Raw genomic sequence first — 111,623 nt, forward strand, 5'->3', positions numbered from 1 at the left:
CTCGGGCGTCGCATCGATGATCCCAAAAAACTCGCAAAACACATCGCCGCATGGCAACGAGCGCGAAATAAAAGCAAAGCCCGCATCAAATGGATGTTCACAACCGACAAAGCACGAGCCAAACTCGGCCGCGCCTACCCAGTGCAGCCCAAAGATTCAAAATCAATGTGATGAACCACTAGCTGCTTGCGGCGTAGGAACTTCAAATGGGCGGCACTAATGCTCATCCTCCGAGCGTAGCACTGATCTGCTGGCCGCCACGCACCAGCTTGATCCGCCAGAACCTTGAGTTCTCGTGCGTCGCCCTTTCGAGATCGCTGGTCTTGGCGATGTTCTCGCCGTTCACGGCAACAATAATGTCGCCCTTCTGGAAACCGTAATTGGCCGCGATGCTGTCGTCGGCAACGTCGGTCACGACCACCCCTTCGCTATCCATATCCAGGTGCATCTCGTCGGCGACAGCCGGCGAAATATTGGCGACCTTTGCGCCCTGGAACGGCGAGCGCGTGGTCAGCACGATTTCATGGCGGCCACCGTCGGGCGCAGTCTCGAGCGGAACTGTCAATTTCATCGGCCTGCCGGCGCGCTGAACGTCGATCTCGGCGGCTCCGCCAAGTGGCCGCGTCGCAAAGCGGTAGTCGAAGGCGTTGGGATCGTCGATCGGCTGCCCTTCGATGGCGACGATCAGATCGGACGGCTTAAGGCCGGCGCGGGCCGCCGGACTGCCCGAAACGATACTGGCGACGAGCGCGCCGGTCGGGCGGCGCAGGCCCAAGGTCTCGGCGATTTCAGGCGTTACCGCCTGCAACCGCGCGCCGAGCCAGGGGCGCTTGACCGCTTTGCCGCCGTTACGGGCCGAGGCGACCACCACCCGCACCATGTTGGCGGGAATCGCAAAGCCGATGCCTTGCGAGCCGCCGGAGCGCGAGAAGATCGCGGTGTTGATGCCGGCAAGCTTGCCGGTCATGTCGACCAGCGCGCCGCCGGAATTGCCGGGATTGATCGCCGCATCGGTCTGGATGAAAAACTGATAGTCGGTGATGCCGACCTGCGTGCGCGCGAGCGCCGAGATGATGCCGTGGGTGACGGTCTGTCCGACGCCAAAGGGATTGCCGATAGCAAGCACGACGTCGCCGACCTGCAGCTCATCGGAATTGGCGAAATCGAGCGTCGGGAATTTCTCGTGAACGTCCTTGAGGCGCAGAACGGCCAGATCGCTTCTTGTGTCCTTCAGCACGATCTCAGCCTCGAACTCGCGCTTGTCGGACAGCGATACCTTGACCTGATCGGCGCCCTCGATGACATGGTTGTTGGTCACGACGAGGCCGGACGGATCGACCATCACTCCCGATCCGAGCGAGCGCTGCATCTGCTCGGGCTGCTGGCCCGGCACGCCGAAGAAGCGACGGAAGATCGGGTCATCCAGCAGCGGGTTGTGGTTCTGAATGACCTTGGCAGCGTAGACGTTGACGACGGCCGGCCGCACCCGCTGCACGATCGGAGCATAGGAAAGCCGCAACTCCGCCTGGGAAGACGGAACGCGCCGGTCCTGTGCGAAGACCGATGTCACGGCGAGTGCAGAGATCAAGAAAGCAGCCAGCAAACGAGTCGAGACCATGCAAGAATCCTGAATGTCGTGGGCAACAAGGGTCAGCGGTGGGTTTCAAAGAATGGAACGACGGAGGCCATCAGGCCACCGCTTCCGCAAGTTTCGACTCCGGGGCACAGGACAGCCGCTCCTGATGTCGCTCGCCCCAGGCTTTCAGCGTGTCGATCACGGGCCGCAAACTCTCCCCGATCTCGGACAACCGGTAGTCAACGCGCGGCGGCACTTCGGCGTATACTTTGCGAATAATCAGCCCGTCTTCCTCCAGCGCACGGAGCTGTTTGGTCAGCATGCGCTGCGTAATGCCTGGCATCCGCCGCCGCAACTCACCAAATCGTTGCGTGCCGTTTTGCAGGTGAAAGAGGATGACGCCCTTCCATTTGCCGTCGATCAGGTCGAGGGTTGCCTCGACTGCGCACCCGGGCCGGTGAGCAAAATTGCGCCGTTTCATGCCAGTGCCCACTTTCCGAAATTCGCGATCCATCGCAGCACCCGCCTTCAGGGCGCTCAGATCGGCCGTACTCACGATAGTATCCGAATGGGGACTATATCCCCAAAATAACCGTACTTGCCAAGCCTGCGCGTACGCGACTACTAGGGGCAAAGGCACCACCAGGAGAGCCCCGAATATGAAAGCCGTCGGATACAAGAAGTCCCTGCCGATCGAATCGCCGGATGCCTTGATCGATTTCGAGGCCGCCAAGCCGGAACCCCAGGGCCGCGATATCCGCGTGGCGGTCAAGGCGGTCTCTGCCAATCCGGTGGACTACAAGGTCCGCAAGCGCGCAGCGCCGCCGGAAGGCGAGGTTAAGATTCTCGGCTTTGACGCCGCCGGCGTCGTGGATGCGGTGGGGCCAGAGGTCACGCTGTTCAAGCCGGGCGACGAGGTCTTCTACGCCGGCTCCATTCTGCGTCAGGGCACCAATTCCGAGTTGCATCTGGTGGATGAACGCATCGTCGGCCGAAAACCGAAAACGCTCTCGTTTGCGCAAGCGGCCGCCCTGCCGCTAACCTCGATCACCGCTTGGGAGCTTCTGTTCGACCGGCTCGGTGCGGTTCCCGGCAAAAGCGTCGATCCGCGCACGCTCCTGATCGTCGGCGGCGCCGGGGGTGTCGGCTCGATCCTGATCCAGCTCGCCCGCCGGCTGACGGGCCTTACGATCGTCGCGACGGCCTCACGACCGGAATCGCAGACGTGGTGCCGCGACCTCGGTGCCCATGCCGTCATCAATCACGCCGCTCCGATGAAAGAGCAGATCGAGAAGTTGAAAGCGCCGCCGGTTGCGCTGGTCGCCAGTCTCACAAATACCGACCAGCACTACAAGGCGATCGCGGAGTTCATGGCCCCGCAAGGCGCATTTGGATTGATCGACGACCCGTCGGAATTCACGGCGAGCGCATTCAAGGGCAAGTCGATCTCGATCCATTGGGAATCGATGTTCACACGCTCGTCGTTCCAGACCGCGGATATGATCGGCCAGCACAATCTCCTCAATGACGTCGCCGACCTCGTCGACAAGAGCGTATTGAAAACGACTCTCGGCGAGAGCTTTGGCACGATCAATGCGGCTAACCTCAAGCGAGCCCATGCGCTGCTGGAGAGCGGCAAGTCGCGCGGCAAGATCGTGTTGGAGGGGTGGTAGCAGGCACCATCTGCCTCTCGGCCGCCCCTCGCGAAAGCGAGGAGGCTTAACCAACGCCGCACATGGCCTGGAATGCGTTCAGCCAGATACCGTCGCGCGGTATGGGTCCCTGCCTTGGCAGGGACGATGCCGAATGGTTTTCCAAGCCTGCGCTACTTGCTCTTCGCCGCCGCCTGAATCGCTTTCCAGTCGAACTTTTCGGCGAGCGCCAGCGCTTCGTCTTCGGTAAGGCCGTTATAGGAGAAGCTGAACATCGCATCCTTATCGAGCGCCACCAGTAAGGCGCCGGCCTTCTTCGCCGTGGTGTAGGTCTTCAGAACCTTCATGCCGTTGATGGTATCGGTGAGCATATGACCTTCGCTGCTGTTGATGTTCGTCCCGGTCACCATCGGCGTCAGGGCGCCGACCGCAGTCTGGCCGACCACGACCATCGCCGTGGCTCGTGCCGACCCCTTCTGATATTCGCGGCTCGCCGTGGTCATGCTCCCGCCCGGCATGTCCATCGACATGCCGTCGGGCTTCTTGCCTTGCCATCCGTCGAGATCGATCAGAAGAGGCATCAGGTGTTGATACGGCTGCTCGGCACGCGCGGACGAAATGGTCAGCAGCACCGGTAAAATCAGCAGCAAAGCGAGGATAACCGAACGCGTTTTCACCATGGCCCGCTCCCCCTACTTTTCCCGTCACCATAGCCGCTCCCCGCAATGGCGAAAGACGAAAAACGGCGCCTCAGGGGCGCCGCTTTGAAGCAAATCCGGATCTGAAGCGTTATGCCGCCTCGGCTTCCTTCTCGGCCACGGGACCGGAATCCTGACCCTTGGCGTCGACGTCGCGATCGACGAACTCGATCACCGCCATTGCCGCGTTGTCGCCGTAGCGGAAGCCGGCCTTGATGATGCGGGTGTAGCCGCCGTGGCGGTCCTTGTAGCGGGGCGCCAGCACATCGAACAGCTTCTTGACCTGGTCGACGTCGCGCATTTCCGAAACGGCCTGGCGGCGCATGGCGAGGCCGCCCTTCTTGCCAAGCGTCACGAGCTTCTCGACGATCGGCCGCAGTTCCTTGGCCTTCGGCAGCGTAGTGACGATCTGCTCGTGCTTGATCAGCGCTGCCGCCATGTTGGCGAACATCGCGCGACGATGCTCGGCGGTGCGGTTGAGCTTGCGGTGAACCTTGCCGTGACGCATTTGACTATTCCTTACATTCCATTGTCGCGACGGTTCGTCCGACATCTGCTCAGGTGGGCTGCCTGCGTTCGCCCGGGTCATTCCGGGACGGTGCGCCAACACCGTCCCGAGTGACAAAAATCAGTAATGATCCTCGAAGCGCTTGGCGAGCTCGTCGATATTCTCCGGCGGCCAGCCCGGCACTTCCATGCCGAGGTGCAGACCCATCTGGGCCAGCACTTCCTTGATTTCGTTCAGCGACTTGCGGCCGAAGTTCGGGGTGCGGAGCATTTCCGCTTCCGACTTCTGCACGAGATCGCCGATATAGACGATGTTGTCGTTCTTCAGGCAGTTGGCCGAACGAACCGACAGCTCTAGCTCGTCCACCTTCTTGAGGAAGGCCGGATTGAAGGCGAGATCCGGGATGATCTCCTGGGTGACTTCCTTGCGCGGCTCTTCGAAGTTGACGAAGACGTTGAGCTGGTCCTGCAGGATGCGCGCGGCGAAGGCCACCGCATCATCCGGCGTGATTGCGCCGTTGGTCTCGATCGTCATGGTGAGCTTGTCGTAGTCGAGGATCTGGCCCTCACGGGTGTTCTCGACCTTGTAGGAGACCTTGCGCACCGGGGAATAGAGGCTGTCGACCGGGATCAAGCCGATCGGCGCATCTTCGGGACGGTTGCGTTCGGCAGCGACATAGCCCTTGCCCGAGGAGACCGTGAATTCCATGCGAATTTCCGCACCCTCGTCGAGGGTGCAGAGCTGAAGCTCGGGGTTGAGCACGGTGATGTCGCCGACCGTCTGGATGTCGCCGGCAGTGACGACGCCCGGACCCTGCTTCTTCACGACCATGCGCTTGGGACCTTCGCCCTGCATCTTGATCGAGATGTCCTTGATGTTCAGCACGATGTCAGTGACGTCCTCGCGGACGCCCGCAATCGAGGAGAACTCGTGCAGCACGCCGTCGATATGCACCGACTGCACGGCCGCGCCCTGGAGCGAGGACAAAAGGATGCGGCGCAGCGCATTGCCGAGCGTCTGGCCGAAGCCGCGCTCGAGCGGCTCGGCCACCAGCGTCGCAAAGCGCGTTGCATCATGCCCCGGAGTTACCTGGAGCTTGTTGGGCCGGATCAATTCTTGCCAATTTTTCTGGATCGTCACTGTTTTCACCCATGGGCCAGTCGACTGGGGGGACGAAGTCACTGGCGTTGGAGGCCTCGCGGAACACTCCGCGGCTTCAAAATCTTCTCAAAAACCTCAAGTGCCGGCGGACAATGTCCGCCAGCCCAATCAAGGCATCAAACCCGCCGGCGCTTGCGCGGGCGGCAGCCATTGTGCGGGATCGTCGTCACATCGCGGATCGAGGTGACTGTGAAGCCCGCCGCTTGCAGCGCGCGAAGCGCCGATTCGCGGCCCGAACCGGGGCCGGCAACTTCAACTTCCAGCGTGCGCATGCCGTGTTCCTGCGCCTTCTTGGAGACGTCTTCGGCGGCGACCTGCGCGGCATAGGGCGTCGACTTGCGCGAGCCCTTGAAACCCATCGTGCCTGCCGACGACCAGGCAATCGTGTTGCCCTGTGCATCGGTGATGGTGATGGTGGTGTTGTTGAACGACGAATTCACGTGCGCGACGCCCGAGGCGATATTCTTGCGCTCACGGCGGCGTACGCGGGTGGCATCCTTGCCCATTTAAGAACCTTTCTCTGCGATCTCAACGCCGCCGTAACGCCAGCGGCTACACCTGTGAGGCGAGTAGTGAGGAGCGGATGGCGAATAGAACTACTCGGCAATCCGTGTTCGCTATTCGCCCGCTTACTTCTTCTTGCCGGCGATCGACTTGGCCGGCCCCTTGCGCGTGCGCGCGTTGGTATGCGTGCGCTGACCACGCACCGGCAGTCCGCGGCGATGGCGCAGACCGCGATAGCAGCCGAGATCCATCAGACGCTTGATGTTCATGCCGACTTCGCGACGAAGATCGCCCTCGACCATGTAGTCGCGGTCGATCACTTCGCGGATTTGCAACACTTCCTGGTCGGTCAGTTGATTGACGCGACGATCAACGGGAATCTTGACCTTCTCCATGATGTCGGCCGCATTCTTCTGACCGATGCCATGGATGTATTGGAGCGCGATCAGCACGCGCTTGTTGGTCGGGATATTCACACCGGCAATACGGGCCACGAACTTCTCTCCTGTTGCCGATCCCTCGCCACCGGGGAAACGGCCATTTGTCCTTGTATCTCGGGCAGGTGTTCACAAACGCGAACACGACGCCCACCCCCATGCCAAATCTGGGGCCCGGCATCGTTTGAAACTATCCGACTTGGATGCGGGCTTATTAAAGGATGGAAGCGGGTTTCGTCAACCGCTCCCAAGCTTTAGCTCACCTTTTCTTGGCCTTTTTTGCTGCTTTCTTGGCAGCCTTCTGCCCCCTGATGGCGGACCACTTCCGGGAGCTTGGGACCGCCTTGCGGGGCGCTTTTTTGGCTGCTTTCCTGGCGCCCCCCTTCTTGGGGGCCTTGCTCGATGCCTTGGAAGCCGCTTTCTTGGCCTTTCTGGCCGCTCCGGGCGCTTTTTGGGCCGCTTTGGAGGCCTTCCGGCTGGCGGCCCTTGCCGCCGGTCTGGCCGCCTTTTTCGGCGTCTGGGGCTCGGAGGCCCCGATCGCCGCCAGGATGCGGCCAATCTCATGGGTGACATGCTCGATGGTCATCATGCCATCGACGGTAAGCAGCTTGCGGCGCTCCGAGTAGTAGTGAATCAGGGGCTCCGTCATCGCCCGGTAGCTCGCCAGCCGCTTGATCAGGACCTCGGCAGTATCGTCGACCCGAACCTCTTCGCCCCGCGCACGCGTCTCGGCCGCGCGCCTTTCGACCCTCTCGAGCAGCGCGCTTTCATTGACGCGCAGCTCGATCACGGCGTCGAGCTTGAGGCGCTTCTTCTTCAACAGCGCATCCAGCGCTTCTGCCTGCGGCACGGTGCGCGGAAAGCCGTCGAGGATAAAGCCATTCGCTGCATCCGGCTGGTCCAGCCGGTCGGAAATGATGCCGATGACGACATCGTCCGGCACAAGACCGCCGCTGGCCATGATGTCCTTGGCCTTCAGGCCGACAGGCGTCTGCGCCGCAACCGCCGCGCGCAACATCTCGCCGGTCGAAAGCTGGACGATGCCATAGCGATGAATCAGCCGCTGGGCCTGGGTGCCTTTGCCCGAGCCCGGCGGGCCAAGAAGAATCAGTCTCATTTCTCGTTTCGCCCCCCTGGAATGCGCAGGATTCCGGATGAATCACGGCCGCGCTCACGTCCTGTTTGAGCATACCCCGCACAAACGCCGCTAGCCCATCTATCCCAAGGAATACCAGCGTCCACTTTGCGCTGGCGCAAACCTTCAGTTCCTGATCAGACTTCCAGCAAACCGATCAGCGCACACCGCGGCTCGCGCGTGCGATGCACCGCAAGAAGGAATTAGCGGCGGCGCCCGCGCAGTTTCGACTTTCGAATTAGCCCTTCATATTGATGGGCGAGCAGATAACCCTGGACCTGAGCCACTGTATCCATGGTCACGCTGACGACGATCAGAAGCGAGGTGCCGCCGAAGTAGAACGGCACCGCAGCATAGGAAATCAGGATTTCGGGAATGAGGCACACCACCGCGAGGTAGATCGCCCCGAGCACCGTAATCCGCGACAGCACGTAATCGATATATTCGGCGGTCCGCTCGCCGGGCCGGATGCCCGGAATGAAACCGCCGTGCTTCTTGAGATTGTCAGCGGTCTCGGTCGGATTGAACACGATCGCCGTGTAGAAGAAGGCGAAGAAGACGATCAACGCAAGGTAGAGGATCAGAAACAGCGGGCGGCCGTGACCGAGCTCGGTCGTGATCCATTGCAGCCATGCCGGGCCGTGGCCGGCGTTGAAGTTGGCCACGGTGGTGGGCAGCAGCAAAAGCGAGGACGCAAAGATCGGCGGGATCACGCCCGAGGTGTTCAGCTTGAGCGGCAGATGCGAGGACTGGCCCTCGAACATCTTGTTGCCGACCTGACGCTTCGGATACTGGATCAGCAGCCGCCGCTGCGCGCGCTCCATGAACACGATAAAGGCGATCACGACGACGGCCATGACGATCACGAGAAGGATCACCCCGGTCGACATGCCGCCGGTACGGCCGAGTTCCAGCATGTTGTAGATCGCCGAAGGCAGTTGCGCCACGATGCCCGACATGATGATGAGGGAAACGCCGTTACCGATGCCGCGCGAGGTGACCTGTTCACCCAGCCACATCAGGAACATGGTGCCGCCGGTCAGCGTGATCGCGGTCGACACCCGGAAAAACAGGCCGGGATCGACGACGACGTTGCTCGCGCCTTCCAGGCCTACCGCGATGCCGTAAGACTGGAAGATCGCCAGAATCACCGTGAGATAGCGCGTGTACTGGTTCAGCGTCTTGCGGCCCGCCTCGCCTTCCTTCTTCAGCGCTTCGAGCTGTGGGGAGACCGTGGTCAGGAGCTGGATGATGATCGACGCGGAGATGTACGGCATGATGTTCAGCGCAAAGATCGCCATGCGGTGAATGCCGCCGCCCGCGAACATGTTGAACATGCCGAGAATACCGCCGGCCTGCGAGTTGAACACCTGCTCCCAGATCTGGGGATCGATGCCGGGCAGCGGGATATAGGTGCCGAGCCGGTAGATCAGCAGCGCACCGAGGGTAAACCAGATGCGCTTCTTCAGCTCATCGGCCTTGGCGAAGGCGCCGAAGTTGATATTGGCCGCTAATTGTTCTGCTGCTGAGGCCATCTTCCAGTGCTCACTTTTGAAGTTCGTGTCCCGCCGCAGCACCCACCTTTCACGAACTCCGGAAAGTCATGAGCACCAGCAAACCTTTTGATTTCCAGTGCCGCTTTCCATCCGAAGTTCCTGAACGAATTTGCCGCCTGCAGGACAGGAACTTCAAATGGGCGGCACCAGCTTCTCTCCCGCCGCGCCCCTCGCGTTGCGCCCGCAACGCGCTGTCGCCATGCATTATCTGGTGCCCGACGGGGATAAGTCCATCGTTTGCCCGGCAATTTGCCGGCGCCGGCGCAAACGATGACGCAGATGTTACGCCGCCTCGCCTTCGTCCTTCTCAGCCGGCGCCAGAATCTTGACCGAGCCGCCCGCCTTCTCGACCGCCGCCACCGCGGATTTGGAGGCGCCATGCACCTCGATGTTCAGCTTGGCCTTGATCTCGCCGCGGCCGAGCAGCCGCACGCCATCCCTGGCGCGCCGCAGCACGCCGGCCTTCACCAGCGTCTCCGCCGTCACCGTATCCTTGGTGTCGAGCAGCTTGGCATCGATCGCCTGCTGGATCCGGTCGAGATTGATCTCGACGAAATCGAGACGAAAGATGTTGTTGAAGCCGCGCTTCGGCAGGCGACGATGCAAGGGCATCTGGCCGCCCTCGAAGCCCTTGATGCGTACGCCCGAGCGCGCGGTCTGGCCTTTGCCGCCGCGGCCGGAGGTCTTGCCCTTGCCCGAGCCAATGCCCCGGCCGACGCGCATCCGCTTTTTTCGCGAGCCGGCGTTATCGGCGATATCGCTGAGCTTCATCGTTCGATTCCTTATCTATCCTACTTCCCGTCGACGACGCGGACGAGATGCTGAACCTTGGCGATCATGCCGCGAATTTCCGGCGTGTCGCTCAATTCAGCGACGCGGCCGATCTTGTTGAGCTTCAGTCCGATCAGCGTCGATCGCTGCGAATGGTGGCGGCGGATCGGGCTGCCGGTCTGTTCGACCTTGATCGTCTTTGCGGCCTTGGCCATCGTCTTGAACTCCGTAACGCGCGAATGAAGCGCGGGATGTTGTTAATCAGCTGCCGCTTCGGCGTCGCCCCCGACCCGGCGCGACTGCAACGTCGACACCTTGATGTTGCGGCGGGCCGCAACCGAACGCGGGCTGTCCTGATGTTTCAGCGCGTTGAAGGTGGCGCGCACCATGTTGTACGGATTCGACGAGCCGATCGACTTGGCCACCACGTCCTGAACACCGAGCGTTTCAAACACTGCGCGCATCGGGCCGCCGGCGATAATGCCGGTACCGGCCGGCGCGGCGCGCAGGTAAACGCGTCCGGCGCCATGACGGCCGAAGATATCGTGATGCAGCGTGCGCCCCTCCCGCAAAGCGACGCGCGTCAGGTTGCGCTTGGCCGCGTCGGTGGCTTTCCGGATCGCTTCCGGCACTTCGCGTGCCTTGCCGTGGCCGAAGCCGGCCCGGCCCTTCTGGTCGCCGATCACGACCAGCGCCGCAAAGCCGAAGCGCTTGCCGCCCTTGACCACCTTCGCCACTCGGTTGATGTGGACGAGCTTGTCGACGAACTCGCTGTCGCGCTCCTCGCGATCCCTGCTCCGTTCGCGTCCGCCGCGTTCGCGTTCACCTGCCATGGTGTTTTCCAATCCTTGGGGGCTTAAGAAGCCCCTGTCCTCGTGTCCGTTGAACCTAAACCCTTAGAAGCTCAGTCCGCTTTCGCGCGCGGCATCCGCGAGCGCCTTGACGCGGCCGTGATAGAGATAGCCGCCGCGATCGAACACCACTTCCTTGACGCCGTTCTTGACGGCGCGCTCCGCAAGCAGCTTGCCGACCGCCTTCGCCGCATCGATGTTTGCACCCGTTTTGCCGCCGTCGCGCATCGCCTTTTCCAGCGACGAGGCCGAAGCCAGCGTCTCGCCCTTCAGGTCGTCGATGACCTGGGCGTAGATGTGCTTCGACGAACGGAACACCGACAGGCGCGGACGGCCGCCGGCGGAACGGCGCAACGCAAGCCTCACGCGTTGCTTGCGCCGGGCATTCGTAGCTTTCATTCTCGACATGACCGGCTCCGTTACTTCTTCTTGCCTTCCTTGCGGAAGATGAATTCATCGACGTACTTGACGCCCTTGCCTTTGTAGGGCTCCGGCGGACGATAAGCGCGGATCTCGGCGGCGACCTGGCCGACTCGCTGGCTGTCGTTGCCAGTGATCGTGATTTCGGTCGGCTTCGCCACGGTGATCGAGATGCCTTCCGGGATCGGATAGATCACGTCATGGCTGTAGCCGAGCGCGAGCTGAAGGTTCTTGCCCTGCAAGGCGGCGCGATAACCGACGCCATTGATCTCGAGCTTTTTCTCGAAACCCTTGGTGACACCCACCACAAGATTGGCGACCTGCGCGCGAGCCGTGCCGTACATCGCCTGCGCGCGGTTGGTCTCGTGGCGCGGCGCCACCTTTACCTGACCGTTTTCGAATTTCACCTCGACATCGTCGTGCGCGACGAAGGAAAGCTGGCCCTTGGGCCCCTTCATCTTCACCGTCTGTCCTTCGACGGTCGCGGTGACACCCGACGGGATCGTCACAGGCTTCTTGCCAACACGTGACATGGCCTTCTCCTTAGAACACCGTGAAGAGAATCTCGCCGCCCACGTTCGCGTCGCGCGCGTCGTGGTCAGCCATGATTCCCTTCGGCGTCGACAATACCGAAATGCCAAGCCCGTTATTGACGCGCGGCAGGTTCTTCACCGAGGCGTAAACCCGGCGTCCGGGCTTCGACACGCGCTCGATCTCGCGGATCACGGGCTCCCCGTCAAAATACTTCAGCTCGATCTCGAGCTCGTTGCGTCCCGAGGGATGCTCGACGCTGGCGTAGCCGCGGATGTAGCCTTCTGCCTTCAGCACTTCGAGCACGCTGGCGCGCATCTTCGAACCCGGGCTGGAAACCTTGGACTTGGAACGCATCTGCGCATTGCGGATGCGGGTGATGAGATCGCTGATCGGATCGTGAGTGGACATGCGCGCTCCCTCCTTACCAGCTCGACTTCACGAGGCCGGGAATCAGGCCCTTGGAGCCGAGTTCGCGCAGCGCGATGCGGGAAAGCTTGTTCTTGCGATAGTTCGCGCGCGGGCGCCCGGTCAGTTCGCAGCGGTTGCGAATCCGGGTCGGCGACGAGTTGCGCGGCATCTCGGCGAGCTTCAGCGTCGCCGCAAACCGTTCTTCCATCGGCTTGGTCTTGTCGGCGATGATAGCCTTCAGCTTCTCGCGCCGGGGAGCGGCGTTCTTCGCCATCCGCCTGCGCCGGTTGTTCTTCTCGACTGAACTCTTCTTTGCCATGACTGGCTCCTTCTGGTTCCGCGTTTGAGAGGCGTCTATCCGCGTCTCACTGCCGGAACGGGAAATTGAATGCGGCCAACAATGCCCTTGCTTCGTCGTCGGTCTTCGCGGTGGTGCACACCGTGACGTCCATGCCCCATGCCTCGCCCTGCACCTTGTCGAAGTCGATCTCGGGGAAAATGATGTGCTCCTTGATGCCGAGCGAATAGTTGCCGCGGCCGTCGAAGCTCTTCGGATTGAGGCCTCGGAAGTCACGCACACGCGGCAGAGCCACATTCACCAGGCGATCGATGAACTCGTACATGCGAGCCTTGCGCAGCGTGACCTTGCAGCCGATCGGCTGATTCTCGCGCAGCTTGAAGGTCGAAATTGCTATTCGCGAATACGTCACCACCGCCTTCTGTCCCGCGATCAGCGACAGGTCGGCCGCAGCCAGTTCCGCCTTCTTGCGGTCGTTGACTGCCTCGCCAATGCCCATGTTGAGCACGACCTTGTCCAGCCGCGGCACCTGCATGGCGTTGGCATAGCCGAACTGCTCGGTCAGCTTGCCGCGAATCTTCTTGTCATATTCCGCGCGCAGGCGCGGGATGTATGCGGTCTCAGCCATCGATCTCTGCTCCCGAGCGTTTGGCGATGCGTACCTTGGTGCCATCCGCCTGAATCTTGAAACCTACGCGGGTCGGCTTGCCGTCCTTGCCGACCACCGCGATGTTGGACAGGTGGATCGGCGCCTCTTTCGAGATGATGCCGCCCTCCTGATTCTGCGTCTGCTTCTGGTGGCGCTTCACGAGATTGATGCCGCGCACCAGCGCCTTGCTCTCGTCGGGACGCACCTCGAACACCTCGCCGGTGCGACCCTTGTCGCGGCCGGACAGCACGATGACCTTATCGCCCTTGCGGATCTTGGCAGCCATCACAGCACCTCCGGCGCAAGCGAGATGATCTTCATGTGGTTCTTGGCGCGCAGCTCGCGCGGCACCGGCCCGAAGATACGGGTGCCGACCGGCTCGGCCTGGTTGTTGATCAGGACGGCCGCATTGCGGTCGAAACGGATGACAGAACCGTCGGGCCGGCGGATGTCCTTGCGGACCCGCACCACCACGGCCTTCATCACGTCGCCCTTCTTCACCTTGCCTCGCGGGATGGCTTCCTTGATCGACACGACTATGATGTCGCCGACGGTGGCGTAGCGGCGCTTGGAGCCCCCGAGCACCTTGATACACATGACACGGCGTGCGCCTGAATTGTCGGCCACGTCGAGGTTGGTCTGCATCTGAATCATTGATGCACCTCGTCCTCTCATCTAGCTTGCGCGAAGTCGCGCTTAAAAAATTTCCCGAAAGTCTCAAGCCGGGCCAAAGACCCTTCGCGAAAGCTCTCAGGCCGTTTTCTGATGCTCGCCCCGGACCACCGTCCAGCGCTTCAATTTGGAGATCGGCTTGCTTTCTTCGATCCACACGGTGTCGCCCGGCTTGAACTGATTATTCTCGTCGTGCGCGTGATAGTTCTTCGAGCGGCGGATCGTCTTCTTGTAGATCGGGTGGGTAAAGCGGCGATCGACGCGCACCACCACGGTCTTGGACTGCTTGTCGCTGACGACCACGCCTTGAAGCTGACGTTTCGGCATTGGCCTGTTCCTTACTTCTTCTTGGCGCGCGCTTGCGCGGCGACCGTCTTGATGCGGGCGATGTCGCGGCGGGCTTCACGCAGCCGCGAGGTGTTTTCCAGCTGCCCGGTGGCGCGCTGGAAGCGCAGGTTGAACCGCTCCTTCTTCAGATTGAGGACGGCGTCATCCATCTGATCGGGGCTCATCGCGCGGATATCGGCAATTTTCATCTGGGCCATGGCCGTCTTCCCTATTCCGCAATGCGCGCAACGAAGCGCGTCTTGATCGGCAGCTTGGCGGCGGCAAGCGCGAGCGCTTCCTTGGCCGTCTGCACCGGCACGCCGTCGATTTCGAACATCACGCGGCCGGGCTTGATCCGCGCCACCCACAATTCAGGTGTGCCCTTGCCGGAGCCCATTCGCACTTCGGCGGGCTTCTTGGACACCGGGACGTCCGGGAACACGCGGATCCAGACGCGGCCGGCGCGCTTCATGTGGCGGGTCAGTGCGCGGCGCGCCGCCTCGATCTGACGCGCGGTGACGCGGTCGGGCTCCATCGCCTTCAGGCCGTACTGGCCGAACGACAACGTCGCGCCTGAAGTCGCGGTACCGTGGATTCGGCCCTTATGCGCCTTCCGGAACTTCGTTTTCTTTGGTTGCATCATGGCGTTAAGCCCTCAAACCTTCTGTAACTTCTTAGGCCGCATCACGCCGGGACGGCCGTCCGCCGTCGCCTTCGGCCATCTTCTTGTCCTGGGCCATCGGATCGTGCTCGAGGATCTCGCCCTTGAAGATCCAGACCTTGACGCCGCAGGTGCCGAAGGTCGTGAACGCGGTCGCAACGCCGTAGTCAATGTCGGCGCGCAGCGTGTGCAGCGGCACGCGCCCTTCGCGATACCACTCCATGCGGGCGATTTCGGCGCCGCCCAGACGCCCCGAGCAATTGATGCGGATGCCTTCGGCGCCCAAACGCATCGCCGACTGCACGGCACGCTTCATAGCGCGGCGAAACGCAACGCGTCGCTCGAGCTGTTGCGCGATCGATTCGGCAACCAACGTGGCATCGAGTTCGGGCTTGCGGATTTCGACGATGTTGATGACGACGTCGGACGCGGTGATATCGGCGACCTTCTTCCGCAGCTTGTCGATGTCGGCGCCCTTCTTGCCGATCACGACGCCCGGACGCGCCGAATGGATCGTCACGCGGCACTTCTTATGCGGCCGTTCGATCACGATCTTGGCGACAGCCGCCTGCTTGAGCTCCTTGTGGAGGATCTCGCGGATCTTGACGTCTTCGTGCAAGAGCTTGCCGTACTCGTTCTTGCCGGCGAACCAGCGGGAATCCCAGGTCCGGTTGATGCCGAGACGCAGCCCGATCGGATTGATTTTTTGACCCATCGTATTCTCCCAGCGCCGCTTTAAGCGCTCGCCTCGACCTGACGAACCACGATCGTCAGTTGCGAGAACGGTTTGAAAACCCGACCCGAACGGCCGCGGCCGCGCGGGGCAAAACGCTTCATGACAATGCCGTTGCCGACATGTGCCTCGGCGACGACGAGATCGTCGACATCGAGGTCATGATTGTTCTCGGCATTGGCGATCGCCGACTCCAGGCACTTCTTGACGTCGACCGCGATCCGCTTGCGCGAAAACTGCAGATCGGCCAGCGCCGCCGAGGCCTTCCGGCCGCGGATCAGCTGCGCGACAAGGTTGAGCTTCTGCGGGCTCACCCGCAGCATCCGGGCGACCGCCTTGGCCTCATTGTCCGAAAGGGCGCGTTGGCGCTTTGGTTTGCTCATCGCTTAATCCTCAAGCCTTCTTGGCTTTCTTGTCGCCCGAATGGCCGTGGAAGGTCCGCGTCGGCGAGAACTCGCCGAACTTGTGCCCGACCATTTCCTCGTTCACCGACACCGGCACGTGCTTCTGGCCGTTGTAGACGCCGAACACGAGGCCCACAAATTGCGGCAGGATGGTCGAGCGACGGCTCCATATCTTGATCACGTCGTGACGGCCGGATGCACGTGCAGCATCCGCCTTCTTGAGCAGCGATCCCTCGACAAACGGGCCTTTCCAGACTGAACGAACCATGTCCGGCGTTCCTTACTTCTTCCGCTTGTGGCGGCTAATGAGAATGAATCGGTTGGTCGACTTGTTCGACCGGGTCTTCTTGCCCTTGGTCGGCTTGCCCCACGGGGTGACCGGGTGACGGCCGCCCGAGGTGCGGCCTTCTCCGCCGCCGTGCGGGTGGTCGATAGGGTTCATCGCGACGCCGCGGTTATGCGGACGGCGGCCGAGCCAGCGCTTGCGGCCGGCCTTGCCGATCGAGATGTTCATGTGATCGGGATTCGACACCGCGCCGATAGTGCCGGTGCAACGACCGTGAACCAGACGCTGTTCGCCCGAGTTCAGGCGGATGATGACGTAGTCCTGGTCGCGGCCGACGATCTGGGCGTAGGTGCCGGCGGAGCGCGCCAGCTGGCCGCCCTTGCCGATCTTCAGCTCCACATTGTGGACGATAGTGCCGACCGGCATGTTACCGAGCGGCATGACGTTGCCTGGCTTGACGTCGACATAGTTGCCGGCGACGACAGTATCACCGACGGCAAGCCGCTGCGGCGCCAGGATGTAGGCCTGGGTACCATCGGTATACTTTACCAGCGCAATGAAGGCGGTGCGGTTCGGATCGTATTCCAGCCGCTCGACAGTCGCCGGCATATCGATCTTGGTGCGCTTGAAGTCGACGACGCGGTAAGCCTTCTTATGGCCGCCGCCGCGAAAGCGCACAGTGATGCGGCCCGTAGCATTGCGACCGCCAGTGGACTGCTTGCCCTCAGTCAAAGTCTTGACCGGCTTGCCCTTGTAGAGGCTTGAGCGATCGACCATCACCAGCTGGCGCTGGCCCGGTGTCGTGGGGTTGTATGTTTTCAGTGCCATGACTGCGCCGCCTTATAGCCCGGTGGTGACATCGATGCGGTGGCCCTCTTCGAGGGTCACGACCGCCCGCTTCACGTCCGACTGCGAACCGAAATTGCCGCGGAACACTTTGGTCTTGCCCTTGCGGACCAGCGTGTTGACGCTCTTGACCTTGACGTCGAACAGCTTCTCGACGGCTTCCTTGATCTGCGGCTTGGTAGCCTTGCTCGCGACCTTGAACACCACCTTGTTGTGCTCGGAGGCCATCGTCGCCTTTTCGGTGACGACGGGAGCGACGATAACGTCGTAATGGCGCGGATCGATCGTCTTCATTTGAACCGCGCCTCCAACGCATCGAGCGCCGCCTTGGTCAGCACGAGCTTCTCGCGGCGGAGAATGTCGTAGACGTTGATGCCCTGGATCGGCAGCACGTCGATGTTGGGAATGTTGCGCGCGGCGCTGGCAAAGCTCGTGTTGAGCTCGGCGCCGTCGATGATCAGGGCGTTGGTGACGCCGAGGCCGGAGAAGTGGCCGACCAGCGCCTTGGTCTTGGCGGCTTCAAGTGCGGCTTTCTCGATCACGATCAGGCTGCCGTCCTTGGCCTTGGCCGAAAGCGCATGGCGAAGAGCGAGCGCCCGGACCTTCTTCGGCAGATCGGTCGCGTGCGAGCGCACAACCGGTCCGAACGCACGGCCGCCGCCGCGGAACTGCGGCACGCGGGCCGAGCCGTGGCGGGCACCGCCGGTGCCCTTCTGCTTGTACATCTTCTTGCCGGTCCGCCAGATCTCGGCGCGGCCCTTGGCCTTGTGGGTCCCGGCCTGGCGCTTGTTGAGCTGCCACTGCACGCAGCGCTGGATGATGTCCTTGCGCGGCTCAAGCCCGAAAATGCCGTCGGAAAGCTCGACCGAACCCGCCGCCTTGCCCTCGATCGTTATGACTTTCAGTTCCATTACGCGCCCTCCCCTTGGACCGGCGCATCGGCCGCCTGCTCGCCTGCGACCTTGAACTTGCCGGGCTTGGGAGCTTCCTTCGGCAGCGGCTTCTTGATGGCGTCGCGTACCGCGATCCATCCGCCCTTCGAGCCGGGAACGGCGCCTTCGACCAGGATCAGTCCGCGCTCGACATCGGTCTGGACGACGCGAAGGTTGAGCGTGGTGATGCGGTCGACGCCCATGTGGCCGGGCATCTTCTTGTTCTTCCAGGTCTTGCCCGGGTCCTGACGACCGCCGGTCGAACCGATCGAACGGTGCGAGATCGACACACCGTGGGTGGCGCGCAGACCGCCGAAATTCCAGCGCTTCATGCCGCCGGCAAAACCCTTACCGACGGAGGTGCCGGTGACATCGACGAACTGGCCGACGACGAAGTGGTCGGCCTGGATTTCGGCGCCGACCGGGATCAGCGCGTCTTCCGACACGCGGAATTCGGCAACCTTGCGCTTGGGCTCGACCTTGGCGACCGCGAACTGGCCGCGCTCCGCCTTCGGCATATAGACGGTCTTGCGCGAGCCCGAACCGAGCTGAAGCGCGACATACCCGTTCTTCTCGGTCGTGCGGTGACCGACCACCTGGCAATTGCCGAGCTTGAGCACGGTCACAGGGACGTGCTCGCCGGCCTCTGTAAAGACCCGCGTCATCCCGACCTTTTGTGCGATCACTCCGGAGCGCATCTTCGTGCTTCCTGTTCTTTCTGTCCGCCTAAAGAAGCGGACGGCCTAAAGGGTTAGAGCTTGATCTCGACATCGACGCCGGCGGCGAGATCGAGCTTCATCAGCGCATCCACCGTCTGCGGGGTTGGATCGACAATGTCGAGAAGGCGCTTGTGCGTGCGCATCTCGAATTGCTCGCGGCTCTTCTTGTCGACGTGCGGCGAACGGTTGACGGTGAACTTCTCCAGCCGCGTAGGCAGCGGAATGGGTCCGCGCACCTGGGCTCCGGTCCGTTTCGCCGTGTTCACGATCTCACGCGTCGACGTATCGAGAATCCGATGGTCGAACGCCTTGAGGCGAATGCGAATATTCTGGCCGTTCATTGCCGTAATCTTTCTTGGTCAGTGGCGAGTAGCGAATAGCGAATGGATTTACGCCCACTCGCTACTCGCCATTCTCTATTCGCTTCTTACTCGATGATGCTTGCGACGACGCCGGCGCCGACGGTGCGGCCGCCTTCACGGATCGCGAAGCGGAGCTTCTCTTCCATCGCGATCGGCACGATCAGGTGCACTTCCATCGCGATGTTGTCGCCCGGCATCACCATTTCGGTGCCTTCCGGCAGGTGCACGACACCGGTCACGTCGGTGGTGCGGAAGTAGAACTGCGGCCGGTAGTTCGTGAAGAACGGGGTGTGGCGCCCACCCTCTTCCTTGGTGAGGATGTAGGCTTCGGCCTTGAACTTGGTGTGCGGCTTGACCGAACCCGGCTTGCAGAGCACCTGACCGCGCTCGACTTCCTCGCGCTTGGTGCCACGGAGCAGCGCGCCGATGTTGTCGCCTGCCTGACCCTGATCGAGCAGCTTGCGGAACATTTCGACGCCGGTAACGGTGGTCTTCTGCGTGGCGCGCAGACCGACGATCTCGATTTCATCGCCGACCTTGATGATGCCGCGCTCGACACGGCCGGTCACCACGGTGCCGCGGCCGGAGATCGAGAACACGTCTTCCACCGGCATCAGGAACGGCTGGTCGATCGGACGCTCCGGCTGCGGAATGTACTCATCGACATTGCGCATCAGTTCGAGGATCGCATCGTGACCGAGCTTCTTGTCCTTGTCTTCAAGGGCGGCGAGCGCCGAGCCCTTGATGATCGGAATCTTGTCGCCCGGGAAGTCGTACTTCGAGAGCAATTCGCGCACCTCGAGCTCGACAAGCTCAAGAAGCTCCGGATCGTCGACCATGTCGCACTTGTTGAGGAACACGACCATCGCGGGCACGCCGACCTGCTTGGCGAGCAGGATGTGCTCGCGGGTCTGCGGCATCGGGCCGTCGGCAGCCGACACGACGAGGATCGCGCCGTCCATCTGGGCGGCGCCGGTGATCATGTTCTTCACATAGTCGGCATGGCCGGGGCAGTCGACGTGGGCGTAGTGGCGCTTCTGCGTCTCGTACTCGACGTGAGCGGTCGAGATCGTGATGCCGCGCGCCTTCTCTTCCGGCGCCTTGTCGATCTGGTCGTATGCCGTGAACGTCGCGCCGCCGGTTTCGGCCAGGATCTTGGTGATCGCCGCCGTCAACGAGGTCTTGCCGTGGTCGACGTGACCGATGGTGCCGATGTTGCAGTGCGGTTTGTTACGTTCAAATTTTGCTTTGGCCATTTGACTCTCCGTTCAATCGTTAGCTGCCGCCAACGATAATCAGGCAAACTTCTTCTGGACTTCCGCCGACACGTTTGCCGGCGCTTCTGCGTAGTGGTCGAACTGCATGGTAAAGGTCGCGCGCCCCTGGCTCATCGAGCGCAGGTTATTCACGTAACCGAACATGTTCATGAGCGGCACCATCGCGTTGATCACGTTGGCATTGCCGCGCATGTCCTGGCCCTGGATCTGGCCGCGCCGCGAATTCAGGTCGCCGATGACCGAACCGGTGTAATCTTCCGGCGTCACCACCTCGACCTTCATGATCGGCTCGAGCAGGACCGACTTGCCCCTCTGCAACGCCTCGCGGAAGCATGCGCGGGTTGCGATTTCGAAGGCCAGCGCCGACGAGTCGACGTCGTGATACTTGCCGTCGATGAGCTGAACCTTGACGTCAACCACGGGGAAGCCCGCGACCACGCCAGAGGACAGGACGCTCTCGAGGCCCTTTTCGACGCCGGGGATATATTCCTTCGGCACCGCGCCGCCAACGATCTTGGACTCGAATTCGTAGCCTTTGCCGGGCTCGTTGGGCTCGACGACGATCGTGACCGCGGCGAACTGGCCGGTACCGCCAGTCTGCTTCTTATGCGTGTAGCTGTGCTCGACTCGCTGGGTGATACGCTCACGGAACGCCACCTGCGGCGCACCGATGTTGGCGTCGACCTTGTAGGTACGCTTGAGGATGTCGACCTTGATGTCGAGATGCAGTTCGCCCATGCCCTTGAGGATGGTCTGTCCCGACTCCTGATCGGTCGACACGCGGAACGACGGATCTTCCGCAGCAAGCTTCGCCAGCGCGACGCCCAGCTTTTCCTGGTCGGCCTTGGACTTCGGCTCGATCGCGATCTCGATGACCGGCTCCGGAAATTCCATCTTTTCCAGAATCACCGGGTTGCTCGCATCGCACAGCGTGTCACCGGTGCGCGCTTCCTTCAGACCAGCCAGCGCGACGATGTCGCCGGCATAGGCCTCCTTGATGTCTTCGCGGTTGTTGGCATGCATCAAGAGCATGCGGCCGATACGCTCTTTGCGGTCACGAGTCGAGTTGACGACGCCGGTGCCCGATACGAGCGTACCGGAATAGATGCGACAGAAGGTGATGGTGCCGACGAACGGGTCGTCCATGATCTTGAACGCGAGCAGCGCGAGCGGCTCCTTGTCATCGGCCTTGCGCACCACCTCGTTGCCGTCCTCGTCGGTACCCTTGATTGCGGGCACGTCGACCGGCGATGGCAGGTAGTCGACAACGGCGTCGAGCAGCGGCTGCACGCCCTTGTTCTTGAAGGCCGACCCGCAGAGCACGGGATAGAAGGCGCCGGTCAGAACGGCCTTGCGGATCAGCCGCTTCAGGGTCGCCTCATCCGGCTCCTTGCCATCGAGGTAGGCGGTCATGGCATCGTCGTCGAGCTCGACGGCGGCCTCCACCATCTTCTCGCGGTATTCCTTGGCCTGATCGACGAGGTCGGCAGGAATGTCGACATAGTCGAACTTCGCGCCGAGCGATTCGTCGTTCCAGATGATGCCCTTCATCTTCACGAGGTCGACGAGACCCTTGAAATTGTTCTCGGCGCCGATCGGCAGCTGGATCGCGATCGGCTTGGCGCCAAGGCGATCAACGATATCCGAAAGGCACTTGAAGAAGTCGGCGCCGGTCTTGTCCATCTTGTTGGCAAAGACGATGCGCGGAACCTTGTACTTGTCGCCCTGGCGCCAGACAGTCTCGGTCTGCGGCTCAACACCCTGGTTGGAATCGAGCACGCACACCGCGCCGTCGAGCACGCGAAGCGAGCGTTCGACCTCGATGGTGAAGTCGACATGGCCGGGAGTGTCGATGATGTTCAGCCGCTTGCCGTTCCAGAACGCTGTCGTCGCGGCCGAGGTGATGGTGATGCCGCGCTCCTGCTCCTGCTCCATCCAGTCCATCGTCGCGGCACCTTCGTGCACTTCGCCGATCTTGTGGCTCTTGCCGGTGTAATAAAGGATGCGCTCGGTGGTCGTAGTCTTGCCGGCGTCGATATGCGCCATGATACCGAAGTTGCGGTAGTCTTCGATGGCATGTTGGCGGGGCATGGTCTGTTCCTTCGGGTCCTGACGTTTCGCCGTTACCAGCGATAGTGCGAGAAGGCACGGTTGGCTTCCGCCATCCGGTGCACGTCTTCACGCTTCTTGACGGCGTTCCCCCGGTTATTCGATGCGTCGAGCAGCTCGGCCGACAGCCGCTCCGTCATCGTCTTCTCATTGCGATCGCGCGCGGCCGCGATCAGCCAGCGGATGCCCAGCGCCTGGCGGCGGACCGAACGGACTTCAACCGGCACCTGATAGGTGGCGCCGCCAACGCGCCGCGACCGGACCTCGATGGTCGGCATCACGTTTTCCAACGCCTGCTCGAATACCGTGAGCGGGCTCTGCTTGGTCTTGGCCTCGATCATGCCGAGCGCGCCGTAAACGATGCTTTCGGCAACCGACTTCTTCCCGGCATACATTACCGAGTTCATGAACTTCGTAATGACAATGTTTCCGAACTTCGGGTCCGGAAGCACTTCACGTTTTTCAGCGGAATGGCGGCGCGACATTTAATCTGTTCCCGATTATTTCGGACGCTTTATTTGGGACGCTTGGCGCCGTACTTCGAACGGCGCTGCTTGCGGTTCTTGACGCCCTGGGTATCGAGGACGCCGCGGAGGATGTGGTAGCGCACGCCCGGCAAGTCCTTGACGCGGCCGCCGCGGATCATCACCACCGAGTGCTCCTGAAGGTTATGGCCCTCGCCCGGAATGTAACCGATGACCTCGAAGCCGTTGGTCAGGCGCACCTTCGCGACCTTGCGGAGCGCCGAGTTCGGCTTCTTCGGAGTCGTGGTGTAGACGCGGGTGCAAACGCCGCGCTTCTGCGGCGACTGCTGGAGCGCCGGCACCTTCTTGCGCGACTTCTGTACGACGCGCGGACTTGCGATCAGCTGGTTGATCGTCGGCATGTCAGCCTTCACCCTTCATTCGCACGGAACCCAAGAGATTCCGTAAATTCGTTCGGGACCTCACGGCCCCCCTTCACTTCTGGCCTTTCCGCGAAAACATCCGCGCAAAGCGAAATCGCGCCAACCGCTCATCTCTGAGCAGAAAGCGCTTCGACGCCACAGAGGACCGCAAGCTCCGATTCGATCGGATTAAACCGCTCGAACCTCCCTTGAGGTCATGCACCCGATCAATTCCGAGGGAACGTGCCCACGAAAACTGAAATCGTTACGGCATTGCCTAGCTATATTCGACAGCGTTTGAGCGACATCCGTCGAGGTTGGTGCCCGTCGCGAGCCTTATTTAAAGGCTCCAAGGGTGGCCCGTTCCGACGCAAGCGAAGCTCACCGCCTGTCGTTGAGTGCGCGGGTTCTATCGGCGCAGGACGGCCAAGTCAAGGCAAAACGACACCAGATGAAGCACTTCTGCGACTTACCGCATGCAACTCATCAGGTTCTTCGAGGACGATCAAAGTCGGGCTTCGATGCGATCTTTCAAGGGCGATCCAAGTTGCATTACGGTATAAAAATACCTTTTTCTTACTTGGGCTCATTCAACTTGAGGAAAGCGGCCCTCCAATGAGGTCGCCGGTCTATTCCTCGTCCTCGTCTTCATCATCTTCTTCGGCAACCAGATGCGGTTTGGCGCTCTGGTCGTCCCAGAGTTGGCGGTACATGCCGTTTGCCGCGAGCAACTGCTGGTGCGAGCCGCGTTCGACCACCCTTCCCCCGGAAATGACGATGATTTCGTCCATGTCGACCACCGAGGTCAGGCGATGGGTCGAAAAAATCATCGTTCGGCCCCTGGCGAGTTTCATCAGCGTCTTGTTGATGGCCGCTTCCGTGGTCTGGTCGAGCGCCGACGTCGCCTCATCCAGCAGAAGAATCGACGGGTCGCGCACGATCGCTCGCGCGATCGCAATCCGCTGGCGCTGGCCGCCCGATAAAGTGTCCCCGCGCTCGCCGACCTGCGTGTCGTATTTTCGCGGAAGGCTCATGATGTAGCGGTGGATTTCCGCCTTGCGCGCCGCCTCCTCCACTTCCTTATCGGTCGCGCCTTCCTTGCCGAGGCGGATGTTCTCGCGGATCGACATGTTGAACAGCATGTTTTCCTGGAACACCACCGCCATGTTCCGGCGCAAGGAATCACGCGTCACCTTTCGAACATCGATACCATCGATGGTGACCCTTCCTTCGTCCGGCACGTAGAGGCGCAGGATCAGGTTGAGCAGCGTGCTCTTGCCCGAACCACTCGGACCGACGATCGCGATGGTCTTGCCGACATCGAGCTTAAGGCTGAGATTGTCGAGAACCGGCGTCTCGCTGCCCTCATACTTGAAAGTCACGTGCTCGAAGGAGATGTCGTGGCTGATCCGCGGCAGGTCAGGCGCGCCGGGTCGGTCTGCGCCGCGGATCGGCTCATCGATCAATTCCTGGATATGGCGCACGGCGGCTGCCGATTGGATCGAAACCGGAATGAAGTGCATGACGTGCGCGATGTTATAGGACACCTCCCAGAAAGCGCTTTCGAACGTCACGAAGGTTCCGACCGTGATCTGCCCCTTGGTGGCGAGATAGGCGCCGATCGCGAGCACCACGAGGTGCAGTAATAAAACCGCGACGGTCACGGTCCGCTCGACCATGGTCGACAGGAAAGCTGCCGAAGCGATCTTGATCCGCGCTTCGCTGTTGCGCATCGTGAACCAGCCGAGCATCTTGCTCTGGAGCATGAACGCTTTGACGACCGCTTGCGTCGCGATGTTCTCCTGCACCACGCCCAGCAGCGAGGCCTCGTTCAGCTTCTGCTCGTAGTTGGCCTGCACGGCCTTGGGCGTGATGATACGCGGACCGATCAGCGTGATCGGAAACACCAGCAGCGAAATGGCGGCGAGCTGCCAATTCAATGCCAGCATCAGAATGATTCCCGCGATCAGTTCGAGGAACGGCAGCGCGGCATAGCTGGAAAACCCCTTGACCGATCCCTCGAAGGCCGAGAGGTCGACGGAGAACCGCGACAGGATTTCACCGCGCTTGGTGCGCTGAAAAAACGCCGCCGGCAAATTCTGGACATGCTCGAATATTCGCGTCCGCACATCGGAGATCAGCGATGCTGCAAGTCGGGCATCCCACCACTCGTACCAGATGGCGACAATCGAAGTGATGATGCCGGCGACGGCCAGCACCGAGAGAATGCGGATCAACGCCTCGAAGTCCTCCTCGCCGAGCGCATCGTCGATCAGAAACTTCAGGCTGAGCGGCATGATCACGTTGAACAGCGTCTCGACCAGGACGCCGAGGCCAACGAACGCAATCAGCTTCCGGTAATTTTTCAGGAACGGTTTGACGAAACCGTAGATCGTCGCCAGCGCGCCGGCGGCTTCCTTGGCGGTATAGACGGCGAGCTCCTCATCGTCCTCGTCGTCCAACTCAAGTTCGTCGTCTTCGCCTTCTTCGTCGTCATCAACCGGCAATGCCTCGTCACTGTCCGCGCGGACACCGGGCGCAAGCTTCCTCTTGATCTCCACGGTGTCCGAGCCGTCAGCGGACGCTGCGACAGGTTCGACCGGCGATGAAGGTTTGAAAGCCATGGAGCCAACAAATGATTCACGGCCGGCGCGACCGCAAAAACAAAAAGGGGGCAGCCTCTGCTGCCCCTCTATTCTATGCGATCAGAGCAAGCTCAGCAAAAGCAATTCGGCGCCTTGCTACTCTTCTTCATCCTCGACCTTGTCGAAGAATGAATAGCGCAGGCTGTCGGCGTCGACATACCAATTGCCGGGTCCCTTGTTCGCTGCCAGCGTCGCGGCCCACAGCGCTTCCGTGCAATCGTGACGATGCATCGAAAGGTCAAAACCGTTGTTGAAGAAGAGCTCCGACCATTCCCACCAGGTGCCGAGCTTCTTGACCCCCCGCAGAAGGTCGTAACGGTCGATCATGGCTGCCGGCATATCCGATGTCACCGAACCGAATACAAGGCCGGTTTTAACGACGCGATTGAGCTCGCGGATGGCCTTCACAACGCGGCTTTCGGCGACATGGCAAAGGCTGGTCTCGAAGACGAAGTCGAACTCGCCGTCGGCGAACGGCATGTCGACGATCGAGCCGAGCTTGTTGAACTGTCTGAGATCCTGCGGCGTCCGGGCGTGAATGGCACGGTTGTTCTCGATGCCCCAGGCATCGACCCCGCGGGCGCGCAATGCGCCGACCAGCTCGCCGCTCGCCGAGCCCGCGACCAAGAGCTTGATGCCGTTCACCGGTTTCCAAACGGTTCTGATGAGATCCATCAGATAATCGGGATCGGTGAACTGGCTCCAAACCTCACGATAAGGACCGACCCCGCGGTAATTCTCGAAATAGTCGCGATCGATCTTGTCGGACAACGGCTTACCGTTCGAAGCGCGCGCACGACGCAGCCGCATCGTTTCGGTGACGATGATGTCGGTGGCGGCGTCCGAGGAATCGAGCAATCCGTTCAGCGTGGAATCGAACAGATAGTCGCCGACCAGAACAAGCCCCGGATGCTGTTTGGGGTCGGGCTGGTGATTGGTCATCACGTCGCGCGCCGGCAGCCCGCCCGGCAGCGCGTTGACTGATGACAGCCAGCGGTGGATCTTGCCCTCGATGAAATGGGCGCGCGCATTGCCTAGTGAGGCCGGCAGCGACTTGAGCGCAGCGTCGATCAGCGCCTTGTCGTCCAGATTGGCAAAGGCAAGCGCGTCGGATCCCGCGATCAGCCAGTTGAGCACGCCATGGCGGCCGACGTCGTGGCGAGCACCTTCGTTGTAGACACAGCAGCCGCCGAAGGCTTCCGACATGAACCAGGCGCCCGGGATCTTGTCGCCCCAGAACGGGGAATCGAACAGGATCGAAATCCGCAGGTAATGCGCGGGACGATCAAAATACGCGACGTGCTTGACCATCGATTTGCGGAGGTCCTCGCCGTCCCAGTCCATCGTCGCCAGCCAGGAATGCGGCAGACACATCAGCACGAGATCGAAATCCCGCGTCTCCGGACCCTTGCCGTTCATCATCCTGAGCTGGTAACGGCCGCTTGTGGTCTTGCCGACCTTCAGAACGCGATGGTTGAGCTGGATATCAGCCTCCACTTCCTCCTTGAGGCATTCGATCAGCTGCTCATTGCCGTTCTGGATCGAATAGAGGCCAATATAGCCGTCGATATCCATCACGAAGTTCTTCAGCGCGTTGAGGCCGTTGGTGTTGTGGCTCTCGGTCGCAATGTCCGAACGCGCCATCACCTTGAAGAAGCGTTTGGCGGTTGCGTCGTCGACCTCGCGGTCAAGCAGTTCTTCGCCTGTGATGTAGGCCCAGGGATGTTCATTGTCGTGGGAGCCGATGCCTTCGTAGTATTCGATCGGCGAGACCATCTCGGCACAGCGCTTGCGGAACGCTTCGATCGCCTCGGCGGTCTTTGCCCCGTATTTGCGGCGCATGCCTGCAACGTCATTGAGCAGTTCGCCGTCAAGGTGGACCTGTTCCGCATCCATCGGAATGGTTTGCAGGCCGAAATGCTGGATCAGTTCGCGAAGCGGGTCGGGGCCGGTCATCGAGTAGTCGTAGATTTCGGCTACACCGGCCTCATAGATCGCGGGCGCAGAATCGAAACGGCTGGTCAGGATCTTGCCTCCCAACCGATCCGAGGCTTCAAAAATCGTGATGCGACACTGATCGCCCAGCTTCTTCTTGAGATGCCACGCGCTCATGAGGCCGCCAGGCCCGCCGCCTACAATTGCTAGATCCAACATTTGTTTCCGGTGATTTCCGGCCCCCGCCGTTCTCGGTCGCCTGCTCCCAAGCGTCCGGCTTAAGTTATTTGAGAAGAAGCGCTTTTTTCCCTGAAGGGAAGATGAACGGACGCGCCGCAATCGGCAGAACAGACAAGCAACAGCAAAAAAAGACCGGCTTTCGCCGGTCTTTCCGTAGTCTTGCGGGTCGCGCCGCGGCCTATTCGGCCGGCGGCAGTGCCAATGGCTCGACCTCCGGGGCAGCCGGCACGATCGCCGCCTGCTTTTCGCGCTCATCGAGGATCAGCTTGTCGCGCTTCATAGCGACTTCGCGGATCTTTGCCATCGAGGCCCCGGTGCCGGCCGGGATCAGGCGGCCGACGATGACATTCTCCTTGAGGCCCTCCAGCGGGTCCACCTTGCCGTTGACGGCAGCTTCGGTGAGCACACGGGTGGTCTCCTGGAACGAGGCAGCCGAGAAGAACGAGCGGGTCTGCAAGCTCGCCTTGGTGATGCCGAGCAGAACCGGCGTTCCCGTGGCGGGCTTCTTGCCCTCTTCCTTCGCCTTGACGTTGAGTGCGTCGAACTCGATCTTGTCGACCTGCTCGCCCGCGATCATGTCGGTCTCGCCCTGATCGGTGATTTCCACCTTCTGCAGCATCTGACGGACAATCACCTCGATGTGCTTGTCGTTGATGAGCACGCCTTGCAGCCGGTAGACCTCCTGGATTTCGTTGACCAGATAGGCCGCGAGTTCCTCGATGCCCTTGATCGCCAGGATGTCGTGCGGAGCCGGATTGCCCTCGACGATGAAATCGCCCTTTTCGACGATATCGCCGTCCTGCAAGTGGATGTGCTTGCCCTTCGGGATCAGGTATTCGCGCGGCTCCTCGGTCTTGTCCATCGGCTCGATCGAGATGCGGCGCTTGTTCTTGTAGTCCCGGCCGAAGCGAATGGTGCCGGCGATCTCGGCAATGATCGCCGCATCCTTCGGCTTGCGCGCCTCGAACAGTTCGGCCACGCGCGGCAGACCGCCCGTGATGTCGCGGGTCTTGGCGCTCTCGGTCGAAATACGCGCCAGGATGTCGCCCGGCTTGACCTTGGCCCCGACGTCCACCGAGAGAATGGCGTCGACCGACAGCATGTAGCGGGCGTCTCCGCCGCGCGGCAGCTTGAGGATCTTGCCGTCCTTGCCCTTAATGACGATGGCAGGCCGCAGATCGGCCCCGCCCCGCGTCGAGCGCCAATCGATGACGACGCGCTTGGCGATACCGGTGGATTCGTCGAGCGTTTCCGAAATTGACTGGCCTTCGACCAGATCCTCGAAACCGATCGTGCCTTCCACTTCGGTCAGCACCGGGCGAGTATAGGGGTCCCACTCGGCGATACGCTGGCCACGCTTGACCGTGTCGCCTTCATCGACGTGCATGCGGGCACCGTACTGGATCCGGTGGGTTGCACGCTCCGTGCCGTCGGCATCCGAGATCGCAACGACCATGTTGCGGACCATCGCGATCAGGTGGCCTTCGCTGTTTTTGGCGATCGCCTTGTTCTTGATCGTCACCTTGCCGTCGAAGTTCGACTCCACGAACGACTGCTCGTTGATCTGCGCCGCACCGCCGATGTGGAAGGTGCGCATCGTCAGCTGCGTGCCGGGCTCGCCGATCGACTGCGCCGCGATGACGCCAACGGCCTCGCCGTGGTTGACCGGCGTGCCGCGGGCCAGATCGCGGCCGTAGCACTTGCCGCAGATGCCGTTGACAAGTTCGCAGGTCAGCGCCGAGCGGATCTTCACCTCCTGGATGCCGGCCTGGTGGATGGCTTCCACATGGGCTTCTTCCATCAGCGTGCCGCGCTTGACGATCACCTTATTGGACGCAGGATCGCGCACGTCTTCGCCCGCGGTGCGGCCGAGGATGCGGGAGCCGAGCGAGGCCACCACGGTGCCCGCATCGATGATGGCACGCATCTTGATGCCGAGCTTGGTGCCGCAGTCATCGGAATTGATGATGCAGTCCTGTGCGACGTCGACGAGACGGCGGGTCAGATAACCGGAGTTGGCGGTCTTCAACGCGGTATCCGCGAGACCCTTGCGGGCGCCGTGGGTCGAGTTGAAGTATTCCAGCACCGACAGGCCTTCCTTGAAGTTGGAAATGATCGGCGTCTCGATGATTTCGCCTGACGGCTTGGCCATCAGACCGCGCATACCGGCGAGCTGACGCATCTGCGCCGGCGAGCCGCGCGCACCGGAATGCGCCATCATGTAGATCGAGTTGATGTCGGCTTCCGCGCCCTTGGCGTTCTTCTTGGTCGAGGAGATCTCCTTCATCATCTCCTTGGCGATTTCTTCGGTAGCCTTCGACCAGGCGTCGACCACCTTGTTGTACTTTTCGCCATGGGTGATCAGACCGTCATTGTACTGCTGCTCGAAATCCTTCGCCAGCGTACGCGTGGTCTCCACGATCTTCCACTTGCCGTGCGGCACGACCATGTCGTCCTTGCCGAACGAAATACCGGCCTTGAACGCATTGTAGAAGCCGAGCGCCATGATGCGGTCGCAGAAGATCACTGTCTCCTTCTGACCGCAGTGACGATACACCTGATCGATCACGCCGGAGATTTCGCGCTTGGTCATCAGCTTGTTGATGACGTCGTAGGAAATCTTCGGGTTCTTCGGCAACACGTTGCCGAGCATGACACGGCCGGCCGTGGTTTCGATCCAGCGCTTGACCGGCTTGCCCTCCTCGTCGGTACCCTCCCAGCGATACTTGATCTTGGTATGCAGGTGGATGACCTTCGAGTGCAGCGCGTGCTCGATCTCGGCCATGTCGCCGTAGAGCTTGCCCTCGCCGGGCAGCCCCTCGCGCATGATCGAGAGATAATAGAGGCCGAGCACGATGTCCTGCGACGGCACGATGATCGGCTGGCCGTTCGCCGGGTGCAGGATGTTGTTGGTCGACATCATCAGGACGCGCGCTTCGAGCTGCGCTTCGAGCGACAGCGGAACGTGCACGGCCATCTGGTCGCCGTCGAAATCGGCATTGAACGCGGCGCAGACCAGCGGATGAAGCTGGATCGCCTTGCCTTCGATCAGGACCGGCTCGAACGCCTGGATGCCGAGGCGGTGCAGCGTCGGTGCGCGGTTCAGCAGCACCGGATGCTCGCGGATCACCTCGTCCAGGATATCCCAGACCTCCGGACGCTCCTTCTCGACCAGCTTCTTGGCCTGCTTCACCGTGGTCGACAGACCCTTGGCATCGAGCCGCGAATAGATGAACGGCTTGAACAGCTCTAGCGCCATCTTCTTCGGCAGGCCGCACTGATGCAAACGCAACTCGGGACCCACCACGATCACCGATCGGCCGGAATAGTCGACGCGCTTGCCGAGCAGGTTCTGGCGGAAACGGCCCTGCTTGCCCTTGAGCATGTCGGCGAGCGACTTCAAAGGCCTCTTGTTGGCGCCGGTGATGACGCGACCGCGCCGGCCGTTGTCGAACAGCGCGTCAACCGCCTCCTGCAGCATGCGCTTTTCGTTGCGGATGATGATGTCGGGCGCGCGCAGCTCCATCAGCCGCTTCAGACGGTTGTTGCGGTTGATGACGCGGCGGTAAAGGTCGTTGAGGTCCGAGGTCGCAAAGCGGCCGCCATCGAGCGGCACCAGAGGCCGCAGGTCCGGCGGAATCACCGGCACCACGGTCAGGATCATCCACTCCGGCTTGTTGCCGGAATAACGGAACGCCTCGACGATCTTGAGCCGCTTGGCGAGCTTCTTGTGCTTGATGTCGGAGTCGGTCTCATGCATCTCGGCACGCAGGGAGACTTCGAGCTTCTCGAGATCGAGACCCTTCAAAAGCTCGCGGATCGCCTCGGCGCCGATCATGGCGGTGAAGGAATCCTGGCCGAACTCGTCCTGCGCCTTCAAGTACTCGTCTTCCGACAGCAACTGACGGTCCTTGAGCGAGGTCAGGCCCGGCTCGAGCACGACGTAATACTCAAAGTACAGGATCCGCTCGAGATCCTTCAGCGTCATGTCGAGCAGAAGGCCGATACGGGACGGCAGCGACTTCAGGAACCAGATGTGAGCGACCGGCGCGGCCAGTTCGATATGGCCCATGCGCTCGCGCCGGACTCGCGAGAGAGTCACCTCGACAGAGCACTTTTCGCAGATGATGCCCTTGTACTTCATCCGCTTGTACTTGCCGCACAGGCACTCGTAGTCCTTGATCGGCCCGAAGATGCGGGCGCAGAACAGGCCGTCGCGCTCCGGCTTGAAGGTGCGGTAGTTGATGGTCTCCGGCTTCTTGATTTCGCCGTACGACCACGACAGAATCTTTTCCGGCGACGCGATCGATATCCGGATCTGGTCAAAGACCTGAGCCGGCGTCGTCGGATTGAACAGATTCATAATTTCCTGGTTCATCGTCTTCTCCTCGCGTGCCGGTCGTCACCGGCAGCAAATTCGAAATTCCTCATTCAGCCACACGCGCCTTCAAACGAAAGCGCGGACTGCGAATACCCGGCGCGGTTCACGCGCCGGGTACGATACCGTGCTTACTCGGCAGCCTCCGAGGTCGGCGCCGCGCCCACCTTCGAATTGTGCAGGTCGACGTTGAGACCGAGCGAACGCATCTCCTTGACCAGCACGTTGAAGGACTCGGGGATACCCGCCTCGAACGTGTCGTCGCCGCGAACGATCGCCTCGTACACCTTGGTGCGGCCGGCGACGTCGTCCGACTTCACCGTCAGCATTTCCTGCAAGGTGTAGGCTGCGCCGTAGGCTTCCAGCGCCCAGACCTCCATTTCGCCGAAGCGCTGGCCGCCGAACTGTGCCTTGCCGCCCAGCGGCTGCTGGGTGACGAGCGAGTACGGACCGATCGAACGCGCATGAATCTTGTCGTCGACGAGATGGTGCAGCTTGAGCATGTAGATGTAGCCCACGGTCACCTTGCGATCGAAGGCATCGCCGGTGCGGCCGTCATAGACGGTCGACTGACCCGAAGCGTCGAGGCCCGCCAGCTTCAGCATCTCCTCGATATCGGTTTCCTTGGCTCCATCGAACACCGGCGTCGCGATCGGCACGCCGTGGCTCAAGTTACGGCCGAGTTCGAGCAGTTCGCCGTCATTGAGCGACTTGATCGTCTCCTCGTCGCCGTAGATCTTCTTCAAGGTCTCCTTCAGCGGCTTGCTGTCCTGCTTGCTGAGGTAGGCGTCGACCGTCTGGCCGATACGCCTGCCGAGACCGGCACAGGCCCAGCCGAGATGGGTTTCGAGAATCTGCCCGACGTTCATGCGCGAAGGCACGCCAAGCGGATTGAGCACGATATCGGCGTGGGTGCCGTCCTCGAGGAATGGCATGTCCTCGATCGGCACGATCTTGGACACCACACCCTTGTTGCCATGACGGCCGGCCATCTTGTCGCCCGGCTGGATCTTGCGCTTCACCGCGACGAAGACCTTGACCATCTTCATCACGCCGGGCGGCAACTCGTCGCCACGCTGCAACTTTTCAACCTTGTCGAGGAAGCGCTGTTCAAGCCCCTTCTTCGACTCGTCGTACTGCTTCCGCATGGCCTCGATTTCGGCCATCAGCTTGTCGTTGGGCGACGCAAACAGCCACCACTGCGAGCGCGGATACTCTTCGAGCACGGCGCGCGTGATCTTGGTATCCTTCTTGAAGCCCTTCGGACCGGCGATGCCCTGGCGGTTTTCCAGAAGCTCGGCGAGGCGGCTATAGACGTTACGGTCGAGGATCGCCTGTTCGTCGTCGCGGTCCTTGGCCAGACGCTCAATCTCCTCCCGCTCGATCGCCAGCGCACGCTCGTCCTTGTCGACGCCGTGGCGATTGAAGACGCGAACTTCCACGATCGTGCCCTGCACGCCCGGGGGCACGCGCAGTGAGGTATCGCGGACATCGGATGCCTTTTCGCCGAAGATGGCGCGCAGGAGCTTTTCTTCCGGCGTCATCGGGCTTTCGCCCTTGGGCGTGATCTTGCCGACCAGGATGTCGCCAGCGCGCACTTCGGCACCGATATACACGATGCCGGCTTCGTCGAGGTTCTTCAGCGCTTCTTCCGAAACGTTCGGAATGTCGCGGGTGATTTCCTCAGGCCCCAGCTTGGTGTCGCGGGCCATCACCTCGAACTCCTCGATGTGGATCGAGGTGAAGACGTCATCCTTCACGATCCGCTCGGAGAGCAGGATCGAGTCTTCGAAGTTGTAGCCGTTCCACGGCATGAACGCGACCAGCACGTTGCGGCCGAGCGCGAGTTCGCCGAGATCGGTCGACGGACCATCGGCAATGATGTCGCCCTTCTTGACGACGTCACCCACCTTCACCAGCGGACGCTGGTTGATGCAGGTCGACTGGTTGGAGCGCTGGTACTTCATCAGCCGGTAGATATCGACGCCCGACTTGGTCGGGTCGAGATCCTCGGTGGCGCGGATCACGATACGAGTGGCGTCGATCTGGTCGATCACGCCGGTGCGGCGCGCGGCGATTGCCGCGCCCGAGTCACGGGCGACCACGCCTTCCATTCCGGTGCCGACAAACGGCGCTTCTGCGCGCACCAGCGGCACGGCCTGCCGCTGCATGTTCGAGCCCATCAGCGCGCGGTTGGCGTCGTCGTTCTCCAGGAACGGGATCAGGGCAGCGGCGACCGAAACGAGCTGCTTCGGCGACACGTCCATGTAGTCGACCTTGTCCGGCGTGATCATGACGACGTCGCCGGCATGACGGCAGACCACGAGATCGTCGGTGAAACGGCCGCGGTTATCGAGCGCGACGTTGGCCTGAGCGACGTGATGACGTCCCTCCTCCATCGCCGAGAGATACACCACCTCGTCGGTGACGCGGCCGTCCTTGACCTTGCGATAAGGCGTTTCGACGAAGCCGTATTTGTTGACGCGTGCGAAGGTCGCCAGCGAGTTGATCAGGCCGATGTTCGGACCTTCCGGCGTTTCGATCGGGCAGATGCGGCCGTAATGCGTCGGATGCACGTCGCGCACCTCGAAGCCGGCGCGCTCTCGGGTCAGACCTCCCGGGCCAAGCGCCGACAGGCGCCGCTTGTGGGTGATCTCCGAGAGCGGGTTGGTCTGGTCCATGAACTGCGAGAGCTGCGAAGACCCGAAGAACTCGCGCACAGCGGCAGCCGCCGGCTTCGCGTTGATCAAATCCTGCGGCATCACGGTATCGATATCGACACTCGACATGCGCTCCTTGATCGCGCGCTCCATCCGAAGCAGGCCGATGCGGTACTGGTTTTCCATGAGTTCGCCGACCGAACGCACCCGGCGGTTGCCGAGATGGTCGATGTCGTCGATCTCGCCCTTGCCGTCGCGCAGGTCGACCAGCGTCTTGATGACGGAAAGGATGTCCTCCTTGCGCAACGTGCGCTGGGTGTCCGGCGCGTCGAGATCGAGGCGCATGTTCATCTTCACGCGGCCGACGGCCGAAAGGTCATAACGCTCGGAGTCAAAGAACAGCGACTGGAACATCGCCTGCGCCGAATCCAAGGTCGGCGGCTCGCCGGGACGCATCACGCGATAGATGTCGAACAGCGCATCCTCGCGCGTCATGTTCTTGTCGGCATGCAGCGTATTGCGGATGTAGGGACCGACATTGACGTGGTCGATATCGAGGATCGGCAGCTCCTTGTAGCCCTGCTCGTTCAGCGCCTTCATCAGCTTGTCAGTGATCTCCTCACCGGCCTCGGCATGGATCTCGCCGGTCTTCGGATTGACGAGGTCCTCGGCGAGGTAGTTGCCGACCAGTTCCTCATCCGACATCCGCAGCGCTTTCAGCCCCTTCTCCTGGAGCTGGCGTGCGGCGCGCACGGTGAGCTTCTTACCGGCCTCCAGCACCACCTTGCCGGTGTCGGCGTCGATCAGGTCGTTGACTGTCGAGTAGCCGCGGAAACGGGCGGCGTCGAACGGCACGCGCCAGCCTTCCTTGCCGCGCTTGTAGGTGATCTTTTTGTAGAAGGTCGACAGGATTTGCTCGCCGTCCAGGCCAAGGGCGAACATCAGCGACGTCACCGGAATCTTGCGACGGCGGTCGATGCGCGCATAGACGATATCCTTGGCATCGAACTCGATGTCGAGCCAGGAGCCGCGATATGGAATGACGCGCGCGGCAAACAATAGCTTGCCAGAGGAGTGCGTCTTGCCCTTGTCGTGGTCGAAGAACACGCCCGGCGAACGGTGCATCTGGGAGACAATGACGCGCTCGGTGCCGTTGACGATGAAGGTGCCGTTCATCGTCATGAGCGGGATGTCGCCCATGTAGACGTCCTGCTCCTTGATGTCCTTCACCGATTTCGCGCCGGTTTCCTCATCAATATCGAACACGATCAGGCGCAGCGTCACCTTCAAGGGCGCAGCGAAGGTCATGCCGCGCTGGCGGCACTCGTCGACGTCATATTTCGGCGGCTCGAATTCATAGCGCACGAATTCCAGCATCGAGGTGCCGGAGAAATCGGAAATCGGAAACACCGAGCGGAAGACCGCCTGCAAGCCCTCGTCGAGCCGCCCGCCGGGCGGCTCGTCCACCATGAGGAACTGGTCGTAGGACGCCTTCTGAACCTCAATGAGGTTCGGCATCTCTGCGACTTCCTTGATGTGACCGAAAAACTTGCGAACGCGTTTGCGACCGGTGAACGTCTGTTGCGCCATCGTGGCCTCTCGTTTCGCCGCGCCCTTAAGGAGCGGACCTTTCCGAAAGCGCGGGGTCGCCTTCGGAGTTGAATGTAAATTCGTCCTTCGCCCAGTTCGCCCTCATCAGGAAAAAGGTCCTGAATCGAAGTATCCGGTACTCAAAGAACGCAAAGCGACGCGCGGGGCGCTTTAACGCACCCGCACGTCTAAAACCGCATCGTTACGGACTGCAAAGCCCGAAATTGCCTATCTCCCAACGGCTTGCGCTGGGAACTTGCGATCCCTCCCGCCTGCCGTGTTTTCGTGCTGCCGCCCCGATATGGGGTAGCAATCGTGGAAATTCGAGGGGCACGCCCGCCAATCCCCACACTTTCTCGTGTAGGACGCCCGCCGGATGGAACCGGCGGGGTCCCGCAACGGCCAGAATGGCCGCCGCTGCTCATTTTCTTCGAAATCCCGGCGTCTCGCTTCGCCTGCCCGGGATTCGCCCAAGTAACCTGCGGTTACTTGAGTTCGACCTTCGCGCCAGCCTTTTCGAGCTGGGCCTTGATCTTGTCGGCTTCTTCCTTGTTGACGCCTTCCTTCAGCGGCTTGGGAGCGCCTTCGACCATATCCTTGGCCTCCTTGAGGCCAAGACCGGTAATTGCGCGGACTTCCTTGATGACCTCGATCTTCTTGTCCCCAGCGGCGGCCAGAACGACCGTGAATTCGGTCTTCTCTTCCGCCGGTGCCGCAGCAGCGCCGCCAGCCGCGGGCCCGGCAACCGCCACGGCCGCGGCCGCGGAGACGCCCCACTTTTCTTCGAGGAGCTTGGCGAGTTCGGCCGCTTCGAGCACGGTCAGGCTCGAGAGGTCGTCTACAATCTTCTGCAAGTCAGCCATTGATCTGTTCCTTAAAACGTATCGGTTCGAACCAGGGTTATTTGTTTTGCGAGAGCCGTCAGGCCGCTTCGCCCTTAGAGGCATGAGCCTGAATGACGCGCGCGAGCTTGGCCGCGGGCGCATTCGAGAGCTGAGCAAGCTTGGTCGCGGGCGCCACCAGGAGGCCGACGATCTTGCCGCGCAGTTCATCGAGCGAGGGCAGCGAGGCAAGCGCCTTCACGCCGTCGACATTCAGGACGGTTTTACCCATCGAACCGCCGAGAATGACGAACTTCTCGTTCGCCTTGGCGAATTCGATGGCAACCTTCGGCGCCGCTACCGGATCGTTGGAAGTCGCGATCACGGTCGGCCCCTTCAACAGGGGACCGATGGCAACGACGTCAGTGCCTTCAAGAGCAATTTTGGCGAGACGGTTCTTCGCGACCTTCACCGAGGCACCCGCCTGCTTCATCTGCATACGCAGCTTCTGCATCTGGGCAACGGTGAGGCCGGAATAATGAGCAACGATCGCGACGCCCGTGGTCTTGAACAGACCGTTCAGCTCCTCGACCGCGCCCTTTTTTGCCGCTCTTTCCACAGCAAGCTCTCTCCGGTTGGCGGTCTTTAAAGCCTGAGGCCGGACCGCCGGGTTGCACCCATCGTCCCACCCTTCACCAGACCTCAAAAGACGCAAAAGCCTCTAAGGACCGTCGGGCAGAACGACATTGAAACGCCTGCCCTCCCGAGCCGCCTTACAGGCCGCGGGACGTCGAGGTTCGAACCAAATACTCCCCGAGGATCGCGGTCAGCCGCGATTTCGAGATACAAAATCTGGTCTTCACCCATCTGTACAGGCTGAACTATTAAGCCGTTGAAAAACTTACGCTTATCTCGGGCGCCTGTAGTCTTGGACAGGATCGGGATGCGCCAGTAAACTGGCTCAGCCCTACCCGCCTTCCTTTCAAACGACGGCTTTCCCTTCCTTTCGAGCACCCACGTGGAATGTCCTGAAAGGAAAAGTCTCCTATTCGTTCTCTTTTGGAATGCGAGCACAGACGTGCCAGCAATTCGCCAGCACGTCCGGAAGCGCGGTGTTTAACGGGTCTTTTCGGTCTTGCCAAGGGCAAATTTCGATCGCGTGCCGCCTATTTGGCGTTCCTCCGCCGCAAGCGGCTAATTCGATCCAGGAACTCAAATAGAAAGCGGCACCACAATCAGACGTTTTCTAGTGCCCATAACCCTTTCGAATTTCATGAAAGGCGCGTGCTGAGACGCCGCACGAACTTCGGAAAGTGGGGCACCAGCGAAAATCGGCCAAAAATCGTCTTCGCCTGTCACATCGAGCCGACCTCCTTCGTCTGGATGAGAGGAGGCCCCCTATGCGACGCGTGTTAGCGACAATTTTGGCGGTTTTGAATGTCGCGAACGGTCTGACGATGCTGTTCGCTGGCCGGTTCTGGTTCCAAAGCGTGCCCGGCGCGGCGCAAACCGGCCCGTTCAATCCGCACTTTGTGCAGGACGTCGGTGCAGCCTTCCTGATTGCCGGGCTCTCGCTGGCTGCGCGAGCGTTGCAGCCGGCCCTTTGGCCGGCAGCGGTCGCGGGCGCCGGCTTCTTGGCCGTCCATGGCCTCATACATCTCGCGAGTATCGTCGCGGGCCACGACCATGACGCCCCGTTCGATGTTGTTGCCGTGGTGCTTCCGTCGGCACTCGCGCTTTATTCCACCCTGCCAGACAAGGAGAAGATCATGCGCAGCTTTTTCGCCCGCCGCCTGTTGCGTCAGTTCAGGCAGCGCTACGGTTACGACGCAAGCTATCTCGAAATGCTGCTGCGTGAATCGCCCGCCGCCTTCTTCAAGTTCGCGCCTCTGATGAAGGCCTCCCGCCACCGCGAAGTGGTTCCCATCGAGGCCAGCTTTGCCGCCGGCCTCGTCGGCGCCAAGGCAGAGGATTGCGGGCCCTGCGCGCAACTCGTCGTCGACACGGCCCTTGAGGCCGGCATCCCCAAAGACCAGATCGAGGCGGTCGTGCGCCGCGATGTTCGAGCAATGAACGACAGCACTGTCCTTGCGTTCCGGTTTGCCGACGCAATCGTCCGGCGATCCGCCGACGAGGATGAGCATCGCGACGCCGTCCGCGCCAAATGGGGCGAGAAAGGCGTGATTGACCTCGCCTTCGCGCTTCAGATGGGCCGAATGTATCCGATGATGAAGGCAGCCCTTGGCTATGCCAAGGAGTGCCGTCGCCTTTCGATTGGCGGAAAGCAGATCGATGTCGTCAAACAGGCAGCGTGAGAACGACCCGATTGCGCCGTACCGGCGGCGGCTGCTCGGCCTTGCCTATCGCATGCTCGGCAGCCGCAGCGATGCCGAAGATGTCGTGCAGGACGCCTATCTGCGGTTCATAGGCACCGAAAATGTCCGCAATCCCGAAGCCTTCCTGGTCACCGTCGTCACGCGCCTGTGCCTCGACCGGCTGAAGAGCGCCAGGGCGCAACGGGAAATCTACGTCGGCCCCTGGCTTCCCGAGCCGGTCTTCGACACCGACGGCCTTTCGACGGAAGTTGCGACAGAACTCGCCGACGATCTTTCCTTTGCGCTGCTGCTTGCGCTCGACCGGTTGTCGCCGCAGGAGCGTGCCGCGTTCCTGCTGCACGATGTCTTCGACATTTCGTTTTCCGAGATCGCCGCGATGATCGGCCGCAGCGAGCCGGCGTGCCGGCAACTGGCGGCGCGGGCCCGTCGCGCGGTGCGTGACGAGCGCCCGCCGCAGGCAGCGGCAGACAGCCACGCGCATCTGTTGCAGGCATTCCTGGTCGCCGTCACCAGCGGTGATCTGTCGCGATTGACCGGCTTGTTGCGCGACGACGCGGTCGCCGTGACTGATGGCGGCGGACGCAAAACCGCCGCGCTCAATCCGATTTACGGTGCCGACAAGATTGCGCGCTTCTTTATCAGCGTGGCCGGCAAGGCAGCCGGACGTGATATTCGTATCGAAGCCGCCGTGATCAACGGCAGCGCCGGCGCCCTGCTCTATATGGACGGCGAACTCGATCACAGCTTGAGCATCAGCATCGACGGCGAGAGGATCGCGGCGATCTACCTCGTGCGCAATCCCGACAAACTGCGCCACGCACCGGGCCAGCCTCGCTCTTGAATCTTCCCGATAATCTGGAATTTAGCGCACCGGAAAGGCCAATGGCCTGCCGGCAAAAAACGCCTCGAGATTGGCAATCACGCAGTCCTGCATCGCGGTGTGCGAGTCGGTCGTATGGCCGCCGATATGCGGAGTGAGCACGACGTTCGGCAGTGCGGCCAAAGCGCCCGGTGGATGCGGCTCCTCCTCGAACACATCAAGTCCGGCCCCAGCGATAACATTATTCTGTAAAGCCGCGGCAAGCGCCGCCTCGTCGATGACGGAGCCGCGCGCGATGTTGATGACATAACCGTCAGTCCCGAGCCTTTTCAGGATATCGGCACTGACGACATGGCGGGTATCGGCACTGGCGCGCACCGCGATCATCAAAACGTTGCACCACTCGCTGAGCGCTTCCAGGCTTTCGAAATAGCGATACGGCAGATCATATTTCGTTCGGCTGAAATAGCCGATCTCGGTCTCAAATGCGGCCATCCGGAAGGCGATCTTGCGGCCGATCTCGCCCATGCCGTAGATGCCGATCCTGCGACCGGGATTGCCCGGCAACGCGCGGAGCAACGGCGAAGGTTTCGACGCGGCCCAACTGCCGTCGCGCACAAAGCGGTCGGCTGGAATGATCCGCCGCGTCGCAGCCAGCGTCAAGGTCACTGCGAGATCCGCGACGCTGGCGGCATTCGCCCCCGGACTGTTGCCGACTGCGATGTGGCGTTCCCTGGCTGCCTTAAGATCGACGCCATCATAGCCGGTGCCGTAGCAGATGATTGCCTGCAAGGACGGCAGCGTATCCATGACGCGGCCCGGCAGCGATGTGCCGCCGGCTGTGATCATGGCGCGAACGGTGGAAAGCTGTTCAGCAGAGAAGACCTCGCCGGGCGGCTTGCCGGCGGCGTCCAGCAACTCAAAGCGTTCGCCTATCCGCACCATCAGCGCTTTTGGAAAGCGCGAATAGATCAACACTTTCTCGGGCATGCTTCCACTCAACTCATGCGATTATAGACAAAGAGCGGAACCGGTTGCCCGATCCCGCTCTTTTCTCGATCCGCCTTGTAAAACCTTAGCCGAGAATGCTTCCCGGCTCGACCTTCACGCCCGGTCCCATGGTCGAGGACACCGCAATGCGCTGGATGTAGGTACCCTTCGAGCCTGCGGGCTTGGCCTTGGCGACCGCATCCGTCAGGGCCTTGACGTTCTCGACGAGCTTTTCCGCCGAAAACGAAGCCTTGCCGATGCCGGCCTGGACGATACCCGCCTTCTCGACGCGGAATTCGACCGAGCCGCCCTTGGCGCCCTTCACCGCACTGGTGACATCCATGGTCACCGTGCCGATCTTCGGGTTCGGCATCATGCCGCGCGGGCCGAGCACCTTACCGAGACGGCCGACCAGCGGCATCATGTCGGGGGTGGCGATGCAGCGATCGAAATCGATCGTACCGCCCTGCACCTTCTCGACGAGATCTTCCGCGCCGACAACGTCAGCGCCGGCAGCCTTGGCTTCATCCGCCTTGGCGCCGCGCGCGAACACGCCGACACGCAGGGTGCGGCCGGTGCCGTTCGGCAGCGTCACAACGCCGCGCACCATCTGGTCGGCGTGACGGGGATCGACGCCGAGATTGATCGCAATCTCGACGGTTTCGTCGAACTTCGCCTTCGCGCGTTCCTTGACCATCTTGATGGCATCCGCGAGCGGATACAGCTTCTCGCGATCGACACCCTCGCGGGCCTTCTTGATGCGTTTTCCGATTGCCATGACCGATTACCCCGCAACTTCCAGACCCATTGAACGGGCCGAGCCCTCGACCATCTTCATGGCCGATTCAACGGTGTCGCAATTGAGATCCTTCATCTTCTTCTCGGCGATCTCGCGAACCTGCGCTTTGGTCACCTTGCCGGCCTTGTCGCGGCCCGGAGCTTTCGAGCCCGAGTCGATCTTGGCGGCCTTCTTGAGGAAGTAGGACATCGGCGGCGTCTTCATCTCGAAGGTGAAGGAACGGTCCGCGTAAATGGTGATGATCACCGGGATCGGGGTGTTCTTTTCTTCTTTCTGCGTCTGGGCGTTGAACGCCTTGCAGAATTCCATGATGTTGAGACCGCGCTGACCAAGCGCGGGACCGATCGGAGGCGACGGATTGGCCGCTCCCGCCGGCACCTGCAATTTCAGGTATCCGGTCACTTTCTTTGCCATATCTCACTCCTGTTGTGCCGATCCCTCAAAAGCGATCGACGGTTTCAGGTTCGTGGTTCGGCTCGAGCGGCTGGCGACCGCTCCTCTCCTCCCACGTCCTCACCTGGAGGCTTTGCCGCCTCCCTCTCCAATCAGGCCACTTTCTCGACCTGACCGAACTCCAATTCCACCGGCGTGGCGCGGCCGAAGATCGAGACGGCGACCTTCACGCGCGAACGCGCCTCGTCGATTTCCTCGATGACGCCCGAGAACGAGGCGAACGGGCCGTCGGCCACGCGCACATTCTCGCCGATCTCGAACGACACGGATGCCTTCGGGCGCTCCACGCCTTCCTGCACCTGGTGCAGGATGCGCATGGCTTCGGCTTCCGAAATGGGCATCGGCTTGTTTTCCGCGCCGAGGAAGCCCGTCACCTTCGGGGTGTTCTTGATCAGATGAAAGGCCTCGTCGGTCAGTTTCATCTTCACCAGAACGTAGCCCGGGAAAAACTTGCGCTCGGCGTCGATCTTGCGGCCGCGGCGGACTTCCGTAACCTTTTCGATCGGCACAAGCACCTGCTCGAACAGATCTTCGAGCCCGCGCTGCTTGGCTTGCTCACGGATCGATTCGGCGACCTTTTTTTCGAAATTCGAATAGGCGTGGACGATGTACCAGCGCTTATCCATCGTTTGCATTGCCGTGCTTGCCATCAGTGGATGCCCAGAACCAATGTGACCAAATAACGGATGATCTGATCGGCGAAGAAGAAGAAGATCGACGCGAGCGCGACCATCACGAACACCATCATGGTGGTGATCATGGTTTCGCGGCGCGTGGGCCAGGTGACCTTGGCGGTCTCCGAGCGCACTTCCTGCAAGAATTTAAACGGGCTTGCCGCCATGGTGAGAGATCCGCATCCGTCGTCTGACGAATCAAAACTGTTGAACTTATGGAATCCAAACAGCCCGCTATCGCCCAGCCCTCTTTCTGAAGGTTGAGCCGGCTCGCGGGCTCGATTGTTCGGGGATTTCAAAGCCGCGCCGGATATCCGCGACTAACGGGCCGGCAGCAGGTGGCCGGCTATGTACTGCGGCAGGGGCAAAAGGTCAAGACAGGGCGGCAACGACAAGGTCAGGCGCCCTGCCAAGCGAAGCGGGGAAGCCATTGATCTTGCTGGCGGAGTGGATTTGCCCCACTGGCTGCGAATTCGAAAAGCGAATATCAAATCCCAACAAGTCAGAGTTGCCGGGGCTGAGCGCAGCGCGGTGGCTGGCCCAGCCCAGAACTACCTCAACTTAGTTTCCATAATAGACGACCGGCGCGCGGCCGACCACGACCGGCGGTAGGGCACGCTGCCAGACGCGGCCGTCGTCGAACTGAATACGCATCCCATCAGGCGAATAGACGGCGCTCTCGTTCTTGGCGTCGATCCAGAGCCGGCTCGCGGGTGCGTTCCAGTCCGGCCAAGCGTGATATGTCGCCCCCGTTTCTGTCGTCAGGTTCACGGAATCACCGTTCTGCGTGACGAAGACCGGTGCACCGATCATGCCGTCCCGGCACATCTGGATACAGCGGTACGTACCGGTCAGGTTGACCGTTTCGGCCGACGCGGCGGTCGCGAAGCAAGCCGCCGCGATACCCAAAGCCAGTGCTATTCGTTTCATCAGGATTGCTCCCTCATTTGCATGAAGACGAACCCGACAGAGCGGGTGCAGAACAATCACCGACGAAAGCCCTTCGTTCCCGGTTTCCCGAGGTTCCAGGGCGGCGGATGGAACTGCAGCACTGTTGGCGGTTCGAGTTTGTGGGACAAAGATGCGGCCACCTCTCGACGTGAGAAAGCCGGCGGGCGTTACGCCGCCGACTTTCTCATGCGGCTGTCGGCTCCGGCCTCCGATTCCACCGCCTCCAAGCCAAAGCATCCGCCCGGAATGGTTAATGATTGGTTACGAAGGTTTCGTTGACCCGCTGCCGCCGGCATAGGCCCGCTCAACGGCGCAAAGGGCGAATTGCCGACAGACGAAGACCGGGACCTTGGTGCGCCTACTTTTGATGGGGCGCGGCATCGGCGGAGCGCACGATCCGGCAGTTTTGTCACGCCCCCGCGGGGCTTAAACATTGATCTAGCTGGCAGGAGTGGAGAGGCTCGAACTCCCAACCCCCGGTTTTGGAGACCGGTGCTCTACCAGTTGAGCTACACTCCTGTGCGGATCGCGCGTTGCCGCCTGATCCGCGCCGTTTGAAGCATAGCGCGGGGGCGAATGGCAAGGGCGAAGCGGCCTGATCTCGTCAGGCACGCTCTTGTTTTCCAATCCGACCGGGTCAAAGAATAATCAAGAGACGAAAATAACAAAGATAAAGGGAGAGCATCATGTCCGCACAAACCGCCACGAAGCCAGCCTCGGGGCCGCAAACCCCGCCGTTGCCCGAGGCCAAGCCGGAATCGCTGGGACTGTCACCTTTGCGCTTGCGGCAGATGTCGGATGTTTTTCGTCGCGAGATCGACAAGGGAACCCTGCCCGGCGCAACCATCCTGGTCGCAAGAGGCGGCCAGGTTGGCTGGTTCGAAGCGCTTGGCAAGCAAAGCCCGGTGGAAAGTCGTCCGATGGCGCTGGATTCGATTTTCCGAATCTTTTCCATGACCAAGCCGATCGTTTCCATTGGCGTGATGATGCTGCTCGAAGATGGGCATTTCCTGCTCGACGATCCGCTTGCCAAGTTCATCCCTGAATTTGCCGACCAGAAGGTCGGCGTGGAGAACAACGGCAAGCTCGATCTCGTGCCGCTGAAGCGGGCGATCACCATTCAGGATCTGCTGCGCCACACGTCCGGCATCACCTACGAACATACCGGCAACGGCCTGGTGCAGCAGCTTTACCAGCAGTCACGGGTGCGCAGCCGCAAGATCACCAATGCGGAGCATGCGGCCCTGGTTGCGAGCATGCCGCTGATCTGCCAGCCTGGAGCGGAGTGGAATTATAGCCGCTCGACCGACATTCTCGGCCGTCTGATCGAAATCGTCAGCGGCAAGTCACTTGGCGCGTTCCTCACGGAGCGGATTCTGGCGCCGCTGCAGATGGGAGAAACCGCCTTCCATACTGCGGCGGAAAACGCCCCTCGCCTCGCCGAACCGTTCGCAGACGATCCGTGGAACGGCGACAAGATCCAGCTCTTCAACATGCTGGAAAAGCCGGTGATGGAATCCGGCGGCGGCGGTCTCGTCTCCACCACGATGGACTATGCGCGCTTTGCCCAGATGCTGCTCAACGGCGGCACACTCGACGGGGTCAGGATCATCGGCCGCAAGACGCTGGAATTAATGGCCTCCGATCATCTTGATCCGTCGGTCGAGATCAAGGGCACGCTGACGCAGCCCGGGCACAGCTTTGGCCTGGGATTTGGCGTGCGCACCGAAATCGGCATCGCACCGTTCTCGGGCTCGGTCGGCCAGTTCTTCTGGAGCGGCATGGGCGGCACCTTCTTCTGGATCGATCCGAAGGAGGATCTGTTCACCGTGTTCATGTCGCAGGCGCCCGGCCAGCGCGTCTATACCCGCACGCTGGTGCGCAATCTTGTGTATGCGGCGTTGGAATAAGACCTGCATCGCGGCGCGACATCCTCAGCCGCGCAATTTCGCAGCATAGCGCTAATGCGCGCCTCCGGATGACGCTCTTTCGCGTCAGCTGATCGTCGCGCCGCCGTCGATCACGATGGTTTGGCCGGTGGTGAACGAACCGGCTCGCGAGGCGAGAAAGACGGCCGCGCCAGCTATCTCATCCGGCTCACCGATCCGCAAGAGCGGCGAGCGCGCGGTCGAGGCCTTCAGCGTTTCCGGATTTTCCCACAGCGCGCGCGCAAAGTCGGTCTTGATCAGGCCGGGGGCGATGCAGTTCACGCGAATGTTGTACTGGCCATATTCGCAGGCGAGATTGCGCGCGAGCTGCATGTCGGCAGCCTTGGAAATCGCATAGGCGCCGAGCACGGTCGACCCCTTCAATCCGCCGATCGAGGAGATGATGGTGATCGAGCCGTCCTTGCGCTCGATCATCTGCGGCACGATCAGTGAGATCAGCCAGTGATTGGCGACGATGTTGTTGTCGAGGATCTTGCGGAATTGGTCGTCCGAAATGCCGCCCTGCGGACCATAGTAAGGATTCGAAGCAGCATTGCAGACCAGCGTATCGATGTGTCCGAACGCACGGTTGGTCTCCTCGACGAGATTCTTCAGATCGTCCTTGGTCGAAATGTTCGCGGCAACCGGCAGCGCAACCTGTTTGCCGGCCTTGTCGTTGATCGCGGTCGCAACTTCATCACAGGCCGCCTTCTTGCGCGAGGAGATGACGACCTTGGCGCCGTGCGCGGCCATGTGCTCGGCGATCGCCCGGCCAATGCCGCGCGAGGAGCCGGTGATGACGGCGACTTTTCCCGATAGATCGAACAGGTTCATGTCGTTTCTCCCCTTGGTCCGGCGCCGCCGGCTCTCTCATGATCGAGTTCATTCCGGTCGGAAGGACCGTTCCGGAATGCCAGGCTTGCTTATGCGAGCTTGCTCGTTTTCACCTCCGGCCCCGCCGGTTGATGCATCGCCCGGTGTGCCGCATCGGCAATCCAGGGCTGCTGATTGACCATGGGCAGCCGCCAGACGCTGATCGTTTCGCTCTTGATGTGGTCAAGGCGCGTCACCGAGCAATTGTCGATGTCGAAGCCAAGACCCTTTTCCGGTTGTCCGCCAAGCGCAAGGCCGATCGCCGCCTTGATTGTGCCGCCGTGGCCGACGGCAATGACGTCCTCTCCTGCGTGCTCGACATTGATCCGGTCGATTGCGCGACAGACGCGATCGTAGAGATCCATGAAGCTTTCGCCGCCCGGCGCGGGTTCAGCGATGTCGGCAAACCAATGACTGCCGACGGGCCGGCTGGCGAGAAAGGCGGCGCGGTTCATGCCCTGCCATCGGCCAAGATGCTGTTCGGCGAAGGCCGCTTCCTTTGCCATCGTCGCGGGCCTCGGAAAGCCGGCATCCCAGATCGCCTCAGCGGTCTGATGCGTGCGCATCAAGCTGCTGGCAACCCATACGGCCCGACGCGGCAACACTTTCGCCACTGCCTCGAACACGTAACGATCGCCGGTGTCACACGCGATGTCGGTCTGGCCGTAGATGTTGCCGCCGTCGCAACGAACCGGCGCGTGGCGTACCCACCACCACCGCGTTGTGACGACTCCGGCTTTGCTAGAGTTGGACATCGCGAAAACCCTTACATAATGTTGGTGCTAGTTCTCAAGTCACGTCGACGTTTGAAACTTTGTTAGAAATTCCGCAAGACGAAAACGTCACTCAAACCTCAAGCAGGGAGAAACCGATGGGCCGGCTCGAAGGCAAATCCGTCATTATTACTGGCGCCGGCAGCGGCATCGGTCGTGCGGCATCGCTTCTCTTCACCAAGGAGGGCGCCCGACTGATTGCCGTTGATCGCACCGAGGGCGTGAAAGAGACGGTCGATCAGGTGCGTCGAGGCGGTGGCACAGCGGATGCCATCATAGCGGATGCAGGTTCCGAAAAGGATGTGATCGGATTCATCGACAAGGCGATTGCCACCTATGGCAAACTGGATGCGATCTGGGCCAACGCCGGCGTTAGCGGTGGGCTGGTCCCGCTTTCCGAACAAACGGTTGAACATTGGCAAGAAATCCTGCGCATCAATCTGATCGGTCCGTTCCTGGCCATCAAGCATTCGATGCCGCATATGATCAAGCAGGGATCGGGGGCGATCGTCTGCACGGCTTCGGTTGCGGGGCTGAAATCGGGTGCAAGCGGTCATCCTTACGCGGCGAGCAAGGCCGGCGTCATCAGTCTCGTGCAGACCACCGCCTATTCGCTCTCCGGAACCGGCGTGCGGATCAACGCAGTCTGTCCCGGCCTGATCGAAACCGGCATGACAAAGCCGGTATTCGATCGCGCCAGGGAGCGAGGCACGCAGGACAAGATCGGTCAGCTCAATCCCCTAAAGCGCGCCGGCCAGCCGCACGAGCTCGCGGCCATGGGCCTGTTCCTGCTGAGCGACGAGGCGTCCTACGTGAACGGACAGGCGTTTCCGGTGGACGGCGGCCTCACCGCCTCCATGCCCTACACGGGCAAACCGATTTGAGCCGCAAATTAGCAACGCTGAGGCCCTGTGGGGCTCGACAAAAGCGAGCTCGGTGGCAAACGATGACGCTTGACGGCAGGCTGATCGATGCTGTCGACTCACGAGCTGTTGGTACCTGCGAAATGCCCGCATCGCGGCCATTGATCCGATGTCCTCGCGTTCTATTATTTCCGCCCGCATACAGATAGCCTTCTTCGCAGTGCTGGTTCTGCTCACCATGGCCGCTTCCCTGTCGGTCGATCTGAGCAAGTTCCAGGAGCGAGGTCCGACGCGAGGCAGTCTGGCGGTGTTGCAAGGGATCAGCAGCCCCGGCGAACTCGAGGGCGCACTCAAACAGCACCCTTCGGATAATGTGCTTCAGTTGATGGCGAAGGCCACCAAGGTGGTTGACAACACCAAGGCTGCGATCAACCAGCTGTCCGCGCGGATCGAGCCGGCGGGGCTTTCGAAGGACTTGAACTTTGGCTCGGCCAGCCTTGACGAGATCGGCTCCTTTCGCCGTGATCTGAAGACGGCGGAAGCTAATGCGGCGGCCTTTCTTCCGCGCTATGCCGCGATCCTGACCTCTGAGCAGGAGCAGATCAAAATCGCGGCCGTTTCATCCCACGTACCCAAGGAACTCTCCGATCAGTTGCTGGATGGTGTCAGGCAACGCCACGCCAAGATGCTGAACGCCATTTCAAAGGTTTTGACCGCACGCACCGACTACTATCGCGCCTACGACAACTACGTTGCATTTCTGTCGAGCGAACTAGGCTCCTTCAAGGTGGTTGCCGGACAATTGATCTTTGCCAATCAAGGGGCGGTCGAGCGCTACAACGCTGCGGCGCAGGCCATGACCTCGGCCGGAAGGCGGGTCAACGAACTGGAAACGGACCTGAAAAAGCACGACCAATCGCTGCCGGAAGAATGGCTGCGGCTGACCGCCGCCAAGTAACCGGTCACAGAAAAAGAAACACGGAGCCAGAAAATTTATGCGTCGCAGCAATGATCGTATCCTCGTCACGCATACCGGCAGCCTACCGCGACCGCCTGCGCTGACGAAGCTCTATGCCGCGCGTTCGCGTGGTGAACCGGTTGATCCGGTCGAGGTTGAGCGGGCCGGCCACGCCGCGTTGCAGGAAATCGTCCCCAAGCAGATCGAGGCCGGCATCGATGTCGGCAACAACGGCGAACAGCAGCGAGAAGGTTTCTTCCTTCACGTCCGCCACCGCATGACCGGATTCGGCGGGTCATGGAAACGCTGGCCGCGAGCAGATGTCGAGGCCTATCCGAAGTTCAAGCGCGCGCTGGAACAGCAATTCGCCAGCAGGGAGATGGTCAGCAATTTTGCGCCTCCGAAAGTCGTGGGTGACATCAAATATATCGGCGCCGCCGAGGCCACGCGCGAATGCACGGATTTTCGCGACCTGATGGAGGCGCGAAAGCGCGCCGGCTCAAAGGGGTTTGCCGAAGCATTTCTCACCGCACCATCGCCCGGTATCGTGGTCGCAGCAATCCGCAACGAGCATTACGACACCGAAGATGCCTATCTTGCCGCAGTCGGCCGCGCGCTTCAGGTCGAATATGAGGCGATCGCGAGCCATGGCTTTCTGCTTCAGCTCGACTGCCCGGACCTCGCGCTTGAGCACCACATCTCGTTTCAGGACCGCCCGATTGGCGATTTCCTGGACTTCGTCGAGCGCGTGGTCGCGACCATCAACGATGCGCTGCGCAACATCCCGCGCGAAAAGGTCCGCATGCACGTGTGCTGGGGCAACTACGAGGGGCCGCACGACCGCGACGTGGCGCTGGAGACAATCTTGCCGCTGATTGCGCGGATGAATGTCGGGGCACTTGTGTTGCCCTTCGCCAATCCCCGCCATGCACACGAGGTGCGTTGCCTTGCGGGAAAGCCGATCGCCGACGATCAGATCATCGTCGCCGGCGTCATTGATTCCACGACAAACTTCGTCGAGCACCCGGAAGTCGTGGCGGAGCGGATTGAACGCGTCGCCAGAACCATTGGCGATCCGACGCGCGTCATCGCCGGCACCGACTGTGGCTTTGATACTTCGGCCGGCGCCGGCCGCGTGGCGGACGATGTGGTGTGGGCGAAATTGCGCGCGTTGAGCGAAGGCGCCCGCATTGCCTCGGACAGGCTGCTTTAGGCAGCCTGCCGCTGCTCTGTCGGAATAGTCAATCGTAAAGCGCTAGCGCTCGTTGGCAACGTTTCGGAGCACGATCTCCGAGAGGCGGACCACGAGTTTTCTCAAGCGAGCATTTTCTTCAAGCAATGAGACGACATCGTCGTCCGCGTAATCGCAATCGGTAAAATCATCCGGCCCAAATGCCGATCCATCAAGTTCTTCAAGTGCGCTGTGGTGCGGTTGTGCGGGTACCATGGCCAATTCCCCAATACTTTTATTAGCCGAACATGACCCCAGTTCTTCCACCCGACGTCAGACTGCCGTGAGTCGAGGGCGGTTTTGAGACGAAAGTGAGAATCTGTTGCGGCGATTGAAGTGGAAGCTGCGATCTCACCGCCGTGAAATGCGGCGCTGCCCGGATTAGACCGCATTTGCGCCGCGGCGCTGGCGGATTGCTTGAAGAATTCTGAAGAAACACGTCCGCTTGGTAACCTATGTTATCCGGATGTGCAGTTTCAGAATGCGGCCTGCTGAATCAACGCCGCGCGCGCGGCCGGCAAGTTTACACGTTCTCAGATTCCGAAGTTCGCAACTACGGTGCCGCAAGACGATGCGAACCTCGAAAATCACGACACGACGAGACGGCCTTCAACCGCGTAGAACACGCATAGCGCCAGGCTGGCCCAGACGGCCGCGCTGAAATAAAGCGACATCCAGGCGATTTCTTCCCTCCATTCGGAAAGATCGTGAGTAACGACCCAGCGCGTGCTCACATCGCGTAATCCCTCAAGCGGTGGCAAACGCCTGCTGCCGAGCGCAACGTCAGTCCGCCACCGCTTCAGGTACATCGGCACGTCCACGGTCATCAAAAACGCGAGATAGACCACGATGCCGACAGCCGAGACCGCGAGAACGAAACGGACCGCGCCGTCGAATTCCGGCAGCATCCGGCACAGCCCGACGCCTGCAATGAAAAAGGCGACCGCCCAGAGCGAATTCTCGATGGCATTGAAAAGATAATTCGTGGTGATGACCGCATACCAGGAGAAGCATTCAGCAATCAGAATCAGCGGCACGATCGTCCACGCGGCGTTCACCGCGGTTTCGGCGCCCGTCGTCGTCCCCAACTGCAGAAGGATCATCGTCCATTGCGCGGCGAAACAAACCTCCGCAACGGTTGCCACCGAGCGCCCGACCGCAACGCTCGACAGCCAGGTATCGAACAAGCAGATTCGCTGCACGTCTGCGCGCGGTAATAGTGAGCGAAAAGCGCAGCCGAATACATAGGCCGCGCTGAGCAGCAGCATGATTTCCATGCCCGGCACGCGGCCCGAAGCGCCTGCCATATGAAGCTGCCGGTACATCAAGATCCATGCGACGACGTTGAAGCCGCTGACCAGCGTCAGCATCGCCCACCACCAGGACACCGGATTTGACCAGGCCAGGGAAGTTGGCCGCGCCTGAAATTCCGACTGCATCGACATCTCCGCGTCACCCAACAGACATCCGGTCATATTAATTCTGTCATAAAATATGGCGAATCACGACTCGGAAATTTCTCGCTTCCCGCTCACGCCCGTGGGCGGCTGCAAGGCCCTGGCGCAGCGCCAAACCGCGCAGACCGGTCGCCACGGCCGCCAATTTGTGCAAGAAGCACCCAGCGGACACACTCGGTTACCAATGATCCGCCAGCAGATGGTCGGCGAAACGCCGATGCGGGAGAGGAAACAAATGTGTGAAGTTTGCAGGCGGGATTTTATCAGCGGCGCGGCCGCACTCGGCACGGCGGGACTGCTTTCGTCATCGCTGATGGCACAGCCTCCGAGCGGCGATACCGGCTCAACGCGATTGCCCGCGCGCGGCGAGTTCACCATCAGCAATGCTTACGTGATGACGATGGAGCACGATTTCGGCGACCTGCCGGGCGCGTCCGTGCATGTGCGCAATGGCGAGATTGTCGCCGTAGGCAAAGCTGCCACCAGCGGCGGCGAGCAGATCGACGGCACAGGCATGATCGTGATGCCGGGTCTCGTCGAGACCCACTGGCATATGTGGAATACGATTTTCCGCAGTTTTGCGGGAGACAAGCCTGAAGAGGGCTATTTCCCGACGGTCGCACGCTTCGGCCAACAGATGACGCCGGACGACATTTTCCAGAGCACGCGCCTTGCGGCGGCCGAAGCCATCAACTCGGGCATGACCTTCGTGCATTCCTGGTGTCACAATGTGCGAAGCACGGCCCATGCGGAAGCCGACATCCGCGCGCTGAGCCAGGCCGGCATCCGTGCGCGCCACTCCTGCGGATGGCCGCAGGGCCTGCCTGATACGCAGTCGGCCGATCAGACGCCGATCGAAACCCTCGCCAGGAACTGGAAGGACTATTCGAACGAAGGCCTGTTGACGCTTGGCATGGGTTGGCGCGGACAATTCCGCGCCGGTCCCATCAAGCCCGAGGTGTATCAGCCGGAGTTCGACAATGCCCGCAAGCTCGGCTTGCCGATCACGGTGCATGTCGCTTCCGCCGCGCATCGTGCGGTCGGCCAGGTCGAACTGCTCCATAAGTCGAACCTCATGGGCAAGGACGTTCAACTGATTCACGCGCTGGCCATCACGCCGGCAGAACTTGAGATGATCGACAAATCGGGCGCCTCGATTTCAACGTCGCCGGGATCCGAACTGCGCATCGGCTACGGCTTCCCGATGATCTCGGAAATACTGGCAACACGCATTCCAATCGGGATCTCGATTGACACATCAGCGTTGACCGGAAACTCCAATCTGTTCGGCGTGCTCAAGCTCGCGCGCGATTGCGAAAACGCCCGCGCCGAGAGCGAATTCAAGATGACGGCGCGAAGAGCGCTCGAACTCGGCACCATCGAAGGCGCCCGTTCCATGGGGATCGACGATCAGGTCGGCTCGCTCAGGCCGGGAAAGCGCGCAGACCTGATCATGATCAGCCCGAACGCGCTCAACATGGCCGTCGTCACCGATCCGGCGCACCTCGTGCTGGAAGCAACCACACCGGAAAATGTCGACACCGTCGTGGTCGACGGCCGCATCCTCAAGCGCGGCGGCAAGCTCACCGCCATCGACACGGCAGAAGTCATCACCGGCGCACGGACTGCTCTCGCCGGCATTCGCGAACGCACCAAATGGCGGTAAGACGCAATCCGGCAGGCGCTAAACAGCGCCCGCCTTTTGCGCGTAATCCCAGGACGCTTTTGAGAGCGGCACGGTCCGTGCCGCCGATTCCATCGCTTTGGCGCTTGCGGCGGTACCGTCGCGGATGCGTCCGGCAATGCCCTGCGTGATGCAGGCAAGCCGAAACAGGTTGTAGGAAAAGTACCAGTTCAACTCCGGCACCGCACTGCCGGTGACGCGGCAATAGATTTGCGCGGCCTCTTCCAGCGTCGGGATGTTGAGTGCGGCAAGGTCGGCGTTGGCAAGACCCGGCATCGTCCACTGCATCAACAGGTAGGTGAAATCCGCCATTGGATCGCCGAGCGTCGAGAGCTCCCAGTCCAGAACCGCGATCACCCGCGGCTCGACGGGGTGGAAGATCATGTTGTCGAGCCGATAGTCGCCATGGACAATGGAAACGCGCTCCTGGCTCGGCACGGTGCGCGGCAGCCATTCGATCAGTTTCTCGACCTCGGGAATGTGCTTGGTCTCGGAAGCGCGGTATTGCTTGGTCCAGCGATCGACCTGGCGCGCGAAATAGTTGCCTGGTCTGCCGAAGTCTGCCAGCCCGATCGCCTGCGGATCATAGGTGTGGAGTTTGGCGAGCGTCTCGATCTTGTCGGTGAAGATCGCGCGCCGCATCTCCCGCGTCTGGCTCGGCAGCGTCGGATCCCAGAACACGCGCCCTTCTTCCATCGACATGATGTAGAAGGCGGCACCGATCACCGCATCGTCGGAGCAAAGCGCGTAAGCCTTGGCGACGGGAAAACCCTGCTTGCCGAGCGCGGAAATCACGCGGAACTCGCGGTCCACCGCATGTGCCGACGGCAGCAGCTTTCCGAACGGCTTGCGACGCATCACGTAGGAACGCGCCGGGGTGTCGAGCCGGTAGGTCGGGTTCGACTGGCCGCCCTTGAATTGCAGAACGGTCAGCGGGCCCTGGTAGCCCTCGACGTGCTGGCGCATCCAGGCGTCGAGGCTGATCTCGTCGATCCGGTGCCGCTCCTCGACCGGCTTGGTGCCGGAAAATTCCTCGTCGCTTCTGACGCCTTCGGCCACTGCGTTTTCCTCGACTCGATCTTCCGTGATTCCAGGATGGTGCGACGCGACAAAATTGTTATTCAATTTTGCGCCGGGCACCAGACCTCAGATGCGCAATTGCGCATCCGAGAATCGAAATTCCGGATTCGACGCAGGGCCGGCCGACAGGCCGACCCGTTGGCATCGCTCCGGAATGACAGTGACGAGAACCCCGTCGGGCCTCTTACTTTGCCGGAGCGTTGGCATACTTCCGAAGCTCGAGCCTGGCAATGGCACGGTTGTGGACCTCGTCCGGACCGTCGGCAAGTCGCATCGTGCGCATCGAGGCGTAGTCGCGCGCCAGACCCGCATCGTCGGAAACGCCGGCAGCGCCGAACGCCTGAATGGCCTGGTCGATGATCTTCAGCGCCATGTTGGGCGCGGCGACCTTGATCATGGCGATCTCGAGCTGCGCGGTCTTGTTGCCGACCTTGTCCATCATATCGGCCGCCTTCAGGCACAACAGACGGTTCATCTCGATTTCGGTGCGGGCTTCCGCGATCCGCTGCTCCCAAATCGAATATTCGATGATCTTCTTGCCGAAAGCGGTGCGCGAGGACAGCCGCTTCACCATCTTCTCCAGTGCCTCCTCGGCCTTGCCGATGGTGCGCATGCAGTGATGGATGCGGCCGGGACCCAGACGACCTTGCGCGATCTCGAACCCCCTCCCCTCGCCGAGCAGGATGTTGCTGGCGGGAACGCGCACGTTCTCAAGCAACACCTGGGCATGGCCATGCGGAGCATCGTCGAAGCCAAACACCGGCAGCAGCTTTTCGATGGTGATGCCGGGCGTGTCGAGCGGCACCAGGATTTGAGACTGCTGCTGATGGCGCGGCGCCTTCGGATCGGTCTTGCCCATCAGGATCGCGATCTTGCAGCGGGGATCGCCCACGCCCGACGACCACCATTTGCGGCCATTGATGACGTAGTGATCGCCGTCGCGTTCAATGCGCGTCTCGATATTGGTGGCATCTGAGGAAGCCACCGCCGGTTCCGTCATCAGGAAGGCGGAGCGGATTTCGCCGTCCATCAGCGGCCGTAGCCACTTGCGCTTCTGCTCCTTGGTGCCATAGCGCATGAACACTTCCATGTTGCCGGTGTCCGGCGCCGAGCAATTGAAGACTTCCGAAGCCCAGCCGATATGGCCCATTTCTTCCGCCAGCGGCGCATATTCGAGGTTGGTCAATCCCGCCCCACGGAATTCATCGTCCTCGTGGGAGGAAGGCGGCAGGAACATGTTCCAGAGGCCCTCGGCACGGGCCTTCTTCTTCAGCTCCTCGACAATCGGAATTACTTTCCAGCGCGGACCCTTCTCGTCTTGCTCGCGGTAGATCGGCACCGCAGGGCGGACATGATTTTTCATGAATGACCGCACCCGGCCTAGCCATTCCTGCTGGCGTTCCGACATCGTGAAGTCCATGGGCGTTCCTCATCGTTGGATTAAATTGATTGGCGGCGACTTTCTCGCCACCGGCGGTCGTCTGCAAGTCCATTTCGAGAAGCCCGGCAATGCCTGGATTCGATCGCCCTGGCGAAGCGCCCGTCGGATCAACCCCGCATTGACATCGCGGCGTTCAAACCATAGTTTCATACAACTGTTTGAATTGCAATACGGCCCTCCCCATGCCGTCAGACCGGACCCGCGCCCTGATACTGGATGCCGCCGAACGGCTTTATGCCGAACGCGGCTTCGGCGACGTCACGCTGCGCGACATTGTCGCCTCCGCCGGCGTCAATCTTGCGGCCGTGAACTATCATTTCGGTTCCAAGGATGAACTGATCGCGGAACTATTCGTCACCCGCGGCATCGCCACCAATCGTGAGCGGCTCGCTGAACTGAAAGCCGCGGAATTGGCCGGCGGCGGTCGCGCAGACGTGAAGGCGGTCCTGCGCGCGCTGGTCGGCCCTACCCTGCGCGCGTGCCTCGGGCCGGAGACCGAGCGGTCGACGGCATCCCGCTTCATGATCCGCGCCTCGATCGAATCCGTGCCGCCGATCCGCCGCATCAAGAACCGCGAAGTCGACCACTTGCGGAAATTTGCCGGGGCGCTGCACCGCGCGCTGCCCGATTGCGACGAGGCGGACATCTATTGGGGCCTGCATTTCGCGCTGGCCATGGCGCATCAGACCACCCGGGACACCGAGCGCCTGGCCAAGCTGTCGGAAGGAAAATGCAACGTCGATGATGTCGAGGCGGTGATCGACCGCATCGTCGATGCCGCGGCGATGACGCTGACGACGCGCACGGGTGCGAGCACAAACCCGGCCCGAAACGACGCGAAGACCATGGCGGCGCGTCGCACGGAGAAGCTGAAGGGCTGAGCGCTCGAAGCATGCTTCCACTTTCTCGCGGCGCCGCTCGCACCCGAGTTTTGCTGATGCCCTCGTCAAAAGGGCGCAGGGAATGCCGGGTGTAAGGCTCACCCGCGGCCTCGTGTGCAGCAAAGAAAGCATACGAGTGTAGTCACCACAGGTTCGCCGGAACATCCCGGGATTCCCGCACGCGAATGGTTTTAACGGTTTCCTTCGTGCTCGCCTCGGAGACCGGGCTTTGTTGTCTCCGTCGTCGGCGCGTCTGCCGAAGCATCCATGCCGATTTGATATCAGCGTCGAGGCAACAGGACCACACGCTTTCGCCGTCCGCGCGTTCGCCGTTCGTCTGTCGACAAGCCCGCGTCCACATGGGGTACATCCTCGACCCAACGTTTCGTGACGATCGCGAAGCGCCCCTTGAAGCAAGGCGGGACGGCAAGCTGCAGCGGGCAAATGCTTTCCGTGGAGCTTTCGTGTTCCGGACGCGATGCTACATCAAATGATGCGACGCATATCCGGGACTTCTGTTTGGGCGTGAGAACGACGCGCCCTGGATCAGCAACGCAGCGCTAAAGCGCTGCGTCCGGCGACGACGATACGAATCAGGAGAGTCTGAGCATCGCTCGCGCCTCGGTGGGCGTGGCGACGGCAGCGCCGAGATCTTTCAATATCTGCGCGGCATGCGCGACGAGTTCGGCGTTGCTTTTCGCCAGCACGCCCTTGGACATATAGAGGTTGTCTTCCATGCCGACACGCACATGACCGCCGAGCAGCCAGGACTGTGCCACCATCGGAAATTCAGACCGGCCGATACCGAAGCCGGCCCAGATCGAGCCTGCCGGCAACAGATTGCGCGCGTACATCATCGTTTCCGGCGACGGATCAAAACCGTATTTGACGCCGAGCACCAGCGTGCAGAGCGGCGGCCCTTGCAACGTTCCGTCAGCGATGAGGTCGCGCGCGAGGTGAATGTCACCGGAATCAAACAGCTCCAGTTCCGGCAGCACGCCGGCCGCGCGCATCCGCGCCGCCATCTTCCGGACGTTGGGCGGGGTGTTGATCACGACCTGCCCGCCGGAATTCATGGTATTGAGATCAAGGGTGCATATTTCGGGCCTGAGGATTTCAACGTGCTCTACCCTCTTTTCCGGCGCCATCAGCGTCGTGCCGGGGCCCGCGACCTTCGGATCTTCTTCCGACGGCACGAACCGCCCGCCCGGCCCTGTCGTCAGGTTGATGATCAATTTCGGATTCTTGGCGCGAATGCGGTCGATCACGTCGCGATAGAGATCGATCGACATCGAGGGACGGCCCGTTTCGGGATCGCGCACGTGGATGTGGGCGATCGAGGCCCCGGCTTCCGCAGCCTCGAGCGCGCTGTCGGCGATCTGCTGCGGGGTGATCGGCAGATAAGGCGACTGGTCCGGCCGGGTGATATTGCCCGTGATCGCGCAGGTGATGATGACTTTAGGGTGCGGTTGATACGCCATGGCGCGCTGCCTTCGTCGGCTTGGTTGAGCTTGTCGATTTGAATTAGCGCAAGGAGGCACCTCAGGCGAGCCGTTCCCCGGGCTCGACCCCATCAGCCTTTCTTTTCGGCAGCCTTTTTCTTTGCGGTCAGCGCCTTCGTCTCGCCTGCCTTTAGCTCTTCGAGGGCATTCCTCATCGCTCGCGCATAGCTGTCGGCGGCGTTTTCGGCGGTGATCTGCAAGCGCCGCGCGGCGGCGCCGGCCAGCAACATCATGTCCTTGGCGGTTTGCTTGAGACGTGCCTTGCTCTCTTTGGTCTTGGCCTTGGCGGCCAGACCCATCAACCGGGCCTGGCGCTTCTTCGCCTCCCCCATCAGCGCCTTGTGTTGGGTCTTTCCGATGGAGCGGATCACACCATCAAGATCTGTTTCGGCCATTTCTGATTCCTGAAAATGTGACGCGATCTCTTCGCGGGCCTTCGCCGCGGCCGATTTCAACCATAGCGGATTTTGGTCCGTCAACAGCATTTCGCGGCAGCGCCGATTTTAATGCCGTTTTATCGATGTCGCGCAGACAACATGTCCGGTCAGGCGCGCCCTCGGCGAGCACGGCCTCCACGCAGGATCAAAGGACGGCGCATACCGTGACCATTGTCTCACCCCTGATCGGGCGTGACGCGAAAAAATACCCCGCTCCATCTGTGGGATGAAGCGGGGCTTTGTCTTCTGGAATGCTGCTTCTATCTAGAATGACGCAGATGCATAGGCGTTACGGAAGGCAATGGCGCCGGCCAAGGATCGCGGCCGTGTCCGCACCGCATGGCCATCATTGCCGCTCTGAACGATCCATTGTCCGTTCTCGCGTCCGACAATCTTGCCAACGTGATGGCTCCAGACCACGATCGTGCCGACCGACGGGCCGCCGGCGTTGGTGCCATAGTGCGCCCACGCGCGCGCGAGGTTGTATTGAGGTCCCGGATCGGAGCCGACCAGTTGACGCATGTACCATCCACACCAGGCAGCCGGCCGGCCTCCCAAACGCGCGCGCCTGTAGCTCGAGTGCTCATAGCCCGAACTTCCGAATCCGGAAGCTGAGCTCGAGTATCCGTACCCCTCAGCTTGTTGCCGCTCGTGGCGATGGGCATGGTGTGAATAATGGTGTCGGGCATAGTGTCGATAGTGGTGATGCTGGGTTCGCGCCTCCGCACTCGTTGCAAATGCAAATAGCAATGCACTCGCCGCAACGAATCTACGCATACTGTCTTCCTTCGTGCTGTTGAGGAGAAAAGGATCGCTTTGCGATCCAAGGCCGCGTGACCCGGGGATGGTCACTTCGATGCGGCCCGAACGATGAGGCCGAAATTGATTCGACCTGACCGCCTTTAAAGAACGGGGTGTGGCCTGAATGTGGCGGAGGAATGCAGCAGGAACAATGGGATATGCGCTCGTGCATGGAACGCTTTGAGCGCATTTGCACGCCTCGGACCGGGCCCAGGGTGAGCTTCAGGGGCGGCTCGGGGGTTTACCAAACATCGGCAATGCCAATCCCCAAAAAGGCCCCGCGTTCGCGCAATGCCACCAGGCACGGCCAAAGCGGACTAATGATGCTAAAACCGCATTATTTGATGGTTGACACATCAATATGAGGAGATTAGACCAAACCGAATCTGCAATCTCAGCGAGTCTGCCGAATGATCACCGCCGCCCAACTGCGCGCCGCGCGTGCATTGCTTGGCATTGATCAGCGCGAACTCGCGCTACGCTCCAGTCTTTCATTGCCGACGATCCAGCGGATGGAGGCATCCGATGGGGTGATCCGAGGCAATGTCGACTCCTTGATGAAGCTGGTCGAGGCGCTGTCAACGTCCGGCATCGAGTTGATCGGGGACGGCGCGACGAGCATCGGTGGCGGTCGGGGCGTGCGGCTAAAATGACGAATGATCGGCATCACGACCCTAGAGAGACGGGCATGCTTTCGGCGCAGGGGATGCGAAAGCGGTGATGATGGTCGGGGCACTTTATGCAGTCGCCGTTCTTCTGGCGCTAGCGCCGGCTTCGATAGCGCTGTCCAAATATGCCCGAGCATCCAACATCATTTACGGCGCGAGCCTCGTGGCATCGGCAGCCCTATGCAGCATGGGCACCGTCCAACTGCTCAGTCGATCGCGTGCAGCCGTTGCGCTGGTGCTTCCAATCGGATTGCCGTGGCTGGGGGCGCATTTTCGTATCGACGCGCTCGCGGCATTCTTTCTCGCCGCAATCAATTTCGGAGGCGTGGCCGCGAGCCTGTTCGCCCTCGGCTACGGACGCCACGAACACGCTCCCGGGCGCATATTGCCCTTCTACCCGGCCTTTCTTGCCGGCATGAACCTGGTGGTGATCGCGGGCGACGCCTTCAGTTTTCTCGTCGCCTGGGAGTTCATGTCGCTGTCGTCCTGGGCGCTTGTCGTTGCCCATCACCGCGAACAGGAAAATGTCCGCGCCGGTTACATCTATCTTTTGATGGCGAGCTTCGGCACCCTGGCGCTGCTGCTCGCCTTCGGTTTCCTTGCCGGCAGCAGCGGCCACTACGATTTCGACAGCATCCGTGCCATCCACCTGCCGAACGGGCTGGCGGCAATTGTCCTTTTGCTTGCCCTGATCGGTACCGGATCCAAAGCCGGCCTTGTACCGCTTCATGTCTGGCTGCCGCTGGCGCATCCGGCAGCGCCAAGCCATGTCTCGGCGCTGATGAGCGGCGTGATGACCAAGGTTGCGGTCTACGCGTTCATCCGCATCGTGTTCGACCTGCTCGGACCGCCGGCGTGGTGGTGGAGCGTGACCGTGCTGGCGGTCGCCGGACCGACCGCAACGCTGGGCGTACTCTATGCGCTCATGCAGCGGGATTTAAAGCGCCTCCTCGCCTACAGCACCATCGAGAATATCGGCATCATCTTTTCGGGTCTCGGGCTTGCGCTCGCCTTCAAGGCCCAGGGACTGGATTGGATCGCGGCGCTCGCCTTCACGGCGGCACTCTTGCATGTCGTCAATCATTTGCTTTTCAAGAGCCTGTTGTTCTTCGGCGCAGGAGCGGTGCTGAATGCGACCGGCGAACGCGACATGGAAAAGCTTGGCGGTCTCATTCATCGCATGCCGAAAACCGCGGCCGCGGTGCTGGTCGGCTGTGCGGCGATTTCCGCTCTGCCACCCTTCAACGGCTTCGTCTCGGAATGGCTGACGTTTCAGGCCATCCTGCTCAGTCCTCAACTGCCATCCTGGGCACTCAAATTGTTGATCCCGGCGGTCGGCGGCCTGTTGGCGCTGGCCGCGGCTCTTGCAGCGGCGTCTTTCGTCAAGGCCTTCGGGGTGAGCTTCCTGGGGCGTCCCAGAACGCCCGAAGCCGCTGCGGCGAAAGAAACCGACGCGCTATCGCTTGCCGCCATGGGCGCGCTCGCCGTCCTGTGTCTGGTCGCCGGCATTCTGCCCGGGCTGCTGATCGATTCCCTGGCCCCCGTCACCACCGCGATGGTCGGTCACAGCATGCCGCATCAGGCCGATCTGGCCTGGCTTACGATCGTGCCGATAGCCGAAAGCCGCAGCTCGTATAACGGCTTGCTCGTGCTCGCCTTCGTGACGCTGTCCGGCTCGCTTGCAGCGCTTGCGATACATCGCCTTGCGTCCGATCGGCTGCGGCGCGCACCGGCCTGGGATTGCGGTTTTCCTGACTCCAATCCTGCCATTCAGTACACCGCTTCGAGCTTCTCGCAGCCGATCCGCCGCGCCTTCGGCAGCGTCGTGTTCGCAGCGCGGGAGATCGGCGAAATGCCTCCGCCGGGCGCGTTGAGCATTGCGCGATTGACTGTCCGACAGCGCGACCTGATCTGGGACTTTTTATACGCACCGCTCGCCGACGGCATAGCGACAGTTACCGAACGAATCAACGTCCTGCAATTCCAGACCATTCGCCGCTATCTCAGTCTCGTTTTCATCGCTCTCGTACTCCTGCTTCTGGTGCTTGCGCTATGAACCTCGTGTACGGTCTGCTGCTGCAGGGTGCGCAGATGGCGCTGGTGTTGGCCCTGGCGCCGCTGCTCACGGGTTTCGTCCGCAAGATCAAAGCCCGCCTGCTTCGTCGGCGCGGAGCGCCTCTGCTACAGCCCTATCGCGATCTCGTCCGCTTGCTGCGCAAGGATGTCGTGCTGGCGGAGAACGCCTCCTGGCTGTTTCGCGTCACGCCCTACGTCATCTTTGCCGGAAGCTGGGTCGCTGCGTCGCTGGTGCCGACCTTCGGCACAGGCCTGTTGTTCTCCTGGACGGCTGACCTCATCGCGATCACGGCGCTGCTCGGCAGCGTGCGGTTCTTTTTGGCGCTCGCAGGCATGGATGTCGGCACAAGCTTCGGCGGAATCGGCTCGAGCCGCGAAGTGATGATCGCCTCGTTCGCCGAACCGGCAATGCTGATCACCGTGTTTGCGGTCGCAATGATTGCCGGATCGACGCAGCTTTCGACGATCTCGGAATTCATGAGTTCGCCCGCTGTCGGCTTGCGTGTGTCGCTTGGCCTTGGCTTGTTTGCGTTGATCATGGTCGCGCTGGCGGAGAACGCCCGCATTCCGATCGACAATCCCGCAACCCATCTAGAGCTGACGATGGTCCACGAAGCCATGGTGCTGGAATATTCGGGCCGCCATCTCGCGCTGATCGATCTCTGCTCCGAACTGAAGCTCCTGCTCTATATTTCCCTCATCTCCTGCTTGTTCTTTTCCTGGGGCGAAGCCCCGCCCGGTGCCGGTCTGACGGCGCTCGCTGTCGGCGCAGCCGCGTATGCTGCCAAGCTTGCCCTGGGTGGACTACTGCTCGCGGTATTCGAGACATCGATCGCGAAAATGCGGGTGTTTCGCGTGCCGGAATTCCTCGGAATCGCGCTGATGCTGGCCCTGCTCGCGACGCTGTTGCGATTTGTATCGGGGAGCCTCTGACGATGGGCCGGCTGGAATTCGATATCGCGCATCTGCTCGCCGGGTCTCTGGTGCTGATCAGCTTCATGATGCTTTATCAGGATCGGCTTTATGCACTTCTGAACACCTACGCCCTGCACGCCGGAGTCCTCGCTCTGTCGGTCGCCTGGCAGGCCTTCGTTCAGCAGGCGCCGCATCTGTACATCACGGCGCTTATCGCGCTGGGCTTCAAGGCCATCATTATCCCGCTCGCCCTGCACCGGATCATCGTTCGACTTGGCATTCACCGGGAAGTCGAAACCGCCGTCGGCTTCGGCCTGACCATGCTCACCGGCATCGGGCTCGTCGCACTTGCAATGGTGCTGATGCTTCGAATCACGCCCGGTGCCGATCCGTTGGCGCGCGAGGACCTCGCGTTTTCGCTTTCCGTTGTCTTGCTGGGACTTCTGGTCATGGTGACGCGGCGCAATGCAGTGAGCCAGGTCGTCGGTTTCATGTCGCTGGAAAACGGTCTGGTTCTGGCGGCGACTGCCGCGAAAGGCATGCCTCTGGTCGTCGAAATCAGCATCGCTTTCTCGGTGCTGATCGCATTCATCGTCATCGGAATATTCCTGTTCCGGATCCGTGAACGGTTCGACACGGTTGACCTTCAGGCGCTCGATCGCTTTCGGGGAGAACGGCGATGAGACTGGACGCGCTCGAAGCCATCCTGCTGATCCCGGCGGCCGCGGCCGGCGTTCTGGCTGTGTTTCCGAGCTACAAGCTTACCGCGCGGCTCAACGTGCTCGCGGCATTCTTGACCTTCGCCACGGCGCTGTCGTTGTTTGCAGTCGAACCAAGCTCCGGGCAGTATCTTCTTCTCGATGACTTGAACCGGGTATTCATCGCACTGACCACGCTCATCGGTTTCACAACGAGCTTGTTCAGCGCCAGCTATATCGGTCACGAGATCGCGATTGGCCGGCTCACGCCGATCCTCATCCGCTTCTACCACGCGATGTACCAGGTGCTGATGTTTGCGATGAACCTTGCTCTCGTCGCAAACAATATCGGGCTGATGTGGGTCGCAATCGAGCTCGCCACGCTGACGACCGTATTGATGGTCGGAATGTACCGCACGCATGAGGCGCTCGAAGCCGCCTGGAAATATTTCATCCTCGGCAGCGTCGGCATTGCGCTCGCGCTGTTCGGCACCATCCTGGTCTATATGGCTGCACGGCCGGTCGTCGGGGAAGGGTTGGACGCAATGGTGTGGACCGTCCTCATCACGCGCGCCTCGCAGTTCGATCCCGCGCTGCTTAATGTCGCGTTTGTGTTCCTGTTACTTGGCTATGGCACCAAGGTCGGGCTTGCGCCCTTGCATGCCTGGCTTCCCGATGCCCACGCGGAAGGACCGACCCCGATCTCGGCGGTTCTGTCCGGTCTCCTGCTCAATGTCGCCCTTTACGCGCTGCTTCGCTTCAAGCTCCTTCTGGCCGTAAACACGGGCGCGATTGCGCCCGGGCCGCTGATGGTGATCATGGGCCTGATCTCCGTGATATTCGCCGCGCTGATGCTGTACAGGCGGCGCGACATCAAGCGGATGTTCGCCTATTCCTCGATCGAGCATATGGGCATTATCGTCTTTGCGTTCGGCATGGGCGGCCCGCTCGCCAACTTCGCCGGTCTGTTGCACATGACGATGCATTCGCTGACCAAGTCGGCAATCTTCTTCGCCGTCGGGCACATCGCTCAGGTCAAAGGTACACAGAAACTTGCCGATCTTGGCGGTCTTACCGTCAGCAATCCGGTGCTTGGCTGGGGGCTGGCGCTGGGGGTCGTCGCAATCGCCGGCCTGCCGCCGCTCGGCATTTTCATGAGCGAGTTCCTGGTGGTGAGTTCGACCTTCGCCCGCGCTCCCTGGCTCGCCATCCTTCTCGGTATCGGAATTCTGATCGCCCTGGGCGGGCTGTTTCTCCGGTTGAATACCGTCCTGTTTGGTGATCCGCGAGGGCCGACCGCACCGACTGAGGCTTCCTATGTGCCGATGTTCGTGCATCTGGCTATCGTGCTTGCCGCGGGCATCTATCTGCCGCCGACATTCGTGAGCGGCTTCCAGAACGTAGCCAATCTTCTGGGGTGAGTCATGGCGTTGCTTGACGGCATTCCCTGCAGTTCCGCCGTTACCTCTCATCGACCCTGGCCGCGCGTGGTCGTCGATGCCGACGGCTGGCAGAAGGCGATTGACCGCCTTGTCGCCAACGAGATCGTGCTGCTTGGTCTATGGGGCGATGCCGACGTCGTCCACATGGCACTCGCCTGCCCCGAAGGCGATGCGATCGCCGTTATCAGCCTGGAGTGCCGCGGCGGCACTTTTCCGAGCGTCGGCGCGCGGCATGCCCCGGCGCGGCGTTTGGAGCGCGCGATCAGCGATCTTTTCGGGCTGGAGGCTGCCGGCACCCCCGACGACCGGCCCTGGCTCGATCATCAGCGGTGGGATTGCGCCCATCCGCTCGGCAAAGGCGGACGCCCGAAGCAAGCCATCCCCTATCGCTTCCTGCCAAGCGAAGGCGAGGGTCTGCATCAGGTCGCCGTCGGCCCTGTCCACGCCGGCATCATCGAGCCCGGCCATTTCCGTTTCGCCGCCAATGGCGAATTCGTGGTGCGGCTGGAAGGACGGCTCGGCTACGTTCACAAGGGTATCGAAGCCCTGATGAGCGGCGCGACGCTGGACGGCGCCGCGCGGCTCGCGTGCCGCACATCGGGAGACAGCGCCGTCGCCTACTCCTACGCATTCGTTTCAGCGGTCGAATCGGCGCTGCAGATCGAGGTACCGGCCCGCGCCGTCTATCTGCGTGCATTGGCGGCCGAGTTGGAGCGGCTCGGCAACCATTTCGGCGATATCGGAGCGATCTGCAACGACGCATCGTTCGCATTGATGCATGCACAAACCGGAATTTTGCGCGAGCGATGCCTGCGCGTGGCGGAGACCTGTTTCGGCCATCGGTTGATGATGGATCTCATCTTGCCCGGCGGCTTGGCGCGCGACCTCGCCGTTGATGGGCATGCAGCCGTCACGGGCCTGCTCGCCGAAATCGACCGGGCATTTCCGCGCCTGATCGAACTCTACGACAAGACGGCCTCGCTCCAGGACCGTACGGTCGGAACCGGCGTGGTGAAGCCGGCCTATGCGCGCCTGTTCGGGGCCGGCGGTTACGTCGGCCGCGCGTCCGGCCGTCCATTGGATGCCCGCCGCTCTCCTGGCTACGCACCCTATCGCGATCTTTCTTTCGAAGTGCCGACGCTCCAGGAGGGCGACGTCAATGCCCGCGTGTGGATTCGAATCAGGGAAGTCGAGCAGAGCGTGCAGCTGATCCGGCAAATCCTCGCTCAGCTTCCCGCCGGCGCCATCCGGGCCGCGCTCCCCTCAAGCGGCGAACCGGCCGAGGGACTGGCGCTGGTGGAAGCTTTTCGCGGCGACGTGCTGGTCTGGGTCCGGCTTGACGAAGATCGCCGGATAGCGCGCTGTCATCTCCGCGATGCGTCATGGTTCCAGTGGCCGCTGGTCGAAGCGGCCATTGAAGGCAATATCATCGCCGACTTCCCCCTCTGTAACAAATCCTTCAACTGCTCCTATTCGGGGCACGATCTGTAAGAGGCAAAAGATGCGCAGGACTCTTTTGCAAAGCATTGTCCGGGGGCCGCTCACCGAAGCTACTCCAGAGCCGGACGAAGCCGCGCTCGCCGAGCTCGCATGCAGCGTCGATCATGCCGCCCGGACGCGGCTTGGGCGCTCACTCGCGATCCGTCAGGTCGACGCGGGCTCCTGCAACGGGTGCGAATTGGAAATCCATGCCCTGAACAATGCGTTCTATGACATCGAACGCTTCGGCTTCCGCTTCGTGGCATCTCCGCGCCATGCCGACGTCCTCCTGGTTACCGGCCCTGTGACGAAGAACATGCGTGAGGCCCTCAATCGCGCCTATAACGCGGCTCCAGACCCGAAATGGGTTGTTGCCGTTGGCGGCTGCGCGCGCGATGGCGGTCTATTCGCCGGAAGCTATGCCTGTCTCGGGGGCGTCTCGCAGGTGATCCCGGTCGATCTTCATATCCCCGGCTGTCCCCCTTCTCCGACGCAGCTCCTTAAGGGGCTGCTGGCGCTGTTGCAGCATGCAGGAGCGAACCTTCCTTCATCATAGGGAACGACGATTGATCTCGACGTGAGAACACCCCGAGCGGGGCTGCCATCCGGAAGGCATTTTCGTCGAACCGTTCGAGCCTAGCAGAATCTGACCGCGTCTCTTCCGCACTGCCATGTCGGGCTTCCGCCATGCATCCCGGCGTCTTCGGTATCGGCTTTTTTGAGACGCCACTTTGCGCACGCGGCAGAACACTCCGCTCACTCCGTTTGATCCACATCAAGCCGGTTTGCTTCCGATCCTGCTTGGCTTTGTTTCCCAACGCGATGGAGCCGTCATGAATACGACAGGGGTCACCGTTCTGGATCACACCGTGCAACAGACCAACGTCTGGCTGAAGGGCGTTGAGGACGAATTGGCGCTCGATAGTCGTCAACAGGCCTACAACGCGCTTCGGGCTGTCCTGCACGCATTGCGGGATCGACTTCCTCCGGAAGTCGCGATCAAACTTGGCGCCCAACTGCCGATCCTGGTGCGCGGCTTCTACTACGAAGGCTGGCACGCAGCGGGAACACCGACGCGGGAGCGTCATCTCGAAGATTTTGGCGACCATGTCGCATCAGAGCTTCCGAAGGACTTTCCGGTCAGCGCCCTAACGACCGCGCGCGCCGTGTTCGAAATACTCTGGGAAAAGCTCGACCCCGGTGAGTTCGAGAAGGTGCTGAACCATTTGCCGGCGTCGCTCAGAGCCATGAGGCGCGGCGCCACATGAGCAGGTACGGAATTCTTCCCTCGAGTTCCGTGACTTCCCGCAATGTCGCAATCCCTCCTGTCGGCCTTGCGGGTATTTTGACCGTGCCGATGGGGACGGCAGGGCTCGTCGTCTTCGCCCATGGCAGCGGCTCAAGCCGCTTCAGCCCTCGCAATACGGCTGTGGCGCAGGCTTTGAATGATCGACGTTTCGCTACCCTGCTGTTTGACCTTTTGACCCCATGGGAAGAAGCCGATCGAGCCAAGGTGTTCGACATTTCCCTGCTTGCGGAGCGTCTCGTCGATGTCGTGCAGTGGCTCGGGGGCCAGGAACAGATGATCGCCAAACTTCCCCTCGGCCTGTTCGGCGCCAGCACAGGTGCCGCGGCAGCGCTGGTCGCCGCCGCCCGGTTGCCGGCGCGGATCGGCGCAGTCGTCTCACGCGGCGGTCGCCCGGATCTCGCCGGCGACACGCTTCCGCTGGTCCGCGCGCCGACCCTTCTCATCGTCGGCGGCGCCGACGAGGCAGTCATTGAACTGAACGAAGCGGCATTGGCCCGGCTGCACGGGCCAAAGGCGCTCGAGATTGTCGAGGGCGCGACGCATCTTTTTCCCGAAGCGGGAGCAATGGATGTCGTGATTGATCATGCCTCTCGATGGTTCGATCGATATCTTGCGAAGTCGACCGGCCTCTAGCGCCCAGGCTGGATCAAACACCTCAAGACTACCGCTTCAGCAGTTTCTTTAGTCGTGCGAGTGGTAGCGTATTGATGACGTCATCGGCTTCGAGCCAGCCGCGGCGCGCCTGATCGATCCCGAACCGAATGTTGTCCATCCCGCCGGTTGAATGCGCATCCGTCGAGATCGCGATTTTCACTCCCGCTTCCTTGGCCGCATGGACCTGCATGTCGTTCAAATCAAGCCGATCCGGATCGGCATTGAGCTCGAGATGGCAGCCGCGTTCGCCGGCGGCCGCGATCACCGCCTCCATATCGATATCGTAAGCATCCCGCTCGCCGATCAATCGTCCGGTCGGATGTGCGATAATCGAGACGTGACGATTATCCATGGCATTGATGACGCGCTCGGTCTGTGCCTTGCGGGTAAGGTCGAATTTATAATGAACCGCGGCGACGACCAGATCGAGACGGGACAGAACCCTGTCGGGAAGGTCGAGGCTGCCATCGGCGAGAATGTCGACTTCCGCACCCTTGAGCACCGTGAAGCCATCAAGCCTGTCGTTCAACCGATCGACCTGATCGAGCTGACGCCCTAACCGTTCTGCGTCCAATCCGTGAGCAATCGTGACATGCCGACTGTGATCGGTGAGCGCCATGTAGACATACCCCCTCGCCTTCGCCGCAGCAGCCATCTCGGCGATCTCGGCCCTGCCGTCGCTCCAGTTTGAATGAACGTGCAGGTCACCGCGAATATCAGCGAGCGTGATCAGCCTCGGCAATCGTCCGGTCCGGGCGAGCTTGATCTCCCCGCGATCCTCGCGCATCTCGGGCGGAATAAATTCAAGTCCGAGCTTGCGGTAAATCTCCTCTTCGCTGGCGCCGGCTAGCCGTCGCTGGCCGGCAAACAAGCCATATTCGTTGAGTTTCCAGGCGTGATCGTTCGCCAGAGCGCGCAGCGCGATGTTGTGCGACTTTGAACCCGTGAAATACATCAGGGCTGCCCCATAGCTCGCTTTCGGCACCACGCGCAGGTCGACGTGCAGCCCCGAGCGAAGCCTGACCGTGGTCCGCGTCGGACCATGGGCGAGTACGTCGGCGACATTCTCGTATTTGGCCAGCCTGTTGCCCGCTGCAGCTCCGTGGGGTGCGACCATCAACACATCAAGGTCGCCGACCGTATCGCGTCGGCGGCGGTAGCTGCCTGCGACGATCACCTGCCCCCCACTCGCACTGGAACGCAGATGGCTGAGCAACGCTTCCGCTTCGGCCTCGGCTTCGGACAATTTGAAGCGCTTTTCGGCCTGGGGCTTGCCGAGCGCGGCCGCAAGCTTCTGCTCGCTCTTGGCGCCAAATCCACGCAACTCGCGCAGGCGTCCCGATTTGACCACGCGGCGCAGGTCTTCAAGCGAGCGAACCCGCAACTTGTCATAAAGCAGCTTGACGCGTTTCGGCCCGAGGCCCGGTAACGCGGCAATCTCACCGAGATCGCCGGGCAATTCGCGTTTCAGCTTGTCCAGCACGTCAAAGTGACGTGTCGCGATAATTGCGGCAATCTTTCCGGCGAGATCCTTGCCGATGCCCGGCAATTCGGAAAGGTCCTCGCCCGCCTTCAAAAGGGTGCCGATACTCTTCGGCAACCGCTCGATCACACGGGCCGCGTTGCGATAGGCCCGGGAACGAAACGGATTATCACCCTTGATTTCGAGAAGTTCGGCGGTCTGGTCGAACATCTGAGCGATTTCGGCGTTCTGAACCGGCATCGATGCACCTCCGTCTTGGTCAGACTAGAGGCACCGCCTGGATTCGCCTTGATACAGATCAGAAGGATGGTCCCTCCATCTGCCCTGTCCTGCGGTCCACTGCGGCCGCCAGTTGCTCCAGAGATGCCGAAACCTGCACCGGATAGGGTACGGGTGAGTTGATCTCTCCTTTGGGCCGCCGCGCAAGTTCGCGGCGGGCGTGCACCCTGATGTCGTCAAGGGTGGGCTGCCGGCCGATGCGACGGCCGCCTGCCATGACGCAGCGGATCAGGGCTTCGCCCTCGTGAGGGTCGTCCTCGATCGACAAAGTATCTGACATCATGCGCCCTTCTCCGTCATAACGGCGCCAAACCTGCTTGCGGCCGGGCCAGGTCGCCTTTCCCGTCGAGCGCTTGCGACGTGGCAGGCCGGCGTATTCCTGCAATTTGTACGCACAGTCGAACGCAGGCGCGTCGGACGACGTGACGAGACTTGTACCGATGCCGATGCCGTCGATCGGCGCACCTTCCCGCTCAAACGCGGTGAGCAGTTCCTCGTCGATCCCGCCGCTCACAAAAACTCCGGTTTTCGTCAGACCGCCTGCATCGAGGATGGCGCGTACCATCTTCGACAGCGCCGTAAGGTCGCCGCTATCAATCCTGACCGCTTGTATGTCGATTCCCAGTTCCTTCAATCGCGGCGCGAGCGCAACCACCGTTCTGGCAGCAGCTTCGGTGTCGTAGGTATCGATCAACAGCGTCAGGTTCTGAGGCCTGGTGCGGGCAAAGGCCTCGAAAGCCGCCGCTTCATTATCGAAGGATTGGATAAACGAGTGGGCCATCGTGCCGTAGGTCGGGATACCGAAGACCTTCTGCGCGAGGAGGGTTGCGGTCCCTGCGAAACCGGCGATGTAGGCGGCGCGGGCTGCCATCAACCCGGCATCGGATCCATGCGCACGTCGTAAGCCGAAATCGACCAATAATTTTCCCTGCGCGAGCAGGACCATGCGGGCGGCCTTCGAGGCGATCAGCGACTGGTAATGCAGGATATTGATGAGGCGGGTCTCGACCAACTGGGCCTGAGGCAAGGGGGCAGTCACCCGCAAAATGGGTTCATGCTGGAAGAACAGCGTGCCCTCCGGCATCGCGTGAACCTCGCCGCTAAAGCGGAAATTGGCGAGATAGTCGATCAGACGCGCGTTAAAGCGGCCCGTCTTCTCAAGCCAGTCGAGTTCCTCCTGCGAGAAGCGCAAGGCGTCCAAAAAATCCAGCGCCTGTTCGAGCCCTGCAGCCATGAGAAATGAGCGCTTCGGCGGCAGCTTGCGAACAAAGAACTCAAAGACCGCCGTATCAGTCTGGCCTGACTCCAGGTAAGCCTGGATCATGGTCAGCTGGTAAAGATCAGTCAGCAAAGCGCCCTGGAAGGGATCCATCGATTAGGTCCGCCTTTGCGCTAAGAAGCACTGTCCGGCGTATTCACCGGCCTGTCCGCCGGAAATCGCTTCAACGTAGCGATGACCTTTTCGTCATCGACCTGACAAAAATCTTCGTAAAAGTAGCCGATCGCGCCGAGGTCACGAGGTGTGTCCAGACAGACGATTGCGTCCACCTCTGAATGCAGCCTCCTGATGGAATCAAATGGCGCCACGGGCACTGCAAGTACCAGTTCCCTCGGCTTTCGGCTGCGAACGGCTTTGATAGCGGCCAGTGTCGTTGCTCCGGTCGCAATGCCATCGTCGACGATGATCGCGACCTTTCCTTCCACTTCGGCTCTTGGCCGATCGCGGATATAGCGCTGGCGTCGCCGTTCGATTTCAGCAAGTTCCTCTCGGCAGACGCTATCGAAACTCTGATCGCTGATACCGCATAGTTCAATGATATCATTGTTGCGAACCACTGCCGGCACCTTGCCATCAGTAACCGCACCCATCGCAAGCTCCGGCTGATTCGGCACTCCGATCTTGCGCACCAGCACGAGGTCCAGAGGGGCATCGAGTACAGAAGCGACCTCCGCCGCAACCGGAACTCCGCCTCGCGGAAGCGCCAGGATAACTGGATGCTGACCCTTGTACTTCAACAACGCCCTGGCCAGTTGTCGGCCGGCGTCGGTTCGGTCGTGAAACACCATTTCGAGCGGCCTCTCGATGGCTTTCGATCCTATGGACCCCCGGGGGCAATTCCTTGATCCGTATCAAGCCGCGACTGGGAGCGATGGACGATAGGTTGGCATGCTCGACCGGAAAGCCAGCACCTTTGATCCCGATGCGGCGGCTGAAGCGAACGCTGTTGCCCGCAAAGTCGATTGGCTCAGCGGTGCCCAGCACTACGATTCTGCGCCTGATACGGTTACCGTGCGAGAGACGCACATGTCGTGGGTCTTCATGGCCGGCGATCGCGTCTACAAGCTCAAGAAGCCCGTAAGATTCCCCTACCTTGATTTTTCGACCCTTGAGCGCCGCGCCGCCGCCTGTCGGGCGGAGGTCTCACTTAACGGAAGGTTGGCAGCGGGCGTCTATCTCGGCGTGCTGCCTCTGACCACGGCCGCAGGCGGTTACGAGATCGGAGGCGGCGGACCGATTGCCGATTGGCTGGTCGTGATGCGCCGGCTCGATGAAGGCCAGACACTTGAGCAATTGCTCAGGGCCCGCAAGGTCTCGCCAACTCAAGCTCAGACGCTTGCGGATAAGTTACATCACTTCTATCGCCATGCCCCGCGCATCATGCTCCATCCGGAAAGCTATCTGCTATCGCTCCAGCGTGCCTCCGCCCTCGATCACCGCGTGCTGCTTGATCCGTCCTTCAGCCTGAATCGCGGGACGATAGAGCGGATTTCCCGGATCCGACATCGGTTTCTGCGCCAATGCCGAAAAGTGCTTAACGAGCGTGTCCATCGACGGCTCATCGTCGACGCTCACGGTGATCTCAGGCCTGAACATATCTGGCTGAGCGCGCCTTATCCGATCATCGACTGCCTGGAGTTCAATGCCAGCCTGCGGGCCCTCGATGCCCTGGACGAACTGGCGTTCCTGCATCTGGAATGCGAACGGCTCGGAGGAAGATGGGTTGGCGAGTTGCTCCGGAGGCGGCTTGCGATCTTGCTTGGCGACGATCCGTCAACCGGCTTGTTCCTGTTCTACCGGATCAGCCGGGCAATGCTGCGCGCCCGGCTCTCCATCGCGCATCTCTTTGACGCAAAGCCACGCACGCCCGAGAAGTGGCCACGCCTCGCACGCGCATATCTTGCAATCGCAGCCTCGGACGCCGGGGAGCTTGAACGGCTACGCGCCTGCTAGCGCCGCGAGTTTGACGCTCCCATCAATTTTGCCGCCAGCACGTTATCGGTACTTCAGATTCCAAGCCGCACCAGATTCAATACGTTGCTGGAGTTCCTTCGATTCCAACGTTCGCATCAGAGGTCGCCGCGATATGCGGGCTTCGAAATCGGAGCTCTAGGCCTGATATGGCAGCAGATCGGCGAGCGGCTCCGCTTGATGCAAACGACGGATGGTCTGTGCAAGAAGGGGCGCCGCGGAAATGACCTCGAGCTTGGCGCGGACCGGTCCAGGCGGAAGCCTGAACGGCGGCACGCTGTCGGTTGCAATGATGCGATCGATGGAGGTATCCGTCAGCGCGCCCTCCGAACCGGGCATAAAGAGAGCGTGAGCCACGCAGGCAATAACTTCTCCGGCTCCATGAGCGCGCGCCGCCTTTGCCGCGCGCACCAGGGTGCCCCCGGTGCTGACCAGATCGTCAAAGACAACGCAAACCGAATTTGCGACATCACCTGCAAACAGGTCGCCCGACACGACACCCGAACTGCGGTGCTTTTCAACGAACGCCGTGCCGATCCGACGGCCGGCGGCCTTTTCCAACGCTTCCCGCAGCACGTCAGCCCGCTTGCCGCCGCCGAGGTCCGGTGACACCACACAAATATCCCGGCCTTTCGCGATGTCCATGATCTTACCGATCAAGAGCGGGGCCGCGCTCAGCGCCACGGAGGGACAGCGGAATGCGTTTTCAAATGCTGCCTCGTTGTGAACTTCCAGCGTAACGATGCCGTCGACCCCGGCCGCCTCGAACAAAGTCGCGAGATAGCGGATGGTGACGGGATCCTGCGCCTTGGTCCGGCGATCTTTCCGGGCATAGCAAAGATAGGGCGTGACCGCCGTCACCCGGCTTGCGCCCGCATCCTTCAGGGCGCTGATGAAGAACAGCAACCGGCAGAGCTTGTCGTTGGGACTTCCGTCCGGGCCGCCATACAGGCTATGCACGATGTACACGTCACGCCCTGCTACAGCGCCAAGTGGACGGGACTTATGCTCGCCATCCTCGAAACTGCGCTCTTCGAGCGCAGCAAGATCGCAGCCAAGAATTCCTGCGATCCTGGCGCCGAGTTCCTCGGTGCCATGCAGGGCAAACAAGTTTAGCCGTTCCAGAGCCGGGTGCACCGGCGACCAGGTCCTGAAATAGGCTGTCATATCGACCTCCGGCTTTCAGACGCGAAGACCGTGTTTGCCGAGAACCTTGACCGTGCTTGCCTGAGCCCCCTTGGCGCCGATTTCTTCCACGTAATGGACGCGTGTGCCCGGCGTGATGCTCGACGAGCCGCCGTTCAGGACGCTGTTAAAGTTGAAGTAAACCTCGTGACCGTCGGCGCTTTCGAGAAAGCCAAACTCGCCGCTTGGGTCGATCCGCACCACCGTGCCGACAAGTTGACCCTCGTGAACCTTGGTTTGGCCGCGCATCAACCGTGCCTGGTCCTGCAGCCGCCTGCGGGCGCGTTTGAAGGCGTTATCGATGGCAAACGTCAGGTCTGCATAACGTTCATCCTGCTTCGGCGTACGTCCAACATTAACCTCACGGCCGTCCGGCAACGCCAGCCGGACGCTGACCTGGTGCTGGCCGCCCGTCTGATGGCGCTCGCCAGGCCCCTTCACCACGATGCGGCAGGCCGTAATCCGGCCAAACAGGCGTTCAAGCTCCGCGATGGACCCATCGATCGCTGCCTGCAACTCGGGGGTTTTCCTGACACCTTCAAGTTCGATTTGAGTTGGCGTCTGCATGGTCATCTCCAGACTAACTAACATCGTTGGAATGCCGATCAGTGGAACCTCATCGGGCAACACTGCGCCGACATACGCCATCACTGCCGCGATCCGCGTCGGCATGGACTTTCCACAGTGTTTGAACCTTTTTCTTACAAGGCTTCATCGATGCAATTGATGCAGGTCAAGTCGCGACATGTCCTTTTGCGTCTAATCGCCCCCGTTCAACGAGCAAGATCCGAAAGTGACGGTGAGGAGCTTCCCTCTTTCCAGGGTTTACCAATTGCTTGAACCCGGCCCGGTCGTTTTGCTGACGACGGCTAGCAAAGGTCAAGCCAACGTAATGACCATGTCCTGGCACATGATGGTGGACTTCGAGCCAGCCCTTCTTGCCTGTGTTGTCAGTCAGGCCAACTTCAGCTTTCCTGGCCCTGCGTTCGACAAGAGAAGCGGTGATTGCGATCCCGGCGCGTGGTCTCGCCGACAAAGTTGTGAAAGTAGGCAATTGCTCCGGCAGCGAAATCGATAAATTCAAGCGCTTTGGCCTGTCACCATTGGCGGCTCGTCATATTTCCCCGCCTCTCATCGCAGAATGTTTCTGCAATCTCGAATGCCGCGTGACAGATACAAGCCTGGTCAGGCGCTACAATCTTTTCATCCTGCAAATCGTGAAGGCCTGGATTGATCCGGCGCAGAAGAACCCCAAAACCCTTCATCATCGCGGGTACGGCGCCTTTGTCGTGGATGGCGCAATGATCAAGTTGAAGTCGAAGATGAGATAAGGGGGTCAGCGTCATCAGCTACGCACAGACAGGCGTAAGCGCCGAAATCATCCGCCCTCACGCTGCGTTAGGTGCGTCCCTCGTCCGCCGAATGGACGCAAGTCTTCAATACATCGAGCCGCTATCCAGTTCACGCAGAGGCAGGTCCCTATATGCTTCGCATGCGCGCCTCTCACATGAATTCTGGCACCCGCCTTACCGATCTGAACTCCCCGAGCAAAATCGCCGCTTGCGGCCCAGGGACTTCAGATCTGCGGTACGAGGCAGCGCCTGTCAGCCAGTGATACCGGGATTGCCATCGACGTTCTTGAGACGCGGCAGGTTGAGTTCAGGCGCCGCAATCGTCTTCTTCGTCCGCAGATGGCGCGCGACCAGCTCCCATATCGGCTCGCCGCCGGCATCGCGCGCGGCTTCGGAAACCGGGGCCCAACCCGCCACTTTGTAGGTCTTCCCGGCCTCGATGCGATTTCCGTTGAGGCTCATATCGCCGATACGGCTGCCTATCTTTGCCGTCGGATCGCAGGAATAACTCATACCTCCCACGCGCACCATGTCGCCACCCTGCTGATGATATGGGTCGGCATTGAAGAGATTGTCACAGACGTCTTCGAGGATGTCCTTGATTTGCGAGCCGCTCATCTGCGTGACCGTCACGTATGGATAGGTAATGGCGGTCTGGTCGAGGAGGTTCTCCATTGTGATAGGCTCTCCAGGCAGGACCGTCGTGCCCCATCGAAAACCGGGCGAGAAGGAAATCTCGGCGTCCTTTTCCGCCATCAGCGCGTCAAGAATGATCTGATCGAAACTGCCGTTGAAATTGCCACGCCGGTAAAGCAGCCCTTCGCTGACGGCCAGCTTCTCGCCAAGCTTGCTCTCGTATGGCGTTCGGGTCCTGGCAATGAGCGCCTCCATTTCGGCATCCGCCGGCAGCAGATTGGCAAAGACCGGAAGAAGCCGATAGCGGTAATCGGCAACGCGACCGCCCTTCACGTCGAGATCAAGCACGCCGATAAATTTGCCGGCGCTTCCACCGTTCATCACGATGGTCTTGCCACCGGCATTGTCGACGACGCTTGGTGTCGGCACGCCATCATGGGTATGACCGCCGAGTATGGCGTCGATCCCGCGGACGCGCGAGGCCATCTTCAAATCGACATCCATGCCGTTGTGCGAAAGAAGAACGACCGCTTGGGCGCCTTCGGCCCGCGCCGCATCGACCGTCTTTTGCATGTTGTCTTCCTGGATGCCGAAGGTCCAGTCTGGAACGAAATAGCGCGGATGGGCTATCGGCGTGTAGGGCATGGCCTGGCCGATGATGGCGACCTTCACCCCGTTCACGGTTCGCATGACATAGGGCTTGAAAACCGGATCACCGAAATCGGCGGTCTTGATGTTTTGCGCAATGATCTCGATACGACCGGCGAAATCCTTGTCGGCAACCTCCTTCACGCGATCTGCGCCCAGGGTGCTTTCCCAATGCAGCGTCATGAGGTCGACGCCGAGCAGCTTCTGGGCGTCGACCATGTCTTGCCCCTTCGACCACAAGGCCGAACCCGAACCCTGCCACGAGTCGCCACCGTCGAGCAGCAGCGCGCCTGGCCGGGTGGCGCGAAGCCGCTTGATCAGTGTCGCGATATGGGCGAAGCCGCCGACCTTGCCATAGATCGGCGCTGCGCGCTCGAAATCAAGGTAAGTGAAGGCGTGAGAAAGCCGCGTGTTCGGCGCGATCCCGAACTGTTTGAGAAACGCCTCGCCGACGATGTGTGGAGGACGTCCTGCCATGCTGCCGACGCCAAGATTGACACTGGGTTCGCGGAAATAGATTGGCCGCAGTTGCGCATGACTATCGGTAAGGTGCAGAAGTGAAACGTTACCGAAGGCCGCCGCGTCATAGAGCTCCTCTGCCGCTTGTTCGGCGCGCGCCACGGACAAGGGCAGCTGCATGCCCGCTACACTCGCGATGCCAAGAAGGTGCAGAAATTCCCGACGATCCATGGAGCAGCCCCTAATTTTCGCTTATTGATTGACAAGTGAATCGAAATAGAAAGGCAGATTGCCGATTTGAGCCTCGGTCGGGATGGCAGAGGGCCTGCTGCCGCGTTGCCGGCGAGTCGCTGCACGTCCTCGAATTGTGAACCCTGTCCAGCTGCCGCACGGCTACCGCGTATCGCCGATCGAAGGACCCAGCGGTGCGTTGCCGCCGAGGTAATGTCTGCTCAACTTACCGTCGCCTCGTCCGTGCGAGTGTCACCTGAACTGTCCTTCCACGAGATGCTCACTTTGTCGCCCGACTTGCCGCCTTTGACTTTGAAGGCGAGGTACGGGTTTCTCGCCACCGCCTGGCCCCACTGCGCCTGCATCACCACCTTGTCATTGAGCTTCGCGGTCACCTCGGTGATGAACAAGGCGGGAACGAGCTGGCCGGAAGCATCCTTGCGCAATCCCGTTTCCATCACGTGGTTCATCAACACCTTAATTTCGGTCACGCCGTCCTTGTTGGTGGCGCGGATTTTCATTGGAAGGCCCATGCGATTTCTCCTCTGACTTCGAATTGGGATGATTTACGGCGGGTACCGACGACCCGCGCGAAGGCTTCCGCGATGTCAGCCGCCGCAGCCGCCGAGCGTCACCTTGATTTCCTTGCTCGCCGTGTAGAATTTTCCGTCCGCCTTCACGAGTGCGATGACATTGGAGGTCTCGGCCATTTTCACGCGCGTGCTGATCTCGGGCAGCATATCCGGTCCGAGGTCGAATTGGGCAGTGAGCGTGGTCGGATTCTTCTCGATCAGGAACGATATCTGAGTGGTGTTGGGAATCTTGCTGATTGCCTCAACTGGCACCACCGCGCCGTTTTCGGCGATGTCCGAGGCATTGATCTGAACATCGCCGCTGGCAACCGGCGACACGACGCCAAGCGTTTTATAGACGTCGGCGAGCCCCTTTGTTTCGAAAGCGGATTTATTCCAGGCCGCGAGTGCCAGCCGTGGCGCAAGCGCCAGGGCAGAGGTCGCAAGGCCGAGCAGCCCGGTCAGACGCAGAAATCCGCGACGGGTAGCTTGGTGTCCGGGATTCATGAGCTTCTCCATGGAGTGATGATCAAAGCGGTAATGTCGTCTCACAGAACGGACGATGCCGGGAGCAGCAGGTCGGACGCGGGAATTCGCGATCGCACCGCCACGTGGGCTTGACGACGGTCAGCGGATGACGGCGTTGCGCCAAACTGTCTTCTGTTCATTAGACTGTTCCACTGAAAGTTTCGCCTGCGCAGTCGCCTCATCGGCGGCCGCTTTCGCCTCGTCCCACTTCGCGGCAGCGAACGCCTTCCGGGCATTGGACAAGGCGGTCTCGGTCGAGGTCCAGGCCGCCTTGGCGGCGATCGCCTCCGATTCAGCCGCCTGCGCCGCTGCGAGTGCCGCTTCGGCTTCCGCCTGTGTGGCTGCAAAAGCGGGTTGGCTCAGAAACGCGAGACCCGCAGCAAGGATGATTGCACGTATCATGGACGAGTCCCCGGACCGACGATCGGAATTCCGTTGCTCATGTAAGAGAGGAAGTATTCGAGATTGCGATAGTCCTCGTCGTCAGCCTTCAGGGGCAGAGCGCGGGTCTGCGACGAACAGGTAGAGATGCGGCGAATTGAGGTGCCCATGCTCCCCCAATCCGAGCGGTAGATCGGCATCGCCGCGAGTATGCCCAACGCGGGCGCCAGAATGTCGCCGCGCATCCGTTCACCCGCCGGCGACATATGACATGACGCGCAGGAAACGCCGAGCTGACCCTTGCGTGAATAGAAGAATTCCTTGCCGCGCTCATAGGCCGCCAGCGCGCGAGGATCATCCGGAATGGTAATCGCAAACGGCTTGCCACGCGAGGACTCGGCCATCGCGGCAGTCAGCGACGCCATCGTGCCCGTCATTGGATCAAGTGGCTTTTCACCATTCTCGACCCTGCAACGATTGATCGCGCCTTCCAGTGTCTCGACCTGCCCGGTCTCGGCAACGAAGCGCGGATAGGTCTGCCGGACGCCCTCGCCCTTGTTATCGAAACAATCGGCGTAATGCTTGCCGTTGGCAAACGGCTTCTCCCATTCGGCGTGGCCTTCGTCGAGCGCGATTTCGTAGGGAGGAAATTCCATGATTTCCTTCCACTGCTTGCGCATCGCCTCGTTGACCGCATAGGGACCATTACCGAAATCGTCCTTCGCCACGTGAGGGAATTTGGCAAAGAAGAATGCCTGGAAGGCTTTGCGATCTGTTTCCGGTTCGCTCTTGTCGGCGGCCTTCGCCGCTGCCGAGACCAGCAGCAGCGTGCAAACGAGATTGAGGGCAATTGCGGATCGGGAACACCAGTGACGCCAGGCACGGCCCGGAGCTGCGGCGCTGCCCGGCCGGGCCTCTCCAACGAGGTAAAATGCCGATTTCAGATTGCGAGGAACCATGTCGATCACAGCGTGTAGAGGAAGTCGATGATCTGCTCGATCTCGGCCTTGGTCAGAATATGGTTGCGGCCGAAGGCAGGCATTGGCGCGATCGAATTGCGCACGGGCTCATTGGTGAGTATCTCAACCAGATCGGCGCGATTGGGGAAACGACGTCGCATATTCACCAACTCGCGACCGACGCTGCTCGGCGCATCGCCCCCTTTGATCGTGTGGCAGGCGAGGCAATTGCCCTTTCCGCGATCCAGCGCGAGGTCCTGCCCGGCCTTGACGTCCTCGGCACTGGCCGACAGCATCTTCGCGTCTTCCGGCAGATGATCGGCGGGCTTGCGGGCGATCAAGCTGCGCATGGCGGCGACATCATCCGCGGAGACCGGTGATCCTTTGTTGCCCCAGCTGCTGCGGATGAAAGTCAGGATGTCGGCGACAGTGCGGTCGTCCAGCCTAGCGAGTTCAGGCATCGAAGGACGCGTCCTGTCCGCCGGGGTCCCGGCCATCGCCCCGCCGGAGAGCGTAATCTGGATCAGCGAGCTCGGATTGTCCGTCTCCACAAGTGAATTGCCCGCCAGCGCAGGGAACAGCCGGGGGGTGCCCTTACCGTTCAACCGGTGGCAAGGCGCGCACTGCGCGACATAACCGAGCGCTCCGGGACTATGCTCTGCGCCTTCATAGAGCTTCGCCGTGGTTGTGTCCTTCGCCTTGGGCGCAGATGGGGTACGGCCAGGCCGAGGGGAGAGGCTCACCAGATAGGAGGCAATCGCCGAACTATCGGCGTCACTCAGGTGCTGCGCACTGTGCTCGATGACTTCGGCCATGCTGCCGAAGGCTGCCGTGTGGGTGTTGCGACCGGTCTTGAGGAAGTCAGCAATCTCCTGCTGCGACCATGTGGCGAGCCCTGTATCCTCGTGACGCAGACTTTTGGCGTACCACCCTTCCAGCTCCGAACCCGACAGGAAATCGCCCCCGGAGCCGTCCTTAAGCACCTTCTCCTGGAACGCGACGCCGCGCGGGGTATGGCAGGCGCCGCAATGCCCCGCCCCCTCGACCAGATATGCGCCACGCACCACCTGCGGCGCCGCGCCTTCCGGCGGGGTAAAGCTGCGATGGCCACCGAACAGCACCTGCCACCAGGCAAGCGGCCATCGCATGTTTTTCGGCCACGGGATCGTTGAGGCTTGGTTGTGCTGCGCGACCGATTGAACCGCGGAAGTGAAATAAGCGTAGAGCGCCTGCACATCCTGATCTGTCAGCACGGCATAGGAGACGTAAGGCATCGCCGGATAGAGCGGCGAACCGTCCTTGCGAATGCCATGACGGACCGCCCGCTCGAAATCGGCAAAGTCATATCTGCCGATCCCGGTGTCTTTGTCCGGCGTGATGTTCGTCGAATAGATCGTGCCGATCGGCGTCTGCATCGCCAGACCGCCGGCGAACGCCTTGCCCCCTTTAGCGGTATGACATGCGACGCAGTCCGACGCTTGCGCGATATACCGGCCCCGTTCGACCAGGGCCGGATCAGAAGAATTTACATGAACATTCTGGCGGGGCACATACCAGAGTGGGACCAGGTAGCTGCCGCCAACGACAACCACCAGCCCAATCGCAAAAACGGAAACGCCGAGCTTGAGAAGTTTCATGGCCGGTAATCTTCTCATGCCCCGGATCAGCGAATGTAAGCCTTGTCTTCGGTGATCTTGTAGGTCCACGGAAGATTGGCATTCTTCCAGCCGTTGACGTCGCGCCGTCCGGCGGGACTCATGTCACCCTCAAATCCATCCACCACCGAATAAACCTTGGTGTAGCCGGCTTGCTGCAACAGATCGGCGGCGCGCGGGGAGCGGTCACCGGACCGACACATCAGAATGACCGGATCGTTCTTGCCATGGTGCATGCGGGCCGCGAGTGCATCGACGGCGCTGAGAAAATCCGAATTCGGCGACATGGTGTAGCGGTTGTTTTTCTTGTCCCAACTCGTCGGGTCATCGATCTCCATATAGGGAATGTTCTGGTCAATGATGGTAGGGGCGCCAAGGAACTGGAATTCGCCCTTGGTACGAATGTCGACGAACAGCACCTTCGCGCCGCCCTCCGACTTCATTTTAAAAGCCTCCGGCGCCGAGAGATACAGGCCGAGTTTGCTCTGCTTTACCAAAGGCAGCTTGGTGACATCGACGGGCTGGTATTCGCCGGCGAAGGCCGGAGCCAGCAGCAGGGCCAGAGCCAGCCCGAAAATTGCAGTGCGCATTTATTTCCTCCTCGTTCTTTTCTTGGTCGCAGTTCCGCACTCACGCGAAACCGGTCCTCATTGGCGCGACGCGGCTTTGTAGCCTTACGACCTTCGCTTGATCAAGAACTCAAACAGCTTCCCTTCAGACTTTGATTCCACGAGATCATTGCCGGTTGTGCGGCAGAACGCTTCGAAGTCTTTAACAGCGCCCGGATCGGTCGCGAGCACCTGAAGCGTGCCGCCGATCGGCAGATCCTTGAGTGCCTTCTTGGCCTTCAGGATCGGAAGCGGGCAGTTGAGTCCCTTGGCGTCTAGAACTTGGTCAGCCATTTTGTCTCCTCGGTAGTCTCAGGCTTGAAACGAATTCAAATGAACAGATTGATGTCGCTCTTTGTGGCCGTCTCGATGTAGGTCGCGGCGCCGCCCAGGACAGGACCGTCGATCATGTCGTCCCTGGAGTATTCGAACAGGTCCATGGTCATCTGACAGGCAATCATCCTGACGTCGGCTTCCACAGCCATCGTGCGCAACTCCTCGATTGAGGCCACGCCCTTTTTCTTGATCAGATTTTTCATCATCGTCGTAGCCGCTGCATCGACACCTGGAACGGCCGATACGAGATTTGGCATGCCGATGTGCATCCCGAACATCGGCATCTCCATTGCCGGATTGCCAAGCGTGGAGATCTTCAAGTCGAGCTTCTTCTTCAACAATGTCAGCCCGTAGAACGTAAAGAACATGGTCACGTCGAGGCCCATCGCAGCCGCCGTCGTAGCCAGGATGAACGGCGGATAAGCCCAGTCGAGCGAGCCTTTGGTGACAATCATCGACATGCGCTTGGTATTGACTTCACCGGCCATTGCGTTCCTCCATTGCCCTGTTGCTGACGCGATCGCGCGCCGACTGTTGCTTCAAGTATTCCGCTCACGCCTTCCACACCACGACGGCCAGCACGAGGATAGCGAGAAACAGCGTCTCGGCAACGATTAACGCGATCGCCCGCCCGCCGACATCCGCCATCGCCTTCAGCGACGTCTTCATTCCGAGTGCGGCGATTGCCGTGACCAGACACCACCGCGAGACATTCTTGAGAACGAGGAGAACAGCAGGCGGAATGATGCCCGTGCTGTTGAGCACGACCAGAACAGCGAATACCACCAGGAAGCCGGGCAACTGGCGCCCGGCCTTGCCGACGTGATGGGCGCGAAACACGTAGGACAGAGCCACGACAACCGGCAGCAACATCGCCACCCGCAGCAGCTTGGTGAAGGTCGCGACGTTCCCCGTCTCCTCCGAGACGCTGAATCCCGCGCCCACCACCTGCGCCACGTCATGGATCGTCCCGCCGAGAAACATGCCAACCGCCGCATGATCGAGGTGGAAGGCGGCGATGACCAGCGGATAGACGATCATTGCAACAGTGCTGAGCGCGGTCACTCCGATCACGGTAAAGACCGTATCGCGCTCGTGATTGTCGCCCTTCGGCAGCACGGAGGAAATCGCAAGCGCAGCCGACGCGCCGCAGATTGCGACGGCTCCGGATGTCAGAATCCCGAACGGCCGGCTTAGCCCCATGACGCGGGCGGTGAGTGTGCCGAACAGAATGGTCAGAATCACTGCGCCGATCACGGTAATCACCGGGGTCGGGCCGAGCTTCATAATCTCCGCGATGGTGATCTGGGCGCCAAGCAGGCCGACGGCCACGCGCAGCACCCGCTTCGATGCGAGCTCGATGCCGGGGACACAACGCCCCTCCTGCGACAGGAAATAGAAAGCCATGCCGAGCAACAGCGCGAACAGCATCACCGGTCCGCCGTAGTGCTCGGAGAGGAACGTGGCGGCAATTGCGATGATGACGCTTGCCAGCACGCCCGGAAAGTAATCGCGGAGAACGGCGACGGCAGCCGCGCTGCGCCTGGTCAGCGAAATTCTGTTTGCTGCAAGTTCTGTCACGATTTGCACTCGGGATCAGGCACAGCCTGCGAAATTATCGGCCGTCATCTTGGTCTCGTAGGGCTCTGCCACTGCAGTACCGGGGATAAGCCCCGCCTTGGCTGCCGCCCAATCCTTCGGTCGCACCTTGACCATCCACCCTTCACCGTAAGGATCGCTGTTGGCGAGCTTGGGAGAAGCGGTCAGAGCGTCATTGGCTTCCAACACCTCGGCAGCAAAAGCGATCTTGGCTGGCCCGACCCATTTGCCGGATTCCACGGTGGCACACGATTTGCCCGCCTCCACCGAACGGCCCGCCTTCTTCGCGGTGAAGGCAACGAGCTGGCCGGCCATGCCCGCCGCGATCGCGGTCATGCCAAGCGTCACGGTGCCGTCGGCACCTTCGCGATACCAGATGTTGTTCTCGACGTCGTAAAGCAGATCGTCGGGCAGATTGCATCCGCGCACGGTCGGCATCACTATCTCCTTATGTCACACGGTTTCAGTTGTTTGCGCTCGCGCCTCTTGCAGGCGCAACGGCTTTGCTGAGCAGCAGAATTCGCCAAGTCCGGCTACCTCCAGCTTACCTCCGACGAAAAGCATCAGGTGCCGCGCCACCATCGCGCCGAGCCGCAGGCGGCGCCCAACATCGGCGTGTGCGGCATCAATGCGAACGAGATTATGGTGATAAACCAGCTCGCGGCACGTCTCGCGACAGGCGTTGAAACTTGGCTCGCCATGCGCACCCTGGCGCTGCAATGCCAGCAACCTGAACCCCTCGACCTTGATATCCGTCGGCGCCTCGCCGCGCGCGGCGACCCAGGCCTCGAGAATGGCTTCGCCGAGCGACAGCAGTTCATCGGCGTGCGCCGCAGCGGCCGCTGCGAGCGCTCCGTTGGATGCAACAAGGATCGCATCGATCCGCGCTCCAATTTCGTCGAAGTCCTTCATACCGGCAGGCACCATCAGCCGAGCCCCCGCGCCCGCAGCAAATCTGATGAATCGGAGAGATTTTCCTGTACGCCGACCTTGCGGGCGGACAGGCCGAGGGCCATGCCGAGCAATTGGGTAAAATACAAAATCTTGATGCTGGTCTTGCGGCCGAGCACCTTTTCCGCGCGCACCTGGTGCATCTCAAGCCCCGTGTGGCAGGTCGGGCATTCGGTTGCGATCACATCGGCGCCGCAGGCCTCCGCCGTGGTCAGGATATTGAGCACCAGCTTGGTCGACGTGTCGCTGTCGGACAGGGTGTGCGCTCCGCCGCAGCAGGCGGTCTTGAGCGGAAATTCGACGTTCTCGGCTCCTGCCGCGGCCAGAAGATCATCCATGAAATGCGGCTTGCTGGTCGATTCCGAGCCCGGTCCCTTGTCCTTCTCCGGAAAGATGTGCCGGGGGCGCGTGTACATGCAGCCGTAGTAGTTGGCGACCTTCAATCCATTGAGCGAATTCTTCACCCTCGCCCTCAAGCCATCCTCGCCAATCGCATCCTTGATCCAGTCAAGCGCGTGAATGGTCGTGACTTTGCCTGCCTCGTAAGTCTTGTGACCGGCCTTGCGCGACAGCCGACCAGTCACCTCGCGGGAAGCGGCATCGTGGCTGAGATCGTATTCGGCCTTCTTGAGGTTATGATAGCAGCCGTTGCACGGCGCCATCACCGTATCGAAACCCATCGCTTCGGCGATCGAGAGATTGCGCGCGGATAGATAGGTCTGCAGCTTTGGATCGACGTTCTTGACTTCCATGGCGCCGCAGCAATTCCAATTCTTCAGCTCGACCACATCGAGTCCAAGCGCCTTGCCGAGCTCCCTGGTTGACCGATTGTAGGCATGACCGGTCCCTTCGAGCGCGCAACCGGGATAGTAAGCAACTTGCTTGTACTTGCCGCTCATCACTCAGCTCCCTGCATGTCCAGCCGCAACGCCTTGCGGGCGTTGGCCTCGCACTCTTCGACATATTCTTCGATCGCCGCGCTGGCGTCCGCCCAGCCTCTGGTGCGCGGACGCTTGAGCGTTGCGAATCCGAGCTTCATCAAAAGACCAACCGGCAGGCGGCTCACCAGGCCGCGGATCATCTGCACCAGCCAGTCCTGAAAAAGAGACTGCCCCGTTCGGGCGAAGAACTGACGTAAGACGCGGCCGTCCTCGATCTTGCCGGTGGCGAAGACCTGCTCCGAAAAGGCCTCATCGAACACGGTCGACGGCTTCTTCTCCGTGTGCCCCTTGAGCTCAAGCCAGTGCGCCGTCGCTTTCATCACCCCTTCGGGATTGACATCGCGCGGACAGGCGTAAGTACATCTGTTGCAGGACACGCACTGCCAGAGGATGTCCTTGTCTCGCAGCAGCTCATCCTCGAAGCCCATCCGGATGAGGTAGATCCAGTAGCGGGGGTTGAAATCGGGATTGATGGCATTGATCGTGCAAGCGTTCGTACAGGAGCCGCATTGCCAACAGCGATGGATGAATTCTCCCCCCGGCAGCGAGGCGATCTCTTCCTGCATCTGCTCGTTGTAATCGGTGACGGCACGTGACGTGATGAACGTGCTCCAGTGCCCGGAAACGTCGACGCCATCGAGCTCCAGGTGCTCATGCGTGACGAGGTTCTCGGGACGGATCAGCGATTTTTCGTGAATCGGCATCGGTTGTTTCCTACTGGCTCAACAGCCGCGGCTCGCCAAGAACGTAGGCGGTACCGTCGATCAGCTTGAGACGGGTTCGGCCCGACTCGGTGTCGACCGCATCAAGTCCCAGCATGCGGCGCGTATGCGCCATCGCGTCGGCCTTACCGCCCCCGCAGAAATCCGCGTGCAAATACTGACCGCCCTTGTCGTTGATGTAAGCGGCATAGACATGAGCGCAGAGCAGATCGACGTAGAACGCGATGTCACGAAACACGCCGTTCGACTGCAGAAACCCCTCCAGCTCCTCCCGCAGCATCGTGAAGGTCGCAATGCCGTCGTCGACGGCGATGGTGCTGGCGCCGGAGCTGTCGCCATGCCAGATCTCGCGCAGCACGCCTGTATTGACCTTCGCGTCCCACATCCAGCGGGTCATCAACGGGTAACGCTCTGGCGCGGCAAAGTGGAGCACTTCGGCGGCCAAATCGCGCGACCAGCGGTGCTCGCGGTCAGCGGGAAAGCCGGCGACAAAAGCGGCAATGCGCTGATCGGCCGTACTAAGATCGGACCAGCCATGCAGCAGCGCTTCGAGCCGTGATCTCATGGCCGCGAAGCCGTTGCCAGCGAGCCAGCTGCCGACCCGCCGACGCACCGGCGTGATGAACGCGGCAAGATCATAGAACTCGGCCTCGCTCAGCTCGCTGACACGGCCTTTCCCAAGCACTTCCTCGAACAACGATGCTTTGAGCGCGAGCGCGCCGACATAGCGTTCGACGCCGCCGCTCTCGTCGGCGGACTCGACCAGGTTCTCGAACGCGCGGCGCAGCTTCGGACCCGACAAGTCAAGCACCGGACGAGGCGGAGACGCTACCTTGGCCTTTTGGGTGCCGATCAGCCACATCACTCGGCGGCCTCCAGCAGAGCGCTGCGGACCAGAGCCAGCGCGGCCATCGCCGCCGACTGGCCCTGGGCGATCGAGTCGTCGATCGTCTCGGGGCCGGTCGCAGCACCGGCGACAAAAACTCCCGCCCGCGAGCTCTCTGACATGTTGGAGTAGGTCGAAGCCTTCTCGATGTGGCCATGCTTCTGCAATTTGACGTCGAACACTGCCGACAAGGTCATATTGTCGATGTTGGGATCCATGCCGATCGCATGCACGACCAGATCGAAGGGAATCGAGATGGGCCGCTTCACCAGCGTGTCCTCACCCTTGACCAGCAGCCGCTTGCCGTCCGAAGTCACTTCAGCAATGCGCGCCTTGATGTACTTGACCCGATGCTTTTCCTGGCTCTCCCAGTAATAGAGATCCTCATACAGCCCGAAGGTGCGGATATCCATGTAGTAGATATAGACGTTGCACCGTGGCAGCGCCTCGCGGATCTCCATGGCGATGTTTGCGGAAACGGTGCAGCAGATCTTCGAGCACCATTCGCGGCCGATCTGGCGGTCGCGCGAACCAACGCAGAGCAGGATCGCGACCCGCTCCGGCTCGCGCCCGTCGGACGGACAGCGCACGCCTTTGCCGGAGGAGAACATTTGCTCGACCTGGGTGGTGGTGACCACGTCCGGGTAGGTTCCGAAGCCCCATTCCGGCTTGTTGACGGAATCAAAGTGGGTAAAGCCAGTGCAAAGGATCGCCGCCCCGGCTTCAACCGTCTTTCCATCCGACAGCATCGCGCGGAAATCGCCCGGGCTGCCGGTGAATGACTTCACCGTGACGCCTTTCCTGATCTCGACGAGCTTGTTGGTTTCGACCCGCCGCACCATGCCGCCGATCGCATCCCTGGCCCACTCGCCCGACGGTACCAGCTTGGCGTAGCCGGACAGGATCGGCGCGCCGCCAAGCCGATCCGCCTTGTCGACGAGAACGACCCGTTGGCCCGCCGCGGCCAGTGCGTGCGCGGCCGACAGCCCCGATGGCCCACCACCGACGACGAGAACGGGACGGCTCATGACGCTGCTCCTGAAAGCGATGGGGTTGATGTTGGCATGACATAGCCCGGGCCCGAGGTGATCGCCCGTTTGGGGTCGTAAAGCGTTTCGATACGGCCGGCCTTGACCTCCTCGAGATAGGCTTCGAACTCGGCTTTGGCCTTCTGCCAGTCGATGCCGAGCTTCTCGAGCAAGCCCTCGAATGGCGACGCGTGCCAGTGGAGTTGCGCGAGCTTGTAGGGATGCGCGCCCAGCGCGAGCGCGGCAAACTGGCAGTCAGCCATGATCGGCAGCGCATATACCTTGTCCACGGCCTTCCCGATCCACTGGTTCTTGTCGAGCGTGGTGATGCAGCCCGTGTCGTGACCGATCATCACATCCGCTTTCGCCTCCTCGACAGCGACCTTGATCTTGCGATCGATGGCAAAGGAGCGAGTGAATTCCCGTTCGCCGATGATGTGGCGGAAGCCGAAGCCGCAGCAGTCATACCAGGTTGAATAATCGATTACCTGTGCGCCCAGCGTCTGCATCAGGCCAGTGGACACGGCGACCCGGTTTCCATCCATCACGGTCTCATCGTAGATCACGTCCTGCGGCACCATCTTGTAGACGTGGCAGGCTGGGTGAATGGTGGCGCGCAAGCCGCTCACGTCGACCACCTGCTGCTCCCTGATGCGATGGCGCATCACGTGAAGCCACTCGGAATAGTGCACGACTTCCTCGGGAATCAGCAGCTTGCCGTCGATCAGGCGGCCAAGCTTGCCGAGAATCTTCTTCACCTGCTCGCGCAACTCGGCGGAGTGCATCAGGAAGATGCGCATTTCCTTGTAGTTGCCGAACGAGGTACCGCAGTGAACCAAGGGATAATAGGTCCCGACCGGCAATCCCTGCGCCTTGGCCGACATGTAGGCCTGGTGGAAGTTGCGAAGGAATACGGCCGCCAAGCTTACGACGTTGCCGACGCCCGAGCCGTGATAATTCCATGCGGTGCAGGACGTCTGATCGGTCTCGTCGAGATAGCGCACGCCGAGTTTGTTCATCAGCCACATCACGCTGGAGGGATAGCCAGGGATATTGCCGCACTGCCCGCACGACTTGTGCTGCCACAGGTTGGTTGTCGGGATTCGCTTCTCCCAGCCGTACAGGGTGCGCGCGACCACCGGCTCGTGCCGGTCGTCAATCCGGTGCACGATGATCTCGCCGTCCCGTTCGAGCTGCCACATCGCATCGCGCACGTCCTCGACGCGATCCTTGTTGGTAAGCATGGATCGGCGATCGATCCTGGTTTCCACCCACGACGTCGCGGCCCGCGCCTCGCTCGGGGTGAGGTTGGCGGGACGCCATTCAGCGCCAAAGCCGTTGTAGGCGGATCCGCCTTCGTCTCGCTTGTCGTCCATCGCTTCCTCCGTCTTCCGCCCCGCTGATTGTTTCAGCTGTTTTTGGCGATCGTTTCGCTCGTTATTCCTGCTGCTCTTCGAGCCATTCGTTGTATTCGTCGCGCTTCTCGTCCATCACGTCGCTCACGACGTCGAACAGGTTCTCGTCGATGGTCTCGAGCTGATCGAGAACGCCGGTCTCCTCCCAGATGGTGTAGAGCTCGACCGAGGTTTTCAGGTTCACTTCCCAGGCCGTATCCATGGTGTGCATGGTCGGCACCGGAATCGCCTTCCGCAGGATGTTCAGGGGAGCGTCAACCTTGGCAACGTTCGGCCCCCAGTCCGGAAACGCTTCGCGGGTGATCATGTTGGGCGCGAGTTGATTTCCGGTCGAAATGACCTTCAGCAGGACCCGGGAAAACGGCCGGAGCACGTCCTTGGCGGATTGCATGCCGTGCTTGATCGCGACCTCGCGCATGATCATGACGAGCCCGCCCGGCGAATTCTCGAATGGGCAGCGGGCGGCGCAGGTATAGCATTGGGCACAGGACCAGATTTTTTCCTGCATGGCGTCATAGACGCCCTCGAGATTTTCGGTCCAAAGGAGCTGCACGATTTCGCGCGGCGAGTAATCGTAGTAATGTGCCGACGGGCAGGTCGCGGTGCAGATGCCGCAATTGAGGCAGCCGTGCAGCTCATGGTCAAAGAGCGGATGCGCGCGGATGTCCTCGAATACCTCTTCGAGCTTTTCATAAGCGACGACCGGCGCATTCGAGACCGGATCTCCGATGGCCGTTCGTTCCGAAACAACCCCGCTGGTCATCCGACGCTCCCTCTCAATACGTCAGCACGCGGGCGCTGTCGTCTTCCATGATTTCCTCAATGACCTTGGCACCGCCCACGATGCCTTCGCATTCAGGAATCAGGTCGTCTTCGGTCATGTCGAAGAGATCGAGGTTCGGCGAGCAGCAGTAGAACTTCACGCCCGCGTCGTGCGCATCCTTGATGAAATCATAGACCGTCTTGGGCGATCCGGCCTTCACCACGAGCTTTTCTGCGACACCCTTCTTCATGAGACGACCGGCCGTCGCCGTGCAGACGACCTCGACCTCGTAGTCCATGGCCGCGGCAACCGTCGCCTGGAAGAATGGCGCGCCCAATTCTTCGCCGTTGCGAGGGTCGGTATTGACCATGATGATGATGAGCTTCTTCGCCATCCGTTAGACCGTTTCCTCAATGTGTTCTTCGTTTTTTGCTTCCCGCCGCAGCGCTGATCGCAATTCGGAGGCAGCTTGCATATTCTTGTATTCTATTTTTTGAATATATGATAGAGGGACGTCAAGAAATATCTTTGCAGGGAGTGAGTACGGTCTTGGAGCACCGGCTACATCAGGCGCATCGCCTCGACGAGGCCCACCGTCAGTGTGCCGAGCGCGCCTGCAATTTCTCCTTGAAAACCACGCAGTTGGTCGAGCGTCTCTGCGGTCCGCTGCGGCGTCTCGTCGAATTCCATGATGAGATCTTCGATCATCGCCGACTTGATACCGGGATGGCCGAGAAATCCGAAGCAGTTGTCGCGTATCTGGAACAACGCCGGTTCTCCTGCGGAATCAACGGCGAGGATGCGCGCATCGGCAGGGAGTACCGGGCGGTCGCGCATGTAGACGGCAATCGGGAACGTCTCCGGCAGATGATCGCCGAGCGCCCCTCGATCGACGCGACGAGCGGCGTCGACGACGAAGCGCAACGGCGCTTCCACAGCGCCGCCGCCAGCTGCGGTCGCGAGGAGGCTGCTGCCGAATCCAATGCCCATTACCGGCAGTCCCCGCGCCAGAAAGTCGCGCGCCAGGCGCAATTCCGGGCCGAGGCTCGGCATCAAATGACCGCTGACAATGCCAAGCGGCCCAGCGCCGAGAAGCACCAGACCGGCGTAGTCTTCGGCGGTTGCGGGAACCGCGCCGCCGGCGGCGAAGGGCCGACAATAGCGGAAGCGAATGTTTCGGCCTTCGAAGTGATCCTCCATCAGACCGAGGTAATCAGCTTCGAAATGCTGCAAGACGCACAGTGTCTTCATGGTCACCGCGGGACATCAGGAAAAAAGAACATTGCAACGCGGTAGGCGCTACGCAATCGACTATACATCTTCTTTCTTGAATATGAAAGGCGAGCAACTCAAATGGGCTGGTACGAGAAGCTGCAGGAGATCGAGCCTTTTGATGAACTGCCGTTCGATCGCAGGCTGGTCGATGCGCTGGAAGTAGCAGCGTGCGAGCGTGCGCTCAAGCCGATGCGCTTCTACACGCCGACCTTCCGCGCCTACGCCAGCGAGGAGTTGAAAGGCTGCGGTAAAGCGAGTTTCCCTGCTTTCTCGGTCACCGGCGGCGCATGCGCACTGAATTGCGACCACTGCCAGGCGAAGATTCTCGAGCCGATGATCCCGGCCACGAGTCCGGCAGAGCTCGATCGCAAAGTACGCGACCTCGTGCTGCTCAAGGACTTGCGCGGGTTCTTGCTCTCGGGCGGATCGAATCGACGCAATGAAGTCCCTTACGACCGCTACTATCCGGCCATCGAAAAGCTCAAACGCGACTTTCCTTATCTGCGCATCGCGGTTCACTCCGCGTTGCTCGATGAGCGGCGTGCCAAGTCGATGGAGGCCGCCGGGGTTGACGTGGCAATGCTCGATGTGATCGGCGCACAGGAGACGATCCGTGACGTGTATCATCTCGACCGCCCGGTTGCCGATTTCGAAGCAACTCTTGCCGCCCTCTCCGCCACGAAAATGGACGTCGTTCCGCACATAGTCATCGGCCTGCACTATGGCCGACTCCTCGGTGAGGAGAACGCGCTCGATATTGTTGCCCGGCACAAGGTTGCAGCCCTGATCCTCGTTGTCGTCACCCCGATCTACGCACCCGCACACCGGCCGTTCGCCACCATATCCACGGAGGACGTCGCCAGGATTCTGGTCGCTGCCCGGCAGCGCATTGACCATGCGCCGGTGCAACTCGGCTGCATCCGGCCAGCCGGCCGCCACAAGCTGATCACCGATGCCTATGCGGTCATGGCAGGCTTTGACGGTATCGCCTACCCCGCAGAAGGAATCGTCGCTCTTGCCCGCGCCATCGGCCGACCGATCGAGCAGGAGCATGCCTGCTGCTCGATCTCGCTCGACGGTCTCGCGGGACGTCCGGCTTGCGCCGCTTGAGGTCCGCGATGAACGCCGAAGCTCCGGACGTTGTGGTCGTCGGACTTGGACCGGCCGGAAGCCGCGCCGCAGCGGCTGCCGCGCGGGCGGGCTATGGCGTGATCGCCATCGAGCGCCGCACGGAGGCGGGTTGCCCGGTTCAGTGCGCCGAATTCGTGCCGGCGATGATCGAGCGCGACGTCCCGGAGGTGAGAGCCGTGGCGAAGCAAAAGATCGCGCGCATGCTGACCTTCACGGAAGCCAGATGCTGCGACACGACGCCGAATTTTCGCGGCTGGATGATCGATCGAGCGGCTTTCGACCGAATGCTCGCAGATGAGGCAGTCAGTGCGGGAGCGGAGTGCAGGTACGGGACGTCCGTCATCGCCATCGATTCCGACGGAACGGTTCACATGTCCGATGGCCGTTCCTTGCGCCCCCGCGTCCTGATCGGCTGCGACGGTCCCCATTCGCGGGTCGGCGCCGCCATCGGCCAGACCAATCGCGCACTGGTCGATACGAGGCAGGTGACCGTGCCACTCATCGTGCCGCACGATGCTACGGATATCTTTCTCAGCGCCGACTATCGCGGGGGCTACGGCTGGCTGTTTCCCAAGGGTGCCGTCGCCAATATCGGGATTGGCGTTGCTATGCATGACCGGCAGCAACTCAAGCCAATGCTGGCCAAGCTGTTTAGCAGACTATCGATATTGCGTCGCATCGGGACGCGCCCATTGGGGCTGACGGGCGGTGCGATCCCCGTCGGCGGCCGGCTGCGTTCGATTGCACGGCTTGGAACGACGCAGGTGTTGTTGGCCGGCGACGCTGCCGGTCTCACCAACCCGGTGACCGGCGCCGGCATTGCTTCCGCGGTGCAATCGGGAACGCTCGCCGGGCTAGCCGCGGTGGACATCCTCGGTCGCTCCAGCGATGCGCACCGCGACTACGAAGAAGAGCTCGGCGACATTTTTGATAGCGCGCTGAACCGGGCCTTGCGACGCCGCTCGCAAGTGCTTGAGCGTTACGACCACGGCGGCCGGCCGGATGCCAGAGCTCTTGCCGATGGATGGATCAGTTCGCCCTCCTACTGGGCCGCGTGAAACATACGAAACCACGAGAGGAAATCATGAGCTGTCTCGAAGGACCAACCCACGCCATCCCGGATTTCCTCCATGGCGAGCCGCGCACTTTCAATGACGCGCAGACCATGCAGCCGCGTGTGCCCGCCGAGGTGCCGTCGGACGCCCGCAATGGCGCACGTGTGAAGCAGCAGGACATGCGGCCCGAAGGCGTCTACCTGCCGAACGACAACGTCCTGACGCCGAACATGCGCTCCCCGGAATATGTGCAGTTGTCGACCGCAGCCGCTATCACGCTTGGAATCATGAAAGGCTACATGCATCGCACGAGCTGCACGCGTTGCCTGAACCTGCTGCTCACCTATCCGGAAGGCTGCCGCGCCAATTGCGCCTATTGCGGACTGGCGCGCCATCGTGAGGCAGAGCGCAACTATGCCGATCGCAACTTCATTCGCGTGGACTGGCCGGCGGTCCCCTACGACCAGATCATCGATATCGTTGCCTCAGGCGGGGATGGCGGCCGGTTCCACCGCATGTGTATCAGCATGATCACACACCCGCGGTCCGACGAAGACACACGGGTCGTGCTGCGAAAGTGGGTCGAGCGTGTCAAGCACGTGCCCGTATCGATCCTGTCGAACCCAACCACCATGACGCGGCAGGACGTGCAGGAACTGAAGGACCTTGGGGCCGAAATTTTTACGGTAGCGCTCGACGCCGCCAACCCCGTCATTTTTGACCGCACGCGCGGACACGGTGTTCAATCTCCGCACAGCTGGGACAAATATTGGGAGATCCTTCACGCGGCGGCCGAAATATTCGGCCCGGAACGTTTCGGCGCCCACTTGATTGCCGGCATGGGCGAGAGCGATCACGACATTCTCTCGCAGGTCCAGAGAATTCGCGATCTCGGCGGGCACAGCCATATGTTTGCGTTCTTTCCCGAACGAGGTTCGCTCATGGACCACCTGCCGCCTGTGCCGCGACCGCAATGGCGGCGCATTCAGCTCGGCCGCTATCTCATCGATTATCGCGGGCACCATCTGGAACACATGCGTTTTGACGAGAATGGTCAGCTTGTCGATTTCGGGCTGCCGCAGGACGAACTCGATGCCGTAATCGGAGCCGGTGTTGCTTTCCGCACCTCCGGTTGTCCGGGCAAGGAGGCGACCGATGTTTCCGCGTGCGATCGCCCCTATGGCGATTCGCCGCCGAGGGATATCGCCTCCTATCCCTTCAAGCTCAACGGCAACGATATCCGCAAAGTGCGGGGCGAACTGCGGCGCGGACTGCCACGCTGAAAGGATTTCGGCATGCCAACGAACGGCCGATCGTTCAGAGTCATCGATACCGGCATTCGCGGCGGACGCGCCAACATTGCGTTCGACCAGGCGCTTATCGATGCGCATAAAGCGCGTCAAATTCCCGATACAATCCGGTTCCTGCGGTTTCGCCCGTCGGCGCTCGTGGGCATCCACCAGATTCTGAGCCACGAGGTACGCCTCGACTATTGCCGGAACAAGGGAATCGAGATCGGCAGGCGCATCACGGGGGGTGGAGGGCTCTATCTCGATGAGGGCCAAATCGGATGGGAACTCGTATTCCATCGCTCCAGCCTCCGCGGCATGGACCTTGGCGAAACCACGCGACGGATCTGCGAGAGCGCCGCGCGCGGGCTCAACAAGCTCGGAATTCCGGCACGCTATCGCCCACGCAATGACATCGAGGTCGACGGCCGCAAGATTAGCGGCACCGGCGGTTTCTTCGACGGTGATACGCTGTTTTACCAGGGAACGTTGCTGATTGACTTCGATCCGGCCGAGATGATCGCGGCCCTTAAAGTGCCCGTCGAGAAGCTCGCCAAGCGCGACCTCGCCTCCGCCCGCCAGCGCGTCATCACAATGCGCGAGATATTGCGCGATGATCTTCCCGATCTGTCGACGATCTATCAAGGCCTGCTCGAGGGACTCGCCGAAGGGCTCGGTATCGAGCCACAGTGGGGCGAGGTGACCCGTCGCGAGGAGGAGCTTGCCGACCGTCTTTATCGTGATGAAATTGGACGCGATGAATTCGTCGAGATGGTCGATGCTCCCGAAGCAGATGACACCCTCGTAAGCGCCACGTTGACCCGGCGCGGCGGCAGCCTTCGCGCCGATCTTCGCCTCGAAGGCCCCGGCCGGACCCGGATCCGCGAGGCCCTGATCACCGGCGATTTTTTCGTCACCCCGCCACGCGTCATCTTCGACCTTGAGGCCGCGTTGCGCGGCGTCGAACTGAACGATGCCGGGGCCGTCACCGCCGATTTTTTTACGCAAACGCCGGCCGAGTTTGTCACTCTCAGCCCTTCCGACATCCGCGACGCTGTCGTGGCCGCGACGCAGCAACTGACCTTCGTTGCGGCGGGCCACGTTCTTCGCGGACATCGCATCGCAGCCGCACAGCCTCACCGCCCGCCTCTGGTGCTGCTGCACGATGCGCTGGGTTGCGTACGACTCTGGCGCGACTTGCCGGAAAGGCTGGCAGACGCAACCGGCTGTTCTGTGCTGGTGTACGATCGATGGGGCTCCGGCGACTCGGCGCCGCTCGTGCCATCCTGCTCCGCGCATTATCTGCGCGAAGAAGCCCTCCGGTCCCTGCCCGACGTGATTAAGGCAACCACCACGCAGCGCCCGATCCTGATCGGGCACTCCGATGGAGCCGCAATCGCGCTGATGTTCGCGGGGGCTTACCCCGACCAGGTCGCCGGGGTTGTCGCGATCGCCCCTCACCTGTTCCGCGAACAGCGAACCGTCGAGGGAATTGCCGCCCAGATCCGCGATTTCGAGCAGGGCGATCTGAAGGCGCGGCTTGCGCGCTACCACGGCGGCAAGACCGATCGGCTGTTCGGGCGGTTGGTGGACGCCTGGACAGGCGACGAACCGCGGGACTGGGATATCAAAGGTTACGTCGGGCGAATTCGCTGCCCCGTGCTCGCCATTCAGGGAATGGCGGATGAATTCTTCACGCGTGCACAGCTTGACGCCCTATGTGAGCTTGTGCCGCAGCAAATCGAAACCTTGCTGCTAAACGGCTGCAGCCATGCGCCCCACCAGCAGGCGACCTCAGCGGTGGTTGAGGCAATAACCCGGTTCATTGGTCGGGTCAGCAGGAAGGACGATGTCGCGGCGGTGCCGAGCTTCACGTGAGCGTACGCCACGCTGGCGGCCCCCGAACTACCCTTGCGTGGATCAGCGACAGAACGCGCGATAAAGTGCGGACATGACTTCCAGCACTTCGGGCCGTGCGATCGAATAATAGACGCTCTTTCCGTCCCGGCGCATCTTGACGACGTCGTCAGCGCGCAAGCGGGCGAGTTGTTGCGACACGGCTGCTTGGCGAAGACTCAGTGCTTCCTCGATTTCGCCGACTGTTTTTTCCCCGTCGATCAGCAGGCAGAGGATGCAAAGACGGGCCTCATGCGACAACGCCTTCAGGAAATCGCTCGCGTTGCGCGCGTTTTCGAGCATCGCGTCTGTATCGATTGGCTTTTTGGGAGAGATGCGCCTGATTTCTTTGAGTGTTGTGGGCGCTGGCATTTCCTGCGATCCGACGGTTGCGTTGCGTCATTCTCATAAGCGACGCCGAACGGATTGTCTACTTTTTGCAACAGCCGCTGGAAAATCTCCGCTCTCCGGCTTGACCCGAGAACGGCCATGATATTCAATTATTAGAATTAATGAATAATAAATCGGCGGGAGGGTGAACGCGCGAAGAGCATGGGTCGGCGCTGCTGTCTGTGACGCTGGACCCGTGACTTCGACGCCGCAAGGTCCTCCCGTGTCTCGTCCAGGGGGGAACAAATGATCGCTGGTCACAACAGAACCATCGAAGCTTCGCTTAAGATTGCGGTTTGCGCGGCGATTGTCCTTTCCGCTTGCACAGCGGCCGAGGCGACCGACGGATATTTCCAATATGGCAATGGCGCACGTCAAGACGCGCTCGGAGGCGCCGGCGTTGCCGATTCGCGCGACGCCATGTCGCTATCGCTCAACCCGGCCGGCCTCGTCGATGCCGGCAGTCAAATGCAAATGGGGGCCGCGCTGTTTGCTCCCTTTCGCAACTACGACGCGACCGGGACTGCGCTCGTCGCTCCGGGAAGCTACGACAGCAACAGCAATTACTTCATCGTCCCCAACGCCGCCTTCAGCAGGCAAATCGACCTGGATTCCGCCTGGGGATTCGCGCTCTACGGAAACGGCGGCATGAACACCGATTGGCCTGCCATGGTCAATACGTCGCCGGCCTGCAGTTTCTTCGGCGGATCGCCGGGCACCTATTGTGGTGGACGCGCCGGCGTCGATTTGATGCAGGCGTTCCTTGCCGCCGGTTATGCCCGCCGGGTCGGCGCATTTTCTTTCGGCATCTCGCCGACATTCGCAATCCAAAGATTCCAGGCGCACGGTCTCGCGGCCTTCGCGCCCTTCTCGTCCGACCCCGCACACCTGACCGACAATGGCTATTCCTATTCCTACGGCGGCGGTTTGCGCGGCGGTGTGGAATGGAGCATCGCGCCCACTTTCCGGCTTGGCTTCTCAGCTCAGACGCCGATGTGGATGACCGGATTCAGCCGATATAGCGGCCTTTTCGCAGGAGGCGGCAATTTCGATATTCCCGCCACTATTACGGCCGGCATGGCGTATGATGCGATGCCGAACCTCACGTTGATGCTCGACTACAATCACATCTTCTATCAAGGTGTCGCCGCGATTGCGAATTCATCCGCCATCACAGGACCCGGAGTGCTGGGTGCGAGCAATGGCCCCGGCTTCGGCTGGAAGGATACCGATGCCATCAAGCTTGGCGTCGAGTGGCGCGCCAATCCGATCTGGACGTTCCGTGCTGGCTATGAGCACAACACCAATCCCGTCCCGTCGACTGACGTCACTCTCAATATCCTGGCCCCCGGGTTGGTCACCGACCATTTCACCGGCGGTTTCGCCTACAAAGTCACGCCGAGTTCAACGGTCGAGTTCGCTGCCGCTTACGCTCCATCCCAAAGCGTCTCCGGCCTTGAGAGATTGGGACCGCCGTTCCCGGTGCCGACCCCGGGAAGCAATATCGACATCAGCATGCATCAGTATCAGGCGGTGCTCAGCTGGACCTACCAGTTCGGCACGGCGCCAACGTCGCCGCTCATACACAAATAGCAGAAGCATTGCGCGATCATGTTCAACGATCGCAGGGAGATACTTACAAATGTTCGAAGCTGATGCCGGCACGTCTGGCGTCTGCACGAGGTTCTTCCACGTCAGTAACCAGAAGTCATCGACTGTTTGGCATCATCTTCCCCGATTGCATCTGGCCCAGTCCCATCTGCCCAGACTGCATGGCAAACATCATGGCCATCATGCCCATGTGGGGGGCGAGCAGTTCGTCGGCCGCCTTCTTCTGGTCTTCTGAAAAACTCGCAAGGAGATTCGTGACTGCTGACCTGATTGCGCGGATGCCTTCGAGGCGAGCGGCCAACCACTTTTCCTGCAGTGCAAGGCGATCCGTCAAGGACAGCGGCGCTGCACCCACTTGCCCCATCATCGACGCGCGGACTTCGCCAAGGCTTTTTGCATTGGCCCGCAGCGCATCGGCAAAGGCATTCCACGCGGAGGACTGAGCGTCGGTGATCTTGAGCTCGGCGCGCAGGAAGGCAATGCGACCTTCGACATGGTCAATCGTGGCCATCCCACCCATCCCACAGCCCGGCTGCTGCGAGCCCATCATCTGCATCATGTTCGCCATGGGCACGTTGCTCATCATGTTCATCATGCCGCCGCCCATCATTCCGCGGCCACCCATCATGCCTTGCCCCATCGTCCCGGACGGCGCGGTTGGCGGAGCCGGCTGGCTGGCGGCTGGTGCATCCTTCTGATCGGCCTGGTGAGCTTCGTGATTGGCAGGCAATTGGGCCCAGCACGGAAAGCTGACAGAACCAAGCAACAGCGCGGCAGCGAGTGTCATGGTTTTCATGAGCGTTCTCCCGATGAATGAATGTGGTCACCGGGTATGAGCGCGCACTTCCTGCGGCTATTCGTTGATGCAGATCAACATCGAGCCGACGTGAACGACAAGTTCACGCTCCACAGTGCAACCCTCCATTGCCGGACCATCTTGCGAAGGCATCCCGTCCCACAAATCACCAAACGCGTTTGGCCGATTTATTCTTGTCTCCTGCCCGGCCAATCCGCGAACGCAACAATCCAAAGCGCGACCAGGTTGACCAGCGGAATGAACATCAGGATCGACCAGAGCGGTGAAAAGCCGATGCGCCCGAGGATGCGGCTCACCGGATAGATGACCACCGCGATCATCACAATGAGCCAAACCCAATGGACCGGACCGTAGCCGTACATCCAGTATTCCATCATTTGCAGCCTCCTCAATGGATCGCCGGCATTCTCCTGAAGCTTGCGTTAGCGTTCTTGATCCAGATCAGCTTTCCTGCCTCCGCGGGAAGAAGCTTGCTTTCTCGCTCATGCCCGCTTGGTGCTCACTCCGCTGCCTCCGCCATGTTTTCTGCTTCTCCCTGTTCTTCCTGAAAGCTGGCCGGAGGCAGCCGGACGCCTTTCACCAGTCCGAAGATCGCCGGGATCACAATCAGCGTCAGCAATGTCGACGAGATCATGCCCCCGATCATGGGCACGGCGATCCGCTGCATGATTTCGGATCCAGTTCCCGTGCTCCACATGATCGGCAGAAGGCCGGCCATGATGGCAACAACCGTCATCATCTTCGGGCGAACGCGTTCGACCGCGCCCTTCATGATAGCCTCGTAAAGATCCTCACGCGTCAGCTGGCGCCCTTCCGCGCTTCGCCTTGCTTCCGTCTCGGCCAGCGCGTGATTGAGGTAAATTAGCATGACGACGCCGGTCTCTGCCGCGACTCCGGCCAGTGCAATAAAGCCGACCGCGACGGCGACCGACAGGTTGAAGCCCAGTCCCCACATCATCCAGATGCCTCCGACCAGCGCAAATGGCAGTGACAGCATGACGATTGCTGTCTCGGCAAGGGATCGGAAGTTGAGATAGAGCAACAGAAAGATGATCGTCAGCGTAAGGGGGACCACGAGCTTCAGGCGCGCGGCCGCGCGCTGCAAATACTCATACTGGCCGCTCCACAGCACGTAATAGCCAGGCGGAAACTGAATGCTTTCATTGACCGCGCGCTGCGCATCCGCAACATAGCTGCCGATATCGCGGTCTCTGATATCGACATAAACATAGGTTGCGAGCTGGCCGTTTTCCGTCCTGATCGACGTTGGCCCACGGGCCGGCTCGACCTTCGCCACTTCGCCAAGAGGCACCGCTCCTCCTGCCGGCATTGGTACCAGAATCTCGCTCGCGATGGCCTTCGGATTATCTCTCAGGTCACGGGGGTACCGCATATTGACCGTAAAGCGCTCGCGGCCTTCGACGGTGGTCGTGACAGTCTGGCCGCCCAGTGCAGCCGCGATGGTGTCCTGCACATCTTGAACCAGTATGCCGTAACGTGCGAGTGCCTGCCGGTCAGGCGTGATCTCAAGGTAGTAGCCGCCGAGGCTGCGCTCGGCATAGGCCGAAGACGTACCGGGGACGGACTTGAGCACGCGCTCGATCTGCTTGGCGAGCCTATCGATCCCGACAAGGTCGGAGCCCATGACCTTGACGCCGACCGGCGTGCGGATGCCGGTAGACAGCATGTCGATGCGGGCTTTGATCGGCATGGTCCAGGCGTTGGAAACGCCAGGGAATTGCAGCGCTTTGTCCATTTCGGCGATGAGGCCGTCGATGGTCACGCCGGGGCGCCATTGCTCTTTCGGTTTCAGATTCACAACGGTTTCGAACATCTCCATCGGCGCCGGATCGGTGGCCGTCGACGCCCGCCCTGCCTTGCCGTAGACGGATGCGATCTCCGGGAAGGATTTGATGATCCGGTTCTGCGTCTGCATAAGCTCGGCCGCCTTGGTGACCGAGATGCCCGGTAGCGTGGTTGGCATGTAAAGAAGCGTGCCTTCGTTGAGTGTGGGCATGAATTCCGTGCCGAGCTGGCGCGCCGGCCAGATCGTGACCGCCAGGACAGCAACAGCAGCGAGGATCACCAGGCTCCTGGCGCGCAGCACTTCCTTGATGATCGGCCGATAGATCCAGTTCAGAAAGCGATTGATGAAGTTCTTGTGCTCCGGGACAATCTTCCCGCGAACGAAGATCACCATCAGCGCCGGCACGAGCGTTACCGACAGGAGAGCTGCCGCCGCCATGGAAAATGTCTTGGTAAACGCAAGCGGGCTGAATAAGCGTCCCTCCTGCGCTTCCAGCGTGAAGATCGGCATGAACGACACCGTGATGATCAGCAGGCTGAAAAACAGGGCCGGACCAACCTCGGAAGCTGCGTCGATCAGTATCTGGACCCGGGGTTCTCCGGGCCTCGCCCGCTCGAGATGTTTGTGCGCGTTTTCGATCATGACGATCGCAGCATCCACCATCGCGCCGATCGCAATCGCAATACCGCCAAGGCTCATGATATTGGAGCCGAGCCCGAGCAGTCTCATTGCGCTGAAGGCCATCAGCACGCCGACGGGCAGCATCAATATCGCGACCAGCGCGCTGCGGACGTGCAGCAGGAACACGATGCAAACCAGCGCGACGACAACGCTCTCCTCAAGGAGCGTATGCTTTAGTGTATCGACGGCCGCATAGATCAGATTGGATCGGTCATAGACCGGAACAATCTCCACTGATTTTGGAAGGCTGCTCGCGATCTCCTTGAAGCGCCTCTTGACGTTATTGATCACGTCGAGCGCATTGACGCCGAACCGTTGCAGAACTATGCCGCTCGCCACCTCGCCTTCGCCGTTCAGTTCCGCGACGCCGCGCCTCTCATCAGGCCCAAGCTCGACCCGCGCGACGTCCCGCAACAGCACCGGAGTTCCGTTGTTGGTCTTCAGCACGACGTTGCCGAGGTCATTGATGTCCTTCAGGTAGCCTTTTCCTCGGATGACGTATTCGAACTCCGACAGTTCGACGGTCCGGCCGCCGACGTCCGCGTTCGAGTCACGGATCGCATCCCGAATCTTCTGCATGCTAACGCCGCGATCCCGCATGCGCTGCGGGTCCAGCACCACATTGTACTGCTTGACGAACCCGCCGATGCTTGCGACTTCGGCAACGCCTTCGGCCTTCGCCAGCGCGAATTTCAGATTCCAGTCCTGGATGGTGCGAGTGTCAGCAAGATTAAGCTCCTTCGACATGACGGCGTATTGGTAGACCCATCCAACACCGGTCGCGTCAGGACCAATGGTCGGCGTGACACCGACCGGCAGCCTGGAAGCCGCACTGTTGAGAAACTCCAGAACACGTGACCGCGCCCAGTAGATGTCGGTGCCGTCTTCGAAGATCACATAGACGAAGGACACGCCGAAAAACGAGAACCCACGCACCACCTTCGACTTCGGCACCGTCAGCATGGCCGTCGTCAGGGGATAGGTCACCTGGTCTTCGATCACCTGCGGCGCCTGTCCCGGATATTCGGTGTAGACGATCACTTGGGTGTCGGAGAGATCCGGGATCGCATCAAGCGGGAGATGAACAAGTGCGTAGATGCCGGCAGCCGCCGCGAAGCCGGTGCCGAACAGCACCAGCAGCAGATTGCGAGCCGACCAGGCGATGGCTCGGGAGATCATTTGTGCTCCCCCATGTCTTTCGGTCGGCTCGAATCCTGCGGCTCGGCCTCAGCGAAGCTTTTCAATGCCGCCTTCAAGTTGCTTTCCGCATCGATCAGGAAGTTCGCCGAGGTGACGACCGCCTCGCCTCCCGCGAGACCCTCCTTCACCTCGATATAACCATTTCCGCGTCGTCCGAGCTTGACAGCACGAGGTTCGAAACGGCCGTTGCCTTTATCAACCAGGACGGCCTGCCGGCTACCGCTGTCGAGCACCGAGCTGTCTGCAACAGCCATGACCGGCTTCTGACTGCCTGTCTCGATCTCCGCGTCGACATACATGTCCGGCAGCAAAGCGAGATCATTGTTGGCGAGTTCAATCCGGACCCGGGCTGTCCGGGTCTCGCGGTTCACCTGCGGATAGATCACGCTGATCTTCCCCGAGAATGTCCGGCCCGGGAAGCTGCGCGCTCGCACGGTCACGGGTTGGCCTACGGAAATGCCGCCGAGGTCACGCTCGGCCACGTCCACAAGGGCCCAGACCACGGAGATGTCGGCGATTCGGAACAATACGTCGCCGGGGTTGGCCCGCATGCCCTCGACCGCATTGCGCTCCAGCACGATTCCGTCGCGCGGAGCCGACCATCGAATGACCATCGGAGCCGTACGGCTCTTTTCCATCGCAGCAATCACCGCTTCTGGAACATCCAGGTTTACCAGCCGCTGCCGATCGCCGCGCGCATAGGCGCGAATATCTCCGGTAACGCTGGAATTCATGGTCGAAAGATATTCTGCCGCCGCAGAGGAAACCGCAGGACTGTAGATTTCCATCAGCGGCTGGCCCGCAGATACACGCGAGCCCGTGGTGACGTCGGCGACCTTCTGCACAAAGCTTTCGGCGCGCATTGCAACCACGGAGACGCGGCGCTCGTCGAGCTGGATCGTGCCGGGTGCCCGCACCAGCGTCCGGATCACATGGCGCTCGACAAGCTCGGACTTCACGCCGGTGCGCTGGATTTTGCCCGGTGAAAGTTTGACCGAGCCGTCGTCAGCCTCGTCACCCTCATAGACGGGGACATAGCTCATCCCCATTGGGTCCTTCTTCGGGACCGGGGACGTATCCGGCAATCCCATCGGATTGCGGTAGTAAAGAATCTTGCGCGTCGCGCCGGCGGCTTTCGGTTTCACTGCGACCTCGCCCGGCCGGGGCTCCTCGCCGTCATAGACCGGCAAGTAGTCGCGGCCTTGACCGTCCTTCCTGGGACCCGCGGCCCAGAACGGTGCTCCGCTTGGATCGCGGTAGTAGAGCGCGGGCCGCTCGGCGGCGGCGACCGGCATGGCGACGTGTGAATGTATCGGCGAGAGCGGTTGCTGCGCGGTCCAATAGCCGGCGGCGCCCAGCCCGATGCCGAGGACGAATGTGGTCAGGAGTCGGAGCGTGGTCATGGCGTTCACCCGCTGATCGAGAATGAGAGGCTGCAATGGCGGTCGTGCGCACTCCCGAAGGAGCGCCCGAACGCCTCACTTGATGGCCTTGATCACGACCTTGCCGGTGACGGTTTCCGGTTCGCCCTGCACTTTGGCGGAGAGCGTGAGCTGATAGCGTCCTGCCATTGGCAGATCCGTCTTGAAGGCGTAAACGCCCGGATCCTTTACTGGCAGCGGAGTGACCGGCGACTCCATCTCGGCCATGCCGTCCGGTGCCATGTCGACGCGCGTACGGAAGATCACCGCGTCCACTACCGGCTTTCCCGTCGCCTTGTTGGTCAGGCGTACGGCAACCGTGACGTCATCACCCTTCTTCAATTCAGCATTGACCGGCTCGAAAGCGTAATCGCTCGCCGCCGCAAAGGCTGCGGAGCCGGCAAGGCTCATCATTGCGGCGAGCGCCGCGATGCGCGTGAACTTCGAAATCATGATTTTCTCCTCACAGGTATGATCTCCACCGCTGCAATCAAAGATGCGCGGGGCAAGCGTCATCACGCGCGAGCAAAGCGGCTCACGCGCAGTCTTTCTTGTGGGAGATCAGACTCGAGGAGGTCGGAATGGCGGACTGCTGCCGCGCAGGGTAACGACTTGGTCCACCGGGATAGGCAGCGGATTGCCTGCAATCAATGGAAAATCAAAACGGAAAGCGGTGGCAAGGGCAAGGTTGATGGATTGCGCCGCGCAGAATGCCATCGGACATTGACCATTCGGGTGGTCGCAGCGCTTATCCTTGGCGGAATCCGGACAACAGTCCATAGCGGACGGCATGTCCGAACTCATGGTCATATCTTCCGTCATCATTTCGGTAGCGGCTTGCGGCGAAGACTTGACGATAGACACGGCCGCCCCGGCAGCCGGCAGCATTGCCACCGACAGCGCAATCACCACCGCCATCATGGTTCGAAGCAACCGCATGCCGTCGTCCTATCCACCGAGCGGCACATATCGTACGTACGGCCACACGCGTCAAGTTCATCTAATAATAAAGCAAGTTTGTGTCGTTGATTCAGATCAACCTTGCAGGGAATAGGAACCACGTCCTGAACGGGTGGTTTACGCGGTGTTCGATGATGACGACATGAACACAAACGCTGAATGTTGATCCCCACCTGGCTACACTACCTCTCGGTTGCCTCGCTGGCGCTCGGCGCGGTCTTCGCGATTGTGATAGCCATCGATATTGCACGGCATCCTCAGCACATGTGGATCATGGATATCGTCTGGCCGATCACCGCCCTGTTCGGTACATTCTGGGTCGCTTGGCAATACTTCTCCTATGGACGGCTCGCGACGCACGAACTGGCGCAAAAGGCGAAAGAACGGAACGAAGATCCGCCGAACAAGCGGCTGACGCCATTTGCCGTGATGACGGCCAATGGATCGTTGCACTGCGGCTGCGGCTGCACGTTGGGAGACATCGTTGCCGAATGGCTTGCCTTCCTCGTACCAGCGGTAGCGGTTGCCTTCGGCTGGCACAGCATCTTTCAGGAAAAGCTCTTTGCGGTCTGGATACCGGATTATCTGCTCGCCTACGCCTTCGGCATCCTCCTTCAATATTTCACGATCGCGCCGATGAGAGGCCTGTCCTTGCGACAGGGACTGTGGGCGGCAGCCAAAGCCGATACAATTTCCATCACTGCCTGGCAGATCGGAATGTATGGCTTCATGGCGTTCGCCTATTTTTATCTTTTCCGGCACCTGCTCGGCACCAAGCTGCAGGTGGACAGCTTCGAGTTCTGGTTCATGATGCAGATTGCAATGATCTGCGGGTTTCTGACTTCTTATCCGGCAAACTGGTGGCTGCTGAAGGCCGGCATCAAGGAGAAGATGTGACATGGACCACACGAAGGGTCCAACTCGCCTCGTCGCAGCCCTGCATGCTCGATGAACACTCGTTTTGTCGGCCGGCGCGCAACGAGATGCACCGAGAGGCTCGAGCCTCTGGCCTGCCCGGTGAGTTATGCCGAAAGATTCCGAGAGCAAGCCGGTCTGGATCGGCAAAAATCGCAAATGCGGTTCAGACCAAAAGCCAATGCCCCTGGACGGCTTGGTTCGACGAAAAGTCGATTCCCGGCAGATCAATATAGCAACCAATTGAAATTGCTATATTATATACGGCGATTGGGGAGCGTTGATGGAGCGGGTGAAGGGAATCGAACCCTCGTATTCAGCTTGGAAGGGTTTTGGCGGCTGAATACTTTCAACGGCCATTTGGACAAATAAGCCCTTAAACGCTCACTGAGCGTAAATTGCTTTTTCGGCCTGTCAAAACGCCCCTCCCATTGCGCCGCCGCGCGCCCGGTGCCAGACATCAACCAGCCGGATTTAACGCACCAACGCGAGCCGCGCTGCATGCCCGATCCCGCCGACCAGACCGCCGATTTCGCTCGTCAGCAGTATCGCCGCATCCGCCGCCGCGCCGATAAGCATTTCCGCGAGCGCGCCAAGCAGCGACGTGAATGGGCGGAACGCGACAGCCATGGCGCGGCCAGCGATGTCAGGGTGATCGATGTGGCGACTGGCGAGGTGGTCGAGATCATAAACCCTGATGCTATTTCAAATTCAGGAACTACTATCTAGCCCGACGATTTGCACAAGGAGGCGACGCGCGGCAGCATTCAACTTGCTTTGCGCTAAACTCGTCGCATTTAATCGGTCTTCATATCCTGACGTGTAGGCGTCGAAATGAAACTGACGTTTGGCCAAATCGTCTCTGCTTTGAATCACATTCGTGGCTAAACTTGAACCCGCAAGCTTGTGTTGCCGGTGCGCAAGAGCGTAATCAAAAATTTCAGTTTGCAATTCGGGAAAATAAAGAGCCCCGATGGTCTCCATTTCCCCGACGGGATCACGCTCGGTGCTCACCACGCCTTCGATTGAAATGTGACGAAAACGGTCGGCAAACGCGTCACATTCGTGCATTTTTGCGAGTAATTCTTCCAGTTTTATTCTTCTCGTGTTTTTCCACTCGCGAGCGGCCCAATCTTTCTGTCCGACCTCCGCTTTGATGTTCTCCACCAATTCGGTGTTTTCGCGCAGCTGAAGTTTGAGGCTGTCGAAATCTGCTCGCGTTGCGAGATTTTTTCCTTTCGTCCTCAGATACTCGCTGACAAACACTGCGATCCCAGCACTCACAGCCACGATTAGCACCTGAATTGCCCATTGCCACCACTCAGGGTGAGGACTGTGCTTTGCAAGCTCAGCAGCGATCATTTGGATTGTCTCAGCATCCATAGATTAAACTCATTATCGAAGAAGCAAATGACGTGAGCATGTCGGCAATGGGGTAACCACTGCCGACACGATTCGTGGATTTTAGCGAACGAATTTTTACGCTATACGCCCCAGACGCCGCGCCGCTTCTTCACGACTGCCGACGTGCGTCACCTCATTGAGCACATCGCTGACGCGACCTGAGTTGATGACATAAGCTGCTGCGATCTCATGTTGAAACTGCCCGGCCCATTGACGCAGCCAAACATCAACAGCTTCTTCGAAGGTGAACTTGGTTTTTCGAGGTTGGTTGTCTTGTACGATGCGGTCAGCCAAGTTAGGCTCCTCATGTGGTTGATCGGGAGACACAAAGCGCTCCCTGTTGAGGGACCACGGAAAGCCGAGCCGCCCTAGACAAGTGTGCTCGGCTTTTCCATGCCCCGAGTTAGTTGCCTTCAAATCGGCCCGCTCGGGGGGCCACAAAGTGGCGCGGATGACGTCCAAGCACAAGGGATGCGCGCCGCCGTTCCCAACTTATGAGCCAAATTTTTCAGGCACAGCGGGTCATGCATTATGACTGCTGCGTCCCTTGGCAGGGGAGTTACATTTCCGCAAAAATAATGGCTTGCAGCGACGCTGTGTCAGCGGTGTGCCAAATTAGCGATGGCCAACGACAGATTTCCAACGCCCGATCGCTTCCGCTCTCTCGCCATCCGCCGCACATCATCAGCACCAAGACATGGCCGCAACTCGACCAGCAGCGATTGCGCGAACGCCGTCGCATCGCCATTGAAATGACGGTCGCGAAAGATCGCATCCATCGTCCGCAGCTCGATCCATGCCGCCAGTGCCTCAGAGCTGAGCAGGTGGCGCAGCGCGATCAATGCAGCCTGCAATTCGATCGGGATATTTTTTGCTGATGCGGCCAACGCCCGTACTTGCTCGGGGCAGCCTCGTGCGTAGCGGCGGGTATGGCGGCGCAAGATCGCGGCGGTGATGTTGAAGGGTTTGCAGCGGGACATGGCAGTGTCTTTCGTGTTTGCGCGTTCGTCCCGCCACGCACTCGTATTTTAACTCAAGCGCTCGAGCTAAGGAAGCGGCCCACACCTCGCATCGAACAGCGCGCCCCACT

General features: G+C 60.9%; 116 protein-coding genes, 1 tRNA gene and 2 pseudogenes. 28 read left to right on the top strand and 91 right to left on the bottom strand.

Going from position 1 to position 111,623, the window contains the following annotated elements; genetic code table 11:
• Nucleotides 1-171: pseudogene (locus NEZ08_RS06545) on the top strand (IS630 family transposase); the annotation flags it as partial.
• A gap of 52 nt (nt 172-223) precedes the next feature.
• Here NEZ08_RS06545 and NEZ08_RS06550 read toward each other — a convergent pair.
• Entirely contained in the window at nt 224-1,618 is a 1,395-nt protein-coding gene (locus NEZ08_RS06550; RefSeq protein WP_298105467.1) for a DegQ family serine endoprotease, read from the bottom strand.
• A gap of 70 nt (nt 1,619-1,688) precedes the next feature.
• Complete coding sequence (locus tag NEZ08_RS06555; RefSeq protein ID WP_298105744.1) at nt 1,689-2,057, bottom strand: helix-turn-helix domain-containing protein; 369 nt, start codon at nt 2,055-2,057, stop codon at nt 1,689-1,691.
• 178 nt (nt 2,058-2,235) lie between these two features.
• Between NEZ08_RS06555 and NEZ08_RS06560 the strand changes: the two genes are divergently transcribed.
• A complete protein-coding gene (locus NEZ08_RS06560) occupies nt 2,236-3,249 on the top strand; it encodes a zinc-binding alcohol dehydrogenase family protein (protein ID WP_298105469.1) in 1,014 nt (337 codons plus the stop codon).
• A 152-nt stretch (nt 3,250-3,401) separates the two neighbouring features.
• On the opposite strand, the gene NEZ08_RS06565 is transcribed toward NEZ08_RS06560, so the two are convergent.
• The 38 genes from NEZ08_RS06565 to rplJ form a co-directional block, all read right to left on the bottom strand.
• Complete coding sequence (locus NEZ08_RS06565) at nt 3,402-3,908, bottom strand: hypothetical protein (RefSeq protein ID WP_298105471.1); 507 nt, start codon at nt 3,906-3,908, stop codon at nt 3,402-3,404.
• Between the two features lie 109 nt (nt 3,909-4,017).
• Nucleotides 4,018-4,434 carry a 50S ribosomal protein L17 gene (gene rplQ / locus NEZ08_RS06570; protein WP_298105473.1) on the bottom strand — a complete coding sequence of 139 codons (417 nt, stop codon included), beginning with the start codon at nt 4,432-4,434 and terminating at the stop codon, nt 4,018-4,020.
• A gap of 120 nt (nt 4,435-4,554) precedes the next feature.
• Entirely contained in the window at nt 4,555-5,583 is a 1,029-nt protein-coding gene (locus tag NEZ08_RS06575) for a DNA-directed RNA polymerase subunit alpha (RefSeq protein ID WP_298105476.1), read from the bottom strand.
• A gap of 128 nt (nt 5,584-5,711) precedes the next feature.
• Nucleotides 5,712-6,101, bottom strand: coding sequence for a 30S ribosomal protein S11 (gene rpsK, locus NEZ08_RS06580; RefSeq protein WP_072823637.1), 390 nt, complete (start codon nt 6,099-6,101; stop codon nt 5,712-5,714).
• A 123-nt stretch (nt 6,102-6,224) separates the two neighbouring features.
• Nucleotides 6,225-6,593, bottom strand: a complete 369-nt coding sequence (gene rpsM / locus NEZ08_RS06585) for a 30S ribosomal protein S13 (RefSeq protein ID WP_298105483.1) — start codon at nt 6,591-6,593, stop codon at nt 6,225-6,227.
• Between the two features lie 202 nt (nt 6,594-6,795).
• Entirely contained in the window at nt 6,796-7,653 is an 858-nt protein-coding gene (locus NEZ08_RS06590) for an adenylate kinase (RefSeq protein ID WP_298105486.1), read from the bottom strand.
• A 221-nt stretch (nt 7,654-7,874) separates the two neighbouring features.
• Nucleotides 7,875-9,206 (bottom strand): preprotein translocase subunit SecY, encoded by a 1,332-nt coding sequence (gene secY, locus NEZ08_RS06595; RefSeq protein WP_298105489.1) that lies wholly within the window; start codon nt 9,204-9,206, stop codon nt 7,875-7,877.
• A 303-nt stretch (nt 9,207-9,509) separates the two neighbouring features.
• A complete protein-coding gene (gene rplO / locus NEZ08_RS06600) occupies nt 9,510-9,998 on the bottom strand; it encodes a 50S ribosomal protein L15 (RefSeq protein ID WP_298105492.1) in 489 nt (162 codons plus the stop codon).
• Between the two features lie 20 nt (nt 9,999-10,018).
• Nucleotides 10,019-10,213 carry a 50S ribosomal protein L30 gene (rpmD, locus tag NEZ08_RS06605; RefSeq protein WP_298105494.1) on the bottom strand — a complete coding sequence of 65 codons (195 nt, stop codon included), beginning with the start codon at nt 10,211-10,213 and terminating at the stop codon, nt 10,019-10,021.
• A 42-nt stretch (nt 10,214-10,255) separates the two neighbouring features.
• On the bottom strand, nt 10,256-10,831 hold the full coding sequence (rpsE, locus tag NEZ08_RS06610) for a 30S ribosomal protein S5 (RefSeq protein ID WP_298105497.1): 576 nt from the start codon (nt 10,829-10,831) through the stop codon (nt 10,256-10,258).
• Nucleotides 10,832-10,894: 63 nt separating this feature from the next.
• Nucleotides 10,895-11,257: a 50S ribosomal protein L18 gene (gene rplR, locus NEZ08_RS06615; protein ID WP_298105500.1), complete on the bottom strand. Its 363-nt coding sequence runs from the start codon at nt 11,255-11,257 to the stop codon at nt 10,895-10,897.
• An 11-nt stretch (nt 11,258-11,268) separates the two neighbouring features.
• Nucleotides 11,269-11,802, bottom strand: coding sequence for a 50S ribosomal protein L6 (gene rplF / locus NEZ08_RS06620; protein ID WP_298105502.1), 534 nt, complete (start codon nt 11,800-11,802; stop codon nt 11,269-11,271).
• 10 nt (nt 11,803-11,812) lie between these two features.
• Nucleotides 11,813-12,211, bottom strand: coding sequence for a 30S ribosomal protein S8 (gene rpsH, locus NEZ08_RS06625; protein WP_298105505.1), 399 nt, complete (start codon nt 12,209-12,211; stop codon nt 11,813-11,815).
• Nucleotides 12,212-12,224: 13 nt separating this feature from the next.
• Entirely contained in the window at nt 12,225-12,530 is a 306-nt protein-coding gene (gene rpsN, locus NEZ08_RS06630; RefSeq protein WP_298105508.1) for a 30S ribosomal protein S14, read from the bottom strand.
• Between the two features lie 46 nt (nt 12,531-12,576).
• Nucleotides 12,577-13,137: a 50S ribosomal protein L5 gene (rplE, locus tag NEZ08_RS06635; RefSeq protein WP_298105510.1), complete on the bottom strand. Its 561-nt coding sequence runs from the start codon at nt 13,135-13,137 to the stop codon at nt 12,577-12,579.
• Nucleotides 13,130-13,444: a 50S ribosomal protein L24 gene (gene rplX, locus NEZ08_RS06640; protein ID WP_298105513.1), complete on the bottom strand. Its 315-nt coding sequence runs from the start codon at nt 13,442-13,444 to the stop codon at nt 13,130-13,132. The genes rplE and rplX overlap by 8 nt, the downstream gene beginning before the upstream one ends.
• Nucleotides 13,444-13,812, bottom strand: coding sequence for a 50S ribosomal protein L14 (gene rplN, locus NEZ08_RS06645; protein ID WP_072823614.1), 369 nt, complete (start codon nt 13,810-13,812; stop codon nt 13,444-13,446). Before rplN ends, rplX begins: the two co-directional genes overlap by 1 nt.
• Before the next feature lie 96 nt (nt 13,813-13,908).
• Entirely contained in the window at nt 13,909-14,157 is a 249-nt protein-coding gene (rpsQ, locus tag NEZ08_RS06650; protein ID WP_298105518.1) for a 30S ribosomal protein S17, read from the bottom strand.
• An 11-nt stretch (nt 14,158-14,168) separates the two neighbouring features.
• Nucleotides 14,169-14,375, bottom strand: coding sequence for a 50S ribosomal protein L29 (gene rpmC, locus NEZ08_RS06655; protein WP_298105522.1), 207 nt, complete (start codon nt 14,373-14,375; stop codon nt 14,169-14,171).
• 11 nt (nt 14,376-14,386) lie between these two features.
• Entirely contained in the window at nt 14,387-14,800 is a 414-nt protein-coding gene (rplP, locus tag NEZ08_RS06660) for a 50S ribosomal protein L16 (RefSeq protein ID WP_298105525.1), read from the bottom strand.
• A gap of 31 nt (nt 14,801-14,831) precedes the next feature.
• A complete protein-coding gene (gene rpsC, locus NEZ08_RS06665) occupies nt 14,832-15,533 on the bottom strand; it encodes a 30S ribosomal protein S3 (protein WP_298105528.1) in 702 nt (233 codons plus the stop codon).
• Between the two features lie 20 nt (nt 15,534-15,553).
• Entirely contained in the window at nt 15,554-15,934 is a 381-nt protein-coding gene (gene rplV, locus NEZ08_RS06670) for a 50S ribosomal protein L22 (RefSeq protein ID WP_298105531.1), read from the bottom strand.
• A gap of 10 nt (nt 15,935-15,944) precedes the next feature.
• The gene (gene rpsS, locus NEZ08_RS06675; RefSeq protein ID WP_027536815.1) at nt 15,945-16,223 is read right to left on the bottom strand and encodes a 30S ribosomal protein S19; all 279 of its coding nucleotides are present in this window, start codon (nt 16,221-16,223) and stop codon (nt 15,945-15,947) included.
• A 12-nt stretch (nt 16,224-16,235) separates the two neighbouring features.
• A complete protein-coding gene (gene rplB / locus NEZ08_RS06680) occupies nt 16,236-17,069 on the bottom strand; it encodes a 50S ribosomal protein L2 (RefSeq protein WP_298105540.1) in 834 nt (277 codons plus the stop codon).
• 12 nt (nt 17,070-17,081) lie between these two features.
• On the bottom strand, nt 17,082-17,381 hold the full coding sequence (locus tag NEZ08_RS06685) for a 50S ribosomal protein L23 (RefSeq protein WP_298105543.1): 300 nt from the start codon (nt 17,379-17,381) through the stop codon (nt 17,082-17,084).
• Nucleotides 17,378-17,998 (bottom strand): 50S ribosomal protein L4, encoded by a 621-nt coding sequence (gene rplD, locus NEZ08_RS06690; protein ID WP_298105546.1) that lies wholly within the window; start codon nt 17,996-17,998, stop codon nt 17,378-17,380. Before rplD ends, NEZ08_RS06685 begins: the two co-directional genes overlap by 4 nt.
• Nucleotides 17,998-18,717, bottom strand: a complete 720-nt coding sequence (gene rplC / locus NEZ08_RS06695; protein ID WP_298105549.1) for a 50S ribosomal protein L3 — start codon at nt 18,715-18,717, stop codon at nt 17,998-18,000. The genes rplD and rplC overlap by 1 nt, the downstream gene beginning before the upstream one ends.
• Before the next feature lie 53 nt (nt 18,718-18,770).
• Entirely contained in the window at nt 18,771-19,079 is a 309-nt protein-coding gene (gene rpsJ / locus NEZ08_RS06700; RefSeq protein ID WP_072823595.1) for a 30S ribosomal protein S10, read from the bottom strand.
• 86 nt (nt 19,080-19,165) lie between these two features.
• Complete coding sequence (gene tuf / locus NEZ08_RS06705) at nt 19,166-20,356, bottom strand: elongation factor Tu (protein ID WP_298105552.1); 1,191 nt, start codon at nt 20,354-20,356, stop codon at nt 19,166-19,168.
• Nucleotides 20,357-20,395: 39 nt separating this feature from the next.
• On the bottom strand, nt 20,396-22,468 hold the full coding sequence (gene fusA / locus NEZ08_RS06710; RefSeq protein WP_298105555.1) for an elongation factor G: 2,073 nt from the start codon (nt 22,466-22,468) through the stop codon (nt 20,396-20,398).
• A gap of 32 nt (nt 22,469-22,500) precedes the next feature.
• A complete protein-coding gene (gene rpsG, locus NEZ08_RS06715; RefSeq protein ID WP_298105559.1) occupies nt 22,501-22,971 on the bottom strand; it encodes a 30S ribosomal protein S7 in 471 nt (156 codons plus the stop codon).
• A 29-nt stretch (nt 22,972-23,000) separates the two neighbouring features.
• A complete protein-coding gene (rpsL, locus tag NEZ08_RS06720; RefSeq protein ID WP_011473880.1) occupies nt 23,001-23,372 on the bottom strand; it encodes a 30S ribosomal protein S12 in 372 nt (123 codons plus the stop codon).
• A 629-nt stretch (nt 23,373-24,001) separates the two neighbouring features.
• Nucleotides 24,002-25,996: an ABC transporter ATP-binding protein gene (locus NEZ08_RS06725; RefSeq protein ID WP_298105562.1), complete on the bottom strand. Its 1,995-nt coding sequence runs from the start codon at nt 25,994-25,996 to the stop codon at nt 24,002-24,004.
• A gap of 117 nt (nt 25,997-26,113) precedes the next feature.
• Entirely contained in the window at nt 26,114-28,171 is a 2,058-nt protein-coding gene (locus NEZ08_RS06730) for an FAD-dependent oxidoreductase (protein ID WP_298105566.1), read from the bottom strand.
• A gap of 199 nt (nt 28,172-28,370) precedes the next feature.
• Nucleotides 28,371-32,570 carry a DNA-directed RNA polymerase subunit beta' gene (gene rpoC / locus NEZ08_RS06735; protein WP_298105569.1) on the bottom strand — a complete coding sequence of 1,400 codons (4,200 nt, stop codon included), beginning with the start codon at nt 32,568-32,570 and terminating at the stop codon, nt 28,371-28,373.
• A 131-nt stretch (nt 32,571-32,701) separates the two neighbouring features.
• Nucleotides 32,702-36,820: a DNA-directed RNA polymerase subunit beta gene (rpoB, locus tag NEZ08_RS06740; RefSeq protein WP_298105572.1), complete on the bottom strand. Its 4,119-nt coding sequence runs from the start codon at nt 36,818-36,820 to the stop codon at nt 32,702-32,704.
• A 485-nt stretch (nt 36,821-37,305) separates the two neighbouring features.
• Nucleotides 37,306-37,683, bottom strand: a complete 378-nt coding sequence (gene rplL, locus NEZ08_RS06745) for a 50S ribosomal protein L7/L12 (protein ID WP_298105575.1) — start codon at nt 37,681-37,683, stop codon at nt 37,306-37,308.
• A 58-nt stretch (nt 37,684-37,741) separates the two neighbouring features.
• Nucleotides 37,742-38,260 (bottom strand): 50S ribosomal protein L10, encoded by a 519-nt coding sequence (gene rplJ, locus NEZ08_RS06750; RefSeq protein WP_298105578.1) that lies wholly within the window; start codon nt 38,258-38,260, stop codon nt 37,742-37,744.
• Nucleotides 38,261-39,041: 781 nt separating this feature from the next.
• Between rplJ and NEZ08_RS06755 the strand changes: the two genes are divergently transcribed.
• Complete coding sequence (locus NEZ08_RS06755) at nt 39,042-39,956, top strand: hypothetical protein (protein WP_298105581.1); 915 nt, start codon at nt 39,042-39,044, stop codon at nt 39,954-39,956.
• Nucleotides 39,934-40,818 carry an RNA polymerase sigma factor SigJ gene (sigJ, locus tag NEZ08_RS06760; RefSeq protein WP_298105584.1) on the top strand — a complete coding sequence of 295 codons (885 nt, stop codon included), beginning with the start codon at nt 39,934-39,936 and terminating at the stop codon, nt 40,816-40,818. The genes NEZ08_RS06755 and sigJ overlap by 23 nt, the downstream gene beginning before the upstream one ends.
• A 21-nt stretch (nt 40,819-40,839) precedes the next feature.
• Here sigJ and NEZ08_RS06765 read toward each other — a convergent pair whose 3' ends face one another.
• The 7 genes from NEZ08_RS06765 to NEZ08_RS06795 form a co-directional block, all read right to left on the bottom strand.
• Complete coding sequence (locus NEZ08_RS06765) at nt 40,840-41,787, bottom strand: 2-hydroxyacid dehydrogenase (RefSeq protein WP_298105587.1); 948 nt, start codon at nt 41,785-41,787, stop codon at nt 40,840-40,842.
• Nucleotides 41,788-41,872: 85 nt separating this feature from the next.
• On the bottom strand, nt 41,873-42,565 hold the full coding sequence (rplA, locus tag NEZ08_RS06770) for a 50S ribosomal protein L1 (protein ID WP_298105590.1): 693 nt from the start codon (nt 42,563-42,565) through the stop codon (nt 41,873-41,875).
• Nucleotides 42,566-42,571: 6 nt separating this feature from the next.
• Nucleotides 42,572-43,000, bottom strand: a complete 429-nt coding sequence (gene rplK, locus NEZ08_RS06775) for a 50S ribosomal protein L11 (protein ID WP_298105593.1) — start codon at nt 42,998-43,000, stop codon at nt 42,572-42,574.
• 131 nt (nt 43,001-43,131) lie between these two features.
• On the bottom strand, nt 43,132-43,665 hold the full coding sequence (gene nusG, locus NEZ08_RS06780; protein WP_298105746.1) for a transcription termination/antitermination protein NusG: 534 nt from the start codon (nt 43,663-43,665) through the stop codon (nt 43,132-43,134).
• A 23-nt stretch (nt 43,666-43,688) separates the two neighbouring features.
• On the bottom strand, nt 43,689-43,880 hold the full coding sequence (secE, locus tag NEZ08_RS06785; RefSeq protein ID WP_298105748.1) for a preprotein translocase subunit SecE: 192 nt from the start codon (nt 43,878-43,880) through the stop codon (nt 43,689-43,691).
• 394 nt (nt 43,881-44,274) lie between these two features.
• The gene (locus NEZ08_RS06790) at nt 44,275-44,643 is read right to left on the bottom strand and encodes a hypothetical protein (RefSeq protein ID WP_298105594.1); all 369 of its coding nucleotides are present in this window, start codon (nt 44,641-44,643) and stop codon (nt 44,275-44,277) included.
• Between the two features lie 464 nt (nt 44,644-45,107).
• Nucleotides 45,108-45,183, bottom strand: a tRNA-Trp gene (locus NEZ08_RS06795).
• A 167-nt stretch (nt 45,184-45,350) separates the two neighbouring features.
• On the opposite strand from NEZ08_RS06795, the gene NEZ08_RS06800 reads away from it, so the two are divergent.
• Nucleotides 45,351-46,574 carry a serine hydrolase gene (locus NEZ08_RS06800; protein ID WP_298105596.1) on the top strand — a complete coding sequence of 408 codons (1,224 nt, stop codon included), beginning with the start codon at nt 45,351-45,353 and terminating at the stop codon, nt 46,572-46,574.
• A gap of 84 nt (nt 46,575-46,658) precedes the next feature.
• Here NEZ08_RS06800 and NEZ08_RS06805 read toward each other — a convergent pair whose 3' ends face one another.
• Both NEZ08_RS06805 and NEZ08_RS06810 read right to left on the bottom strand, forming a co-directional pair.
• The gene (locus NEZ08_RS06805; RefSeq protein WP_298105597.1) at nt 46,659-47,426 is read right to left on the bottom strand and encodes an SDR family NAD(P)-dependent oxidoreductase; all 768 of its coding nucleotides are present in this window, start codon (nt 47,424-47,426) and stop codon (nt 46,659-46,661) included.
• A gap of 89 nt (nt 47,427-47,515) precedes the next feature.
• The gene (locus tag NEZ08_RS06810; RefSeq protein WP_298105600.1) at nt 47,516-48,220 is read right to left on the bottom strand and encodes a histidine phosphatase family protein; all 705 of its coding nucleotides are present in this window, start codon (nt 48,218-48,220) and stop codon (nt 47,516-47,518) included.
• Between the two features lie 116 nt (nt 48,221-48,336).
• Between NEZ08_RS06810 and NEZ08_RS06815 the strand changes: the two genes are divergently transcribed.
• The 3 genes from NEZ08_RS06815 to NEZ08_RS06825 all read left to right on the top strand — a co-directional run bounded on the left by NEZ08_RS06815 (nt 48,337) and on the right by NEZ08_RS06825 (nt 51,272).
• Nucleotides 48,337-49,122, top strand: a complete 786-nt coding sequence (locus tag NEZ08_RS06815; RefSeq protein WP_298105604.1) for an SDR family NAD(P)-dependent oxidoreductase — start codon at nt 48,337-48,339, stop codon at nt 49,120-49,122.
• A 148-nt stretch (nt 49,123-49,270) separates the two neighbouring features.
• Nucleotides 49,271-50,059 carry a hypothetical protein gene (locus NEZ08_RS06820; protein WP_298105607.1) on the top strand — a complete coding sequence of 263 codons (789 nt, stop codon included), beginning with the start codon at nt 49,271-49,273 and terminating at the stop codon, nt 50,057-50,059.
• Nucleotides 50,060-50,096: 37 nt separating this feature from the next.
• Entirely contained in the window at nt 50,097-51,272 is a 1,176-nt protein-coding gene (locus NEZ08_RS06825; protein WP_298105609.1) for a cobalamin-independent methionine synthase II family protein, read from the top strand.
• 42 nt (nt 51,273-51,314) lie between these two features.
• Here NEZ08_RS06825 and NEZ08_RS06830 read toward each other — a convergent pair whose 3' ends face one another.
• Together NEZ08_RS06830 and NEZ08_RS06835 are read right to left on the bottom strand one after the other, a co-directional pair.
• Nucleotides 51,315-51,506, bottom strand: coding sequence for a hypothetical protein (locus NEZ08_RS06830; RefSeq protein ID WP_298105612.1), 192 nt, complete (start codon nt 51,504-51,506; stop codon nt 51,315-51,317).
• Nucleotides 51,507-51,877: 371 nt separating this feature from the next.
• Nucleotides 51,878-52,729, bottom strand: coding sequence for a hypothetical protein (locus NEZ08_RS06835; RefSeq protein WP_298105614.1), 852 nt, complete (start codon nt 52,727-52,729; stop codon nt 51,878-51,880).
• Between the two features lie 253 nt (nt 52,730-52,982).
• On the opposite strand from NEZ08_RS06835, the gene NEZ08_RS06840 reads away from it, so the two are divergent.
• The gene (locus NEZ08_RS06840; RefSeq protein ID WP_298105617.1) at nt 52,983-54,413 is read left to right on the top strand and encodes an amidohydrolase family protein; all 1,431 of its coding nucleotides are present in this window, start codon (nt 52,983-52,985) and stop codon (nt 54,411-54,413) included.
• A gap of 18 nt (nt 54,414-54,431) precedes the next feature.
• On the opposite strand, the gene NEZ08_RS06845 is transcribed toward NEZ08_RS06840, so the two are convergent.
• Together NEZ08_RS06845 and NEZ08_RS06850 are read right to left on the bottom strand one after the other, a co-directional pair.
• A complete protein-coding gene (locus tag NEZ08_RS06845) occupies nt 54,432-55,490 on the bottom strand; it encodes a phosphotransferase family protein (protein WP_298105620.1) in 1,059 nt (352 codons plus the stop codon).
• Nucleotides 55,491-55,695: 205 nt separating this feature from the next.
• Nucleotides 55,696-56,931 (bottom strand): acyl-CoA dehydrogenase family protein, encoded by a 1,236-nt coding sequence (locus NEZ08_RS06850; protein WP_298105623.1) that lies wholly within the window; start codon nt 56,929-56,931, stop codon nt 55,696-55,698.
• 203 nt (nt 56,932-57,134) lie between these two features.
• Here NEZ08_RS06850 and NEZ08_RS06855 point away from each other — a divergent pair, with 203 nt between their 5' ends.
• Nucleotides 57,135-57,833 (top strand): TetR/AcrR family transcriptional regulator, encoded by a 699-nt coding sequence (locus NEZ08_RS06855; protein ID WP_298105626.1) that lies wholly within the window; start codon nt 57,135-57,137, stop codon nt 57,831-57,833.
• A gap of 593 nt (nt 57,834-58,426) precedes the next feature.
• Here the strand turns inward: NEZ08_RS06855 and NEZ08_RS06860 are convergent.
• The 3 genes from NEZ08_RS06860 to NEZ08_RS06870 all read right to left on the bottom strand — a co-directional run bounded on the left by NEZ08_RS06860 (nt 58,427) and on the right by NEZ08_RS06870 (nt 60,294).
• A complete protein-coding gene (locus NEZ08_RS06860) occupies nt 58,427-59,314 on the bottom strand; it encodes a 3-keto-5-aminohexanoate cleavage protein (protein ID WP_298105630.1) in 888 nt (295 codons plus the stop codon).
• A gap of 92 nt (nt 59,315-59,406) precedes the next feature.
• Entirely contained in the window at nt 59,407-59,790 is a 384-nt protein-coding gene (locus tag NEZ08_RS06865; protein ID WP_298105633.1) for a hypothetical protein, read from the bottom strand.
• Nucleotides 59,791-60,036: 246 nt separating this feature from the next.
• On the bottom strand, nt 60,037-60,294 hold the full coding sequence (locus NEZ08_RS06870) for a hypothetical protein (protein ID WP_298105636.1): 258 nt from the start codon (nt 60,292-60,294) through the stop codon (nt 60,037-60,039).
• Nucleotides 60,295-60,983: 689 nt separating this feature from the next.
• On the opposite strand from NEZ08_RS06870, the gene NEZ08_RS06875 reads away from it, so the two are divergent.
• From NEZ08_RS06875 to NEZ08_RS06915, 9 genes are all read left to right on the top strand, one after another.
• The gene (locus tag NEZ08_RS06875; RefSeq protein WP_298105638.1) at nt 60,984-61,226 is read left to right on the top strand and encodes a helix-turn-helix domain-containing protein; all 243 of its coding nucleotides are present in this window, start codon (nt 60,984-60,986) and stop codon (nt 61,224-61,226) included.
• Nucleotides 61,227-61,296: 70 nt separating this feature from the next.
• Complete coding sequence (gene hyfB / locus NEZ08_RS06880) at nt 61,297-63,297, top strand: hydrogenase 4 subunit B (RefSeq protein WP_298105751.1); 2,001 nt, start codon at nt 61,297-61,299, stop codon at nt 63,295-63,297.
• The gene (locus tag NEZ08_RS06885) at nt 63,294-64,250 is read left to right on the top strand and encodes an NADH-quinone oxidoreductase subunit H (RefSeq protein WP_298105641.1); all 957 of its coding nucleotides are present in this window, start codon (nt 63,294-63,296) and stop codon (nt 64,248-64,250) included. The genes hyfB and NEZ08_RS06885 overlap by 4 nt, the downstream gene beginning before the upstream one ends.
• 2 nt (nt 64,251-64,252) lie before the next feature.
• Nucleotides 64,253-64,915, top strand: coding sequence for a hydrogenase-4 component E (locus tag NEZ08_RS06890; RefSeq protein WP_298105644.1), 663 nt, complete (start codon nt 64,253-64,255; stop codon nt 64,913-64,915).
• Nucleotides 64,912-66,351: a hydrogenase 4 subunit F gene (locus NEZ08_RS06895; protein ID WP_298105646.1), complete on the top strand. Its 1,440-nt coding sequence runs from the start codon at nt 64,912-64,914 to the stop codon at nt 66,349-66,351. Before NEZ08_RS06890 ends, NEZ08_RS06895 begins: the two co-directional genes overlap by 4 nt.
• Before the next feature lie 3 nt (nt 66,352-66,354).
• Nucleotides 66,355-67,863, top strand: a complete 1,509-nt coding sequence (locus NEZ08_RS06900; protein WP_298105648.1) for an NADH-quinone oxidoreductase subunit C — start codon at nt 66,355-66,357, stop codon at nt 67,861-67,863.
• Nucleotides 67,864-67,873: 10 nt separating this feature from the next.
• On the top strand, nt 67,874-68,407 hold the full coding sequence (locus NEZ08_RS06905) for an NADH-quinone oxidoreductase subunit B family protein (RefSeq protein WP_298105651.1): 534 nt from the start codon (nt 67,874-67,876) through the stop codon (nt 68,405-68,407).
• 277 nt (nt 68,408-68,684) lie between these two features.
• Nucleotides 68,685-69,119: a DUF2267 domain-containing protein gene (locus NEZ08_RS06910; RefSeq protein ID WP_298105654.1), complete on the top strand. Its 435-nt coding sequence runs from the start codon at nt 68,685-68,687 to the stop codon at nt 69,117-69,119.
• The gene (locus NEZ08_RS06915) at nt 69,116-69,793 is read left to right on the top strand and encodes an alpha/beta hydrolase (RefSeq protein ID WP_298105657.1); all 678 of its coding nucleotides are present in this window, start codon (nt 69,116-69,118) and stop codon (nt 69,791-69,793) included. Before NEZ08_RS06910 ends, NEZ08_RS06915 begins: the two co-directional genes overlap by 4 nt.
• Before the next feature lie 28 nt (nt 69,794-69,821).
• On the opposite strand, the gene polX is transcribed toward NEZ08_RS06915, so the two are convergent.
• From polX to NEZ08_RS06930, 3 genes are read right to left on the bottom strand one after another with little or no spacing between them, the layout of a single operon-like run.
• Nucleotides 69,822-71,537, bottom strand: coding sequence for a DNA polymerase/3'-5' exonuclease PolX (polX, locus tag NEZ08_RS06920; protein WP_298105660.1), 1,716 nt, complete (start codon nt 71,535-71,537; stop codon nt 69,822-69,824).
• A 58-nt stretch (nt 71,538-71,595) separates the two neighbouring features.
• Complete coding sequence (locus NEZ08_RS06925; protein ID WP_298105662.1) at nt 71,596-72,948, bottom strand: nicotinate phosphoribosyltransferase; 1,353 nt, start codon at nt 72,946-72,948, stop codon at nt 71,596-71,598.
• 20 nt (nt 72,949-72,968) lie between these two features.
• Nucleotides 72,969-73,643, bottom strand: coding sequence for a phosphoribosyltransferase (locus NEZ08_RS06930; protein WP_298105664.1), 675 nt, complete (start codon nt 73,641-73,643; stop codon nt 72,969-72,971).
• Between the two features lie 100 nt (nt 73,644-73,743).
• Between NEZ08_RS06930 and NEZ08_RS06935 the strand changes: the two genes are divergently transcribed.
• Nucleotides 73,744-74,808 (top strand): hypothetical protein, encoded by a 1,065-nt coding sequence (locus NEZ08_RS06935; RefSeq protein WP_298105666.1) that lies wholly within the window; start codon nt 73,744-73,746, stop codon nt 74,806-74,808.
• A gap of 156 nt (nt 74,809-74,964) precedes the next feature.
• Here NEZ08_RS06935 and NEZ08_RS06940 read toward each other — a convergent pair whose 3' ends face one another.
• Both NEZ08_RS06940 and NEZ08_RS06945 read right to left on the bottom strand, forming a co-directional pair.
• Complete coding sequence (locus tag NEZ08_RS06940; RefSeq protein WP_298105668.1) at nt 74,965-75,993, bottom strand: ribose-phosphate diphosphokinase; 1,029 nt, start codon at nt 75,991-75,993, stop codon at nt 74,965-74,967.
• A gap of 15 nt (nt 75,994-76,008) precedes the next feature.
• Nucleotides 76,009-76,659, bottom strand: a complete 651-nt coding sequence (locus NEZ08_RS06945) for an HPF/RaiA family ribosome-associated protein (protein ID WP_298105670.1) — start codon at nt 76,657-76,659, stop codon at nt 76,009-76,011.
• Between the two features lie 151 nt (nt 76,660-76,810).
• On the opposite strand from NEZ08_RS06945, the pseudogene NEZ08_RS06950 reads away from it, so the two are divergent.
• Nucleotides 76,811-77,342, top strand: a pseudogene (locus NEZ08_RS06950) (flavin reductase family protein).
• Between the two features lie 273 nt (nt 77,343-77,615).
• On the opposite strand, the gene soxB reads toward NEZ08_RS06950, so the two are convergent.
• The 20 genes from soxB to NEZ08_RS07050 form a co-directional block, all read right to left on the bottom strand.
• Nucleotides 77,616-79,337: a thiosulfohydrolase SoxB gene (soxB, locus tag NEZ08_RS06955; RefSeq protein ID WP_298105672.1), complete on the bottom strand. Its 1,722-nt coding sequence runs from the start codon at nt 79,335-79,337 to the stop codon at nt 77,616-77,618.
• A 221-nt stretch (nt 79,338-79,558) separates the two neighbouring features.
• Nucleotides 79,559-79,870, bottom strand: coding sequence for a thiosulfate oxidation carrier complex protein SoxZ (gene soxZ, locus NEZ08_RS06960; protein ID WP_298105674.1), 312 nt, complete (start codon nt 79,868-79,870; stop codon nt 79,559-79,561).
• A 75-nt stretch (nt 79,871-79,945) separates the two neighbouring features.
• Nucleotides 79,946-80,416, bottom strand: a complete 471-nt coding sequence (gene soxY, locus NEZ08_RS06965) for a thiosulfate oxidation carrier protein SoxY (RefSeq protein WP_298105676.1) — start codon at nt 80,414-80,416, stop codon at nt 79,946-79,948.
• 120 nt (nt 80,417-80,536) lie between these two features.
• Nucleotides 80,537-80,839 (bottom strand): hypothetical protein, encoded by a 303-nt coding sequence (locus NEZ08_RS06970; protein ID WP_298105678.1) that lies wholly within the window; start codon nt 80,837-80,839, stop codon nt 80,537-80,539.
• Nucleotides 80,836-81,777 (bottom strand): sulfur oxidation c-type cytochrome SoxA, encoded by a 942-nt coding sequence (gene soxA, locus NEZ08_RS06975; protein WP_298105680.1) that lies wholly within the window; start codon nt 81,775-81,777, stop codon nt 80,836-80,838. The genes NEZ08_RS06970 and soxA overlap by 4 nt, the downstream gene beginning before the upstream one ends.
• A gap of 5 nt (nt 81,778-81,782) precedes the next feature.
• Nucleotides 81,783-83,414 (bottom strand): sulfur oxidation c-type cytochrome SoxX, encoded by a 1,632-nt coding sequence (gene soxX, locus NEZ08_RS06980; RefSeq protein WP_298105682.1) that lies wholly within the window; start codon nt 83,412-83,414, stop codon nt 81,783-81,785.
• Between the two features lie 26 nt (nt 83,415-83,440).
• The gene (locus NEZ08_RS06985) at nt 83,441-84,022 is read right to left on the bottom strand and encodes a rhodanese-like domain-containing protein (RefSeq protein ID WP_298105683.1); all 582 of its coding nucleotides are present in this window, start codon (nt 84,020-84,022) and stop codon (nt 83,441-83,443) included.
• Between the two features lie 84 nt (nt 84,023-84,106).
• On the bottom strand, nt 84,107-84,334 hold the full coding sequence (locus NEZ08_RS06990; RefSeq protein ID WP_298105685.1) for a sulfurtransferase TusA family protein: 228 nt from the start codon (nt 84,332-84,334) through the stop codon (nt 84,107-84,109).
• Nucleotides 84,335-84,369: 35 nt separating this feature from the next.
• The gene (locus NEZ08_RS06995; protein ID WP_298105687.1) at nt 84,370-84,864 is read right to left on the bottom strand and encodes a DsrE/DsrF/DrsH-like family protein; all 495 of its coding nucleotides are present in this window, start codon (nt 84,862-84,864) and stop codon (nt 84,370-84,372) included.
• A gap of 64 nt (nt 84,865-84,928) precedes the next feature.
• Complete coding sequence (locus NEZ08_RS07000; protein ID WP_298105689.1) at nt 84,929-85,957, bottom strand: putative sulfate exporter family transporter; 1,029 nt, start codon at nt 85,955-85,957, stop codon at nt 84,929-84,931.
• A 15-nt stretch (nt 85,958-85,972) separates the two neighbouring features.
• Nucleotides 85,973-86,413, bottom strand: a complete 441-nt coding sequence (locus tag NEZ08_RS07005; RefSeq protein ID WP_298105691.1) for a glycine cleavage system protein H — start codon at nt 86,411-86,413, stop codon at nt 85,973-85,975.
• A gap of 15 nt (nt 86,414-86,428) precedes the next feature.
• Nucleotides 86,429-86,902 (bottom strand): hypothetical protein, encoded by a 474-nt coding sequence (locus tag NEZ08_RS07010; protein WP_298105693.1) that lies wholly within the window; start codon nt 86,900-86,902, stop codon nt 86,429-86,431.
• Complete coding sequence (locus NEZ08_RS07015; RefSeq protein WP_298105695.1) at nt 86,902-87,825, bottom strand: CoB--CoM heterodisulfide reductase iron-sulfur subunit B family protein; 924 nt, start codon at nt 87,823-87,825, stop codon at nt 86,902-86,904. The genes NEZ08_RS07010 and NEZ08_RS07015 overlap by 1 nt, the downstream gene beginning before the upstream one ends.
• On the bottom strand, nt 87,825-88,571 hold the full coding sequence (locus NEZ08_RS07020; protein WP_298105697.1) for a 4Fe-4S dicluster domain-containing protein: 747 nt from the start codon (nt 88,569-88,571) through the stop codon (nt 87,825-87,827). The genes NEZ08_RS07015 and NEZ08_RS07020 overlap by 1 nt, the downstream gene beginning before the upstream one ends.
• Nucleotides 88,572-88,581: 10 nt before the next feature.
• Complete coding sequence (locus NEZ08_RS07025) at nt 88,582-89,454, bottom strand: hypothetical protein (protein WP_298105699.1); 873 nt, start codon at nt 89,452-89,454, stop codon at nt 88,582-88,584.
• Nucleotides 89,451-90,503 (bottom strand): FAD-dependent oxidoreductase, encoded by a 1,053-nt coding sequence (locus NEZ08_RS07030; RefSeq protein ID WP_298105701.1) that lies wholly within the window; start codon nt 90,501-90,503, stop codon nt 89,451-89,453. The genes NEZ08_RS07025 and NEZ08_RS07030 overlap by 4 nt, the downstream gene beginning before the upstream one ends.
• Nucleotides 90,500-91,879 (bottom strand): heterodisulfide reductase-related iron-sulfur binding cluster, encoded by a 1,380-nt coding sequence (locus NEZ08_RS07035; RefSeq protein WP_298105703.1) that lies wholly within the window; start codon nt 91,877-91,879, stop codon nt 90,500-90,502. Before NEZ08_RS07035 ends, NEZ08_RS07030 begins: the two co-directional genes overlap by 4 nt.
• A gap of 61 nt (nt 91,880-91,940) precedes the next feature.
• Entirely contained in the window at nt 91,941-92,681 is a 741-nt protein-coding gene (locus NEZ08_RS07040) for a 4Fe-4S dicluster domain-containing protein (protein ID WP_298105705.1), read from the bottom strand.
• A gap of 13 nt (nt 92,682-92,694) precedes the next feature.
• Nucleotides 92,695-93,075: a DsrE/DsrF/DrsH-like family protein gene (locus tag NEZ08_RS07045; RefSeq protein WP_298105707.1), complete on the bottom strand. Its 381-nt coding sequence runs from the start codon at nt 93,073-93,075 to the stop codon at nt 92,695-92,697.
• Nucleotides 93,076-93,242: 167 nt separating this feature from the next.
• On the bottom strand, nt 93,243-93,938 hold the full coding sequence (locus NEZ08_RS07050) for a hypothetical protein (RefSeq protein ID WP_298105709.1): 696 nt from the start codon (nt 93,936-93,938) through the stop codon (nt 93,243-93,245).
• Between the two features lie 96 nt (nt 93,939-94,034).
• Between NEZ08_RS07050 and NEZ08_RS07055 the strand changes: the two genes are divergently transcribed.
• The 4 genes from NEZ08_RS07055 to NEZ08_RS07070 are packed head-to-tail and all read left to right on the top strand — an operon-like array spanning nt 94,035 to nt 99,309.
• Nucleotides 94,035-95,066, top strand: coding sequence for a radical SAM protein (locus NEZ08_RS07055; protein WP_298105711.1), 1,032 nt, complete (start codon nt 94,035-94,037; stop codon nt 95,064-95,066).
• A gap of 8 nt (nt 95,067-95,074) precedes the next feature.
• Nucleotides 95,075-96,145, top strand: a complete 1,071-nt coding sequence (locus tag NEZ08_RS07060; RefSeq protein WP_298105713.1) for an NAD(P)/FAD-dependent oxidoreductase — start codon at nt 95,075-95,077, stop codon at nt 96,143-96,145.
• 26 nt (nt 96,146-96,171) lie between these two features.
• Nucleotides 96,172-97,425 carry a radical SAM protein gene (locus tag NEZ08_RS07065; RefSeq protein WP_298105715.1) on the top strand — a complete coding sequence of 418 codons (1,254 nt, stop codon included), beginning with the start codon at nt 96,172-96,174 and terminating at the stop codon, nt 97,423-97,425.
• A gap of 12 nt (nt 97,426-97,437) precedes the next feature.
• Nucleotides 97,438-99,309 carry an alpha/beta fold hydrolase gene (locus NEZ08_RS07070; RefSeq protein ID WP_298105718.1) on the top strand — a complete coding sequence of 624 codons (1,872 nt, stop codon included), beginning with the start codon at nt 97,438-97,440 and terminating at the stop codon, nt 99,307-99,309.
• A 42-nt stretch (nt 99,310-99,351) separates the two neighbouring features.
• On the opposite strand, the gene NEZ08_RS07075 is transcribed toward NEZ08_RS07070, so the two are convergent.
• The gene (locus NEZ08_RS07075) at nt 99,352-99,699 is read right to left on the bottom strand and encodes a helix-turn-helix transcriptional regulator (protein WP_298105720.1); all 348 of its coding nucleotides are present in this window, start codon (nt 99,697-99,699) and stop codon (nt 99,352-99,354) included.
• 264 nt (nt 99,700-99,963) lie between these two features.
• Between NEZ08_RS07075 and NEZ08_RS07080 the strand changes: the two genes are divergently transcribed.
• A complete protein-coding gene (locus NEZ08_RS07080) occupies nt 99,964-101,310 on the top strand; it encodes an OmpP1/FadL family transporter (protein WP_298105722.1) in 1,347 nt (448 codons plus the stop codon).
• A 115-nt stretch (nt 101,311-101,425) separates the two neighbouring features.
• On the opposite strand, the gene NEZ08_RS07085 is transcribed toward NEZ08_RS07080, so the two are convergent.
• From NEZ08_RS07085 to NEZ08_RS07110, 6 genes are all read right to left on the bottom strand, one after another.
• Nucleotides 101,426-102,124 carry a Spy/CpxP family protein refolding chaperone gene (locus NEZ08_RS07085; RefSeq protein ID WP_298105724.1) on the bottom strand — a complete coding sequence of 233 codons (699 nt, stop codon included), beginning with the start codon at nt 102,122-102,124 and terminating at the stop codon, nt 101,426-101,428.
• 188 nt (nt 102,125-102,312) lie between these two features.
• Nucleotides 102,313-102,522, bottom strand: a complete 210-nt coding sequence (locus NEZ08_RS07090; protein WP_298105726.1) for a hypothetical protein — start codon at nt 102,520-102,522, stop codon at nt 102,313-102,315.
• Nucleotides 102,523-102,644: 122 nt separating this feature from the next.
• Nucleotides 102,645-105,812 (bottom strand): efflux RND transporter permease subunit, encoded by a 3,168-nt coding sequence (locus NEZ08_RS07095; RefSeq protein ID WP_298105728.1) that lies wholly within the window; start codon nt 105,810-105,812, stop codon nt 102,645-102,647.
• On the bottom strand, nt 105,809-107,236 hold the full coding sequence (locus tag NEZ08_RS07100; RefSeq protein ID WP_298105730.1) for an efflux RND transporter periplasmic adaptor subunit: 1,428 nt from the start codon (nt 107,234-107,236) through the stop codon (nt 105,809-105,811). The genes NEZ08_RS07095 and NEZ08_RS07100 overlap by 4 nt, the downstream gene beginning before the upstream one ends.
• Before the next feature lie 75 nt (nt 107,237-107,311).
• Nucleotides 107,312-107,707 carry a FixH family protein gene (locus NEZ08_RS07105; RefSeq protein WP_298105732.1) on the bottom strand — a complete coding sequence of 132 codons (396 nt, stop codon included), beginning with the start codon at nt 107,705-107,707 and terminating at the stop codon, nt 107,312-107,314.
• A 108-nt stretch (nt 107,708-107,815) separates the two neighbouring features.
• A complete protein-coding gene (locus tag NEZ08_RS07110) occupies nt 107,816-108,193 on the bottom strand; it encodes a hypothetical protein (protein ID WP_298105734.1) in 378 nt (125 codons plus the stop codon).
• Nucleotides 108,194-108,376: 183 nt separating this feature from the next.
• Between NEZ08_RS07110 and NEZ08_RS07115 the strand changes: the two genes are divergently transcribed.
• Together NEZ08_RS07115 and NEZ08_RS07120 are read left to right on the top strand one after the other, a co-directional pair.
• Nucleotides 108,377-109,111, top strand: a complete 735-nt coding sequence (locus tag NEZ08_RS07115; protein WP_298105753.1) for a DUF4396 domain-containing protein — start codon at nt 108,377-108,379, stop codon at nt 109,109-109,111.
• 519 nt (nt 109,112-109,630) lie between these two features.
• The gene (locus tag NEZ08_RS07120; RefSeq protein ID WP_298105736.1) at nt 109,631-109,858 is read left to right on the top strand and encodes a hypothetical protein; all 228 of its coding nucleotides are present in this window, start codon (nt 109,631-109,633) and stop codon (nt 109,856-109,858) included.
• Here NEZ08_RS07120 and NEZ08_RS07125 read toward each other — a convergent pair.
• From NEZ08_RS07125 to NEZ08_RS07135, 3 genes are all read right to left on the bottom strand, one after another.
• Nucleotides 109,841-110,512, bottom strand: coding sequence for a hypothetical protein (locus NEZ08_RS07125; RefSeq protein WP_298105738.1), 672 nt, complete (start codon nt 110,510-110,512; stop codon nt 109,841-109,843). The genes NEZ08_RS07120 and NEZ08_RS07125 overlap by 18 nt on opposite strands.
• A 96-nt stretch (nt 110,513-110,608) precedes the next feature.
• Nucleotides 110,609-110,827, bottom strand: a complete 219-nt coding sequence (locus tag NEZ08_RS07130; protein WP_298105740.1) for a hypothetical protein — start codon at nt 110,825-110,827, stop codon at nt 110,609-110,611.
• 305 nt (nt 110,828-111,132) lie between these two features.
• A complete protein-coding gene (locus NEZ08_RS07135) occupies nt 111,133-111,474 on the bottom strand; it encodes a hypothetical protein (RefSeq protein WP_298105742.1) in 342 nt (113 codons plus the stop codon).
• Nucleotides 111,475-111,623: the final 149 nt, after the last annotated feature.

It is taken from the genome of Bradyrhizobium sp., from assembly GCF_027451485.1.
GTDB lineage: Bacteria > Pseudomonadota > Alphaproteobacteria > Rhizobiales > Xanthobacteraceae > Bradyrhizobium.

Coding starts and splice junctions, on each gene's coding strand:
- NEZ08_RS06550 (WP_298105467.1), bottom strand. CDS start 1,618: ATGGTCTCGACTCGTTTGCTGGCTGCTTTCTTGATCTCTGCACTCGCC.
- NEZ08_RS06555 (WP_298105744.1), bottom strand. CDS start 2,057: ATGAAACGGCGCAATTTTGCTCACCGGCCCGGGTGCGCAGTCGAGGCA.
- NEZ08_RS06560 (WP_298105469.1), top strand. CDS start 2,236: ATGAAAGCCGTCGGATACAAGAAGTCCCTGCCGATCGAATCGCCGGAT.
- NEZ08_RS06565 (WP_298105471.1), bottom strand. CDS start 3,908: ATGGTGAAAACGCGTTCGGTTATCCTCGCTTTGCTGCTGATTTTACCG.
- rplQ (WP_298105473.1), bottom strand. CDS start 4,434: ATGCGTCACGGCAAGGTTCACCGCAAGCTCAACCGCACCGCCGAGCAT.
- rpsK (WP_072823637.1), bottom strand. CDS start 6,101: ATGGGCAAGGATGCCACCCGCGTACGCCGCCGTGAGCGCAAGAATATC.
- NEZ08_RS06590 (WP_298105486.1), bottom strand. CDS start 7,653: ATGAGACTGATTCTTCTTGGCCCGCCGGGCTCGGGCAAAGGCACCCAG.
- secY (WP_298105489.1), bottom strand. CDS start 9,206: ATGGCCTCAGCAGCAGAACAATTAGCGGCCAATATCAACTTCGGCGCC.
- rplO (WP_298105492.1), bottom strand. CDS start 9,998: ATGAAGCTCAGCGATATCGCCGATAACGCCGGCTCGCGAAAAAAGCGG.
- rpmD (WP_298105494.1), bottom strand. CDS start 10,213: ATGGCCAAGGCCGCAAAGACGATCAAGGTCGAACAGACCGGCAGCCCG.
- rpsE (WP_298105497.1), bottom strand. CDS start 10,831: ATGGCAGGTGAACGCGAACGCGGCGGACGCGAACGGAGCAGGGATCGC.
- rplR (WP_298105500.1), bottom strand. CDS start 11,257: ATGTCGAGAATGAAAGCTACGAATGCCCGGCGCAAGCAACGCGTGAGG.
- rplF (WP_298105502.1), bottom strand. CDS start 11,802: ATGTCACGTGTTGGCAAGAAGCCTGTGACGATCCCGTCGGGTGTCACC.
- rpsH (WP_298105505.1), bottom strand. CDS start 12,211: ATGTCCACTCACGATCCGATCAGCGATCTCATCACCCGCATCCGCAAT.
- rpsN (WP_298105508.1), bottom strand. CDS start 12,530: ATGGCAAAGAAGAGTTCAGTCGAGAAGAACAACCGGCGCAGGCGGATG.
- rplE (WP_298105510.1), bottom strand. CDS start 13,137: ATGGCTGAGACCGCATACATCCCGCGCCTGCGCGCGGAATATGACAAG.
- rplX (WP_298105513.1), bottom strand. CDS start 13,444: ATGGCTGCCAAGATCCGCAAGGGCGATAAGGTCATCGTGCTGTCCGGC.
- rplN (WP_072823614.1), bottom strand. CDS start 13,812: ATGATTCAGATGCAGACCAACCTCGACGTGGCCGACAATTCAGGCGCA.
- rpsQ (WP_298105518.1), bottom strand. CDS start 14,157: ATGCCGAAACGTCAGCTTCAAGGCGTGGTCGTCAGCGACAAGCAGTCC.
- rpmC (WP_298105522.1), bottom strand. CDS start 14,375: ATGGCCCAGATGAAAATTGCCGATATCCGCGCGATGAGCCCCGATCAG.
- rplP (WP_298105525.1), bottom strand. CDS start 14,800: ATGATGCAACCAAAGAAAACGAAGTTCCGGAAGGCGCATAAGGGCCGA.
- rpsC (WP_298105528.1), bottom strand. CDS start 15,533: ATGGGTCAAAAAATCAATCCGATCGGGCTGCGTCTCGGCATCAACCGG.
- rplV (WP_298105531.1), bottom strand. CDS start 15,934: ATGAGCAAACCAAAGCGCCAACGCGCCCTTTCGGACAATGAGGCCAAG.
- rpsS (WP_027536815.1), bottom strand. CDS start 16,223: ATGGTTCGTTCAGTCTGGAAAGGCCCGTTTGTCGAGGGATCGCTGCTC.
- rplB (WP_298105540.1), bottom strand. CDS start 17,069: ATGGCACTGAAAACATACAACCCCACGACACCGGGCCAGCGCCAGCTG.
- NEZ08_RS06685 (WP_298105543.1), bottom strand. CDS start 17,381: ATGAAGACGATCGATCCGCGCCATTACGACGTTATCGTCGCTCCCGTC.
- rplD (WP_298105546.1), bottom strand. CDS start 17,998: ATGGAACTGAAAGTCATAACGATCGAGGGCAAGGCGGCGGGTTCGGTC.
- rplC (WP_298105549.1), bottom strand. CDS start 18,717: ATGCGCTCCGGAGTGATCGCACAAAAGGTCGGGATGACGCGGGTCTTT.
- rpsJ (WP_072823595.1), bottom strand. CDS start 19,079: ATGAACGGCCAGAATATTCGCATTCGCCTCAAGGCGTTCGACCATCGG.
- tuf (WP_298105552.1), bottom strand. CDS start 20,356: ATGGCCAAAGCAAAATTTGAACGTAACAAACCGCACTGCAACATCGGC.
- fusA (WP_298105555.1), bottom strand. CDS start 22,468: ATGCCCCGCCAACATGCCATCGAAGACTACCGCAACTTCGGTATCATG.
- rpsG (WP_298105559.1), bottom strand. CDS start 22,971: ATGTCGCGCCGCCATTCCGCTGAAAAACGTGAAGTGCTTCCGGACCCG.
- rpsL (WP_011473880.1), bottom strand. CDS start 23,372: ATGCCGACGATCAACCAGCTGATCGCAAGTCCGCGCGTCGTACAGAAG.
- NEZ08_RS06725 (WP_298105562.1), bottom strand. CDS start 25,996: ATGGCTTTCAAACCTTCATCGCCGGTCGAACCTGTCGCAGCGTCCGCT.
- NEZ08_RS06730 (WP_298105566.1), bottom strand. CDS start 28,171: ATGTTGGATCTAGCAATTGTAGGCGGCGGGCCTGGCGGCCTCATGAGC.
- rpoC (WP_298105569.1), bottom strand. CDS start 32,570: ATGAACCAGGAAATTATGAATCTGTTCAATCCGACGACGCCGGCTCAG.
- rpoB (WP_298105572.1), bottom strand. CDS start 36,820: ATGGCGCAACAGACGTTCACCGGTCGCAAACGCGTTCGCAAGTTTTTC.
- rplL (WP_298105575.1), bottom strand. CDS start 37,683: ATGGCTGACTTGCAGAAGATTGTAGACGACCTCTCGAGCCTGACCGTG.
- NEZ08_RS06755 (WP_298105581.1), top strand. CDS start 39,042: ATGCGACGCGTGTTAGCGACAATTTTGGCGGTTTTGAATGTCGCGAAC.
- sigJ (WP_298105584.1), top strand. CDS start 39,934: ATGTCGTCAAACAGGCAGCGTGAGAACGACCCGATTGCGCCGTACCGG.
- NEZ08_RS06765 (WP_298105587.1), bottom strand. CDS start 41,787: ATGCCCGAGAAAGTGTTGATCTATTCGCGCTTTCCAAAAGCGCTGATG.
- rplA (WP_298105590.1), bottom strand. CDS start 42,565: ATGGCAATCGGAAAACGCATCAAGAAGGCCCGCGAGGGTGTCGATCGC.
- rplK (WP_298105593.1), bottom strand. CDS start 43,000: ATGGCAAAGAAAGTGACCGGATACCTGAAATTGCAGGTGCCGGCGGGA.
- nusG (WP_298105746.1), bottom strand. CDS start 43,665: ATGGATAAGCGCTGGTACATCGTCCACGCCTATTCGAATTTCGAAAAA.
- secE (WP_298105748.1), bottom strand. CDS start 43,880: ATGGCGGCAAGCCCGTTTAAATTCTTGCAGGAAGTGCGCTCGGAGACC.
- NEZ08_RS06790 (WP_298105594.1), bottom strand. CDS start 44,643: ATGAAACGAATAGCACTGGCTTTGGGTATCGCGGCGGCTTGCTTCGCG.
- NEZ08_RS06800 (WP_298105596.1), top strand. CDS start 45,351: ATGTCCGCACAAACCGCCACGAAGCCAGCCTCGGGGCCGCAAACCCCG.
- NEZ08_RS06805 (WP_298105597.1), bottom strand. CDS start 47,426: ATGAACCTGTTCGATCTATCGGGAAAAGTCGCCGTCATCACCGGCTCC.
- NEZ08_RS06810 (WP_298105600.1), bottom strand. CDS start 48,220: ATGTCCAACTCTAGCAAAGCCGGAGTCGTCACAACGCGGTGGTGGTGG.
- NEZ08_RS06815 (WP_298105604.1), top strand. CDS start 48,337: ATGGGCCGGCTCGAAGGCAAATCCGTCATTATTACTGGCGCCGGCAGC.
- NEZ08_RS06820 (WP_298105607.1), top strand. CDS start 49,271: ATGTCCTCGCGTTCTATTATTTCCGCCCGCATACAGATAGCCTTCTTC.
- NEZ08_RS06825 (WP_298105609.1), top strand. CDS start 50,097: ATGCGTCGCAGCAATGATCGTATCCTCGTCACGCATACCGGCAGCCTA.
- NEZ08_RS06830 (WP_298105612.1), bottom strand. CDS start 51,506: ATGGTACCCGCACAACCGCACCACAGCGCACTTGAAGAACTTGATGGA.
- NEZ08_RS06835 (WP_298105614.1), bottom strand. CDS start 52,729: ATGCAGTCGGAATTTCAGGCGCGGCCAACTTCCCTGGCCTGGTCAAAT.
- NEZ08_RS06840 (WP_298105617.1), top strand. CDS start 52,983: ATGTGTGAAGTTTGCAGGCGGGATTTTATCAGCGGCGCGGCCGCACTC.
- NEZ08_RS06850 (WP_298105623.1), bottom strand. CDS start 56,931: ATGGACTTCACGATGTCGGAACGCCAGCAGGAATGGCTAGGCCGGGTG.
- NEZ08_RS06855 (WP_298105626.1), top strand. CDS start 57,135: ATGCCGTCAGACCGGACCCGCGCCCTGATACTGGATGCCGCCGAACGG.
- NEZ08_RS06860 (WP_298105630.1), bottom strand. CDS start 59,314: ATGGCGTATCAACCGCACCCTAAAGTCATCATCACCTGCGCGATCACG.
- NEZ08_RS06870 (WP_298105636.1), bottom strand. CDS start 60,294: ATGCGTCAACTGGTCGGCTCCGATCCGGGACCTCAATACAACCTCGCG.
- NEZ08_RS06875 (WP_298105638.1), top strand. CDS start 60,984: ATGATCACCGCCGCCCAACTGCGCGCCGCGCGTGCATTGCTTGGCATT.
- hyfB (WP_298105751.1), top strand. CDS start 61,297: ATGGTCGGGGCACTTTATGCAGTCGCCGTTCTTCTGGCGCTAGCGCCG.
- NEZ08_RS06885 (WP_298105641.1), top strand. CDS start 63,294: ATGAACCTCGTGTACGGTCTGCTGCTGCAGGGTGCGCAGATGGCGCTG.
- NEZ08_RS06890 (WP_298105644.1), top strand. CDS start 64,253: ATGGGCCGGCTGGAATTCGATATCGCGCATCTGCTCGCCGGGTCTCTG.
- NEZ08_RS06895 (WP_298105646.1), top strand. CDS start 64,912: ATGAGACTGGACGCGCTCGAAGCCATCCTGCTGATCCCGGCGGCCGCG.
- NEZ08_RS06900 (WP_298105648.1), top strand. CDS start 66,355: ATGGCGTTGCTTGACGGCATTCCCTGCAGTTCCGCCGTTACCTCTCAT.
- NEZ08_RS06905 (WP_298105651.1), top strand. CDS start 67,874: ATGCGCAGGACTCTTTTGCAAAGCATTGTCCGGGGGCCGCTCACCGAA.
- NEZ08_RS06910 (WP_298105654.1), top strand. CDS start 68,685: ATGAATACGACAGGGGTCACCGTTCTGGATCACACCGTGCAACAGACC.
- NEZ08_RS06915 (WP_298105657.1), top strand. CDS start 69,116: ATGAGCAGGTACGGAATTCTTCCCTCGAGTTCCGTGACTTCCCGCAAT.
- polX (WP_298105660.1), bottom strand. CDS start 71,537: ATGCCGGTTCAGAACGCCGAAATCGCTCAGATGTTCGACCAGACCGCC.
- NEZ08_RS06925 (WP_298105662.1), bottom strand. CDS start 72,948: ATGGATCCCTTCCAGGGCGCTTTGCTGACTGATCTTTACCAGCTGACC.
- NEZ08_RS06930 (WP_298105664.1), bottom strand. CDS start 73,643: ATGGTGTTTCACGACCGAACCGACGCCGGCCGACAACTGGCCAGGGCG.
- NEZ08_RS06935 (WP_298105666.1), top strand. CDS start 73,744: ATGCTCGACCGGAAAGCCAGCACCTTTGATCCCGATGCGGCGGCTGAA.
- NEZ08_RS06940 (WP_298105668.1), bottom strand. CDS start 75,993: ATGACAGCCTATTTCAGGACCTGGTCGCCGGTGCACCCGGCTCTGGAA.
- NEZ08_RS06945 (WP_298105670.1), bottom strand. CDS start 76,659: ATGGCGTATGTCGGCGCAGTGTTGCCCGATGAGGTTCCACTGATCGGC.
- soxB (WP_298105672.1), bottom strand. CDS start 79,337: ATGGATCGTCGGGAATTTCTGCACCTTCTTGGCATCGCGAGTGTAGCG.
- soxZ (WP_298105674.1), bottom strand. CDS start 79,870: ATGGGCCTTCCAATGAAAATCCGCGCCACCAACAAGGACGGCGTGACC.
- soxY (WP_298105676.1), bottom strand. CDS start 80,416: ATGAATCCCGGACACCAAGCTACCCGTCGCGGATTTCTGCGTCTGACC.
- NEZ08_RS06970 (WP_298105678.1), bottom strand. CDS start 80,839: ATGATACGTGCAATCATCCTTGCTGCGGGTCTCGCGTTTCTGAGCCAA.
- soxA (WP_298105680.1), bottom strand. CDS start 81,777: ATGGTTCCTCGCAATCTGAAATCGGCATTTTACCTCGTTGGAGAGGCC.
- soxX (WP_298105682.1), bottom strand. CDS start 83,414: ATGAAACTTCTCAAGCTCGGCGTTTCCGTTTTTGCGATTGGGCTGGTG.
- NEZ08_RS06985 (WP_298105683.1), bottom strand. CDS start 84,022: ATGCGCACTGCAATTTTCGGGCTGGCTCTGGCCCTGCTGCTGGCTCCG.
- NEZ08_RS06990 (WP_298105685.1), bottom strand. CDS start 84,334: ATGGCTGACCAAGTTCTAGACGCCAAGGGACTCAACTGCCCGCTTCCG.
- NEZ08_RS06995 (WP_298105687.1), bottom strand. CDS start 84,864: ATGGCCGGTGAAGTCAATACCAAGCGCATGTCGATGATTGTCACCAAA.
- NEZ08_RS07005 (WP_298105691.1), bottom strand. CDS start 86,413: ATGCCGACCGTGCGCGGATGCAATCTGCCCGACGATCTGCTTTACGAC.
- NEZ08_RS07010 (WP_298105693.1), bottom strand. CDS start 86,902: ATGGTGCCTGCCGGTATGAAGGACTTCGACGAAATTGGAGCGCGGATC.
- NEZ08_RS07015 (WP_298105695.1), bottom strand. CDS start 87,825: ATGAGCGGCAAGTACAAGCAAGTTGCTTACTATCCCGGTTGCGCGCTC.
- NEZ08_RS07020 (WP_298105697.1), bottom strand. CDS start 88,571: ATGCCGATTCACGAAAAATCGCTGATCCGTCCCGAGAACCTCGTCACG.
- NEZ08_RS07030 (WP_298105701.1), bottom strand. CDS start 90,503: ATGAGCCGTCCCGTTCTCGTCGTCGGTGGTGGGCCATCGGGGCTGTCG.
- NEZ08_RS07035 (WP_298105703.1), bottom strand. CDS start 91,879: ATGGACGACAAGCGAGACGAAGGCGGATCCGCCTACAACGGCTTTGGC.
- NEZ08_RS07040 (WP_298105705.1), bottom strand. CDS start 92,681: ATGACCAGCGGGGTTGTTTCGGAACGAACGGCCATCGGAGATCCGGTC.
- NEZ08_RS07045 (WP_298105707.1), bottom strand. CDS start 93,075: ATGGCGAAGAAGCTCATCATCATCATGGTCAATACCGACCCTCGCAAC.
- NEZ08_RS07055 (WP_298105711.1), top strand. CDS start 94,035: ATGGGCTGGTACGAGAAGCTGCAGGAGATCGAGCCTTTTGATGAACTG.
- NEZ08_RS07060 (WP_298105713.1), top strand. CDS start 95,075: ATGAACGCCGAAGCTCCGGACGTTGTGGTCGTCGGACTTGGACCGGCC.
- NEZ08_RS07065 (WP_298105715.1), top strand. CDS start 96,172: ATGAGCTGTCTCGAAGGACCAACCCACGCCATCCCGGATTTCCTCCAT.
- NEZ08_RS07070 (WP_298105718.1), top strand. CDS start 97,438: ATGCCAACGAACGGCCGATCGTTCAGAGTCATCGATACCGGCATTCGC.
- NEZ08_RS07075 (WP_298105720.1), bottom strand. CDS start 99,699: ATGCCAGCGCCCACAACACTCAAAGAAATCAGGCGCATCTCTCCCAAA.
- NEZ08_RS07080 (WP_298105722.1), top strand. CDS start 99,964: ATGATCGCTGGTCACAACAGAACCATCGAAGCTTCGCTTAAGATTGCG.
- NEZ08_RS07085 (WP_298105724.1), bottom strand. CDS start 102,124: ATGAAAACCATGACACTCGCTGCCGCGCTGTTGCTTGGTTCTGTCAGC.
- NEZ08_RS07090 (WP_298105726.1), bottom strand. CDS start 102,522: ATGATGGAATACTGGATGTACGGCTACGGTCCGGTCCATTGGGTTTGG.
- NEZ08_RS07095 (WP_298105728.1), bottom strand. CDS start 105,812: ATGATCTCCCGAGCCATCGCCTGGTCGGCTCGCAATCTGCTGCTGGTG.
- NEZ08_RS07100 (WP_298105730.1), bottom strand. CDS start 107,236: ATGACCACGCTCCGACTCCTGACCACATTCGTCCTCGGCATCGGGCTG.
- NEZ08_RS07105 (WP_298105732.1), bottom strand. CDS start 107,707: ATGATTTCGAAGTTCACGCGCATCGCGGCGCTCGCCGCAATGATGAGC.
- NEZ08_RS07110 (WP_298105734.1), bottom strand. CDS start 108,193: ATGCGGTTGCTTCGAACCATGATGGCGGTGGTGATTGCGCTGTCGGTG.
- NEZ08_RS07120 (WP_298105736.1), top strand. CDS start 109,631: ATGCCCGATCCCGCCGACCAGACCGCCGATTTCGCTCGTCAGCAGTAT.
- NEZ08_RS07125 (WP_298105738.1), bottom strand. CDS start 110,512: ATGGATGCTGAGACAATCCAAATGATCGCTGCTGAGCTTGCAAAGCAC.